Annotated in this window: 113 protein-coding genes and 4 tRNA genes (2 of these 117 running past the window's edge); 45 read left to right on the forward strand and 72 right to left on the reverse strand. The window is 63.5% G+C overall.

Annotation, left to right across the window (positions count from 1 at the left end; genetic code table 11):
- Positions 1-38, forward strand: partial view of an inner membrane-spanning protein YciB gene (locus tag MTR64_RS00300; RefSeq protein WP_243989681.1) — the 3' end only. The gene continues 610 nt to the left of window position 1, outside the view; the window shows 38 of its 648 coding nt (coding positions 611-648); its start codon lies off the left edge, out of view; the stop codon is at positions 36-38.
- 27 nt (positions 39-65) lie between these two features.
- On the opposite strand, the gene MTR64_RS00305 is transcribed toward MTR64_RS00300, so the two are convergent.
- Positions 66-887 (reverse strand): alpha/beta fold hydrolase, encoded by an 822-nt coding sequence (locus tag MTR64_RS00305; protein ID WP_243989683.1) that lies wholly within the window; start codon positions 885-887, stop codon positions 66-68.
- A 228-nt stretch (positions 888-1,115) separates the two neighbouring features.
- Here MTR64_RS00305 and MTR64_RS00310 point away from each other — a divergent pair, with 228 nt between their 5' ends.
- The gene (locus tag MTR64_RS00310; protein WP_268740663.1) at positions 1,116-1,472 is read left to right on the forward strand and encodes a nuclear transport factor 2 family protein; all 357 of its coding nucleotides are present in this window, start codon (positions 1,116-1,118) and stop codon (positions 1,470-1,472) included.
- Positions 1,473-1,491: 19 nt separating this feature from the next.
- Here the strand turns inward: MTR64_RS00310 and MTR64_RS00315 are convergent, their stop codons facing one another.
- The 9 genes from MTR64_RS00315 to MTR64_RS00355 form a co-directional block, all read right to left on the reverse strand.
- Positions 1,492-3,456 carry a potassium transporter Kup gene (locus MTR64_RS00315; protein WP_243989687.1) on the reverse strand — a complete coding sequence of 655 codons (1,965 nt, stop codon included), beginning with the start codon at positions 3,454-3,456 and terminating at the stop codon, positions 1,492-1,494.
- A 132-nt stretch (positions 3,457-3,588) separates the two neighbouring features.
- On the reverse strand, positions 3,589-4,251 hold the full coding sequence (locus tag MTR64_RS00320; protein WP_243989689.1) for a tetratricopeptide repeat protein: 663 nt from the start codon (positions 4,249-4,251) through the stop codon (positions 3,589-3,591).
- A complete protein-coding gene (locus MTR64_RS00325) occupies positions 4,248-4,682 on the reverse strand; it encodes a cytochrome c-type biogenesis protein (RefSeq protein WP_243989691.1) in 435 nt (144 codons plus the stop codon). The genes MTR64_RS00320 and MTR64_RS00325 overlap by 4 nt, the downstream gene beginning before the upstream one ends.
- Positions 4,682-5,236 (reverse strand): DsbE family thiol:disulfide interchange protein, encoded by a 555-nt coding sequence (locus MTR64_RS00330; RefSeq protein ID WP_243989692.1) that lies wholly within the window; start codon positions 5,234-5,236, stop codon positions 4,682-4,684. The genes MTR64_RS00325 and MTR64_RS00330 overlap by 1 nt, the downstream gene beginning before the upstream one ends.
- Positions 5,233-7,197, reverse strand: a complete 1,965-nt coding sequence (locus tag MTR64_RS00335) for a heme lyase CcmF/NrfE family subunit (protein ID WP_243989693.1) — start codon at positions 7,195-7,197, stop codon at positions 5,233-5,235. Before MTR64_RS00335 ends, MTR64_RS00330 begins: the two co-directional genes overlap by 4 nt.
- The gene (ccmE, locus tag MTR64_RS00340) at positions 7,194-7,646 is read right to left on the reverse strand and encodes a cytochrome c maturation protein CcmE (protein ID WP_243989694.1); all 453 of its coding nucleotides are present in this window, start codon (positions 7,644-7,646) and stop codon (positions 7,194-7,196) included. The genes MTR64_RS00335 and ccmE overlap by 4 nt, the downstream gene beginning before the upstream one ends.
- A 2-nt stretch (positions 7,647-7,648) precedes the next feature.
- Entirely contained in the window at positions 7,649-7,789 is a 141-nt protein-coding gene (locus tag MTR64_RS00345) for a hypothetical protein (protein ID WP_243989695.1), read from the reverse strand.
- A 1-nt stretch (position 7,790) separates the two neighbouring features.
- Positions 7,791-8,522, reverse strand: coding sequence for a heme ABC transporter permease CcmC (gene ccmC / locus MTR64_RS00350; protein ID WP_243989696.1), 732 nt, complete (start codon positions 8,520-8,522; stop codon positions 7,791-7,793).
- A 128-nt stretch (positions 8,523-8,650) separates the two neighbouring features.
- Positions 8,651-8,727, reverse strand: a tRNA-His gene (locus tag MTR64_RS00355).
- Between the two features lie 178 nt (positions 8,728-8,905).
- Between MTR64_RS00355 and MTR64_RS00360 the strand changes: the two genes are divergently transcribed.
- Positions 8,906-9,544, forward strand: coding sequence for a prolyl hydroxylase family protein (locus MTR64_RS00360; protein ID WP_243989697.1), 639 nt, complete (start codon positions 8,906-8,908; stop codon positions 9,542-9,544).
- Positions 9,545-9,574: 30 nt separating this feature from the next.
- Here the strand turns inward: MTR64_RS00360 and MTR64_RS00365 are convergent, their stop codons facing one another.
- Positions 9,575-10,123, reverse strand: coding sequence for a superoxide dismutase family protein (locus MTR64_RS00365; protein WP_243989698.1), 549 nt, complete (start codon positions 10,121-10,123; stop codon positions 9,575-9,577).
- Positions 10,124-10,398: 275 nt separating this feature from the next.
- Between MTR64_RS00365 and MTR64_RS00370 the strand changes: the two genes are divergently transcribed.
- Positions 10,399-10,746 carry a PilZ domain-containing protein gene (locus tag MTR64_RS00370; protein ID WP_243989699.1) on the forward strand — a complete coding sequence of 116 codons (348 nt, stop codon included), beginning with the start codon at positions 10,399-10,401 and terminating at the stop codon, positions 10,744-10,746.
- Between the two features lie 105 nt (positions 10,747-10,851).
- Here MTR64_RS00370 and rpmE read toward each other — a convergent pair whose 3' ends face one another.
- From rpmE to rpsB, 12 genes are all read right to left on the reverse strand, one after another.
- Positions 10,852-11,079: a 50S ribosomal protein L31 gene (gene rpmE / locus MTR64_RS00375; RefSeq protein WP_067732819.1), complete on the reverse strand. Its 228-nt coding sequence runs from the start codon at positions 11,077-11,079 to the stop codon at positions 10,852-10,854.
- A 136-nt stretch (positions 11,080-11,215) separates the two neighbouring features.
- Positions 11,216-11,668 carry a 3-hydroxyacyl-ACP dehydratase FabZ gene (gene fabZ / locus MTR64_RS00380; RefSeq protein WP_243989702.1) on the reverse strand — a complete coding sequence of 151 codons (453 nt, stop codon included), beginning with the start codon at positions 11,666-11,668 and terminating at the stop codon, positions 11,216-11,218.
- Between the two features lie 19 nt (positions 11,669-11,687).
- On the reverse strand, positions 11,688-12,395 hold the full coding sequence (locus MTR64_RS00385; RefSeq protein WP_243989704.1) for an OmpH family outer membrane protein: 708 nt from the start codon (positions 12,393-12,395) through the stop codon (positions 11,688-11,690).
- On the reverse strand, positions 12,395-15,016 hold the full coding sequence (bamA, locus tag MTR64_RS00390) for an outer membrane protein assembly factor BamA (RefSeq protein WP_243989706.1): 2,622 nt from the start codon (positions 15,014-15,016) through the stop codon (positions 12,395-12,397). The genes MTR64_RS00385 and bamA overlap by 1 nt, the downstream gene beginning before the upstream one ends.
- A gap of 173 nt (positions 15,017-15,189) precedes the next feature.
- On the reverse strand, positions 15,190-16,305 hold the full coding sequence (gene rseP / locus MTR64_RS00395; RefSeq protein WP_243989707.1) for an RIP metalloprotease RseP: 1,116 nt from the start codon (positions 16,303-16,305) through the stop codon (positions 15,190-15,192).
- A 1-nt stretch (position 16,306) separates the two neighbouring features.
- Positions 16,307-17,458: a 1-deoxy-D-xylulose-5-phosphate reductoisomerase gene (locus MTR64_RS00400; protein WP_243989953.1), complete on the reverse strand. Its 1,152-nt coding sequence runs from the start codon at positions 17,456-17,458 to the stop codon at positions 16,307-16,309.
- Positions 17,459-17,463: 5 nt separating this feature from the next.
- Positions 17,464-18,222 carry a phosphatidate cytidylyltransferase gene (locus MTR64_RS00405; RefSeq protein ID WP_243989708.1) on the reverse strand — a complete coding sequence of 253 codons (759 nt, stop codon included), beginning with the start codon at positions 18,220-18,222 and terminating at the stop codon, positions 17,464-17,466.
- 3 nt (positions 18,223-18,225) lie between these two features.
- On the reverse strand, positions 18,226-18,915 hold the full coding sequence (uppS, locus tag MTR64_RS00410; RefSeq protein ID WP_243989709.1) for a polyprenyl diphosphate synthase: 690 nt from the start codon (positions 18,913-18,915) through the stop codon (positions 18,226-18,228).
- Positions 18,916-18,949: 34 nt separating this feature from the next.
- Positions 18,950-19,507: a ribosome recycling factor gene (frr, locus tag MTR64_RS00415; RefSeq protein ID WP_243989710.1), complete on the reverse strand. Its 558-nt coding sequence runs from the start codon at positions 19,505-19,507 to the stop codon at positions 18,950-18,952.
- A gap of 3 nt (positions 19,508-19,510) precedes the next feature.
- Complete coding sequence (gene pyrH, locus MTR64_RS00420) at positions 19,511-20,233, reverse strand: UMP kinase (RefSeq protein WP_243989711.1); 723 nt, start codon at positions 20,231-20,233, stop codon at positions 19,511-19,513.
- 221 nt (positions 20,234-20,454) lie between these two features.
- On the reverse strand, positions 20,455-21,378 hold the full coding sequence (gene tsf / locus MTR64_RS00425) for a translation elongation factor Ts (RefSeq protein WP_243989712.1): 924 nt from the start codon (positions 21,376-21,378) through the stop codon (positions 20,455-20,457).
- A gap of 117 nt (positions 21,379-21,495) precedes the next feature.
- Positions 21,496-22,251 carry a 30S ribosomal protein S2 gene (gene rpsB, locus MTR64_RS00430; RefSeq protein WP_243989713.1) on the reverse strand — a complete coding sequence of 252 codons (756 nt, stop codon included), beginning with the start codon at positions 22,249-22,251 and terminating at the stop codon, positions 21,496-21,498.
- A gap of 400 nt (positions 22,252-22,651) precedes the next feature.
- On the opposite strand from rpsB, the gene MTR64_RS00435 reads away from it, so the two are divergent.
- The gene (locus MTR64_RS00435) at positions 22,652-22,939 is read left to right on the forward strand and encodes a hypothetical protein (RefSeq protein WP_243989715.1); all 288 of its coding nucleotides are present in this window, start codon (positions 22,652-22,654) and stop codon (positions 22,937-22,939) included.
- A 425-nt stretch (positions 22,940-23,364) separates the two neighbouring features.
- Here the strand turns inward: MTR64_RS00435 and MTR64_RS00440 are convergent, their stop codons facing one another.
- The 3 genes from MTR64_RS00440 to MTR64_RS00450 form a co-directional block, all read right to left on the reverse strand.
- Positions 23,365-24,243 (reverse strand): CDP-alcohol phosphatidyltransferase family protein, encoded by an 879-nt coding sequence (locus tag MTR64_RS00440; protein ID WP_243989716.1) that lies wholly within the window; start codon positions 24,241-24,243, stop codon positions 23,365-23,367.
- Positions 24,240-24,989 (reverse strand): phosphatidylserine decarboxylase, encoded by a 750-nt coding sequence (locus MTR64_RS00445; RefSeq protein WP_243989717.1) that lies wholly within the window; start codon positions 24,987-24,989, stop codon positions 24,240-24,242. The genes MTR64_RS00440 and MTR64_RS00445 overlap by 4 nt, the downstream gene beginning before the upstream one ends.
- A gap of 92 nt (positions 24,990-25,081) precedes the next feature.
- Positions 25,082-25,167, reverse strand: a tRNA-Tyr gene (locus MTR64_RS00450).
- 168 nt (positions 25,168-25,335) lie between these two features.
- Between MTR64_RS00450 and MTR64_RS00455 the strand changes: the two genes are divergently transcribed.
- Positions 25,336-26,166, forward strand: coding sequence for a TrmH family RNA methyltransferase (locus MTR64_RS00455; protein WP_243989718.1), 831 nt, complete (start codon positions 25,336-25,338; stop codon positions 26,164-26,166).
- A gap of 33 nt (positions 26,167-26,199) precedes the next feature.
- Positions 26,200-27,039, forward strand: a complete 840-nt coding sequence (locus MTR64_RS00460) for a hypothetical protein (protein WP_243989719.1) — start codon at positions 26,200-26,202, stop codon at positions 27,037-27,039.
- 100 nt (positions 27,040-27,139) lie between these two features.
- On the opposite strand, the gene MTR64_RS00465 is transcribed toward MTR64_RS00460, so the two are convergent.
- From MTR64_RS00465 to MTR64_RS00505, 9 genes are all read right to left on the reverse strand, one after another.
- Positions 27,140-27,412: an HU family DNA-binding protein gene (locus MTR64_RS00465; RefSeq protein ID WP_067732802.1), complete on the reverse strand. Its 273-nt coding sequence runs from the start codon at positions 27,410-27,412 to the stop codon at positions 27,140-27,142.
- A gap of 400 nt (positions 27,413-27,812) precedes the next feature.
- Positions 27,813-28,184: a 50S ribosomal protein L19 gene (gene rplS, locus MTR64_RS00470; RefSeq protein WP_243989720.1), complete on the reverse strand. Its 372-nt coding sequence runs from the start codon at positions 28,182-28,184 to the stop codon at positions 27,813-27,815.
- Positions 28,181-28,927, reverse strand: a complete 747-nt coding sequence (trmD, locus tag MTR64_RS00475) for a tRNA (guanosine(37)-N1)-methyltransferase TrmD (RefSeq protein ID WP_243989955.1) — start codon at positions 28,925-28,927, stop codon at positions 28,181-28,183. Before trmD ends, rplS begins: the two co-directional genes overlap by 4 nt.
- 4 nt (positions 28,928-28,931) lie before the next feature.
- The gene (locus MTR64_RS00480) at positions 28,932-29,327 is read right to left on the reverse strand and encodes a hypothetical protein (RefSeq protein ID WP_243989721.1); all 396 of its coding nucleotides are present in this window, start codon (positions 29,325-29,327) and stop codon (positions 28,932-28,934) included.
- Between the two features lie 30 nt (positions 29,328-29,357).
- A complete protein-coding gene (gene rimM / locus MTR64_RS00485; RefSeq protein ID WP_243989723.1) occupies positions 29,358-29,867 on the reverse strand; it encodes a ribosome maturation factor RimM in 510 nt (169 codons plus the stop codon).
- A 3-nt stretch (positions 29,868-29,870) separates the two neighbouring features.
- The gene (gene rpsP / locus MTR64_RS00490; protein ID WP_243989725.1) at positions 29,871-30,314 is read right to left on the reverse strand and encodes a 30S ribosomal protein S16; all 444 of its coding nucleotides are present in this window, start codon (positions 30,312-30,314) and stop codon (positions 29,871-29,873) included.
- A 33-nt stretch (positions 30,315-30,347) separates the two neighbouring features.
- Positions 30,348-31,802: a signal recognition particle protein gene (ffh, locus tag MTR64_RS00495; protein WP_243989727.1), complete on the reverse strand. Its 1,455-nt coding sequence runs from the start codon at positions 31,800-31,802 to the stop codon at positions 30,348-30,350.
- A 193-nt stretch (positions 31,803-31,995) separates the two neighbouring features.
- Positions 31,996-32,071: transfer RNA gene (locus MTR64_RS00500), tRNA-Ala, on the reverse strand.
- Between the two features lie 153 nt (positions 32,072-32,224).
- Complete coding sequence (locus MTR64_RS00505) at positions 32,225-32,545, reverse strand: TIGR02300 family protein (protein WP_243989728.1); 321 nt, start codon at positions 32,543-32,545, stop codon at positions 32,225-32,227.
- A gap of 346 nt (positions 32,546-32,891) precedes the next feature.
- Between MTR64_RS00505 and aroA the strand changes: the two genes are divergently transcribed.
- From aroA to gloB, 6 genes are all read left to right on the forward strand, one after another.
- Positions 32,892-34,208: a 3-phosphoshikimate 1-carboxyvinyltransferase gene (gene aroA / locus MTR64_RS00510; protein WP_243989956.1), complete on the forward strand. Its 1,317-nt coding sequence runs from the start codon at positions 32,892-32,894 to the stop codon at positions 34,206-34,208.
- A complete protein-coding gene (locus tag MTR64_RS00515) occupies positions 34,205-34,648 on the forward strand; it encodes a nucleoside deaminase (protein ID WP_243989729.1) in 444 nt (147 codons plus the stop codon). Before aroA ends, MTR64_RS00515 begins: the two co-directional genes overlap by 4 nt.
- A gap of 52 nt (positions 34,649-34,700) precedes the next feature.
- Positions 34,701-35,324, forward strand: coding sequence for a (d)CMP kinase (locus MTR64_RS00520; protein WP_243989730.1), 624 nt, complete (start codon positions 34,701-34,703; stop codon positions 35,322-35,324).
- Positions 35,321-35,683, forward strand: coding sequence for a c-type cytochrome (locus MTR64_RS00525; RefSeq protein ID WP_243989731.1), 363 nt, complete (start codon positions 35,321-35,323; stop codon positions 35,681-35,683). The genes MTR64_RS00520 and MTR64_RS00525 overlap by 4 nt, the downstream gene beginning before the upstream one ends.
- Before the next feature lie 219 nt (positions 35,684-35,902).
- Positions 35,903-37,612, forward strand: coding sequence for a 30S ribosomal protein S1 (gene rpsA, locus MTR64_RS00530; RefSeq protein ID WP_243989732.1), 1,710 nt, complete (start codon positions 35,903-35,905; stop codon positions 37,610-37,612).
- A gap of 112 nt (positions 37,613-37,724) precedes the next feature.
- Positions 37,725-38,483 carry a hydroxyacylglutathione hydrolase gene (gene gloB / locus MTR64_RS00535; RefSeq protein ID WP_243989733.1) on the forward strand — a complete coding sequence of 253 codons (759 nt, stop codon included), beginning with the start codon at positions 37,725-37,727 and terminating at the stop codon, positions 38,481-38,483.
- A 41-nt stretch (positions 38,484-38,524) separates the two neighbouring features.
- On the opposite strand, the gene MTR64_RS00540 is transcribed toward gloB, so the two are convergent.
- From MTR64_RS00540 to MTR64_RS00580, 9 genes are all read right to left on the reverse strand, one after another.
- Positions 38,525-38,713: a hypothetical protein gene (locus tag MTR64_RS00540; RefSeq protein WP_243989735.1), complete on the reverse strand. Its 189-nt coding sequence runs from the start codon at positions 38,711-38,713 to the stop codon at positions 38,525-38,527.
- A gap of 158 nt (positions 38,714-38,871) precedes the next feature.
- Positions 38,872-39,447 (reverse strand): hypothetical protein, encoded by a 576-nt coding sequence (locus MTR64_RS00545; RefSeq protein ID WP_243989737.1) that lies wholly within the window; start codon positions 39,445-39,447, stop codon positions 38,872-38,874.
- Positions 39,440-39,934, reverse strand: a complete 495-nt coding sequence (locus MTR64_RS00550) for an ATPase (RefSeq protein ID WP_243989739.1) — start codon at positions 39,932-39,934, stop codon at positions 39,440-39,442. Before MTR64_RS00550 ends, MTR64_RS00545 begins: the two co-directional genes overlap by 8 nt.
- 103 nt (positions 39,935-40,037) lie before the next feature.
- The gene (locus MTR64_RS00555) at positions 40,038-40,262 is read right to left on the reverse strand and encodes a F0F1 ATP synthase subunit C (protein WP_008833283.1); all 225 of its coding nucleotides are present in this window, start codon (positions 40,260-40,262) and stop codon (positions 40,038-40,040) included.
- A 40-nt stretch (positions 40,263-40,302) separates the two neighbouring features.
- Positions 40,303-41,088, reverse strand: coding sequence for a F0F1 ATP synthase subunit A (locus tag MTR64_RS00560; protein ID WP_243989741.1), 786 nt, complete (start codon positions 41,086-41,088; stop codon positions 40,303-40,305).
- Positions 41,089-41,158: 70 nt separating this feature from the next.
- A complete protein-coding gene (locus MTR64_RS00565) occupies positions 41,159-41,479 on the reverse strand; it encodes an AtpZ/AtpI family protein (RefSeq protein ID WP_243989743.1) in 321 nt (106 codons plus the stop codon).
- Between the two features lie 288 nt (positions 41,480-41,767).
- Entirely contained in the window at positions 41,768-42,169 is a 402-nt protein-coding gene (locus MTR64_RS00570; protein WP_243989745.1) for a YdbL family protein, read from the reverse strand.
- Positions 42,169-42,393 (reverse strand): YnbE family lipoprotein, encoded by a 225-nt coding sequence (locus MTR64_RS00575; protein WP_243989747.1) that lies wholly within the window; start codon positions 42,391-42,393, stop codon positions 42,169-42,171. The genes MTR64_RS00570 and MTR64_RS00575 overlap by 1 nt, the downstream gene beginning before the upstream one ends.
- Before the next feature lie 65 nt (positions 42,394-42,458).
- Positions 42,459-45,668 carry an intermembrane phospholipid transport protein YdbH family protein gene (locus MTR64_RS00580; RefSeq protein WP_243989749.1) on the reverse strand — a complete coding sequence of 1,070 codons (3,210 nt, stop codon included), beginning with the start codon at positions 45,666-45,668 and terminating at the stop codon, positions 42,459-42,461.
- Positions 45,669-45,721: 53 nt separating this feature from the next.
- Between MTR64_RS00580 and radC the strand changes: the two genes are divergently transcribed.
- The 7 genes from radC (at position 45,722) to MTR64_RS00615 (ending at position 52,486) form a co-directional block, all read left to right on the forward strand.
- Entirely contained in the window at positions 45,722-46,456 is a 735-nt protein-coding gene (gene radC / locus MTR64_RS00585) for a RadC family protein (RefSeq protein ID WP_243989751.1), read from the forward strand.
- Positions 46,456-47,199 (forward strand): NRDE family protein, encoded by a 744-nt coding sequence (locus MTR64_RS00590; protein ID WP_243989753.1) that lies wholly within the window; start codon positions 46,456-46,458, stop codon positions 47,197-47,199. The genes radC and MTR64_RS00590 overlap by 1 nt, the downstream gene beginning before the upstream one ends.
- 142 nt (positions 47,200-47,341) lie before the next feature.
- The gene (locus MTR64_RS00595; RefSeq protein WP_243989755.1) at positions 47,342-49,138 is read left to right on the forward strand and encodes an SLC13 family permease; all 1,797 of its coding nucleotides are present in this window, start codon (positions 47,342-47,344) and stop codon (positions 49,136-49,138) included.
- Between the two features lie 94 nt (positions 49,139-49,232).
- Positions 49,233-50,546 carry an adenylosuccinate lyase gene (purB, locus tag MTR64_RS00600; RefSeq protein ID WP_243989756.1) on the forward strand — a complete coding sequence of 438 codons (1,314 nt, stop codon included), beginning with the start codon at positions 49,233-49,235 and terminating at the stop codon, positions 50,544-50,546.
- Positions 50,547-50,625: 79 nt separating this feature from the next.
- Entirely contained in the window at positions 50,626-50,979 is a 354-nt protein-coding gene (locus MTR64_RS00605; RefSeq protein WP_243989757.1) for a LapA family protein, read from the forward strand.
- Between the two features lie 4 nt (positions 50,980-50,983).
- Positions 50,984-51,661 carry an orotidine-5'-phosphate decarboxylase gene (gene pyrF, locus MTR64_RS00610; RefSeq protein ID WP_243989758.1) on the forward strand — a complete coding sequence of 226 codons (678 nt, stop codon included), beginning with the start codon at positions 50,984-50,986 and terminating at the stop codon, positions 51,659-51,661.
- A 72-nt stretch (positions 51,662-51,733) separates the two neighbouring features.
- Positions 51,734-52,486, forward strand: coding sequence for an SIMPL domain-containing protein (locus MTR64_RS00615; protein ID WP_243989759.1), 753 nt, complete (start codon positions 51,734-51,736; stop codon positions 52,484-52,486).
- 7 nt (positions 52,487-52,493) lie between these two features.
- On the opposite strand, the gene MTR64_RS00620 is transcribed toward MTR64_RS00615, so the two are convergent.
- A complete protein-coding gene (locus MTR64_RS00620; RefSeq protein WP_243989760.1) occupies positions 52,494-52,853 on the reverse strand; it encodes a DUF4019 domain-containing protein in 360 nt (119 codons plus the stop codon).
- Between the two features lie 114 nt (positions 52,854-52,967).
- Between MTR64_RS00620 and MTR64_RS00625 the strand changes: the two genes are divergently transcribed.
- Entirely contained in the window at positions 52,968-53,609 is a 642-nt protein-coding gene (locus tag MTR64_RS00625; RefSeq protein WP_243989761.1) for a phosphoribosylanthranilate isomerase, read from the forward strand.
- Between the two features lie 56 nt (positions 53,610-53,665).
- On the opposite strand, the gene MTR64_RS00630 is transcribed toward MTR64_RS00625, so the two are convergent.
- Positions 53,666-54,133 (reverse strand): hypothetical protein, encoded by a 468-nt coding sequence (locus MTR64_RS00630; RefSeq protein ID WP_243989763.1) that lies wholly within the window; start codon positions 54,131-54,133, stop codon positions 53,666-53,668.
- 368 nt (positions 54,134-54,501) lie between these two features.
- Between MTR64_RS00630 and trpB the strand changes: the two genes are divergently transcribed.
- From trpB to MTR64_RS00650, 4 genes are read left to right on the forward strand one after another with little or no spacing between them, the layout of a single operon-like run.
- Positions 54,502-55,743, forward strand: a complete 1,242-nt coding sequence (gene trpB, locus MTR64_RS00635; protein ID WP_243989765.1) for a tryptophan synthase subunit beta — start codon at positions 54,502-54,504, stop codon at positions 55,741-55,743.
- Positions 55,740-56,051, forward strand: coding sequence for a cupin domain-containing protein (locus tag MTR64_RS00640; RefSeq protein WP_243989767.1), 312 nt, complete (start codon positions 55,740-55,742; stop codon positions 56,049-56,051). The genes trpB and MTR64_RS00640 overlap by 4 nt, the downstream gene beginning before the upstream one ends.
- Entirely contained in the window at positions 56,048-56,824 is a 777-nt protein-coding gene (gene trpA, locus MTR64_RS00645) for a tryptophan synthase subunit alpha (RefSeq protein WP_243989769.1), read from the forward strand. Before MTR64_RS00640 ends, trpA begins: the two co-directional genes overlap by 4 nt.
- Positions 56,825-56,831: 7 nt before the next feature.
- Positions 56,832-58,178 (forward strand): bifunctional folylpolyglutamate synthase/dihydrofolate synthase, encoded by a 1,347-nt coding sequence (locus MTR64_RS00650; protein WP_243989771.1) that lies wholly within the window; start codon positions 56,832-56,834, stop codon positions 58,176-58,178.
- Here MTR64_RS00650 and MTR64_RS00655 read toward each other — a convergent pair.
- Positions 58,175-59,503 carry an AmpG family muropeptide MFS transporter gene (locus MTR64_RS00655; protein WP_243989773.1) on the reverse strand — a complete coding sequence of 443 codons (1,329 nt, stop codon included), beginning with the start codon at positions 59,501-59,503 and terminating at the stop codon, positions 58,175-58,177. The two genes, MTR64_RS00650 and MTR64_RS00655, sit on opposite strands and share 4 nt — an antisense overlap.
- Before the next feature lie 94 nt (positions 59,504-59,597).
- Here MTR64_RS00655 and MTR64_RS00660 point away from each other — a divergent pair, with 94 nt between their 5' ends.
- The 3 genes from MTR64_RS00660 (at position 59,598) to MTR64_RS00670 (ending at position 63,440) form a co-directional block, all read left to right on the forward strand.
- Positions 59,598-60,503 carry a pseudouridine synthase gene (locus tag MTR64_RS00660; RefSeq protein ID WP_243989775.1) on the forward strand — a complete coding sequence of 302 codons (906 nt, stop codon included), beginning with the start codon at positions 59,598-59,600 and terminating at the stop codon, positions 60,501-60,503.
- The gene (rsmD, locus tag MTR64_RS00665; RefSeq protein WP_243989776.1) at positions 60,500-61,057 is read left to right on the forward strand and encodes a 16S rRNA (guanine(966)-N(2))-methyltransferase RsmD; all 558 of its coding nucleotides are present in this window, start codon (positions 60,500-60,502) and stop codon (positions 61,055-61,057) included. The genes MTR64_RS00660 and rsmD overlap by 4 nt, the downstream gene beginning before the upstream one ends.
- 94 nt (positions 61,058-61,151) lie before the next feature.
- On the forward strand, positions 61,152-63,440 hold the full coding sequence (locus MTR64_RS00670) for an ATP-dependent helicase (RefSeq protein ID WP_243989777.1): 2,289 nt from the start codon (positions 61,152-61,154) through the stop codon (positions 63,438-63,440).
- A 1-nt stretch (position 63,441) separates the two neighbouring features.
- Here the strand turns inward: MTR64_RS00670 and MTR64_RS00675 are convergent, their stop codons facing one another.
- The 3 genes from MTR64_RS00675 to MTR64_RS00685 form a co-directional block, all read right to left on the reverse strand.
- Entirely contained in the window at positions 63,442-64,203 is a 762-nt protein-coding gene (locus MTR64_RS00675; RefSeq protein WP_243989778.1) for a sugar phosphate isomerase/epimerase family protein, read from the reverse strand.
- Positions 64,204-64,299: 96 nt separating this feature from the next.
- Positions 64,300-65,640, reverse strand: coding sequence for a DEAD/DEAH box helicase (locus MTR64_RS00680; RefSeq protein WP_243989779.1), 1,341 nt, complete (start codon positions 65,638-65,640; stop codon positions 64,300-64,302).
- A 171-nt stretch (positions 65,641-65,811) separates the two neighbouring features.
- Complete coding sequence (locus tag MTR64_RS00685; protein WP_243989780.1) at positions 65,812-66,408, reverse strand: hypothetical protein; 597 nt, start codon at positions 66,406-66,408, stop codon at positions 65,812-65,814.
- A gap of 135 nt (positions 66,409-66,543) precedes the next feature.
- On the opposite strand from MTR64_RS00685, the gene MTR64_RS00690 reads away from it, so the two are divergent.
- Both MTR64_RS00690 and MTR64_RS00695 read left to right on the forward strand, forming a co-directional pair.
- Positions 66,544-67,965: an FAD-binding oxidoreductase gene (locus MTR64_RS00690; protein WP_243989781.1), complete on the forward strand. Its 1,422-nt coding sequence runs from the start codon at positions 66,544-66,546 to the stop codon at positions 67,963-67,965.
- Positions 67,966-68,091: 126 nt separating this feature from the next.
- Positions 68,092-68,862: a SapC family protein gene (locus tag MTR64_RS00695; RefSeq protein WP_243989783.1), complete on the forward strand. Its 771-nt coding sequence runs from the start codon at positions 68,092-68,094 to the stop codon at positions 68,860-68,862.
- 301 nt (positions 68,863-69,163) lie between these two features.
- Here MTR64_RS00695 and MTR64_RS00700 read toward each other — a convergent pair whose 3' ends face one another.
- Positions 69,164-70,114, reverse strand: coding sequence for an N-formylglutamate amidohydrolase (locus MTR64_RS00700; RefSeq protein ID WP_243989785.1), 951 nt, complete (start codon positions 70,112-70,114; stop codon positions 69,164-69,166).
- A gap of 147 nt (positions 70,115-70,261) precedes the next feature.
- On the opposite strand from MTR64_RS00700, the gene cpdR reads away from it, so the two are divergent.
- Entirely contained in the window at positions 70,262-70,636 is a 375-nt protein-coding gene (cpdR, locus tag MTR64_RS00705; protein WP_243989787.1) for a cell cycle two-component system response regulator CpdR, read from the forward strand.
- A 100-nt stretch (positions 70,637-70,736) separates the two neighbouring features.
- Positions 70,737-70,811: transfer RNA gene (locus tag MTR64_RS00710), tRNA-Val, on the forward strand.
- Between the two features lie 40 nt (positions 70,812-70,851).
- Here MTR64_RS00710 and MTR64_RS00715 read toward each other — a convergent pair.
- A complete protein-coding gene (locus MTR64_RS00715) occupies positions 70,852-71,613 on the reverse strand; it encodes a crotonase/enoyl-CoA hydratase family protein (RefSeq protein WP_243989789.1) in 762 nt (253 codons plus the stop codon).
- Positions 71,614-71,748: 135 nt separating this feature from the next.
- Here MTR64_RS00715 and MTR64_RS00720 point away from each other — a divergent pair, with 135 nt between their 5' ends.
- Both MTR64_RS00720 and MTR64_RS00725 read left to right on the forward strand, forming a co-directional pair.
- Positions 71,749-72,978: an NADP-dependent isocitrate dehydrogenase gene (locus MTR64_RS00720; protein ID WP_243989791.1), complete on the forward strand. Its 1,230-nt coding sequence runs from the start codon at positions 71,749-71,751 to the stop codon at positions 72,976-72,978.
- A gap of 483 nt (positions 72,979-73,461) precedes the next feature.
- The gene (locus tag MTR64_RS00725) at positions 73,462-74,874 is read left to right on the forward strand and encodes a mechanosensitive ion channel domain-containing protein (RefSeq protein WP_243989793.1); all 1,413 of its coding nucleotides are present in this window, start codon (positions 73,462-73,464) and stop codon (positions 74,872-74,874) included.
- A 225-nt stretch (positions 74,875-75,099) separates the two neighbouring features.
- Here MTR64_RS00725 and MTR64_RS00730 read toward each other — a convergent pair whose 3' ends face one another.
- Together MTR64_RS00730 and MTR64_RS00735 are read right to left on the reverse strand one after the other, a co-directional pair.
- The gene (locus MTR64_RS00730; RefSeq protein ID WP_243989795.1) at positions 75,100-76,191 is read right to left on the reverse strand and encodes a transporter substrate-binding domain-containing protein; all 1,092 of its coding nucleotides are present in this window, start codon (positions 76,189-76,191) and stop codon (positions 75,100-75,102) included.
- A gap of 158 nt (positions 76,192-76,349) precedes the next feature.
- Positions 76,350-78,773 carry a TonB-dependent receptor gene (locus tag MTR64_RS00735; RefSeq protein WP_243989797.1) on the reverse strand — a complete coding sequence of 808 codons (2,424 nt, stop codon included), beginning with the start codon at positions 78,771-78,773 and terminating at the stop codon, positions 76,350-76,352.
- A 229-nt stretch (positions 78,774-79,002) separates the two neighbouring features.
- Between MTR64_RS00735 and MTR64_RS00740 the strand changes: the two genes are divergently transcribed.
- Complete coding sequence (locus MTR64_RS00740) at positions 79,003-79,680, forward strand: response regulator transcription factor (protein ID WP_243989799.1); 678 nt, start codon at positions 79,003-79,005, stop codon at positions 79,678-79,680.
- Positions 79,681-79,746: 66 nt separating this feature from the next.
- Here MTR64_RS00740 and MTR64_RS00745 read toward each other — a convergent pair whose 3' ends face one another.
- The 3 genes from MTR64_RS00745 to MTR64_RS00755 form a co-directional block, all read right to left on the reverse strand.
- A complete protein-coding gene (locus MTR64_RS00745) occupies positions 79,747-80,589 on the reverse strand; it encodes a TauD/TfdA dioxygenase family protein (protein ID WP_243989801.1) in 843 nt (280 codons plus the stop codon).
- Between the two features lie 160 nt (positions 80,590-80,749).
- On the reverse strand, positions 80,750-81,601 hold the full coding sequence (locus MTR64_RS00750; protein ID WP_243989802.1) for a TauD/TfdA dioxygenase family protein: 852 nt from the start codon (positions 81,599-81,601) through the stop codon (positions 80,750-80,752).
- An 87-nt stretch (positions 81,602-81,688) separates the two neighbouring features.
- A complete protein-coding gene (locus tag MTR64_RS00755; protein WP_243989804.1) occupies positions 81,689-82,279 on the reverse strand; it encodes a TetR/AcrR family transcriptional regulator in 591 nt (196 codons plus the stop codon).
- Positions 82,280-82,436: 157 nt separating this feature from the next.
- Between MTR64_RS00755 and MTR64_RS00760 the strand changes: the two genes are divergently transcribed.
- Positions 82,437-83,507 carry a PA0069 family radical SAM protein gene (locus MTR64_RS00760; RefSeq protein ID WP_243989806.1) on the forward strand — a complete coding sequence of 357 codons (1,071 nt, stop codon included), beginning with the start codon at positions 82,437-82,439 and terminating at the stop codon, positions 83,505-83,507.
- A gap of 60 nt (positions 83,508-83,567) precedes the next feature.
- Here the strand turns inward: MTR64_RS00760 and MTR64_RS00765 are convergent, their stop codons facing one another.
- Positions 83,568-84,434 (reverse strand): OmpA family protein, encoded by an 867-nt coding sequence (locus MTR64_RS00765; protein WP_243989807.1) that lies wholly within the window; start codon positions 84,432-84,434, stop codon positions 83,568-83,570.
- A 378-nt stretch (positions 84,435-84,812) separates the two neighbouring features.
- Between MTR64_RS00765 and MTR64_RS00770 the strand changes: the two genes are divergently transcribed.
- Positions 84,813-85,610 (forward strand): enoyl-CoA hydratase/isomerase family protein, encoded by a 798-nt coding sequence (locus MTR64_RS00770; RefSeq protein WP_327194231.1) that lies wholly within the window; start codon positions 84,813-84,815, stop codon positions 85,608-85,610.
- A gap of 114 nt (positions 85,611-85,724) precedes the next feature.
- A complete protein-coding gene (locus MTR64_RS00775; RefSeq protein ID WP_243989810.1) occupies positions 85,725-86,003 on the forward strand; it encodes a hypothetical protein in 279 nt (92 codons plus the stop codon).
- 42 nt (positions 86,004-86,045) lie between these two features.
- Here the strand turns inward: MTR64_RS00775 and MTR64_RS00780 are convergent, their stop codons facing one another.
- Positions 86,046-87,644 (reverse strand): long-chain fatty acid--CoA ligase, encoded by a 1,599-nt coding sequence (locus MTR64_RS00780; protein WP_243989811.1) that lies wholly within the window; start codon positions 87,642-87,644, stop codon positions 86,046-86,048.
- A 149-nt stretch (positions 87,645-87,793) separates the two neighbouring features.
- A complete protein-coding gene (dnaE, locus tag MTR64_RS00785; RefSeq protein ID WP_243989812.1) occupies positions 87,794-91,396 on the reverse strand; it encodes a DNA polymerase III subunit alpha in 3,603 nt (1,200 codons plus the stop codon).
- Between the two features lie 297 nt (positions 91,397-91,693).
- Between dnaE and MTR64_RS00790 the strand changes: the two genes are divergently transcribed.
- Together MTR64_RS00790 and MTR64_RS00795 are read left to right on the forward strand one after the other, a co-directional pair.
- Positions 91,694-92,896, forward strand: a complete 1,203-nt coding sequence (locus tag MTR64_RS00790) for a GGDEF domain-containing protein (protein WP_243989813.1) — start codon at positions 91,694-91,696, stop codon at positions 92,894-92,896.
- Between the two features lie 117 nt (positions 92,897-93,013).
- Positions 93,014-94,180 (forward strand): Yip1 family protein, encoded by a 1,167-nt coding sequence (locus MTR64_RS00795; protein ID WP_243989814.1) that lies wholly within the window; start codon positions 93,014-93,016, stop codon positions 94,178-94,180.
- A gap of 33 nt (positions 94,181-94,213) precedes the next feature.
- Here MTR64_RS00795 and MTR64_RS00800 read toward each other — a convergent pair whose 3' ends face one another.
- From MTR64_RS00800 to MTR64_RS00815, 4 genes are all read right to left on the reverse strand, one after another.
- Positions 94,214-94,702: a glutathione peroxidase gene (locus MTR64_RS00800; RefSeq protein ID WP_243989815.1), complete on the reverse strand. Its 489-nt coding sequence runs from the start codon at positions 94,700-94,702 to the stop codon at positions 94,214-94,216.
- Entirely contained in the window at positions 94,695-94,979 is a 285-nt protein-coding gene (locus MTR64_RS00805) for a hypothetical protein (RefSeq protein WP_243989817.1), read from the reverse strand. The genes MTR64_RS00800 and MTR64_RS00805 overlap by 8 nt, the downstream gene beginning before the upstream one ends.
- A gap of 82 nt (positions 94,980-95,061) precedes the next feature.
- Positions 95,062-95,748, reverse strand: coding sequence for an ABC transporter ATP-binding protein (locus MTR64_RS00810; RefSeq protein WP_243989819.1), 687 nt, complete (start codon positions 95,746-95,748; stop codon positions 95,062-95,064).
- The gene (locus tag MTR64_RS00815; protein WP_243989821.1) at positions 95,741-96,982 is read right to left on the reverse strand and encodes a lipoprotein-releasing ABC transporter permease subunit; all 1,242 of its coding nucleotides are present in this window, start codon (positions 96,980-96,982) and stop codon (positions 95,741-95,743) included. Before MTR64_RS00815 ends, MTR64_RS00810 begins: the two co-directional genes overlap by 8 nt.
- Before the next feature lie 277 nt (positions 96,983-97,259).
- On the opposite strand from MTR64_RS00815, the gene purF reads away from it, so the two are divergent.
- From purF to MTR64_RS00830, 3 genes are all read left to right on the forward strand, one after another.
- Entirely contained in the window at positions 97,260-98,708 is a 1,449-nt protein-coding gene (purF, locus tag MTR64_RS00820) for an amidophosphoribosyltransferase (RefSeq protein ID WP_243989823.1), read from the forward strand.
- A gap of 8 nt (positions 98,709-98,716) precedes the next feature.
- Positions 98,717-99,433, forward strand: coding sequence for an SDR family NAD(P)-dependent oxidoreductase (locus MTR64_RS00825; RefSeq protein WP_243989825.1), 717 nt, complete (start codon positions 98,717-98,719; stop codon positions 99,431-99,433).
- Positions 99,434-99,517: 84 nt separating this feature from the next.
- Positions 99,518-99,856, forward strand: coding sequence for a PilZ domain-containing protein (locus MTR64_RS00830; RefSeq protein ID WP_243989958.1), 339 nt, complete (start codon positions 99,518-99,520; stop codon positions 99,854-99,856).
- A gap of 3 nt (positions 99,857-99,859) precedes the next feature.
- Here MTR64_RS00830 and MTR64_RS00835 read toward each other — a convergent pair whose 3' ends face one another.
- Both MTR64_RS00835 and MTR64_RS00840 read right to left on the reverse strand, forming a co-directional pair.
- Positions 99,860-101,155, reverse strand: a complete 1,296-nt coding sequence (locus MTR64_RS00835; RefSeq protein WP_243989827.1) for an SAM-dependent methyltransferase — start codon at positions 101,153-101,155, stop codon at positions 99,860-99,862.
- A gap of 64 nt (positions 101,156-101,219) precedes the next feature.
- Positions 101,220-102,593 (reverse strand): cryptochrome/photolyase family protein, encoded by a 1,374-nt coding sequence (locus MTR64_RS00840; protein WP_243989829.1) that lies wholly within the window; start codon positions 102,591-102,593, stop codon positions 101,220-101,222.
- 40 nt (positions 102,594-102,633) lie between these two features.
- On the opposite strand from MTR64_RS00840, the gene MTR64_RS00845 reads away from it, so the two are divergent.
- Positions 102,634-103,314, forward strand: coding sequence for a phosphatase PAP2 family protein (locus tag MTR64_RS00845; RefSeq protein ID WP_243989831.1), 681 nt, complete (start codon positions 102,634-102,636; stop codon positions 103,312-103,314).
- Positions 103,315-103,333: 19 nt separating this feature from the next.
- Here the strand turns inward: MTR64_RS00845 and MTR64_RS00850 are convergent, their stop codons facing one another.
- Together MTR64_RS00850 and MTR64_RS00855 are read right to left on the reverse strand one after the other, a co-directional pair.
- On the reverse strand, positions 103,334-104,374 hold the full coding sequence (locus MTR64_RS00850; protein ID WP_243989833.1) for a 2-oxoacid:ferredoxin oxidoreductase subunit beta: 1,041 nt from the start codon (positions 104,372-104,374) through the stop codon (positions 103,334-103,336).
- A 13-nt stretch (positions 104,375-104,387) separates the two neighbouring features.
- The gene (locus MTR64_RS00855; RefSeq protein ID WP_243989835.1) at positions 104,388-106,268 is read right to left on the reverse strand and encodes a 2-oxoacid:acceptor oxidoreductase subunit alpha; all 1,881 of its coding nucleotides are present in this window, start codon (positions 106,266-106,268) and stop codon (positions 104,388-104,390) included.
- A 246-nt stretch (positions 106,269-106,514) separates the two neighbouring features.
- On the opposite strand from MTR64_RS00855, the gene MTR64_RS00860 reads away from it, so the two are divergent.
- Entirely contained in the window at positions 106,515-106,997 is a 483-nt protein-coding gene (locus tag MTR64_RS00860; protein WP_243989837.1) for an RNA pyrophosphohydrolase, read from the forward strand.
- A gap of 41 nt (positions 106,998-107,038) precedes the next feature.
- On the opposite strand, the gene MTR64_RS00865 is transcribed toward MTR64_RS00860, so the two are convergent.
- The 4 genes from MTR64_RS00865 to guaB all read right to left on the reverse strand — a co-directional run.
- A complete protein-coding gene (locus MTR64_RS00865) occupies positions 107,039-107,641 on the reverse strand; it encodes a pyridoxamine 5'-phosphate oxidase family protein (RefSeq protein ID WP_243989838.1) in 603 nt (200 codons plus the stop codon).
- Positions 107,642-107,858: 217 nt separating this feature from the next.
- Entirely contained in the window at positions 107,859-108,401 is a 543-nt protein-coding gene (locus MTR64_RS00870; RefSeq protein ID WP_243989839.1) for a tetratricopeptide repeat protein, read from the reverse strand.
- A 14-nt stretch (positions 108,402-108,415) separates the two neighbouring features.
- Positions 108,416-109,588: an RsmB/NOP family class I SAM-dependent RNA methyltransferase gene (locus tag MTR64_RS00875; RefSeq protein WP_243989840.1), complete on the reverse strand. Its 1,173-nt coding sequence runs from the start codon at positions 109,586-109,588 to the stop codon at positions 108,416-108,418.
- A 21-nt stretch (positions 109,589-109,609) separates the two neighbouring features.
- A protein-coding gene (gene guaB / locus MTR64_RS00880; protein WP_243989841.1) for an IMP dehydrogenase crosses the window boundary here: on the reverse strand, positions 109,610-110,797 show its 3' portion. Its footprint extends 270 nt past the window's final position; 1,188 of the gene's 1,458 nt are visible here — the last part of the coding sequence; the start codon falls outside the window, past its right edge — the gene reads right to left on this strand; the stop codon is at positions 109,610-109,612.

Genomic DNA, 110,797 nt, shown 5'->3' on the forward strand with positions numbered 1-110,797 from the left:
CGAAGGAAGAAGTGATCGAGAACCCGCCGCACGACTGACGGCGCGCTTCACCGCCACGGCGCTAGTCAGGCCTCCAACCGTCCCCGGAAATCGAGCATAGCCCGCACCATCACGTCCGCTGCGACGTCCATGCCGACAGGCGTTTCAACGTCAAGATCCACCAGAATGGCATCAGGACGCAGCCTTGCCGCTTCGCGCGTATTCCTGTCGAGCATTTCACCGGCGTTGGTCATCAAGAGCATTGGTTGCGTGACAGCCTGCAGGGCAGGCACCAGATCGTGGCGCAGGGCGGCATTGTGGCCATGCCACCAGAGCGGCCCGGCCATGAGCGCCGCGAGCACCATGCGCTGGGCAGTTACTGGCGAGAAATAGCCCTCAAGACGGCGGAAGTGATCTGACAGGTTCGTGCCGCCCGGGACCGGACGGTGCACGGCACCCGCCATCTCGTTCGGGACGATCGCATTCCAGAGCTGGTCCCGTTCCTCCTCGGTCAGCACTGGCACGCCGTAAAGCATCAGGCTGCGTATCCGGGCTGCATGACGCACGGCGGCCTCCACCCCGATCTGAACACCGGTGTGATAGCCTCCGATGTCCGCCTGAGAGACGCCGGCATGATCCAATACGGCCGGAACCGCGTCGATGTAGTCAGCTAGCGCCGGTTCCGCAGGAAACGGATCAGACATTCCCATGCCGGGGTTGTCCATCGCCAGGACCCTTACCCCCGCCGCCTGCAACAGTGGGACATGCGCGAACCAGTCGTTCGAACTGCCGGGCGACTGGTGCAGGAGCAGCAACGGAATGCCGTCTCCACCACCGTCGTAATAGTGGATCTGGCCGTGCGCCCAAGTCGCATAGGCCCGGCGGAGAGAGGGTGAAGTAGGATGCATGCCCTTGCCTGGATGAACTCTCGCCCTCACAATGCAAAGCTAATGCGCCCACTGTCCGACAAGCGGAAATCGCAATGGTCGATCGCTGCCTGCCTGCCTTTCCAGATGTTCAAATTGGCGGCTTGTTCCAACCTCTGGCGTTGTCGCCGGCACAAATCGAGTGTCACGATCATCTCGAAACAGGTCAGAGGTGACTGTCATTCACGATATCATTGAACTGGCGGAGGACTGGCTGAACCACATGCCCCAAGGCGACTTCGCGGTGAAGTCGCTCCTGACTTTGTGCTGCGCCTGCCGTTCATGCCACCGGGATTACCCAATGAGTTCGCCGGCAAGGAAGCGGCGCAATCTGCCCTGAACGCCTCGGCTGCCGGGCGAGCCCCGCTGGTGTTTCACGACAAGGTGATCCTGCGCACGGAAGACCCGGAACTGATCGTGGTGACAGCGCGGGCGGAAACCACAATGGCGGACGGCACGCCCTACCGGAACAGCTACGTGATCTTTGTGCGTATCCGCGACGGCGTGGTGATCGAACACACGGAGTATCTCAACCCACTGGCCGTGATGGCCGCAACCGGGCTCTGACAGCCACCGAAGGCCTCCGTCAGATCTCCAGCTGGCTGCCCAGCTCCACCACGCGATTTGTCGGCAGACGGAAGAATTCCATCGCACTTGCCGCATTGCGCATCATCCACGCGAACAACTTTTCGCGCCAGATCGCCATGCCGGGCTTCTCTGACGGTAGCAGGGTCTGGCGCGAGAGGAAGAAGCTGGTCTTCATCATCTCGAACGGTCCGCCGCACATCGGGGCGTGCGCCAGGGCATGGGGCACATCGGTTTCTTCCATGAAGCCATAGCGCAGCGTCATGCGGTAGAAGCCCTGCCCCAGTTCGATCACTTCATAGCGGTCGGTCGGCTCGACATAGGGCACATCCTGCACTTCGATCGTCAGCACCACCACACGCTCATGCAGCACCTTGTTGTGCTTGATGTTGTGCAACAGCGCAGAAGGCACCCCGATGTTGCTTGAGGCCATGAAGATCGCCGTCCCCGGCACCCGCGCGGCGCTGCCATGCGCGCTCTTGGCGAACACGTTGAGCGGCAGAGCGGCCTCGGTCATGCGGTCCCGCATGAGCTTGCGCCCCTTGTTCCATGTCGTCAGCAGCGTGAAGGCTACGCCGCCGATCAGTAGCGGGAACCAGCCGCCGTCGGGAATCTTGGTGGCGTTGGCAGCGAAATACGTACCGTCGACGACAAAGGCCGCGACGATGACCGGGATCGCCAGCCACAGCTTCCAGCGCCACAGCACGATCAGCAACACCGCCATCAAACACGTGTCAATGAGCATCGCGCCGGTGACCGCAATACCATAGGCCGAGGCGAGGTTCGACGAGTTCTGGAACACGAAGACCAGCGTGATCACGCCCGTCATCAACGCCCAGTTGACGAAGGGAATGTAGATCTGCCCGACCTCATGCTCGCTGGTGTGGCGGGTCGACAGACGCGGGATGAAGCCCAGTTGCATCGCCTGATGCGTGATCGAGAAGGCGCCGGAAATCACCGCCTGGCTGGCAATGAACGTCGCGCAGGTCGCCAGGATCACCAGCGGAAGGCGCCAGTGGTCGGGTGCGAGGTTGAAGAACGGATTCTCCATCGCCTCGGCCGCAGACGCATCGTCCAGGCCGAGGATCATCGCGGCCTGGCCGAAATAGTTGATCAGCAGGCACGGCATCACGAAACCGAACCACGAAAGCCGCATCGGACCGCGTCCGAAGTGCCCCATGTCCGAATAGAGCGCCTCCGCGCCGGTGACGGCCAGCACGACCGACCCGAGCGCGAGGAAGCCCAGCACCTTGTCTGTCATGAAGAACTGGATCGCATACCAGGGGTTCAACGCCACCAGCACATGCGGCAACTGCACCAGGTGGTAGACGCCAAGCAGGGCCAGCGTCGAGAAATAGAGCACCATGACCGGCGCGAAGAGCGCGCCGACCTTGGCGGTACCGCTCTTCTGCAGCAGAAACAGGCCAATCAGCAGGATCAGCGCGATCGGCAGCACGAAGGGCTGCAGGTTCGACTGGACGACGGTGAGACCTTCCACCGCCGAAAGCACCGAAACCGCGGGGGTAATCATCGAGTCGCCATAGAACAGGGCAGTCGCGAAGACACCCAGCATGACGATCAGGCCACCGTAACTGGATTTCTTGATCGATCCCGAGATCAGGGCAACCAAGGCGAGGCTGCCGCCCTGCCCCTTGTTGTCCGCACGCATCAGCACGCTGACGTACTGGATCGAAACGACCATCGTCATCGACCAGAAGATCAGGCTGACAACGCCGAGGATGTGCAGTTCGTCGATGGCCAGCGGATGCGGGCCGACGAATGTTTCGCGGAACGCATAGATCGGGCTGGTACCGATGTCGCCAAAGACGACGCCAACTGCACCCAATGCCAGTTTGGCGACATTGCCCGAGCCATGCCCATGGCCACCGTGTGCCGGAGTAGCCGCAGCTGTCGCAGGATCGATCAGCGACGGCCCCGCAGGCCTATCCGATGTTGCATCACTCATTCGTGCGCCCCGTCATGGACTCGCAATGCACCCCCTGAGGGTGCGGCAAGGGAGTGGCCGTTAGCAGTATGCGAAGAACCAAGCAACGATAGTAAGCGCGGGTCCTGACACCCGGTTCATGATTGGGACAACTCAGGGCTGTTGCGGCACGGACCGGGGTCCGCCCCCCGCCTGACCGTTCATCATGGTGTCGAGTTTCTGCAACTGCAGCGCCAGCGGCGCCCGCCAGGGCGCATCCTGCGGCGCACGGGCCAGCAGGTCCGTCCAGAGCGCCTGCGCATCGGCAACCCGGCCGTTCTGCAGCAGGGCGAGCCCCAGAAAGAACGGCGGCCCCGGTTCGTCAGGAGCGGTCCTGGCGGCCTTGCGGTAGGCATAGAGCGAGGCAGGCGTCAGCACGCCGTCCGAATGGGCCATCAGGGCATTGGCCATGGCCAGCCAGGCTTCGGAATTGTTCGGGTGGGCTTCCACCTCACCGCGCAGGATCTGGGCAGCATCGGCATAATGGCCGTTACGGGCAAGCCCGTCGGCGAACACGACCCACTTGTTGTTGGGCGGGATCCCCTTGTTCGTGACTTTCAGCCGCGCCTCGACAAGTGCGGCGGCATCACCCGAAACCGGCTCGGAGGCCTCTTTCGGTGCGCTGGCCTGTCCCGGGGTTCCCTGCAGAACATAACCGGCAACACCAAGCAGCAGGGCGGCAGCGACGGCTTCCCAGGTGCCCCGCGGCGCCTTGAGCACGAACACAATCAGCCCGAAGGCCAGCAATGCCAGGCTGGCCACGAAAACCCAGATCATGCGCCCCCTCCCTGTTCCGGATTTCCACCGAATCGCCGGCGCAACAACAGAAAGGCCAGCAACAGCAGAGCAACAGGAACGGCGAACAGCGGCCAGGTCAGGCCGGTAATGCGCGGTGCGTAGCTGACATAGTCGCCATAGCGCTCGATCAGCCAGCTGCGGATCGCTTCGGGATCCTCGCCAGCTTCGATTCGTTCGCGCACGAGACTGCGCATCGAACCGGCGATCGGCGCGTCCGAATCAGCGATCGACTGGCCCTGGCACTGCAGGCAGCGCAGCGATTCCATCAGCGCCTGTGCCTTTTCCTCCTTCGCCGGATCGTCGAGCTGGCGGTAGGCGTAAGGCGCGGTGGATTGCTCCTCCTGCGCCAGCAGCGGCGCAGCGGCAGCCACACCAAGAACCATCAGGAAAGCAGCCAGCAGCCGGGCCATCACTCGGACGCCTCCTGCAACTTGTTCATGATCAGCCCCAGCTGTTCAGGGCGGATCTCGCCAATATGCTGATAGACGATCTTGCCCTTGCCATCGATCACGTAGGTTTCGGGCACGCCGGACGAGCCCAGCGCGAGCTGCACCTGCCCGTCGTCGTCGGCACCGATTCGCTGATAAGGATCGCCATTTTCCTCAAGGAATCCCTGCAAGGCTTCGGTCGTATCGCGCACCGAGATCCCCTCGATGGGAACGCCAGCCTTCGCCAGCGCCTCAAGCTGCGGCGCCTCGACCCGGCAAGGCACGCACCAGCTGGCGAAGATGTTCACGAGATGCGGCTTGCCGTTCGTGAGCAACTTGCTGTCCAGCCCCGGACGGCCCGGCAAGGCGGGTGGCAGGCTGAACTGCGGCATCGGCTTGCCAACCAGCTGGCTGGCGACATTCCGGTCAGCCGGACGGAACAGCCCGAACATCACCAGCACCACGAAGCCCAGGAACAGCACCAGCGGCAGCCAGATCACCCAGCGCCGTGGCTTTGCGGCGTTTGTCTCCGTCATGGCCGCTTCCTCAATTGCGCCTTGCGCTCGTGACGATAGGCGATCTTGTCCTTCGCGATGAGGCGGCGCACGTCGGTCTTCACACGCCCCAGCAACGCCAGCACACCGCCAAGGGCGATCAGCAAGCCGCCGATCCAGATCAGCGGCACGAACGGCTTCCACCACAGCCGAAGCTGCCAGCGCCCATCTTCGCCTTCGCCGCCCAGCACGGTGTAGAGCTGGCCGTTCCATCGCGTGAGCAGCGCCGATTCGCTGGTCTGCTGCGGCGGAGCCCAGAAGTTGCGCGACTGCGGCGCCATCCGGGTTACCGCCCCATCAGCGCCGTAGCGCACGAGCAGGCGGGCTTCGAGTGCCGTCCAGTTGGGACCAGCAACCGGTTCGATGGAATCGAGCTTGACCCCCCAGGGACCGACCGTCGTGACATCCCCCACCTTCACTGCCACCAGCTTCTCGACATTGAAGGCACTCTCGCAGCTCATGCCGAACAGCGAGACGGCAATACCGAAATGGGCAATCACCATGCCCCATACAGGCAACGGCGTCCGGCGCAGGTTGCGCTCGCGCAGGGGCAGAACGCTGGCCCATGCCAGCCCTGCTGCCAGTGCCATGCCGAGAAACGGCAGCAGCGCGACGCCGCCAATCGCCACCAGGGCGATTCCCGCTGCAACTGCAAGAATCGCCGGAATCACAAGAGCCCTACCGATGCGCTGGAAGCGGTCACGCCGCCAGCGCAGCAGTGGGCCGATGGCAAGCACCACCAGCATCGGCACTGCAAACAGCGCGCTCATCGGGTTGAAGTAGGGCGGGCCTACCGAGACCTTGGCGCCCATCGTCTCGGCCAGAAGCGGATAGAGCGTGCCGAACAGCACGATGCCCAGGATCGCCGAGAGCATGACGTTGTTGAACACCAGCGCTCCCTCGCGGCTGACAAGGGCGAAGCGCTCCCCTTCGGTCACCGTAGAGGCGCGCAAAGCGAAAAGCGTCAGCGCGCCGCCAATGTTGATCGCCAGCAGCCCGAGGATGAACGTGCCGCGCTCGGGATCGACAGCAAAGGCATGAACACTCGTCAGAATGCCCGAACGCACAAGGAAAGTGCCGATCATCGACATCGAAAACGCGACCACGCCCAGCATGACCGTCCAGGCCCTGAGCGCATTGCGCGATGCGAGAACACTGGCCGAATGGAGCAAGGCCGTTGCCGCCAGCCAGGGCATCAGCGAAGCATTCTCGACCGGGTCCCAGAACCACCAGCCGCCCCAGCCCAGTTCATAATAGGCCCAATAGGAACCGGCGGTGATGCCGATGGTCAGGAAGATCCAGGCCCCCAGCACCCAGGGGCGCATGGCGCGGGCGAAGGCGGGACCGACTTCGCGCGTCACCAGCGCGCCAATGGCAAAGCTGAACGCGATCGAGAGGCCGACATAGCCAAGGTAAAGCGTGGGCGGATGGAACGCGAGGCCAAGATCCTGCAGCAGCGGGTTGAGCCCGTTGCCCTCGACAGGCACAGGTGAGAGCCGATCGAACGGGTTCGAGGCGATCAGGAGGAAGGCGTAGAAGCCGAGGCTGACAAAGGCCTGCCCGGCCAGCGTTGCCAGCATGGTCGGTTCCGGCAGCCGCTTTTCGACAAGCGCGACGAAGCCGCCAGCCATGCCCATGACCGTGACCCACAGCAGCATCGAGCCTTCATGGTTGCCCCAGGCGCCTGCGATCTTGAAGATCAGCGGCTTCATCGAATGCGAATTGAGCGCGACCAGCTTCACCGACAGATCGGTGACGGCAAAGACATAGATCAGGCAGAGGAATGCTGTCAGCGCCAGCAGCCCCTGTACAACCGCAACCGGCCGAACCACAGCGCCCAGCGACGAGCCGCGCGCTGTCAGGCCCATCGCACCTGCAACAAGCTGCAAAGCCGCCAGCGCAGCGGCCATCCAGAGAGCGGCGAGACCGAGTTCGGCAATCATTTCGTCTCGGCCACCACATTCTTGGCCTGCTCGGCCGTCATGCTCTGCATTTCGCGCGGCACATAGTTCTCGTCATGCTTGGCGAGCAGGTTGTCTGCCACGAATGTGCCGTCGGCCCCCATCTTGCCCTCGGCCACTACGCCCGACCCTTCGACGAAGAGCGAGGGGACGATGCCCTTGAAGACGACAGGCACGCGCGCTTTGCCGTCCTGCACCACGAAGGCGATGGTCACGCCATCAGACTCGGTCTTGATCGAGCCTTTCTCGACCATGCCGCCGAGGCGCACGGCGCGATCCGGTTCGGGCGGATTGGCCACGATCTCGCTGGGGACGTAGAAATAGCTCGCCTGATTGCGCAAGGCCCATGCCGCCAGCAGCGCGGCCCCAATGAGTACCACCAGCGCAATCACGAGCAGCACGAGTCGCTGATGCTTTGCCTTGATTGCCATCGTCAGCGCTTTCTCGCCTCGTCACGGCGCTTCTCGGCGCGCTTCATGGACAACAGCGACCACGCGATCATCATCGCAGTCGCCCCCACGCCGATGGCATAGGACGCCACCACGAAAGTCCAGGGATCGATCGCCTCGCGCATATCAGAATTCCGCTTCGCTCAGAGCCTTGCGGCGCAGCCGTGCCTCGGCCTGCTGATCCGCCAGAATGGCACGCATCCGCGCCAGCACTACACCTGCAAAGATCAGCGTGAAGCCCAACATGGCCAGCAGCAGCGGCACAAGGAAATCACCCGACATCGCCGAATTGCCCATCGTAATGCTGGGCGGCTGGTGAAGGCTGTTCCACCAGGTCACCGAATAGTGGATGATAGGGATGTTCACCGCGCCGACCAGCCCGAAGATCGCCGGAGCCTTGTTGTGCCCAACGTCCGATGCCTCGCTCGCCTGCGACAGCGCCATCCAGCCGAAATAGAGGAACAGCAGCACCAGCATGCTGGTCAGCCGCCCGTCCCACACCCACCAGGTGCCCCATGCCGGACGGCCCCAGAGTGATCCGGTCATCAGGCAGACGGCGGTGAACAGCGCACCGGGCACCGCGCAGGCGCGCGCGGCGATCCCGGCAAGCGGGTGGCGCCAGACCAGTTCGGCGAAACTGGCCGCCGCAATCCCCATCCACCCGGCCATGCCCAGCCAGGCGGACGGCACATGCAGATAGACGATGCGGACCGTTTCGCCCTGCAGGCGTTCCGCAGGCGCTTCGAACAGCCCCCAGCCAAGCGCCCCCGTGGCCACGGCGATGCCTGTGACCATGCAGAGCGGCATCAGCCAACGGGCGATGCGGAGAAAACGGGCCGGGTTCGCAAATCCGTGCATGACAGGCGCGCTTCTAAAGTCCCTTGCTAGCGGAGCAAGTGCTTCGACAGCAAAGGAAGCGGCTTGTCACCTGCAAATTGCGCCCTTCGCGCCTTGCGCCACCAGGCAGGGCACGGATTGGAAAAGAATGGGGCGATCGATGGGGTTCGAACCCACGACCTCCGGTACCACAAACCGGCGCTCTAACCAGCTGAGCTACGATCGCCACACTGCGCATCGGCCTGTCATGCCAGATGCGAAAACACCCGCAAGGCCGCGCTGCGCAGCGACCGGTGCGGGAGCGCGCCTTTGCACAAGGCAGCGCCTCTTGCAAAGCAAAAAATCGGATCATCCGCGATCTCGCGCAATTTTCCCGCAAAGGCACCGGGTCTATGAGATCCGGTATGACTGAATCAGGCGAATCATCGAACGCCCACCTGCTGGCACGTACAGGCGTCCAGCGCTTTCCTTCATCACGGCTCGATCTGTTCGTCGTGCGGGACTTTCTTTCGCGCACGGAATGCGACACGCTTGTCAGGCTGATCGAGGCACAGCACCGCCCCTCGACAGTCGCTGACAGCAATGGCGACGATGCATTCCGCACCAGCTCAACCTGCGACCTGCCGCCGGAAACGCCCGCCGTGGCCGCGCTCGCGCTGAAACTCTCGCAATTGTCAGGCATAGACCTGCCCCATGCCGAGCCGCTGCAGGGCCAGCGCTACGAAGTGGGACAGGAGTTCAAGGCCCACACCGACTATTTCGAACCGGGCAGCGGGGACTACGATACCTATTGCTCGGAATCGGGACAGCGCACCTGGACCTTCATGATCTACCTGAACGACGTGGAAGCAGGCGGCGCCACGCGGTTCAAGGTGATCAACAAGACCATCCAGCCCGAATGCGGCAAGCTGGTTGCCTGGAACAACCGCCGTCCGGACGGCAGCCCCAATGCCGCAACGCTGCATCACGCGATGAAAGTGCGGGCGGGCCGCAAGTACGTCATCACACAATGGTATCGCGAACGGCCCTGGGACTGGGGCTGAGCCCACCGCCCGGCACCAGCGGCTCGCGAGTCACTGACCCGCGCTGATCACCGCGCAGGCGATACGGCCGCCTGCATTTCCGGAAGGCTGGCTGGTATAGTCGTCCTGTCCGGCGTGGATAACCAGTGCGGAACCGTCCGCATCAAGAAGCGATTTGGGCCCCGGCGTCAGCGTGACGCCCGTGTTGAGTACCTGCGTCTTGAGCACCCCGTCCGGTCCCACGTACTGATTCGGCATGTCGCCGCCGTGGGGCCCGCCCATGACCATCAGGCCATGCTCGGGCATACCGGCGGCAAAGTGCCCCCCCGATGTCGTGAACTTGGCAGCGGGATCGCACACGCCCTTTTCGTGGAAGTGAAAGCCATGCTCGCCCTGTGGCAGGCCCGTGAGGTCGGTGGACATCAATACGCCCGACGGGGTCTGCTCGAGCGTAATCATGCCCAGCGCGTTGCCGTCGAGGCCAATCACCGTGGCATGAACCGTCTTGTTCCCGCCGCCGGCCGGGGCATCGTCCGCCAGGACAGCGGAAGCTGACAGCGCCAGGGCACACGCAGCGGCAATTCGAGCAGTTCGGATCATTACGCTTCTCCTTTTCGGAGCCTTTTGCGGCTCATTCGATGACTCGACGCCGCCGGAACCGGAATTCCACAAGCCCGACGCGAATTCCGTCGATGGTTGCGCCCCCTTCCCGCAACACACGTAAGCCAGACTAGTTTCGTGCGACCGAAACGCAATCGCAACGCTGCCGAAAAACAAGGTTACCGCGCCAGCAAGGCTGTCCCGTGAAAGCGGATTAACGATTGCAGAGAGACAATGGCCAGCATTCCCAAAGGGACGCCAAGGACACATATCACGTGAACGCACCCATCGGACGGCTATATTCCGCAAAGCAGGACACTTTCGACGACCGCCGCCGCGAGCGGCGGCATACAACGCATTTCGAAGCCATGCTGGAAACCTCGCAAGGACGCCGGCACCCCGTGCTGCTTGCCGACATTTCGCACCATGGGTGCTGCGTACAATCCAACGGGGACGGACTACGCCAGGGCGCATTCGTGTCCATCGGGCTGTGCGACAATTCGATGCTCCCCGCGATTATCCGCTGGGTGCGGGGACAGGCGGCCGGCATGGAATTTCTGCGCGCCGTACCTGCCGACCAGACCGAATGGCTTGACCTGATGGACCTCGGCCTGGACGGCTGAACCTCAACGCGCTGAACCCTCAGTCATTGCAGACATGAAAAAAGGCGGCCCCGGAAGGCCGCCTTTTTCGTTTTGACGGTAAGGCCCGCATAGCCGGGCCTTCGCTCACTTCTTGGTGAGCGAGAGACCGCCGAAACGCTTGTTGAACTGAGCCACGCGGCCACCGTCCTGGATCTGCGCCTTGCCGCCGGTCCAGGCCGGGTGCGAGGTCGGATCGATGTCGAGCACCAGCGTGTCGCCTTCGCTGCCCCAGGTCGAGCGGGTCTGGAAGGTGGTGCCGTCGGTCATCTGCACCGTGATCATGTGGTAGTCGGGATGGGTATCGGCCTTCATGTCTTATCTCTTTCGCATAGGGCCGGTTCCGACCGGCCTGCATTGGAAAGCGGCGCGCATAGCGCCGGAAGCGGCAAAATGCAAGGGAGGAGTCCCCTGCGAATGCGGTTGACCGGACGCACGCCCGGTCAACGCATCAGGCGTCCGCGATCATCGCGGTGAAGTTGACCTCGCAGGTCACCTTGTCACCGATCGAGGCCTTGCCCCAGAACTTGCACACGCGCGAACGCTTCTGGACGAAGCCTGCGCGCAGATCGAGCAAGTGGCCGGGCGTTACCGGACTGCGGAACTTGGCGTCCTCGATGGCCATGAAATAGACCAGCTTGCCGCTACCGGCGAGGCCCAGGATCTCGATCGCCAGGATGCCGGCAGCCTGCGCCAGCGCCTCGATCTGCAGCACGCCGGGCATGATCGGACGGCCGGGAAAATGGCCCTGGAAGAAATCCTCGTTGAAGCTGACCGCCTTGACCGCGTGGATTTCCTCCTCGGTGAAGGAAACCACCCGGTCAACCAGCAGCATCGGATAGCGGTGCGGAAGCGCCGCCAGGATCTTCGCGGTGTCGTAGACCAGTTCCGTCTCTTCGCTCATGCCCGGTACTCGCGCTCTATCAGCGGCCGGCCGGCTGCGTGCCGGTGCTCGGGGCGGACTGGCCCTGAGCGGCAGCCTGCTGCGCGCGCGCCTCACGAATCTGGCGCGGTTCCCAGCCAGCCGGCGGCACGATCTGCGCCGACGGGATGGCCGTGTTCAGCTCGTTCAGGATGTCCTGATTGAGATTGTAGGCCCCGCCATTGAAGGCGATCACGGAATCGGGCGACAGCACGATCGAGACATTGCGCTTCTTCATCGCGGCCTTGAGCGCGTCGTTGAGCTTGTCCTCGATCTGCTCCTGCACATAGGCCTGGGACAGGCCGACGGGCTGCAGAATCTGCTGCAGTTCGGCCTTGCCCTTCTCCTGAAGCTGCTGAATCGCACCCGCCTGCTGCTGCAGCGAGGCCTGGTTCGGATTAGCGGCCTGACGATCGGCATTGAACTTGTCGACCATCGGCTTGAGCTGCGCGGTCAGCTGATCGTTGCGGGCCTTGGCCTGGTCGTACTGCGGCTTGTATGTCGTTTCGCGCTGCTGTTCGGCAACCTTGTAGGCGTTCGAGTTGGCGATCACCGCATCGAGATTGGCAATGCCGAGACCAGCGACAATCGTACCGTTTTCAGTTGCAGCAGCCGTCGGCGCGGCCTTGGCCGCCAGGGCCGGCTGTGCGGCGAGAGTGACGAGCGCGAGGGCCGAACCCAGCGCGAGGGTCTTGATCATGGTTTTCATCAGAATTGCGTTCCCACGTTGAATGTGAAGGTTTTGGTATCGTCGCCGTCCTGCTTCAGCAGGACCTTGGAAATGTCGATGCGGAACGGGCCGAAAGGCGAATTCCAGTTCACACCGAAGCCCACGGCGACGCGTGGTTTCCAAGTATCGCCGACGAAACGCTCGGTGAAGTACTGCGTCGAACCGATCGCCTGATTGTCGAGGCCATTGGTCTGATCGGAAGTCGTTGTCGTCGAGGTGTCGTACGTCCCGTCACCATTGTTCGGGTAGTAAAGCTGGTTGCCATCGCTGTCTCGGGTGCCGATGAAACAGCCCGTCGAGCAATCGATCGTGTCCGGCTTCTTGATGCTCCAGACAGCGCCCGTATCAATGAAGATCGACGGCCGCAAACCCATTTCGCGCGCACCGGAACCAAGCGGAATTTCCATCTCGGCACGGCCCATGTAGTAATACTTGCCGCCCAGCGCGTCATCTGACTTCGAGGATTCCACAGTGTAGTTGCCGTCGCTATCCGCCGACAGGTACTGACGAATGACACGCGGCCCCACCCCGCGAATGCCGAAACCGCGGATCTGCGGCTCGCCCAGATAGAAACGGTCGGTCAGGCGAACATCCTGGCCCAGACCCTTGATCGCGCCACCTTCGCCCGACAGCGAGAAGATGAAGCCGCCGCCCAGCGGCCAGTACTTCGCGGCATTGGCACGCAGGCGCGCATAGCGCACGTCGCCGCCGAGCCCGGCGATGTCTACATTGAGCGAAGCCGTCTCACCGCGCGAGGGGCGAACGCGGTTATCAAGCGTATCGTAGATCAGCGAGAAGCCCGCGATCGAACTGAGACGCTTGCCGATCGCATCACACAGATAGCGGCCGGCACGCAGCGGGTCACACGCGTAATCGCCGTTTTCATCCACCGAATAGAACTGGCTCTTGCTCAACGACACGTCATCGTAGTTGAGCGTGTAACGCGCGACCGCCGTCAGGTACTCGGTCAACGGAACGCCGGCGCGGACCTGAAAGCCGGTCGTCGCCTGCTGGTAGGTCGTGTTGCGATCGGAGTTGTAGTAATTGAAGCTGTTGTAGTCGCGCCGGTAGATATCGACACCGAGCGAGACGTTCTTGTCGAACAGGTAGGGTTCGACGAAACTTGCCTGCACGCTCTTGGAATAGCGTGAATAGCTGCCCGAAATGCCGACGGTCTGACCACGGCCGCGGAAATTGCGCTGGCGGATGGAGGCCTGGAAGATGAAGCTCTCGAGACTCGAGAAACCGGCGGAAAGCTGCAGTTCGCCGGTCGGCTTTTCCTCGACGTTCGCTTCGAGAATGATGCGGTCGTCGGTGCTGCCCGGCTTTTGCTCGACTTCGAACTTTTCCTGAAAGTAGCCAAGCGACTTGATGCGGTTGGTCGAACGCTTGACCTGCAGCGAGTTGAAGGCGTCGCCTTCGGCAAGGCGGAACTCGCGGCGCACCACCTTGTCCTGCGTCAGCGTGTTGCCGTTGATGTCGATCCGTTCGACGTAGACGCGCGGGGCCTCCTGGATCACGAAGGTGATCCCCATGGTGAGGTTGTCCTTGTCGCGGTCGTACTGCGGGCGGACGTCGGCGAAGGCATAGCCGAAGGCGCCGGCGGTCTCGTTCAGGCTGTCGATCGTGTCTTCGACCTGCTTGGCGTTGTACCAGTCGCCCGCCTTCATCGGCAGGTTCTTCGCCAGCTTCTCGCCGTCGAAGTCGCGAAGCTGGCTCTCGACCTTCACGTCGGCGAACTTGTAGCGCTTTCCTTCCTCCACCACGTAGGTGATGATGAAGTCCTTCTTGTCCGGGGTCAGCTCGGCCACGGCCGAAACGACGCGGAAATCGGCATAGCCCTGCGTCAGGTAGAACTGGCGCAGCTTCTGCTGGTCGAAGGCCATGCGGTCGGGATCGTAGCTCGTGCCCGAACTGAAGATGCGGGTGAAGCGCGCCTGCTTGGTGACCATCTGGCCGCGCAGTTCGCCGTCGGAGAAGTGCTCGTTGCCGATGATGTTGATCTGGCGGACCTTCGACTTCGAGCCCTCGGTGATCTCGAAGACGATATCGACGCGGTTCTGGTCAAGCATGACCATCTTCGGCTCGACCGTCGCCGCATAGCGGCCCTGGCGCTTGTAGAGCTCGATGATGCGGGCAACGTCGGCACGGACCTTGGAGCGCGTGAAGATCTGGCGCGGCGCGACCTTGATCTCCGGCATGATCTTGTCGTCCTTGATGCGCTTGTTGCCTTCAAGGATGATGCGATTGACGACGGGGTTTTCCTGAACGGCGATCGTGACATTGCCGCCGTCGTTGGTGACTTCGACGTTCTTGAACAGTTCGGTCTCGTAGAGATCCTTCAGCGCCTGGTCGGCAGCGGCCTTGGTGTAAGGCTGGCCGATGCGCAGCTTGATGTAAGACATCACCGTCTGCGCCTCGAGGCGCTCGGCCCCGGTCACCTGGATCGACTGGATCGTCTGCTCCGCCGCCGGAACGGCCTGCGGTGCCGGCGCCGCGTCCTGGGCGAAAGCCGCCTCGGGGACTCCCGCAAGCACTGTGGTTCCCAGAAGCACTGCCGCAAGCTGCGACGCACGGCGGGCTTCATTGCTGCGAACCATTACCCATCCCATCATTCTACGCAAAATCCCGTTTTCGCTCACGCGATAGTCCTGTCCGCCCCGGCAAGCCCGCGAAGGCGCCAGAAAGCAACCGCAGCCATCTGCCCGATGGAAGGCCTCCAATCAAGCAGCCAAACCCGGCGAGACTGTGATCGCTGAATAAAACCTCCAGGCTATCCCCCGAAAACCGGGAGAGACACCAGATCGTTGACCGTGACGAAAAGCATGAGCGCGAGCACCAATGCCACGCCTGTGCGGATCGCCCACTCCTGACTGCGCACATCCAGAGGTCTGCGACGGACCAACTCGGCCGCGTAGAACGCCAGGTGCCCGCCATCGAGGCCCGGAATTGGCAGGAGGTTGATGAATGCCAAGTTAATCGAAATCAGGGCCGCGAAACCGACGAAGGCATCCCAGCCAAGGCTGAACTGCTCGCCCGAATATTTCGCAATTTTAATCGGGCCGCCGAGTTCCTTCACCGAGCGGTCGCCCGTGAAAATCTGGCGAATTCCCGTCACCATGGTGCCCATGGCATAAAAGCTGCGATCGAAACCGAATGCCATGGCGTCGCCCGGACTGACCGCGACGATGTCAACGTGCGTGGCTTCAATGCCAAGCAAGCCAAAACGCGCCTCATTTCCGAAACGGTCCCGTTCGATATGCTCGGCGATCGTCACGGGAATTACCAATGCCTGCCCGCCTCTCTCAAGGGCAAACCGCAAAGTACTTCCCGGGAATGGGGCAACCCGGTCCCGAATTTCGGCGAAATCCGTGATTTTCTCGCCATCGATCGCAACGATGCGGTCACCCAGCTTCATCCCGGCTTCGCGCGCAGCCGATGCCTTGGGGAAAGCGTCGATTACCGGCTGGGTCACGGGAATACCGTAGGTCAGCGCAAACGCCGCAAAAATGGCCACGGCGAGGAACAGATTGGTCGCAGGCCCGGCAAACACGATCAGCGCGCGCTGCCACAGCGGTTTGACATGGAAGGTGTGCGAGCGCTCTTCCGGCGTCAGCCCGTCGCTGGCCGCCGAAGGCGCGCTGGCAGGGTTCATGTCGCCGGCGAACTGGACATAACCTCCCAGCGGCAGTGCCGAGAGCTTCCAGCGGGTGCCGCGCTTGTCGGTCCAGCCCGCAATTTCCTTGCCGAAACCGATCGAGAAGGCATTGGCCTTCACCCCGAAGAGACGACCGACGAGATAGTGTCCGAGCTCATGAATCAGGACCAAAGGCCCCAGCACCAGCAGGAAAGCGAAGATCGTCGTCAGCAGATTGGGCGATCCGGTCAAGTCAGGCAATCTCCATCAATTCCCGCGCCTTTGCCCGTGCCTCGCCATCGACGGCGAGCACGTCGGACAAGCAGGCTGGCGGCGCCGGCACAAAGGCATTGAGCACATGTTCCACCTGTGCCGCAATCCGGGTGAACGAAATCTGACCGGCCAGAAAGGCCGCGACTGCAACCTCGTTTGCGGCATTGAGCACAGCGGGAATACCGCCCCCCTCCTGTGCTGCTGCCCGCGCCAGCCGCGTCGCGGGAAAGCGCTCCTCGTCCGGCAGGCGGAAGGTCAGTTCGCCGATCGCAGCAAGATCGAGCGGTTCGCACGGCGTGTCCATACGCTCCGGCCAGGCCAGTGCAGAGGCAATCGGCACGCGCATGTCGGAGGGGCCCAGCTGCGCCAGCGTCGAGCCGTCGCGGTATTCGACCATCGAATGAACGATCGACTGTGGGTGAACGATGATCCGCAACTTGTCGAGCCCGACCAGGAACAGGTGATGCGCCTCGATCAGTTCGAGGCCCTTGTTGAACATCGTCGCGGAATCGACGCTGATCTTGGCGCCCATGTCCCAGTTGGGATGCTTGATCGCCTGTGCAGGAGTGGCCGCGCAAAGCTGCTCCCACGACCAGTCGCGGAACGGGCCGCCGCTGGCGGTCAGCGTGATCCAGCGCACATGGGCCGGATCATTGCCCTGCAGGCACTGGAAGATGGCATTGTGCTCGGAATCGACCGGCAGTAGCGTCGCGCCGTGCCGGGCCACGGCAGCCGTCATGACGTCACCGGCAGAAACCAGCGCTTCCTTGTTGGCAAGCGCGACAATACCCCCCTGCTCGATCGCCGCCATAGTAGGCGCCAGCCCCGCGCAACCGACGATCGCGGCAACAGTGACGTCCGCGCCGCGTGCAGCAGCTTCGATCAGTGCGGCAGGGCCACCCGCAGCCTCGATCCCGGTTCCTGCCAGCGCCTCGCGCAGTTCGGGCAACCCGGCCTCGTCGGCGATGACCGCCACTTCGGCCGAGAATTCGTGCGCGAGGCGCGCAAGGTCGATCGCATTGGAATGCGCCGTCAACGCCACCACGCGCCAGCTCTCGGGCTGGCGGCGCACCAGATCGAGCGTCGAAGCGCCGACCGAACCCGTAGCTCCCAGAACCGATAGCGTGCGCATGTCTGTCATCGTGGCTGGAACAACAGCATGAGCGCAAGCACGAATAGCACCGCCAGAAGGCCATCGACACGATCGAAAAACCCACCGTGCCCCGGGATCAGATGGCCAGAGTCCTTCACGCCCGCACGGCGTTTCATCCAGCTTTCAAAGAAATCGCCAGCCTGAGCGCAGATCGCCAGAAGAATACCGGTCAGCAAGCAAGTGGCGAACAGCGGCAGCGCCCGCGCCTCAAGGTACCAGCATGGCTGCATGCCGAAGCACGCGCCCTTGTCAGCGGCCACACCGGCAGGCGTAAGAGCGATCACGCCTTCCTGCCAGAGCCGGGCCGCACCGAACAGCGCCAGCGTTGCTCCAAGGATGCCACCCGCCAGGCCGGACCAGGTCTTGGATGGGCTGATGGCAGGCGCAATCTTCGCCCCGCCCAGCGTCCTTCCGGTGAAATAGGCGCCGACATCCACCGCAATCACACTCACCAGCACGGTCAGCAAGGGAGCCAGCGTAAAGGCAGGATTGCGCAGGAACAGCAGCATCGCCGCCCCCATTCCGACGTAAAGCATCCCGCCGAAGTTCCACAGTCCGCGTTCGGCCGGGCTCGCCGTGCCGCCGCGGGCAAGACGCACCCATTCCCAAAGCACGACCACCGCGACTGCGCAGACGAAGGCAATCCACACCGGCCCGCCCAGCCAAAGGGCCGCCGCAGCGACCGCGACCATGACGACAGCGGAAACGGCGCGGACGCCGAGATCGGATTTCTTGCCGCTCATCGCTCAGCGCCCGCCATAGCGACGCTCGCGGGAGGCGAAGGTTTCCAGCGCATCCCTGAGATGATCGGCAGTGAAATCCGGCCAGAGCACATCGGTGAACAACATCTCGGCATAGGCCGCCTGCCAGAGCAGAAAGTTGGACAGCCGCACTTCACCGGAGGTGCGGATCAGCAGATCCAGCGGGGGCAAGTCCGCTGTATCGAGTTCGGCGGAAATGGTTTCGGGCGTGATCGGCCCCTTGGCCGCAGCCTTGGTCGCGGCGCGGGCAATCTCGTCCTGAGAACCATAGTTCAGCGCCACGGCCAGAGTAGTGCCGGTATTGTTCGCCGTACGCGCCATGGCCTTTTCAACCAGTTCGACAACATCGGCCTTGAAAGCCTTGTAATCGCCGATGATTTTTAACCGAACACCCGCTTCGGCAAACTCGTCCAGATCCGAGACGATGAAGCGCTTCATCAGGCTCATCAGGTCGGAGACTTCCTCCTCCGGCCGGCGCCAGTTCTCGGTCGAGAAGGCGTAGAGCGTCAGCGCCTCCAGCCCCATCTCCCGTGCACCGCGCACGACACGCCTCACCGCCTCCACGCCGCGCTGGTGCCCCAGCGCGCGCGGCAGGTGGCGCTTCTTGGCCCAGCGCCCGTTGCCATCCATGATGATCGCAACATGGCGCGCACGCGCAGGCTCGTCCTTGCCCATTACATATCCCTCATTGCAAGGCTGTGTTCGAGCCTCACTTGTTGAGGATTTCCTTCTCCTTGTGCGCCAGCGCGTCGTCGACAGCCTTGATCTGCTCGTCGGTCAGCTTCTGAACGTCGCCCTCGGCCCGCTTGCGTTCGTCCTCGGAGATTTCCTTCTTGTTCTCGTCGGTCTTGAGCGCTTCCATACCATCACGGCGTACGTTGCGGATCGCCACCTTGGCCTTTTCAGCGTACTGGCCCGCAATCTTCACAAGGTCCTTGCGGCGCTCCTCGGTCAGGTCGGGAATCGGCAGGCGCAGCGTATTGCCATCGTTGATCGGGTTGAGGCCCAAACCGGCCGAACGGATCGCCTTCTCGACGGGGCCGATGTTCGACTTGTCCCACACCTGCACCGAAATAAGGCGCGGTTCGGGCACCGAGACGGTTGCGACCTGGTTGAGCGGCATATGCGCGCCGTAAACCTCTACCGTCACGGGATCGAGCAACTGCGCGCTGGCACGCCCGGTGCGCAGGCCGGCCAGATCACCCTTGAGCGATTCCACTGCGCCCTTCATGCGGCGTTCGAGATCGTCCTTGTCGTATTTGGCCATGGTTCAGGCTCCTGTCTGGACGATCGTCTGTGTCCCCTCACCCACGAGCACCTTGGCAAGATTGCCCTTCTCGCGGATCGAAAACACGACGATCGGAATGGAATTGTCGCGACACAAGGCCACGGCGGAAGCGTCCATCACCTTCAGGTTGTCGGCGAGGACTGTGTCGTAATCGACGGATTCGTAACGCTTGGCATCCGGATTGGTCTTTGGATCGCTGTCGTAGACACCGTCCACGCTGGTACCCTTGAGCAACGCATCGCAGCGCATTTCGGCTGCCCGCAGTGCCGCGCCGGAATCGGTAGTAAAATAAGGCGCACCGACACCCGCCGCGAAAATCACCACCCGTCCCTTTTCGAGGTGACGCTCGGCGCGGCGGCGGATCACCGGCTCGCAGACCTGATCCATCTGCACCGCAGACTGCACCCGCGTTTCCACGCCAAGCTGCTCCAGCGCGTTCTGCATGGCCAGCGCGTTCATGACCGTGGCGAGCATCCCCATGTAGTCGGCCTGGGCCCGGTCCATGCCCTTGGCCGCCCCGGCCATGCCGCGAAAGATATTGCCACCGCCAATGACAAGGCAGATTTCCAGCCCCGTTTCCTTGGCAGACTTCACTTCCTGGGCCAGTTCGGCGACGAATTCCGGATCGATGCCGAATTGCTGACTCCCCATAAGCACTTCGCCCGACAGTTTGAGAAGGACGCGTTTATAGGGGGAAGATGACATCCACTCGAACTCCTGGGGAATGGTGGTGCGGCTTTAGGAGGACACACGCGGATTGCCAAGGGGTTGGGTTGTGGATGGCCGAGCGACGTCGCGCCTGCCACCCGAACCACGCTGGCTTGCCACAACGAACGCTCCACTCCGGCCGGGAAACAAAAACGGGCCGGGAAGCCCATCGCTTCCCGGCCCGCCTTGTTCGGTTCCCGAAGGAAGCGGCTGAACGATCAGCCAGCCACCGCCGCAGCCACTTCCGCCGCGAAGTCGGACACTTCCTTTTCGATGCCTTCGCCGAGCTGGAAGCGGACATAGTCCTTGAGGACGATCTTGGCGCCAGCTTCCTTGCCGGCCGCATCGACGACCTGCTGGATCGGGGTCTTGTTGTCCATCACGAAGACCTGCGAGAGCAGTGCGTTTTCCTTGGCATACTTGGCAATCGCGCCATCGACCATCTTGGCCTGCACCGCTTCGGGCTTGCCCGATTCGGCAGCCTTTTCCTCGGCGATCTTGCGTTCACGCGCGATCAGCTCGGGGTCGAGGTCATCGGCGGTCAGCGCCAGCGGGAAAGCCGCGGCGATGTGCATCGCGATCTGCTTGCCCAGCGCTTCGAGCGCGTCAGCAGGCGCTTCCGATTCGAGCGCGACGAGCACGCCGATCTTGCCGAGGTTCGGCGCAGCAGCGTTGTGCATGTAGGGAACAACGATGCCGTTCGAGACTTCGACGGTCTTCATGCGGCGAACCTGCTGGTTCTCACCGATGGTCGCGACATTGTTGGTCAGAGCGTCGGCAACGGTGCCGCCAGTCGGGTAGGCAGCGGCCTTGAGGGCCTCGACGTCATCACCGGCAACGCCCAGAGCGGCTTCGGTGGTGTTGCGCACGAAGTCCTGAAACTGGTCGTTCTTGGCGACGAAGTCGGTTTCCGAGTTAACTTCGACGGCCACGCCCTTGGTGCCCGAAACGGTGACGCCGACCAGACCTTCAGCGGCAGTGCGGCTCGACTTCTTGGCGGCAGCGGCCAGCCCCTTGGCGCGAAGCGCGTCGACGGCAGCCTCAAGGTCGCCACCGGTCTCGTCGAGAGCCTTCTTGCAGTCCATCATGCCGGCGCCAGTGCGCTCGCGCAGGTTCTTCACGTCAGCGGCGGTGTAAGCCATCGCTCAAAATCCTCTTGTTTGGCAGGGCAGATCCGACTGCCCGAATGTGGATGCGCGCCAGGCCCATTGGACCCGGCGCGCGACAATTCCATGACGAAAAGTCGTCGCCGGGGCCGATCAGGCCTCGACAGCTTCCTCGGCAACCGGCTCGTCCATGGCGCCGATGTCGGCACCGCTGTCGATCACGGCTTCACGGCCACCCTTGGTCGCGGCCTGCGCGATGGCGTCGCAGTAGAGACGCACGGCGCGGCTGGCGTCGTCGTTGCCCGGGATCGGGAACGCAATGCCCTCGGGCGAAACGTTCGAGTCGAGGACCGCCACGACCGGAATGCCGAGCACGTTGGCTTCCTTGATCGCCAGGTCTTCCTTGTTGGCGTCGATCACGAACATCACGTCCGGAATGCCGCCCATGTCGCGGATGCCGCCGAGCGAGAGCTCAAGCTTGTCGCGCTCACGCGTCAGCTGAAGGATTTCCTTCTTGGTGAGGCCGTGGGTATCGCCGGCAAGCTGCTCTTCCAGAGCCTTGAAGCGCTTGATCGACTGCGAGATCGTCTTCCAGTTGGTGAGCATGCCGCCCAGCCAGCGGTGGTTGACGAAGTGCTGGCCGCAAGCGCGGGCAGCCTGCGCGATCGGCTCCTGAGCTTGACGCTTGGTGCCGACGAACAGCACCTTGCCGCCAGCCTGGACAGTGGCCGAAACGAATTCGAGCGCACGCGCCATCAGGGGCACGGTCTGCGAGAGGTCGATGATGTGGATGCCGTTGCGGGCGCCGAAGATGTACGGCTTCATCCGCGGGTTCCAGCGGTGGGTCTGGTGGCCGAAGTGAGCGCCGGCCTCGATGAGCTGCTGCATGGTGACGACAGGAGCCGCCATAAGTAATTCCTTTCCGGTTCAACCTCTGGAAAGCTGGAACCGTGCGGATACTCCCGTGGGAGCTTGGCCCGCTGCGGCACCGGTATGTGCGCTTTCCATGTGGATTTGCCAAAGCCGAAGGGGTCGCGAATTCGACCCGACCTGCGCTAGCGGGGCCGCCCTTAGACAGATTTCCGGCTAAAATCCAGCCCCAATTGCCGCACCGTCTTCCCCGGCACGCAAACTCACACCGGAATGGACTATTTTTTGGCCCAATCTGGGCATCCATCCGCCTTCTGACGCTTTTCCATTCCTGCAATCGTTATTACATTAACCAGCACCTCAAATTTGGCAGATTCAGGAAATCTGAAGGGGCCGGATTCAAATTGCCAAATGGGCGTGTTGGAAAAGGAGACTCGTCATGAGTGTCATTCCGCCTGTCCTGTTCGGCCTGGCTGCCATTTTCGCGGTTTCATTGATCGTTGGCAGCCTGAAACGGAGCCTGACTGGCATTCGCCTCATACGGCCGCAGTTGCGCGATCAGCCCATGGAAGTCGTTGTGACGTCCTCCACCTTGAACCTGCGGCTGCCTGCTGCCTTCGTGACTGGCACCCGCCGGTCTCCCAAGCATCATCGGCGCGGCTTGGGCCCGAAACCGATCACCCACCGCCCCCATCACTATCCGCGTCCCGCCGCACCGGCAATCTGACACCGGTCTGACCGCAACGGCGGCTGCGAGCCGCCAAGCTGCCTGTCCAGCTCCAAAAGCCAATTGTTGAAACCTGGCACCTGCAAATCATCCTGCAGGCCGGACGATTTCGGCTTGACAGCAAGAGAACAAAATGAGAACACGACCTTATTGGAACATTGATAGAACAGTTTCTCGTTTTCCACAAGCTGCCCACAGGCTTTACGACAGGCCTCCGGACAGCGGTTCGAAAGGAACGGTCATGACTGCGCTTTCCGCCTGCCTCTTTACGCTGGCCATGCTGGCGTCGATCTGGATCATCGCCGCAACCTGGCGGTGCTATGGCGCAGGCGCGTTGACCCTTCGAACTCAGCTCAGGGCTTGCCCCGAAAGTATCGTGATTTTCTGGAAATCGACCGAACGCCGGCAATCCTTGCCGGCGCCGTTCAGGAAGGGCCGAGCGGAGCGCCTTGCTCGTCGAAACCTTCGGGCACCAGGTCTGGAGTGGCCGGGAACGGCGCTTGCCGCCTGATCTTCGCATAAGCGGCCCAGCCGACGGGTATGAGCAGCAAATAGCTGATGGTGATTGCAGCAAGGGTGAACCACGGTTCGGTCAGAAGGGCCGCCACAACAAGACCAACTAATGCAATCATGCCAAGACGCAGGCTGTTGGGCGGGCGCAGACGTGACCAGCCGAGTGTCGGCAGACTGGAAATCATCAGGAACGCGATCAACGCCATCCAGACACTTACAAGAATCGGATTCGCGAATTCGGAGCGGCCGCTGGCGATCCAGAGGTACATCGGCAGGAACGCCAGCGCGGCGCCGAGCGGCGCCGGAACCCCGGTCAGGAACCCTGCCTGCTTATGCGGCTGCTCCAGCATGTCGAGCCGGGCATTGAAGCGCGCCAGCCGCAGGACGCAGCAGATCGCAAACGCAAGCGCGGCAATCCAGCCCACGCTGGGCACCTGGTGCAGCGTCCACAGATAGACGATCAGCGCCGGACCGACACCAAAGGAAATCGCATCAGCCAGACTGTCGAGTTCTGCGCCGAACCGGGTCTGGGCCCTGAGCAGCCGCGCCGCGCGCCCGTCGATGCCATCAAGCAGACCTGCCAGAATCACCGCCTGAACCGCGCGGTCGAAGTCGCCGCCGATGGCAAAACGGATGCCGGTCAGGCCCGAACAGAGCGCGGCGGCGGTAATCGCATTGGGAACGATTGCGCGCATCGAAAGACCGCGTGAGAAGCGGCGGCGTGACGCGGCCTGCGCTTCCGCAAAGCCATCTGGCTCCTCCGCGGGACTTTCACGCGGCGCCTCGTTCATTGAGCGACGCCCTCAATCACCGATGCGGCCCCCATTTCAGCCAGCACGGTTTCGCCGGCAACGATCCGCTGCCCCATCAAGACGCGCGGCTCGGTGCCTTCGGGCAGATAAACGTCGACGCGGCTGCCGAAACGAATCAGCCCGATGCGCTGCCCGGCCGCAATGATGTCACCCGGTTTGATGAAAGGCACGATGCGCCGCGCAACCAGCCCGGCAATCTGCGTGAAGCAGATGCGCGTACCGTCGCCACGCTCGATCAGGATGTGCTGCCGTTCGTTTTCCTCGCTCGCCTTGTCGAGATCGGCATTCACGAACTTGCCCGGGATATAGATCACCCGCTGCACCGTGCCGCCAATCGGCGCACGATTGATATGCACATCGAAGACCGACATGAAGATCGAAATCCGCGTAACCGGACCGACCGGCAGCGGCGCCAGACCACTTCCGTCATCGACCGTCAGCTCGCGCGGCGGCGGCACTTTCTGGATCAGCGTGACAAGCCCGTCGGCCGGCGCGATGATGCACCGCTCATCCTGTGGCGTAACCCGCACCGGGTCACGGAAGAACGCCAGCACGCACAGCGTCAGCACGGCCAGCGGCCAGCCCACCCAGGGACCGAGGATCAGCCAGCCGATCAGCGCAATGCCGCCGGCGATCGCGCCGAACTTGCGCCCTTCGGCATGAACGGAGGGCCATTGCCACGATGCTTCGCCGCGGCCCTGATTATCGAGAATGTCTGAAGGCATCGGCCCCATCTAGTCGGTGAGCCCATGGACCGCAATGCCGCCCATACCGGGTTGGCACGCTCCATCGGATGTTTGCTGGGGAAGAGCACCGGTGGTGGACAGGGCTGGATTCGAACCAACGTACGCTTGCGCGGGCAGATTTACAGTCTGCTGCCTTTAACCACTCGGCCACCTGTCCACACCAGTAGCTGGCTTGCCGGCCTTCCCGAACGGGAGATACCGGCGTTTTTGGAGCTTCGAAAGAAGCCCCCGTTGCCGAGGAGCCGCGCCTTTGCCGAACCGAGCCTTGCCTGTCAATGGGGTCACTGCCAAAGCGGGAACAGATTTTTCACAGAAAGGACATTGAATGAACAAGCGCGGCGAAGACCGGGAGGGCGGACGCGAAGGCAAGCGCCCTGGCCGGGCCCTGCGCGGCCGGGCGGGCCGGATGAAAAACGGCCGGGGAAGCGGACGTGCCTCGTCGGGCATGGTGCGCCTGTGGGGCCGCCACGCGGTGGAAGCGGCTCTCAAGAATCCCAACCGGAGTCATCGCAAGCTGTGGGCAACGCGCGAAGGGGTCGAATCGCTCGACGGCGAATTGCCGAGCGATTTCCCGGTCGAATGGGCCCAGCCCGCGGATCTCGCCCGACTCGTGGCCCGCGATGCGCCGCATCAGGGGCTGGTCCTCGAATGCGAACCACTCGACGACCTGTTCCTCGCCGACGTGCTCGACGGCGATCCGGATCGTCCGGTGGTCGTGCTCGATCAGGTGACCGATCCGCACAATGTCGGCGCGATCATGCGGTCTGCCGCCGCCTTCGATGCCTGCGCCATTGTCACGCAGGATCGCCATGCACCGCCCGAATCGGGCACTCTCGCAAAATCCGCATCGGGAGCGCTGGAAGTCATCCCCTGGATACGCGTGGTCAATCTGGCGCGCGCACTCGAGGAGATCGCCGAGGCCGGTTATTGGCGCATTGGCCTTGATGGCGAAGCGCAGAGCACGCTGGCAGAAGCCCTGCCCGCTGGCCCCGTTGCCCTCGTGTTGGGCGCAGAGGGTGAAGGCATGCGCCACAATATCGTGCAGCATTGCGACGCGATTGCCCGCCTGCCCATCAGCGCGGCCATGGAAAGCCTGAATGTCAGCAATGCCGCCGCCATCGCGCTTTATGCCGCAGCGACCCGCCAACCGGTGTAGGACACCACAGGAGACCAATTCGAAGGAGGGCAAATGCAGGGGAAATCACACCGCACAGGAGCCCGGCGCCTTGCCGCCGGGCTTACCGCCGCCGCACTGTCGATACTGTTGGCAGCATGCATCTTTGCACCCGGAAAATTCACGTCACAGCTCGACCTGCGCAAGGACCACAGTTTCACGTTCCGTTACACGGGCGAGATCCTGATGGTGCCGATGATGAAATCCGGCAAGGAAGAGGCCTTCAAACCCGAAGCCTGCAACGACGAGGAAACCTACGAGGAGCGCGACTGCACGAGCGAGGAAATCGCCCAGCAGAAGGCCGAGTGGGAACAGCAGCGCGAGGAAAAGAAGAAGAGCGACGCGCAGGCCGCGCAAATGTTCCTGGGGGGCATGGATCCCAGCAACCCCGAAACCGGCAGGGAACTGGCGACGAAGCTGCGCCGGCAGGCTGGCTGGAAAAAGGTCGAGTATATCGGCGACGGCAAGTTCGACGTCGATTTTGCGCTTTCCGGCAAGCTCGATCACGACTTCCTCTTCCCGACCATGGAAGGCTTCGCGATGAGCAATGCCTTTGTGCAGGTCTTCCTGCGGGAAGACGGCAACGTCCGCGTCGAGGCGCCTGGGTTCGGCCCGCCCAGCGGCGGCTCGGCGATGGCGGGCATGATGTCCGGGATGGGCAAGAGCGAAGGGCCGGATGAGGACGGTCCCACGGCAATGGCCGACGGCACCTTCACCATCACGACCGATGCCCCGATCCTGGCCAACAATACCGACGAAGGCCCCAAGCCCGGTCCTGCCGGCGAAACGCTGGTGTGGCCGATCAACCCGCGCACCAAGGCGGCGCCGATCGCCTTGCTGAAAATGGCGCCCTGAACCCTGCACGCTTTCCGGCATGAAAAACGCCGCGCCAACCTGAGTTGGCGCGGCGTAATTCGTTGAGCCTGTGAGGCGTTACAGGCTGCCGGAGAGCGTCTTAGTTGACGGCATCCTTCAGGCCCTTGCCGGCCTTGAACTTCGGCTGTGCCGAAGCCTTGATTTCCATCGGCTCGCCAGTGCGCGGGTTGCGGCCGGTCGAAGCCTTGCGCTTGGCGACCGAGAAGGTGCCGAAACCGACGAGGCGCACTTCGTCGCCCTTCTTGAGCGCGCCAGTGATGGCGTCAAACACGCTTTCGACCGCCTTGGTCGCGTCGCTGCGGGTCAGGCCGCTCGAATCGGCAACAGCGCTGATGAGATCGTTTTTGTTCATTATGGGAACCCCCTACCTTTCAGTGGAACCGGTTATGATGGGATATTGAGTCGCCTCGAGATGACGACGGAATTGAGCGGGTTTTCATGGCGGTGGCAAGGCCTAAACCACCGAGAAACCCGCAGTTTATCGTGTTTTTTCGCCATTCGGTTACTAATTCCCCCTTGTGCAGCGCAGCATGTTGCGCAGCGCGCAACATGTACTTGCACGACTGCCGGAGTCGCCCCGGCGCAGCATCGGAGAACATCGTCCTCAACGCTGTCTGGTATCCGGCGATTCGGTGAAAAAAGATTAATCGAAGAGCGGACCGTGCTCCGGAAAGGAGCCCGGCATAAAAAAGGCGGCCCGAGACCGAACCGCCTTTCTTTCTGTCCGGCCGCAAGCGGCCGGCGAGCCAGACTTACGCCTTGGCTTCGTTGACCTCGCGGCGTTCGGCGATGCGAGCGCGCTTACCGGTGCGGCCACGCAGGTAGTACAGCTTGGCGCGGCGCACGACGCCCTTGCGGACGACGGTGATCGAATCGAGGTTCGGCGAGTACAGCGGGAACACGCGCTCCACGCCTTCACCGAAGCTGATCTTGCGAACCGTGAAGTTCGAGTTGAAGCCACGGTTCGAACGCGCGATGCACACGCCTTCGAAGTTCTGCACACGGCTGCGCGTGCCTTCAACCACCTTCACGCCGACGCGGACGGTGTCGCCCGGACGGAATTCGGGAATGTCCTTCGCGGCCTTGGCGATTTCCTCGGCCTCGATCTGCTGAATCAGGTTCATGAACCCAAGTCCTTCGTTTCCTGCCGCGCGCCAGAGGCAGACTGGTCCCGAGCGCCGACATGACGCTCCCAAAGGTCCGGTCTGCGTAACCGTGTATCATCTTCCGCCCTTTGTTTCCGCCAGGCGGCGATTTTCGCATGATCCCCCGATCGCAGCACTTCAGGGATCGTGCGCCCTTCCCACTCGGTGGGCCGGGTATAGTGCGGATACTCGAGAAGACCGTCCTCGAACGATTCCTCTGTCCCGCTGGAAGGCGCGCCCATTACGCCGGGAAGCAGGCGAATGCAAGCGTCTAACAGCATCAAGGCAGCCGGTTCCCCGCCGGAAAGCACGATATCGCCGACCGAGACCTCTTCCACGTCCCGCCCCTCGAAGATTCGTTCATCGAAACCCTCAAAACGGCCGCACAGGACCGTGACGCCTGGTCCCGCCGCGAGTTCGCGCACACGGGCCTGGGTGATAGGCTTGCCACGCGGCGTCATGGCGATGACCGGCGCATCCGGACTGAGGCTGCGCGCATGGTCGATGGCAGCGGCGAGAATGTCCGCCTTGAGCACCATTCCGGCACCACCGCCGGCAGGCGTATCGTCCACGGTGCGGTGCTTGTCCGTTGCGAAGTCGCGGATCTGAACCGGCGTCATCGACCACTTGCCCTCGGCCAACGCCCTGCCCGCCAGCGATACGCCGAGAGGGCCGGGGAACATGTCCGGGTAGAGAGTGAGGACGGTGGCGGCGAAGGTCATGAGCTTACTCAAAGATTCTACGGTCGATCTTCTCTGCAAGTCTGCGACTTGCGAACCACGCGACAGGCGCGGAAACGAAAAGGGCGATGACAACCAAAATACCAGCAGCCGGAAGCAGCCCTGCCACTACATATGATGCATCTTCGCCACTGTAGCTGCCCGCTATCAGGACAATAGGTAACATAGGCAGGCAGACTGATATTGCGGCAGACAAGGCGACGATACGTGTACGGCGCAAACGGCCGAAGCGGCAAAGCACGATCGCTGAGATCCATGCGGCCATAGCGCAGAACAGAGCCACGGCCAGCAACCCGAGATAGGGAGCCATCGTAGTCATCAGCCCCCTGTCGCCAGCGGCAAGCGGGTCGATAGACACCGTAATCCGGACTGGCTCCGCCATGGCCCCCTCCTGCTCCCGTCCTACGCGAAACTAGTCGGCAAAGGCAGCACTCACTACCAGCTTGTCAGCATTCCACTCGGGTACGGCCGCTTCGGTCATCGGCACCATGAAGCGCTGAAGGCGCCCCTTCTCGTCCGGCTCGGAACGTTCGATCTCGAGCACGTCTCCCGCACCGAAGTTCTCGACGGCAATCACAGTGCCCAGCACTGCCCCGTCGTCCGAAACCGCAGGCAGCCCGATGAGATCGGCGTGATAGTACTCGCCCTCGCCCAGCACGGGCATGGCCGAGCGCGGTACGGTCAGCGCCGTGCCGCGCAGCTTTTCCGCCGCGTTGCGATCGGCAACTTCCTCAAACCGGGCAATGGCGCCGCCCTTGCCGTCGTCGCGCAGCTTTTTCAGCGTCAGCGCGGAATCGTTGAAGGCGCGGTAGCGCTTGAGCGCAGCCACGCCTTCTCCGAACAGCTTGAGGCGGACTTCGCCCGTCACGCCGTGGGCGCCGGTAATGGCTGCCAGCGTGACGGGACGATCGATACCAGCCAAGGCTTAGGCCTCGGTCGATTCCTCGGCAGCAGCTTCGGGAGCTGCTTCTTCGGCAGCCGGAGCTTCCTCGGCCGGAGCAGCGGCAGCAGCGGCAGCAGCCTCTTCGGCCTCACGCAGCTTCTCGGCCTTTTCCTCGGCGCGTTCCTTGGCCTTTTCGCCCGGCTCGCCCTTCTTCGGGTTGTTGGTCGCGGCGCGCTCCTTGATACCGGCCTTATCCAGCATGCGGGCAACGCGGTCGGTCGGCTGCGCGCCAACGCTCAGCCAGTAGTTCACGCGGTCCTCGTTCAGCTTGACGCGGTTCTCGTCGTCCTTGGCGAGCAGCGGGTTGTAGGTGCCAACCTGCTCCAGGTACTTGCCGTCGCGCGGCGAGCGCGAGTTGGAAACGACGACCTTGTAGTAAGGACGCTTCTTCGCGCCACCGCGCGACAGACGGATCGAAACGGACATTGTTCTACCTTTCCTTCAAATTCGTTCGAATGCTTATTTCTTCAAAAACTTGCTGAGATCGGGGCCACCGCCGCCAAGCCCGGGCAATCCGCCCGCACCGGGGCCAAGGCCCTGACCGCCAAGGCCCGGCATTGCGGCATCGAGGCCGCCCTTCCCGAACATCGCGGCAAGGCCCTTGAGGCCGCCCATCTTCTTGATCTGCTTCATTGCCTTGGACATCTCCATGTGCATTTTCAGCAGCTTGTTGATGTCCTGGACCTGCGTGCCCGAACCCTTGGCCACGCGAATCTTGCGCTTGGCGTTGAGCAGGGCGGGGTTGGCGCGCTCCTTGGGCGTCATCGAACCGATGATCGCATCCATGCGCAGCAGCACCCGGTCATCCATACCCGAGGCCTGCATCGCCGCCTTGGCCTTCTTCATGCCCGGCATCATGCCCGCGAGCATGCCGAGGCCACCCATGTTCTGCATCTGCTTGAGCTGCATGCGCAGGTCGTTCATGTCGAACTTGCCCTGCTCCATGCGCTTGGCGAGCGCCTCGGCGTCCTCGACCTTGACGGCTTCAGCCGCCTTCTCGACGAGACTGACGACGTCGCCCATGCCGAGGATACGGTTGGCGACGCGGCTGGGGTGGAAGACCTCGAGGGCCTCCATCTTCTCGCCGGTGCCCGCGAACTTGATCGGCTTGCCGGTGACCGCTCGCATCGAGAGCGCCGCACCGCCGCGCGCATCACCGTCCATACGGGTGAGGACGACACCGGTCAGGTCCACCTGGCCGGAGAAACTTTGCGCGACGTTGACCGCATCCTGACCGGTCAGAGAGTCGACGACGAGCAGCGTTTCACGCGGATTGGAGATTTCGGCGACCGCCTTCATCTCGTCCATGAGCTGCTGGTCGACGTGCAAACGGCCGGCGGTATCGAGCAGCAGCACGTCGACCGCCTGCAGCTTCGCGGCCTGCATGGCGCGGGTGGCGATCTCGGTGGGCTGCTGGCCGGGGATGATCGGCAGCGTGGCAACGCCAACCTGCTCGCCCAGCACCTTGAGCTGTTCCTGTGCGGCCGGACGATTGACGTCGAGCGAGGCCATCATCGCCTTCTTGCCCTGCTTCTCCTTGAGCAGCTTGGCAATCTTGGCGGTGCTGGTGGTCTTGCCCGAGCCCTGAAGACCGACCATCATGATCACGACCGGCGGCGCGGCATTGAGATCGAGTTCCGGCGTCACATCGCCGCCCAGCATCTCGATGATCGCGTCATTGACGATCTTGACGACTTGCTGGCCCGGCGTGACCGAGCGCAGGACCGACTGGCCAATGGCCTTCTCGGTCACCTGATCGATGAAGCGGCGCACCACCGGGAGCGCGACATCGGCCTCGAGCAGCGCGATGCGCACTTCGCGCATGGCATCGCGGACGTCCTGCTCCTTGAGCGCGCCGCGGCCCCGCAGCTTGTCGAACACGCCGCCGAGACGATCGGACAGACTGTCGAACATTGTGCCGTACTCCATCACGCGGGCCGACCAGGCCCGCAGAACGCCGAAAACGCCGGTGGGCGAAACCTCGCGGACCGGCGTGAGCGCAACATCATGCGAAAAACGCCGGCGGACGAAACCTCGTCAGCCAGCGTATCGCTATTACGCGAAACTCATATGTCGAAAGCCACGAAAATCCGGGACTTTCCTGAAATGGTGGAGCCGAGGGGGATCGAACCCCTGACCTCTACAATGCCATTGTAGCGCTCTCCCAGCTGAGCTACGGCCCCGTGCCATTTCATCCGGATCGGTCCTGGGAGGCCCGTTCCGCCCCTTGCCGAAGCATCGCTTCCGCTTGGGAGGCCGCCCTCTAGTGGGGGCTCTCCCGGTTGGCAAGAGGGAATTTGAAGGCGCCCGATTTTTTCGCCGAACGCCTTCAAACCTTATTCGTCGCGGTCGTCGTCGTCGCCGCCGCCGCCGATGCCGAGATCGTCGTCACCGCCGAGATCAACATCGTTGTCAGGCGAATCGCCGTCATCATCGATGTCCAGATCGTCCTCGGCCAGATCAGTATCTTCCTGCTCTTCCGTTTCCTTCTTCTGGATTTCCTCGAAGGGAATCGGCTGCTTGGACTTGAGCACCGGCTCGGGATGCCACTCGTAGCCGCACTCGATGCACTTGACCGGGTCATCCTTGCCCAGATCGTAGAAGCGGGTGCCGCATTTCGGGCAGCCGTGCTTGGCGCCCCACTCAGGCTTTGCCATGAAATGTCCTCATCTTGCCCGTCCACGATAGGCCGGGTGTAAAATTCCGTGTCTTGATGGTAGGCCCGGCGCGCAAAATCAAGCGTGCCCGGCGCATCAGGGCGCGCGCCTTGCCATAGGCGGCCCGCGCTGTCAAAAGCCGCGGCCCGGGATGGCCTCCATTCCGCCCAATCGGGCCTGCGAAGCGCGATATTCTGCGCGTCGGTGCTCACGTACTTGAAGTACGCTGCGCTCCGATGCTCGAAAATCACGATTCTCGGCTCCGTCTGGACGAAATGGAGGCCATCCCTCATCGTCCTGCCTCTTGCGAAAGCCCATTCCCGTGAGCCACGCCGCCGACACCGCCATGCGTCCCCGCCGCTTCCTGCCTGCAGGGCCGTTGAAAGGCACGATCCGCGTGCCCGGCGACAAGTCGATCAGCCACCGCTCGATCATGCTGGGCGCACTGGCCGTAGGCGAGACCCGTGTGACCGGCCTGCTGGAAGGCGAGGACGTGCTCGCCACCGCCGCCGCCATGCGCGCGATGGGTGCTACGGTCGAGCGGACGGGAGAAGGTGCGTGGTCAGTGCATGGCGTCGGCGTCGGCGCCCTGCTCCAGCCTCAGGCGCCACTCGACATGGGCAACTCGGGCACGTCGACGCGGCTGCTGATGGGCCTCGTCGCCAGCCACCCGATCACCGCGACCTTCGTGGGCGACGCCTCGCTGTCGAAGCGGCCGATGGGCCGGGTGATTGAGCCCCTCTCGCAGATGGGTGCCAGCTTTGAGGCCAGCGAAGGCGGCCGCCTTCCGCTGATTCTCAAGGGTATCTGCCCTGCCGTGCCGATCAGTTACCGCCTGCTGGTAGCCTCGGCCCAGGTAAAGAGCGCGGTCTTGCTGGCCGGCCTCAACACCCCGGGCATAACCACGGTCATCGAGCCCGTACCTACGCGCGACCATTCAGAACGCATGCTGCGCGGCTTCGGCGCGGAATTGAACGTTGAAGTGGAAGTCGACGGCACCCGGATCATCAGCATTCGCGGTGAAGCGGAACTCAAGCCGCAGACCATCGATGTGCCGGGCGACCCATCCTCGGCGGCCTTCTTCATGGTCGCCGCGCTGATCACGCCGGGCAGCGAAGTGCTGATCGAAAACGTCGGCCTCAATCCCACCCGCGCCGGGCTCGTCGAAGTCCTGCGCCAGATGGGCGGGCAGATCGACGAAGTGAACGCCCGCGAAGTCGGCGGCGAGCCGGTCGCGGATCTTCTGGTCAAGCATTCGCCACTCAAGGGCATCGAGGTCGACCCGGCAATCGCGCCCAGCATGATCGACGAGTTCCCCGCCCTCTTCGTGGCCGCCGCATTGGCGGACGGCGTGACCACCACCAGCGGGCTCGACGAATTGCGCGTAAAGGAGTCCGACCGCCTCGCAGTAATGGCCGCTGCGCTGACAGCTGCCGGTGCCCGCATCGAGGAACGCGAGGATGGCCTCATCATCACCGGCACTGGTGGCGAACCGCTGCCCGGCTCGGCAGGCGCCATCGCCACCCACCTCGATCACCGCATTGCCATGTCGATGGCCGTCACAGGCCTTGCCAGCAAGAACGGCGTGGAAGTGGACGACACCCGTCCGATTGCCACCAGTTTCCCGGTCTTCGAAACGATGCTGGACGGTCTCGCCGCATGACCGGCATCCACCAGGCCGCCATCGATGCCTGTTACGACCAGGCGCTGAAAAGCTACAACGAAGGCGGCTTGCCGATCGGCTCGGCCTTGACCCGCGGAGACGAAATCATCGCGGTCGGCCACAACCGGCGCATGCAGCAGGGCAACCCGATCCTCCATGGCGAAATGGATTGCCTGCAGAATGCGGGACGACAGGCCAGCTACCGCGACTGCACGCTCTACACCTCGCTCTCGCCCTGCATGATGTGCTCGGGCACGATCGTGCAGTTCAAGATCCCGCGCGTGGTGATCTGCGAGAACCGCAATTTCGGTGGAAACGAACAGTTCCTGCGCAATCGGGGCGTCGAGGTCGAGATCATCGACGATGCCCACTGCATCGACCTTATGGCCCGATTCATCTCCGAAAGCGGCCAGCTTTGGGCGGAAGACATCGCCGACTGACGGCAGGCGCCAAACCTTGCCATCGCCGTTATGGCAGGCCATGGGGCGCACCATGATCATCGCCGTCGACGGACCCACTGCTTCGGGCAAAGGCACTATCGCCAAGGCCCTGGCCGCCCATTTCGGACTACCTCACCTCGATACCGGCTTGCTTTACCGTGCCGTGGGCAGACAGGTGGAACTTTCTGGCGGTGACCCGAACAGCGAAGACGACGCGCTGGCCGCCTGCGCCTTCCCCGAAGCCCTGCTTTCCGATCCCGAACTTCGCTCGGAAGCCACGGGTGGCCTCGCAAGCCGGGTTTCCGTACATCCCTCTGTCCGCAAGGCGCTCTATGAACGCCAACGCTCCTTTGCCACCCAGCCCGGCGGCGCGATTCTCGACGGACGCGACATCGGCACGATGATCGCCCCCGATGCGGACGTGAAGCTTTTCGTCCTGGCCTCCGTTGAAGCGCGAGCGCAGCGCCGATTCAACGAAATGCAACAGCAGGGCCGCAAGGTCACGCTTGACGAGATCGCCACCGATCTCGCTCAGCGCGACGCACGGGACCGCACGCGCAAGGAAGCCCCCTTGCGGGCAGCCGACGATGCCGTGCTTCTGGACACCTCCCACCTCGGGCGCGATGATGCCATCGCCGCCGCCGTGGCAGCGGTCGAAGCGAAAGCACTGTCATGAAAACACGACTTACCTTCGTTCTGGCAGGACTTGCTGCGGGCTGCGCCGCAGCAACCTCCCCGCCGGTCGAAACCACAGCGCCCATGAAGGGCGCGCAGCGCGGTCTTGCCTTCGCGCAACAGCACTGCGCCGAATGCCATGGCGTTACGGCGAACACCCTGTCCCCCAATCCTGAATCCCCGCCTTTCGAGGATATAGCCAACCGCAACGGGCTGACTGCGGAAACACTGAGCCAGTTCCTGATCGACTCGCACAACTTCCCGGCCGCGATGGATTTCACGGTGACCGGCACTCAAGCCAGCGATCTCGCAGCCTGGATGCTGACCATGCGCAAACCGGATTATCAGCCGCAGCGCTAATTCGGCCAAACGCCGCCATTTTCCTTGCATTTCACCCATCACGCGCGTAGGGCGCGCCGGTTCGGACGGCCCTCGTGGTCCGATGGACGCTGCGGTGCGTATCCGGCGCCCGTGGCAGTTCGGCCCTTTTGGCCCGCCGATGCAATGGTGCAGATGGCGGAGGAAAGACCGGCGGAACCAACCGCCTGGCCGGAAAAATTGTTTTGAAGGAACCTGTTAATGGCATCTTCTGCCAATCCGACTCGCGACGATTTCGCGAAAATGCTCGACGAGCAGCTCGGTGGCGTCGCTGACGACGGCTTCGAAGGCCGCGTCGTCAAGGGCACCATCACCGCCATCGAAAACGACAAGGCCGTCATCGACGTGGGCCTCAAGAGCGAAGGCCGCGTGCCGCTGCGCGAATTCGCGCGCGGTGAAGACTCGCACGGCCTGAAGGTCGGCGACGAAGTCGAAGTCTATGTCGACCGCGTCGAGAACGCAGACGGCGAAGCGATGCTGTCGCGTGACCGCGCCCGCCGCGAAGCCGCGTGGGACAAGCTGGAAAGCGAATTCGGCGAAGGCAAGCGCGTCGAAGGCGTGATCTTCGGCCGCGTCAAGGGCGGCTTCACCGTCGACCTCGACGGCGCCGTGGCCTTCCTGCCCGGCTCGCAGGTCGACATCCGTCCGGTTCGCGACGTGCAGCCGCTGATGGACGTGCCGCAGCCCTTCCAGATCCTCAAGATGGACCGCCGCCGCGGCAACATCGTCGTCTCGCGCCGCGCCGTCCTCGAAGAGACCCGCGCCGAACAGCGCAGCGAGCTGATCGACAAGCTGTCCGAGGGCCAGATCCTCGACGGCGTCGTCAAGAACATCACTGACTACGGTGCGTTCGTTGACCTCGGCGGTATCGACGGCCTGCTCCATGTCACCGACATGAGCTACAAGCGCGTCAACCACCCGAGCGAAGTGATCGCCATCGGCGACACCGTCACCGTTCAGATCATCCGCATCAACCAGGACACGCAGCGCATCTCGCTGGGCATGAAGCAGCTCGAGAGCGATCCCTGGGAAGGCGCGGCGGTCAAGTACCCGGTCGGCGCCAAGCTATCGGGCACTGTCACCAACATCACCGAATACGGCGCCTTCGTGGAACTGGAAGCGGGCATCGAGGGCCTTGTCCACGTGTCCGAAATGTCCTGGACCAAGAAGAACGTCCACCCCGGCAAGATCGTTTCGACCTCGCAGGAAGTCGAAGTCATGGTTCTGGAAGTCGACAGCGACAAGCGCCGCATCTCGCTCGGCCTCAAGCAGGCCCAGCAGAACCCGTGGGAAGCTTTCGCCGAGAAGCACCCGGTCGGCTCGACCGTGGAAGGCGAAGTCAAGAACGCGACCGAATTCGGCCTGTTCATCGGCCTCGACGGCGACGTCGACGGCATGGTCCACATGTCGGACATCGCCTGGGGCATCTCGGGCGAAGACGCCCTTGCTCTGCACCGCAAGGGCGAGATGGTCTCGGCCGTGGTTCTCGACGTCGACGTCGAGAAGGAACGCATCAGCCTCGGCATGAAGCAGCTCGAGCGTGGCGCTCCGGCGGCCGGCGGCGTTTCGACGGCCAGCGGCAGCTCGCTGCGCCGCGGTGAAGTCGTCACCGTCACCGTTCTCGAAGTCCGCGATGGCGGCCTCGAAGTTCAGGCTGGCGACGATGGCGCGACCGGCTTCATCAAGCGCTCGGACCTCGGCCGCGACCGCGACGAGCAGCGTCCGGACCGCTTCCAGGTCGGCCAGAAGCTCGACGCCATGGTCACTGGCTTCGACCGTTCGAAGAAGCCGAACTTCTCGGTCAAGGCCCGCCAGCTGGCCGAAGAGAAGGAAGCCGTGGAGCAGTACGGTTCGTCCGACTCGGGTGCGTCGCTCGGCGACATCCTCGGCGAGGCGCTCAAGAACCGTTGATCTTGCGCGTCCCTTCCGGGACACCGAAATCACCAAGGGCCCGCCCGGAGCAATCCGGGCGGGCTTTTGCTTTGCCGCAACATGACTACAGTGGCGGGCAAGGAGAGATCCCATGCTCGAAGTCCACCAGTTCCCCTGCCTGTCCGACAACTACGGCTACCTGCTCCACGACCCGGTGAGCGAAGAGACCGTCTGCATCGACACGCCCGATGCCGACGAATACCTGAGGCAGGCCGGTCACAAGGGCTGGCAGATCACGCAGATCTGGAACACCCACTGGCACCCCGACCACGCAGGCGGTAACGAGGCGATCAAGGCAGTCACTGGCTGCCGCATCACGGCCCCAGCAGCCGAGGCAGCCAAGATTGCTGCGGCAGACCGGCTGGTGAAGCAGGGTGACACCGTCTCGATCGGTGACAGGAAAGGCATGGTGCTCGACGTGGGTGGACACACCCTGGGCCATGTCGCCTACCACCTGCCCGGTGCGGGCATGGCCTTCGTCGGAGATTCGCTCTTCGCGCTGGGTTGCGGCCGCATGTTCGAAGGCACGCCGGAACAGTTCTGGACCAGCCTCAAGCGGCTGAAGGCACTGCCGGCGGAAACGATGCTCTACTGCGCGCACGAATACACGCAGGCCAACCTTCGCTTCGCCCTTCACGCCGATCCGGAAAATGCCGATCTGGCCGCCTATGCCGTGGACATCAAAAAGTGCCGCGAAGCGGGTCTGCCGACCGTGCCAGCAAAGCTGGAACGCGAACTCAAGACCAACCCTTTCCTGCGTGCCGACGATCCGGCGATGCAGGCCCGTTGGGGCGGTGGCGATGCCATCGCGACATTCGCGGCGCTCAGGAGTGCCAAGGACAACTTCTGAGGCAGCCGGCCATTGAAACCACCCTTGCCCGGGCCGGGCTCTCAGGTCTCTCGAAACGATTGGGTGCGGTCGAGCCTGCTCATCACTTCCTCGAGCGGTTCGACGACAGTGACGCTGCGTCCTTCGCCGAAACGGATGCGCGTGCCTTCCGATATCTGTGAAATGAATGTGACCTGCGACGCGTTAATCACGGTCGGGGTGCGATCGACACTGGTCAGCTTCACGAACATGCATCACCTCTCCAAAAGGGCAATGCAGCAAGCCTAGGCCTTCGTCCGGACAAAACCAGAGATCTGGATCAAAAACGGAAGAAAGAGGCGCAAAAGAAAAAGCCCCCGTCATGCGACGGAGGCTCTTCTGTCTCTTCGACCAGCCGACGCGGCGGGATTCAGATCCCGGCGATGGCCTGGTCCACCAGCGCCTTGTCGGCATCGGCGGAGTGATTGGCGGCGATCAGGCCCTTGGCGGCGGCGGCAGCAGCCACGGCAGCCTTGTTGCGCAGTTCGGTGACCGCAGCGAGTTCAGCCGCAGCGATCTTGTCCTGCGCCATCTTTTCGCGGCGGGTGATCACGTCGGCCGTGTCCTTCTCGGCCTTGGCGACAATCGCCTCGGCTTCGTGACGGGCATGCTCGATCATCGCGGCCGCGTCCTTTTCGGCGTTCGCGATCTTGTCCGCATATTCCTTGCGCAGGGCTTCCGCCTCGGCACGAAGGGCCTTCGCTTCTTCGAGCTGCGCCTTGATCTCGCCGATCTGGGAATCGAGACCGCGGCTCAACATCCCCGGCAGTCCTTTCCAGACAGCGATGGCCAGCAGCACGATCATCGACGCGCTGACGATGGCAACCGGCGGAGCGACACCGAGCAACGCCGGTTCAGCGTGGTGCTCTACATGCGCGGTAGTTGCACCAACCGCTTCGGCACCTTCGTGGGCAATGCTCTGCTCAACGGCAACGTCATCAGCCATGGACCAGGTTCTCCTTCACTGCCGAACGAACGGCGGAGTCATCGAGCGAAAGACCGGCAACGCGGCTGACGATGTCACGCGTTGCGTCCGCTGCGACGTCCTCGATCTCGGCGGCAGCCGAGCGGCACGCTTCAGCGATGCGGCTTTCGGCGGCGGCAAGTGTACCGTCGATGACGGACTGGGCCGCGGCAAGGCGGTCCGCGGTGGCGGCGGCAGCCTTGCCGCGCGCATCCGCGATCAGGGCCTGCGCCTCGGCGCGGTTGGCGTTTTCACGCGCGCGCCAGGAAGCCTCTTCCTCGTCCGCCTGCTTGCGGGCACGTTCCGCGGCGAAGAGGTCGTCGGCAATCTGCTTGTCACGCTGCGCAACCGTTTCCATCACCTTCGGCACCATGCCTCGCCCAACGACGAAGAAGGTAAAGCCGAAGAAGACCAGCATCCAGAAGATCTGGCTGGAATACGTCGCGGCAAGCTGTGCGATCTGAGGCATGGGTCAGCCCTGTCTCGAAGTGGCCGTAAAAATTCTTACGACCCGCGTCCGGCCGCCCCACCAAAGGGTTCGGACGGCCGGAGCGGTCGTTAACGCGTAGCGATCAGGCGAAGATCAGCAGCGCGGCGATAACGAACGAAAGCAGGCCCAGAAGCTCGGCACCGGCGAAGCCGATGAACAGGCGGCCCTGCTGGGCGTCAGCGGCGCCCGGATTGCGCAGCGCGCCTTCGAGGAACTTGGCGAAAACGTTGCCCACGCCGATCGAAGCGAGGCCAGCGCCGATAGCGGCGAAACCAGCACCAAGCAGCTTTGCAGCTTCTGCGTCCATTTCAAAAACTCCCTTTGGTAAACCCGATTGAACGGTAAGATCAGTGAAGGTTCTCGGCGTCGTTGAGATAGACGCAAGTGAGAAGAGCGAAAACGTAAGCCTGAATGCCGGCGACCAGCAGCTCGAGAGCGCAGATACCGATCATTAGGATGAAGCTGGGCAGGCCGGCGATTGCGAAGAGGCCAAGGCTGGCGTTACCCGAGCTGATCACGAAGCTGGAAAGCACTTCAAGCAGCACGTGGCCGGCCATCATCGCGACGAACAGTCGCAGGCCGAGGCTGAACGGACGCACCAGGAACGAGATCAGCTCGACCACGAAGATGGCTGGGATCATCGGAACAGGCGTACCGTGCGGCACGAAGAGCGAGAAGAAATGCAGCTTGTGCTTGGCCAGACCGACGATGATCACGATTGAGAACGACAGGATCGAAAGAACGCCAGTGGCCGAAAAGTGGCTGGTGAAGGTGAAGGCATGGAGACCGAACACACCCAGCGGCAGAAGACCGAGGAAGTTGGCGAACAGGATAAACATGAACAGCGAGAAAATGTAGGGCACATACTTCTTGCCGTTGGGCCCCACGTTCGCGGCCAGCATTCCATCAATGAAGCCGGTGAACGTCTCCACCGCCATCTGCCAGCGTCCCGGCACGAGCTGGCGCTTGGCGCCGCCGGCCACGAACACGATCAGCAGGACGGTTGCGATCGCCATCCACAGCGAGCTGTTGGTGAACGCGATATTATAACCACCGATATTCCAGCTATCCGATCCGAACAACGGATGGATGCTGAACTGGTGCATCGGGTCGACCTTGCCTTCGGCTGCCACGCGAATATCCCTGTCGCCTAATTGAACGGCAGCGCCCCTTCTCACCCCCGCCCCGTAAAATATCGGGGGGTCAGTCCGGGCGCCGGTTCGAAATCCGGATTATGTTCCTGAAGGCAATGAAGATCCCAACGAACAACATCACCAACAGACCCCAAGGCGACGTTCCGGCAAAGTGATCAATCAACCACCCCAGGAACAGGCCGCCCGCGATACCCCCCAGCAATTCCGACAGCACGCGGTTCCCGGCACGATAATTCTCGTCCGTTTCCCCGCCTGCCACCGGCCGGTTGCGCTTCTCTTCGCGCTCGCGAAGGGCCTTCAGCCTTTCATCGAGCGCATCGATCCGCGCATCCTCGCCAACAGGGTCTCGGGCAGGCGGCTCGTCGTTCAAGTCAGGCTCCTCTTGTCACACAGGAACGATTGACGCGTTCAACGGCTACCCGCCGAGGGCGCCGCCCCCTTAGGTTGCACCTTTTCGCGAGTCAACCTTGCCTCGTGCCGCACTGCAACTCTTGGCACTGCACTGCGGCCCGCAAGCCACTGCGCGGGCTTTGGCGCAGGATTGGTCGTTCCCGATACCGCATTGGCGATACGGTACAAAAAAGGGCCGGACATTCACGTGCTGCCGGCCCCTTTTCCGAATCAAACGATGCCTTTCGCCGTTTTTTTTTCGTTCCGCCTACTTACAGCCGGATGGGCGCAGCGGCAGCGATGCACCGCGGGTCTGCCAGGAGCCGTCGGGCGCCTGATACTTTTCCCCCGGCTTGGTATCCGCCAGCAGGCGGCAGGCGGTAGCCGTTGCGTATTCCTGCACGGTGCTCTTCGAGGCAGCAGCGCCATCGGTGTAGACTGCGCGGCGCTTGTTGTTGAGATCGCGCACCATCGCGACAACGGCCTGAGACTGGCTGCCAACCACGCCGAGATAGCCGTCCTGCTGTTCGCCCACCTGTCCGGCGGCACGGGCAGCGGCATATTCGGGGCTACGCCCTTCCGCGTGGACCGCAATGCCACCGGTTGCAAGCAGTGCGGCGGCAACGGCCATTCCGGCCGCCTTGAAACTCTTGATAGACAACCTGGTCATCAGAAAATGTCCTTGTTCTCCTCAATCGTCTTGGCCGCCTGCGCGTCAAGACGATAAACCACTTCCTGGCGGATGTTGATGTTGAGCTCGATCACGATCGGCTTGTCGGGCGCCGAGACGTTGACGCAGCCCCCGAGAATTCCGACCGCCAGCGCAGCCATCAGCACCCTGCCGACGCGAACGGCGCGCCTGCCGGACCTTTGCCCTTCCTGCTGCAGCGTCATGTCACCCCGCCCTTTCATGGCCAGGGTTGTTGCAGCCGGAATGCCTCCGGTCAATTCAGGTGGGATCATGGGGTCTTCTCACTGACTGAAGGCTGAATGGCGATAGCGGGCACGCCGGGCTGCGCCGCGGCCTTGATCCGGCCGTCTGTCCCGATCAGGCCGAGCGTGCGCGGATCCACCACGTAATTCGGATCGTAAAGCGAGCGCAGCGGCGCAAACAGGCTAAAGAACGGCGCCTTGATATTGAGCACAAAGCGGATCGGCAGTTTGGCGACCTGCTTCGTCAGGAAGTTCTGCTTGGCGCCGATCCCCTGACTGATACCGTTGAAACTCACGCGGGTGATGATCTCACCCGCAAGCGTACCACCCAGCGAAATTTCCATGCGCTTGAAATCGACCGACTTGAGCATGTCAAAGGCAAAATTCCCCATGGCAGACAAGTCCTTGTAGGTCAGTTCGCCCACATAAGCGACGTTGCCGCCCGGCGGACGCGACACGAGATGCCCTTCTTCGATCCGCCCGCCGTTCTCGTCGAAAATCAGCGGCAGTTCGCCATCAAAGACGCCCGTCGCGTTGAGGTTCGACATGTCGAGGTGGCGCACGAAAGTGGATGCATCCAGCCCCACGACCTTGAGGGTGTAATAGCGCGTTTCAGCCACACCGATCTTCATGTGCGCCGGCTCCAGCGTCAGCGTGCCGTTCATGAAGGGCCACCTCGCACCGTTGATCTGCAGGAAATAGTCGGGCTTCATCTCGAACGACATGATGCCGTCCGTCACTTCGATGCCGGGATTGATCGAGGCGAGGTGCAGCTTCTGGTCCGGCGCGGTAACGAAACCGAGCAGATCGGTGAAGACCACTTGCCCGGATAGCCCCTTCACCGGACCGAACGGCGCTGCGAAGTCCATTCCGGCTGTGACGATGCGGCCGTGACTGGTCACGCCCTTTTCATTCCAGTCGATGCGCCCGGTACCATCGACCGAACCTTCCAGGTTGGACACCACGCCAAGCGCCAGCGTGGAAAGCGTATCGGCCTGGAGCTTGTCGTCGAATCGCAGGCCATCGACCGTCAGATCGGCATGCCCCCCGGCGGTGGCCAGATCATGGACGATATCTGCCCTCACCACCTCGCGATCGCTCTCGGGCTCGCGCACGAGAGCCTGGGCGGTAATCACATTGTCCTTCAGGCGCAGCGTCGCATCGCGCGCGATCATCGGATTGAAGCGGGCGACCTGCTGACGGTCCACCAGTGTGAAATGGGCTCCATCAAGCGTCAGGACGCCTTTGGAGTAATGCCAGGCGCCACCGGTCTTGAGCAAATCCAGCGGCACGGCATAGAGGCGCACATCGGCGTCGGTGAATGTGCCGCCCACATCCTGGCCGACGCGGGCCTCCAGATCGCTGACCGCAAAATGCGACGCACCCGCTGCAGGCCCAAGATCGACCTTCAGCGCACTGGCCTTTACCGTGCCCGGCCCAGCCCCGGACATCGCAAACCCCAGCGGTCCGCTTGCAATTCTGACCGGCGTTTCACCGAGGCGGCCGGACAAGTCCAGCGCGGCCACACCAGCAGCAATCCGGAACACGCCGCTGCGCCCGCGGACAATCGCGCCATCATCCGCCGGACAAACAGACAGGCTGCGGCGGTCGAGCGTCAGATTGGCGAACTGAAGCTCATGGAAGGCGACCTGCGTGCAGCGCGGCCAGAGCGAAAGATCACCGTTCGCGGCCCACAAGCCTTCCACAGGGACAATCAGATTGCCGGCCCGTCCGCCCGGCAAATCGCCGGTGAGTTCAGCCTGCCCGGTAAACCGCAATGCACCGCCCGCGTCCTGCACCATCGCCAGCTGCGGCAACGACAGGCTATTCGCGCCATCACTGTATGCGGGCATGCTGACATGCATCGCCAGCCGTCCATCGGCGCCGCTTTCCATGCGTCCCGAAACCCGCGGCAACCCGCGACCGCCAGTCGCGAAACTTCCAGTCACGAGCGGAAGCCCCTGCGCCCCGAACATCGCCTGGACCCGAGACAATGTCACCAGTGAGGCTCCGCTGCCGCCCCGCAGCGCACCGCGCGGCACTACCAGGCTGTAGCCCTCCTCGGTCCGGCGCAAGATCAGGTTGGCGGTCAGTGAACTGCCGCGCGTTTCCCGCTGCAGTGCAGCCCGCGCCTGCGCCGCCAGTGGAGCGAGGAGCGTCCCTTCTCCTGCTTGCTGGATACCTGCCAGAGAGCTGTCGAGTTCCGGACCAAGAGCAATGCCCTTGCCGCCAAGGTCTCCGTCGATGTCGAAGCGCGCCAGCCCCCCGGCCAAGCGCGCACGGCCGTCGAACGATAGGCTGGCGAAACGCGCCTGCGGCATATCAAGGCCGCTCGCGGCAAGATCATAGCGAACGTTGAATCCGCCGTCGCGGTAGGTGACATGCGCCGTCCCCGATGCCTCCCCCAGACGGTTTTCCCCGTAGCGCCCTTCGCGGGCACGCAAGCCCAGCTTGCCCTCCCCGCCATCAAGCGCCTTGTCTAAAGTGACATCAAGTTGCAACCCGGCCTGCACCAGCCGCACAGCTGCATCCGGACAGGTGAGTTCCTTGAGCCGCACCGGACCTTCGAAGCGCGGCTTGAGCGACGCAACCGTAACCTTGCCGTAGAGGCTGACCTGCCCGGCCGCGCAACCTTCGACCGCGAACTTGGGCGCTATCGCGGCCAGTTCCCCGGCAAAGCCGCCGCGCAGGGCGCCCGCCCCATCGAGTTTGGCGCCGATGCGGCCATAATCGCTTTCGATCAGAGCGCGGCCATCCTCAATCGCGACATCGAGATCGGGCATTTCGAATGGCCCACCCTCTCCCGAAAACAGCGCCTTGTCGAGCGTGCCGAAACTCATCTTGCCGCCGCGTAACGCACCGTAGAGGCGCGGATGCACTACCGTGATCCGCCCAATGCCGGGCAGGCCCCAGTCAAGCCGTGTGGCGACGCGGATTTCCTCCACGGTCAGATCGGGCGCATCGGGATCGCCGATCACCAGATTGCGGACCACCTGCTCGGAAGGACCGATCGACACGATCTCGTAGTGCGCAGGCAGGCCCAGCGAATCGAGCTGCCCGGCAATCACATTGTCGGCAATCTCCTTGCGCATGGCCCAGGCGAGGCCCAGCGCGATCAGCAGCACGACGGCAGCGGTCATCATCCAGACGCGCCAGCGCACGCGGCGCGCAGGTGGCACGCTCGCTTCACCGGCCACGAAATCGGCCCCGGTCGACTGGTCCTGCTCTTGCGCCATCCGCTCCATCACTTGCGCTGGCCGCGCGGGAAAGGCAATTGTTTGTGCACGCTATGACAGACGACGCCCCACTCTTTGATGAACGCGCCGCACCTGCGCAGCGCCCCGTCGATTCCGCAAACGATCCCAGTGGCCACCGCAAACGGCTCCGCAAGCGCCTTCTCGAAGGCGGGCTCGATGCACTGGCAGATCACGAAGTGATAGAACTGCTGCTCGCACAGGCGGTCGCTCGGCGGGACATGAAACCGCTGGCGCGCAGTCTCCTGCAGCGGTTCGGTTCGCTTGCAGGCGTTCTCCAGGCCGATCCACGTACGCTGGCGGGACATCCCGACATGGGTGAAGCAACGACAGCGGCGCTCCAGATCGTCCGTGTCGCAGCCACGCGCATGGCCCGCGAGACAGTACGCGAAGCTCCCGTGATCGGTTCATGGCAAGCGCTGATCGACTACCTGACGATCGACATGGCGCACCTGACCGTCGAGCGCGTACGGGTACTCTATCTCAACGCCAAGAACATGCTCATTCTGGATGACCTCGTAGGGGAAGGCTCAATCGACGAGGCAGCCATCCATCCACGCGAAGTGATCCGGCGCGCTCTGGATATCGGAGCAACTGCGCTAATTCTGGTTCACAATCATCCGTCGGGCTCGCCCCAACCCAGCCGCGCAGACATCGAGATCACCAACCGCATTGCCGAAGCGGGTCGCCTGCTGGGAATCACCGTCCATGATCACGTCATCATCGGGCGCGAAGGCCATGTCAGCCTGCGGACGAAGGGCCTGATCTGATGTGTGTCGCTGCCGTCGCATGGGATACGGATTCTGACTGGCTGCTCGTCTGTGCAGGCAATCGCGACGAATTCCACGCCCGCCCTTCCGCTCCCTTGTCGCGCTGGACAGACGGATCCGGCATCCTTGCGGGGACCGATCTGACCGGAGGCGGCACCTGGCTGGGCGTGACCGGACAAGGCCGCTTCGCGCTTGTCACAAACTATCGCGTCCCCGAAGGCCCGCAACCCGGCCGTCCGTCTCGCGGACGGCTGGTTACCGACCTGCTCACCGGGCACGAGCCGACCGGCATGGCGGCCATGAATCCGTTCAATCTGGTGCATGTGGAGGCGGGAAGCGCATGGTTCCTCACCAACCACCCCGAACTGGAACGCAGGCGCCTGATACCGGGCATTCACGGTCTTTCGAACGGCGGCTTCGATGTGCCCTGGCCCAAGACCCTGCAGGTCGAACAGGCGATCGAACAATGGCTCGCAAATGGGACCGAAGACTGTTCAGCGCTGCTGGACAGCTTGCGCGACGAGACGCCTGCCATCGACCCCGACCGTCCGGATCATGGCCCCGAAACGCGTTTCGCACCTGTCTTTATCCGCGACGACAGCTATGGCACCCGCTGCAGCACGGTAGTAGCGATCTCTCGCGAAGGCCGTGGTACGATCGTCGAGCGCAGCTTTTCGCCGGAAGGAAAAATGACCGACGAACGCACCAAAATCTTCACATGGCCCGTCATGAAGAACATTTAATATATTGATAATAATGATATTTTAGATCAACTTTCATATTGTCAATCTTTTCTATAGACAAATCAGACTTGCACAGCTTGCAATTCCCGCTAACTCCACACGCCTGCACATGCGCCAAACCGGGGAAAGGGCAGCAAGAACAATGATCGAAGGACTCGCCGCCAGTTCACCTGCCGTGATGGGCGTACTGCTGCTCCTTCTGTTTTTGGCTTTTGCATTCGAGCTGGCTGCTCCCGAAGTCGTCGCACTGGTGCTGGTCGCCGTCCTGCTCGTGCTGGGTATCATTGCGACAGACGACGTTCTTGCCGCCATGGGGAACCCGGCCCCGCTGACGATCGTGTGCATGTTCATCATCTCTTCCGCGATGGTTCGCACCGGTGCACTCGATTTTCTGGCGATGCGCATCACCGGCATCGGCAAGACCCGCCCGGTGTTCTCGATTGCCGTCTTTCTGGCAGTGATCGCGGCAATGTCCGCCTTTACGAACAACACGCCGCTCGTGATGATGATGATCCCGGTCGGCATGACGCTGGCCAAGGAACTGGGCATCTCTCCGTCCAAGATCCTGATGCCGGTATCCTTTGCCGCAGTGCTGGGCGGCACGGTAACGCTGCTGGGTACCTCGACCAACATTCTCGTCGATGGTGTAGCCCGCAAGGCCGGTCTCGCCCCCTTCTCGATCTTCGAAATCGCCCCGGTCGGCCTGATCGTCGCGGTGACGGGCGTCATCTGGCTCACCCTGTCGCACCGGCTGCTTCCCGTGCGCGACACCGTGGCCGGCCTTTCGTCTGCAAGCGACAACAAACGCTTCGTCGTTTCGGTCTTTATCGAGGCCGGATCGCCCTACATCGGCCAGGACCCGCGTGAAATCGACCTGTTCGCCCGGCCCGAGCGCCGCCTTGTTGACGTGCTGCGCGGCGACAAGTCCCTGCGGCGCGATTTCAGCCGGTACCCGCTGGAAGAAGGCGACATTCTGGTCATGCGCACGTCGGCCAGTGACGTCATCACGATCAAGGAGCATGGCCAGCACGCCCTGACCGCCGCTTCCACCACCGATCCGCACCTCGTCCAGCTTTCGACCCGCAATTCGGTCATGGTCGAGACCCTGCTCGCGCCCGGCGCGGAAATGATCGGCCACACTCTGGCGGACCTGCGCCTGCGCCGCCGCTACGGCGTCTATCCCATCGCCTTGCACCGCAAGGGCACCAATCTCGAGGAACGCTACGAGACCGTGCCCCTGCAGGTGGGCGATACCGTTCTGATGGAAGGTGCGCCCGAAGACCTGCGCCGCCTTGTCGAAGACCAGCAACTGGTCAATATCGCCGAGCCCACCGCGCGCGGCTTCCGCCGGAACAAGGCGTGGATCGCGGTCGGCACGATGCTGGGCATCGTGATTGCCGCAGCATTCGACGTGATGCCACTGACAGGCCTTGCAGTGCTGGGCGTGGCAGTCGTGCTGGGAATGCGCTGCGTGGAACCGGAGGAAGCGTTCAAGTCCGTCGACTGGCGGATCATAGCGCTGATCGTCGCCATGCTCTCGATCGGCACGGCCCTGGAAAAGACCGGCATGGTCGAAGCCGTCGTCGGACTGGCCACGCCCTGGCTGGGCACCATGGGACCTTTCGCGGCATTGGTTGCCATCTATGTGCTCAGTCTGGTGCTGACCGAGCTGGTGACCAACAACGCGGTCGCGGTAGTTGTAACGCCGATCGGCATCAGCCTGGCCCATGCCCTCCACGCCGATCCGCGCCCGTTCGCCGTGGCGGTGATGTTCGCGGCGTCCGCCAGCTTCCTCACCCCGATCGGCTACCAGACCAACACGCTGGTCTATGGTGCGGGCGGATACAAGTTTACCGACTTCTACCGCTACGGCTTCCCGCTGACCTTGATTGTGTCAATCACCACGTTGATCATGATCCCCATCATCTGGCCGCTCTGATCCGCGCACGCGGGCATCGCTAAAGGACCGCTCCCTCTTGCCTTCCGCGTCCGTGCCCCCTAGCGGCTCGCGCGGAACGCAAAAGGAGTCGAACATGGTCCCCCGCTACGCCCGCCCCGCGATGACCGCGATCTGGGAACCGGAAGCCCGCTACCGCATCTGGTTCGAGATCGAAGCGCATGCCGCCGTCAAGATGGGCGAGATGGGCACCGTGCCCGCGAGCGCCGGCAAGGCCCTGTGGGACTGGTGGGCAACCAGCCCGAAAGTTGACGTCGCCGCGATCGATGCCAAGGAAGCCGTGCTCAAGCACGACGTGATCGCCTTCCTCGACTGGGTTGCCGAACAGGTCGGCCCGGAAGCGCGCTTCATGCACCAGGGCATGACCAGCTCCGACGTTCTCGACACCACGCTCAATGTTCAGCTCGTACGCGCGGCGGACATCCTGCTTGCGGACCTCGATGACCTGCTCGCCGCGATCAAGCGCCGGGCCGAGGAGCACAAGTACACTCCCTGCATCGGCCGCAGCCACGGCATCCACGCCGAGCCGGTGACCTTCGGCCTCAAGCTGGCCGAGGCCTATGCCGAATTCGCCCGCGCGAAGAAGCGCCTGATCGCCGCGCGCGAAGAAGTCGCCACTTGCGCGATTTCCGGCGCGGTCGGCACATTCGCCAATGTCGATCCAGCTGTCGAAGTCTATGTCGCGGACAAGATGGGACTGGTGATCGAGCCGGTCTCGACGCAGGTCATCCCGCGCGACCGCCACGCGATGTTCTTCGCGACGCTCGCCGTCATTGCCAGCTCGATCGAGCGCCTTGCCGTCGAAGTCCGCCACCTGCAACGCACCGAAGTGCTGGAGGCCGAGGAATACTTCTCACCCGGCCAGAAGGGCTCGTCGGCCATGCCGCACAAGCGCAATCCGGTGCTGACCGAGAACCTCACCGGGCAGGCGCGCATGATCCGCTCCTACGCCATGCCGGCGATGGAGAACGTAGCGCTGTGGCACGAGCGCGATATCTCGCACTCCTCGGTCGAGCGCTTCATCGGTCCGGACGCCACCATCACGCTCGATTTCTCGCTGGCGCGCCTCACCGGCGTGATCGACAAGCTGCTCGTCTATCCCGAGCGCATGCAGAAGAACCTCGACCGCATGGGCGGCCTCGTTCACTCACAGCGCGTGCTGCTGGCCCTGACGCAGGCCGGTCTGTCGCGCGACGAAAGCTACCGTCTCGTCCAGCGCAACGCGATGAAGGTGTGGGAATCGGACGGTCAGCTGAGCCTCATGGAACTGCTCAAGGCCGACCCCGATGTCGCCGCCGCGCTGAGCGCGGAAACGATCGAGGAGAAGTTCAACCTCGATTACCACTTCAAGCACGTCGACACGATCTTCGACCGGGTGTTCGGGGCGTGAACTACGCCCCCTCTCTTCCCTTGCCTCCGATTCGCGCCTAGCATCCGGCCATTCCCCCGGAGAAAGAGCAGGAGGAAGAATGCAGATCATCCGCACAGTCGCCTGGATCGCGCTGACCGCGATCCTGGTGGCGTTCATCGCCATGAACTGGACGAAGGTGCCGGTGAACCTGTGGCCGCTCGAAGACGGCAACTACGTTCATTTCGAATGGCCGGTGGGCATTGTCGCCCTGCTGTTCTTCCTGCTCGGCATGGCCCCGCCCTGGCTCTACCTGCGCGCCGTGCGCTGGCGGATGAGCCGGCGGATCGCCAGCCTCGAAAATTCGCTCAGGGCCAGTTCCATGCCCTCGATCAATGCGCGCCCCGACAGCCCCTCCACAACGGGAGCAACGCCGCTTGAAGCGTCTTCAACCCCAAGCTCTCCGGAAGCCTGAACCAATGAACCACAATCCCGTCTTTCTTGCTCTCGACCTGCCCCGCCTCGACTCCGCCGAGGCGCTTGCTCGAAAGGTCGCGGGCCATATCGGCGGGATCAAGCTGGGGCTCGAATTCTTCTGCGCCCATGGCCACCACGGCGTGCACGAACTCCACAAGCTTGGCCTGCCGATATTCCTCGATCTCAAGCTCCACGACATTCCGAACACCGTGGCTGCCGCGATGCAGGCGATCCATGTGCTCGAACCGGCGATCGTCACGGTCCATGCCGCAGGCGGACGCGCGATGATGGAGGATGCCAAGGCAGCCGCAGGCGAGAACACCAAGGTTGTCGCCGTCACCGTTCTGACCAGCCTCGATGACGACGATCTCACCGCCATCGGCGTGAAGGCCGATCCGGCAGAGCAGGCTCTCCGCCTCGCCGACCTGGCCCATTCGGCCGGGCTCGACGGCATCGTGTGCTCGGGCCACGAAGTCGGCGCGATCCACAAGCAGTGGAAGGACGGATACTTCGTCGTTCCCGGGCTGCGTCCCGCAGAAGGTGGCAACGGCGATCAGAAACGCATCGTCACTCCGCGCCAGGCTCGCGACGCAGGCGCCAGCGTGCTGGTGATCGGCCGCCCGATCAGCCGCGCGGAAGATCCGCTGGCCGCAGCAAAGGCCATCGAAGCGACGCTCTGATCCCGGGTTCAGCCTGCGGCAACCTCATGCATTCCAGACCGTTGGTCAGAGTGTGACAAAGGAGGATGCCCGATGACATCGAAGAGACTTGCCTGCGCCCTGGCGCTTGCCCTGCCGCTGGCCGCGCCCGGCGCCGCCTCCGCGCAGACTGCCGCTTCGGTGCTGATGGAACAGGGCCACACTCTGCTGGCCATCGATGCGCAAGGCACTTCGACCCGTGAACCCGACATGGCAACCTTCTCAGCCGGCGTCACGACGCGCGGCCAGACTGCAAGCGCCGCGCTGGCGGAAAACGCCGCGCGGATGAACAAGGTCTTTGCAGCGCTCAAGCGGGCCGGAATTGCCGACAAGGACATCCAGACCCGCAACCTTTCGATCAACCCCGTCTATTCGCAACCAGTGCGTCAACCCGACGGCAGCTATAGCGACGAACAGCGCCGGATCGTGTCTTACGAAGCCAGCAATCAGGTCAGCGTGCGCCAGCGCAAGCTGGACGACTACGGCAAGGTGATTGACGCTCTTGTTTCGACTGGAGCCAATCAGGTCAACGGCCCGGAATTCACACTGTCACAGCCCGAAGCAGCACAGGACGAAGCGCGCACGGCCGCCGTGAAGGAGGCCCGCCGCCGCGCCGACCTCTATGCACAGGCAGCCGGGTTGCACGTCGTCCGCATCCTCTCGATCACCGAATCGGGGGGCTACAGCCCGCGGATCACGGTCACCGCTGCCAAGAGAATGATGGCCGAGGCAGCCCCTTCTCCGGTTGCGGCAGGTGAAGTGGACGTTCAGGTCAACCTCAACGTAAGGTTCGAACTGGCGCCCTGAGAGCTTCTCAGTTCAGCATCATTTCCTGCGACTGGATGTCGTACCCCATCAGCGTGAGCTTGCCCCCGTCACCCTTGCGGTAGACGAACTGCTCGGTGCCGGTCCCCTTCTCGAACGTCGTCTGCATGGTCAGGGTCAGGAATGTGCCGCCGGTGGTGGCCTCGGCGTTCCAGCCTACCTGCTTGCTGCCCCTGACCGTGCCCAGCTTGCGGTGGACGGCATCGAGCAGCTTGCCAAAGCGGTCGCGCGTGGTCGCCTTGTGCAGTTCGGGATCGCCGTTGGTCCACAGGCCTTGCCATTGCCCGGCATCCAGAGCCGCATGGAATTGACCGACTTCGGCGGACGCATCCTGAAAGGACTGCTTCACGCCGCACCCGCCAAGCATTGCAGCGGCCGCGAATAACATTAGATAGCGCGCCAGACGGTTCATCCCGGTCCCTCTCTCGAACGTGCGGACCGCAATCTAGGCGAGAACGCACCGATGCCAACACCGGCGATCAAGATTTGCGGCATCAGCACACCCGAAGCACTGGAAGCGACGATCCGGGCACGAGCCGACTATGCCGGCTTCGTGTTCTTCGCCAGAAGTCCGCGCAATGTCTCGCCCACGCAGGCCGCCGACCTCGGCGCCCGTGCGCAGGGCCGCATCAGGCGCGTGGGGCTCTTCGTCGATGCCGATGATTCCACAATCGCCGAAGCCGTGGATGCCGCCGGGCTCGACGTGTTGCAGTTGCACGGCAGGGAAACGCCCGAACGCGCCGCGCAGCTTCGCTCGCGCTTCGGGATTCCCGTCTGGAAGGCCATGGCCATCGCCAGCATCGGTGATGTGGCGCGCGCTCATGCCTATGCCGGTGCCGCCGACCTCATGCTGTTCGATGCCAAGACGCCGACCGGAGCCCTCCCCGGCGGCATGGGGCTCAGCTTCGACTGGAGCCTCGTCGCGCACTGGAACGGCCCGCTCAAATGGGGCCTTGCCGGGGGCCTGACAGCCGGGAATGTCGGCCATGCCATCGCTCTTACCGGGGCACCGCTGGTCGATACATCCTCAGGCGTGGAAAGCGCGCCGGGCATGAAAGACCTCGACAGGATCGCCGCCTTCTGCACGGCCGTGCGCGCCGCATAAAAAAGGCGGCCCGCATGAAGCGGACCGCCCTCCTTTTCCGGACTCGGTGTACCGGATCAGAACTTCACGCCCAGACCGACAAGACCGAGGTCGGCGTCCGGGGTGTTATCACCGACCAGCAGATGCTGGTATTCGGCCTTCACAAAGTAGCGCGAACCGAGATCCTGCTGCAGACCGCCACCAACGCCGACGGCGCTGTTGCAGTATCGGCAGGACTTGGACTGCCAGCTGGCCAGGGCATAGGCCTTCGTCGTGGGCAGAACCTTGGCACCGACGCGGCCACCCACACCCCAGGTAACGCGGGTGTTGCTGGTCAGAACCTTGTCTGCCGAACCCTGAACACCCGCGAAGAACTTGTCGCCGAGATCGTAGTCGTAACCGGCGGCAATGCCCGCGATCGCTTCTGTATCTCCGTTATTCCAGATGACGCCGCCGCGAGTCTCCACGCGGGTCTCATTGGCAAGTGCCGGAGTGGCCAGCACGGCCGCGGCAGCCGCGGCAAGCGAGACGATGGCAATACGCATATTCGATACTCCAGATTGTTATCCCGGATCACCAGGACACCATCCGGCTAGGCCCGCCACGCTTGCCGCCAAGTGAACCAATCGAGGCCATTTCGAGGCAAATCTCTGCGCCATTATGACAATTGATGACAATGATGAAATATTTGCATTTAAACGATAATTTCCGTCATTTCGACGCATTTCATTGTTACTGTTCAGTATCTGGAAAGGGAGCTCGCAGCGCTCCTCAGTCAAGCCCCAGATGAGACGGTTGCAGGCAAAGGAAAGACATCCGGAGCATGGCCTGCGGCCACCGCACGGCGGCTGGCTTGCCGGACTGTACAAAGCCGCTCTGGACAAGCGTCGGACCCTCTGCCAAGCGCGCGGACATGACTGCCCAACCGCCTGTGAACAGCCTGCGCTCGCTGCCCGACGACTCCGGCCACTTCGGCCAGTTCGGCGGACGATATGTCGCGGAAACGCTGATGCCGCTCATTCTCGATCTCGAGAAGGAATACCGCAAGGCTCAGGACGATCCGGCATTCTGGGCCGAGTTCGACGCGCTGATGAAGGATTTCGTCGGCCGCCCGAGCCCGCTCTATTATGCCCCGCGCATGACGGAGCACTTCCGCGAGGCCGCTCCCGCCGGGAAGGGCCCGAAGATCTACTTCAAGCGCGAAGAGCTCAATCACACCGGCGCGCACAAGATCAACAACTGCATCGGCCAGATCCTGCTCGCCCTGCGCATGGGCAAGACCAAGATCATCGCCGAAACCGGCGCGGGCCAGCACGGCGTGGCCACGGCCACGGTCGCCGCGCGCTTTGGCCTCGAATGCAAGATCTTCATGGGCGCAACCGACGTCGAGCGGCAGAAGCCCAACGTCTTCCGCATGAAGCTGCTCGGCGCCGAAGTCATCCCGGTAAAGAGCGGTGCGATGACGCTCAAGGACGCGATGAACGACGCGCTGCGCCACTGGGTCGCGAACGTCCACGACACCTTCTACATCATCGGCACCGCAGCGGGCCCGCACCCCTACCCCGAGCTGGTCCGCGACTTCCAGAGCGTGATCGGCAAGGAAACGCGCGAACAAATCATGGAAAAGGAAGGCCGCCTGCCCGACATGCTGGTGGCGGCCGTGGGCGGCGGCTCCAATGCGATCGGCCTGTTCCACCCGTTCCTCGACGATCCCGATGTCGCCATGACCGGGATCGAGGCGGCCGGGCACGGCATCGAGAGCGGCCAGCACGCGGCCAGCCTCACCGGCGGCGGCCCCGGCATCCTTCATGGCAACAAGACCTATCTGCTGCAGGACGAGGACGGCCAGATCACCGAGGCCCACTCGATCAGCGCGGGTCTCGATTATCCGGGCATCGGCCCCGAACACTCGTGGCTCTACGAAAGCGGCCGCGTCCGCTACGTGCCGATCACCGACGATCAGGCGCTGGAAGCCTTCACGCTGTGCTGCTCGCTGGAGGGTATCATCCCAGCGCTCGAAAGCGCACACGCCCTGGCCGCCCTGCCCCAGGTCACTGCCGAAATGGATGAGGACAAGATCCTCGTCGTCAATGTGTCGGGACGCGGAGACAAGGACATCTTCACCGTCGCCGACGCACTTGGGGTGGAATTGTGAAGAAATTTCGCGCCTCGGAATTTGTCGCCGAACAAGCCTGGGGCAGCGTCCTGCTCGCCGATTTTGAAGACGTCACCGTCAAGCTCCATTGGACGGATCAGCCTTATCGCTGGCACGCCAACACCGGACGGGAAGTGTTTACTGTCCTGGATGGATGCGTGGACATGCACGTGCGCGAGAATGGCCAGGAAAACATCCTGAGGCTGGAAGCCGGTGACGGTGTCAGCGTCGAACCCGGCGATGAACACGTCGCGCATCCGCGTGGCCCAGCCCGCATCCTTGTCGTGGAACGAAAAGACAGCGAATGACCCGCTTCGAAACCACCTTTGCCAAAGGCCCCGCTCTTGTCTGCTTCATCACCGGGGGGGACGGCGACACCGCCGCCAATCTCGACGCGCTCGTCGAAGGTGGCGCCGATGTGATCGAGTTGGGGATGCCCTTTACCGATCCCATGGCCGACGGCCCGGCGATCCAGGAAGCCAATATCCGCAGCCTCGGCAAGGGCACGCGCACGGCCGACATCTTCCGCATGGCCACCGAGTTCCGCGCGCGCCACTCGCACGTGCCGCTGGTGCTGATGGGCTATGCCAACCCGATGACGATCCGCGGCCCAGAATGGTTCGCCGCCGAATGCCAGAAGGCAGGCGTGGACGGCGTGATCTGCGTCGACATTCCGCCCGAGGAAGACGCCGCACTTGGCCCGGCCCTGCGCGACGCGGGCGTATCGCTGATCCGCCTTGCGACCCCGACCACCGATGCCGCACGGCTGCCCGCCGTGCTCGAAGGCTCGTCGGGCTTCCTCTACTACGTCTCGGTCGCGGGGATCACCGGCATGCAGCAAGCCGCGCAGGCCTCGATCGAGGATGCGGTTGCCAGACTCAAGGCCGCTTCGGACATCCCCGTCGCGGTCGGCTTTGGTGTGCGCACGCCTGAACAGGCGAGCAAGATCGCCAGGGTGGCGGACGGCGTCGTGGTCGGCTCGGCTTTCGTCGATCTGATCAAGCAGCATGGCGACAAGGCCGCCGGTCCGCTCAAGGAACTGACCTCGGCCCTCGCCGAAGCGGTGCATTCCGCACGCTGAGCGCCCCATGACGCGGCCGTCCGACTTTGCGGTGTCCGACGATCCGCGCGTGCAGGCCCAGCTAGATCGTCTGGGCGCGCTGTCCGTGCCGCAGGGTCGCATCGGTCTCGACACGGTCCGCGCCCTGCTGGACCGCCTCGGCAACCCGCAGCGGGACCTGCCGCCCGTTTTCCATGTGGCGGGCACCAACGGCAAGGGCTCGACCTGCGCCTTCCTGCGCGCCGCGCTGGAGGCGGCGGGCAAGACCGTGCATGTCTTCACCAGCCCGCATCTGGTACGCTTCAACGAGCGCATCCGCGTGGCCGGAGAACTGGTCAGTGATGCCATGCTGGCTGACCTATTGGCCGAAGTCCTCGATGCTGCCGAAACGGCCGGAATCGGCGCCAGCTTCTTCGAAGTCTCCACCGCCGCGGCTTTCCTCGCCTTCACACGCGCGCCAGCCGATGCCTGCGTGATCGAAGTAGGGCTTGGCGGCCGTTTCGATGCAACCAATGTGATCGAAACACCTACGGCCTGTGGCATCGCCTCGCTAGGAATTGACCACGAGGCGTTCCTGCTGGCACCGGACGAGGGTGTTCCCGCCGATCCGCTGGCCCGCATTGCCTTCGAAAAGGCCGGGATCGCCAAGCCCGGCGTCCCTCTGGTGACGCTCGACTACACGCCCGCCATGAATGCGACGATTGCCGGGCGAGCAAAGCTGGCAGGCGCGCCGCACATCATGCGAACGCGCGACTGGTCGGTCAACCACGCACCCGAAGGTTTCGTCTATCGAGACGCTAAGGGGGCACTCACTCTGCCTGCCCCCGCCATGCCCGGCGTGCACCAGATCACCAACGCGGGCCTCGCCATCGCCATGCTACGCCACCAGAACGCCGTTCCCGTGCCGACTACGGCCCTGGCGGAAGCGATGCACCGCGCCCATTGGCCCGCGCGCCTGCAGCGCCTGCAGCCAGGCCCACTCACCGAACTGCTCCCGCCCGACACACCCTGCTGGCTCGACGGCGGACACAACCTGGACGCAGGGCAGGCGCTCGCCCGCCATTTCGACAGGATCGATGCGCGAATCCACCTCGTCATCGGCATGCTGTCAAACAAGAATCCTGCAGCCCTGCTCGAACCGCTGCGGGAGCGGCTGGCGAGCGTGACCGTGGTGCCCGTTCCGGGCCATGCCTGCCACGAGCCCTCTGCTTTCAGCGCGATCCCGGTGATCCCGCAGCCGACCTTCGCCCGCGACGTGGTTGAAGCGCTGCGAGCACTAAACGTCGCGACCGCACGCAGGGAGATCGTGCTGATCGCAGGCTCGCTCTATCTCGCAGGTGTGGTCCTGCGCGAAAACGGCGAGATTCCGGATTAATCGCGCGCATCGCCTTCGCCGACTTCACCCGCCGTGCCCATCGCATCATCGACCAGCCCGCTGCGCATCATCCACCAGAACAGGACAATGCCCGGCAACGCCACGAGCGTCGTGAGCAGGTAGAAATTCGCGTAGCCCATGGCTTCGATCAGAGCGCCCGCCGTCGTGCCAGTCAGGAAGCGGCCGACAATGCTCGCCCCGGCCGAAATCAGAGCATATTGCGCGGCCGTGAAGCGCAAATCGCACAGCGCCGAGAAGTAGGCGACCACCACAACCCCGCCATAACCGCTGGCGAAGTTCTCGAACCCGATGGCAGAGGCCATGCCTATGTTGCTGTGGCCGGCGGCCGCGAGCAGCGCAAAGCTGAGATTGGACACAGCCATCAGGACAAGTGCAATCAGTACCGAGCGTTTGAGGCCCAGCCGCGAATAAATCACGCCGCCCACAAAAACCCCCACGATCAACGCCCAGAAGCCCACACCGATGTCGTAGAGAGCAATTTCATCGTTGGAAAACCCGAGATCGTCGAACAGCAGGCGGAACGTAAGGTTTGCCAACGTATCGCCGATCTTGTGGACAAGGATGAACAGCAAGACCAGCAAGGCACCCTTGCGCTTGAAGAACTCGGCGAAGGGCCCGGTGATCGAAGCCCACACTTCTCCCAAAGCCCGCCGCTCGTTGAAGACCTGATGCCGCTGCGGCTCGCCCAGCAGCAGCGCCGTGATCATGGCCGGCAGAGCGAAGACCGAGCAGGCCGCGTAAGCGAAGTGCCAGTCGAACCGCGCCGCCAGCACCAACGCCAGCGAACCGGCAAGTGCCGCGCCTATGCGCCAGCCGTACTGGCTCATGCCGGAGCCCACCCCGAGCTGATAGGGCTTAAGCGTCTCGATCCGGTAGGCGTCTATAACGATGTCGAAGCTGGCACCGGCAACGCCCAGCAGAACGGCGGCGAGAGCCGTCCCGGCAATATCGGTAGCCGGATTGGCCAGTGCGAGGTTCACCGTGGCCGCCATAACCAAGAGACCGATAACCACCATCCAGGACACTCGCTGGCCCAGTCTGCCGATCAGTGGCAGATTGACGCCGTCCACGATCCACGCCCAGAGAAACTTCAGATTGTAGACAAAGAAAGCGAGTGTAAACGTTGTAATCGTTGATTTCTCTATCCCGTCCTGTGCAAGCCGGGTCGTCAGCGTCGCGGCCAGCATGGCGAAGGGAAAGCCGGAGGAAATTCCCAGGAAAAACGCCGCCAGCGATTCCTTTTCCAGATAGGGATGGACCGAGGCCCAGACGCCGCGACGCTCGATTTGGGGTTGGGCGTCCACGCCTTGCTCTCCAGAAAGTTGCGGCGCCAACTTAGCGGGCACTGTGGCGATGGGAAGACTGGATGAAGCCGCGATCAACAGCTAAGGCCGCGTGATGGCACAACCTCCCAGAAAATCCGGCGGCCCGCGGCGCGGCGGCCCCGGCGCAAAACCTCCTTTTCCGCGCGGTCCGCGCAAGTCTGGCGGCCTCGCGCCCCGTGGCGCCAAACCGCCGCGTGCTGCGCCCCCCACCCCAAAGGACCCCACGCTCCCCGCCCGTGAAGGCGAGCGCATTGCCAAGCTGCTGGCACGCGCCGGCGTCGCCAGCCGCCGCGAGGCGGAGCGGATGATTGCCGAGGGGCGCGTCAAGCTGGGTGAGGATGTGATCGAGACCCCTTCCACGGTGCTGACCAGCCTCAAGGGCGTCACAGTCGACGGCAACCCGGTGAAAGCCGCCGAGGCGACCCGCTTGTTCGTCTTCCACAAGCCCGCCGGGCTGATCACGGCCGAACGCGATCCCGCGGGACGGCCGACGATCTACAACGCACTGCGTAACGCCCTCCCGCCCGGAACCGGGCGCGTCATGCCGGTGGGCCGCCTCGACTTCAACACCGAGGGCCTGCTGCTGCTGACCAACGACGGCGAGTTCAAGCGCCAGCTCGAACTGCCCGCGACGGGTGTGCCGCGCACCTACCGCGCCCGCGCTTTCGGTGCCGTCACGCAGGCACAGCTCGAAGGCCTGATCGAGGGGATCGAGATCGAGGGTATCCGATACGGCAAGATCGACGCCAACATGGAGCGCAGCAGCGGCCGCAACCGCTGGATCGAAATGACCCTGACCGAAGGCAAGAACCGTGAGGTCCGGCGTGTGCTCGAACATCTGGGGCTGGAAGTCAGCCGCCTGATCCGCACTGCCTATGGGCCGTTCCAGTTGCTCGACCTGCCCAAGGGCGCGGCGATCGAAATCGATTCGAAGACCCTCGATAAATTCCGCAAGACCTTGCCTGGTGCCAAGGCATGAAAGGCGCCCTCAGGATCGTCGCGGGCGAATGGCGCGGCCGCAAGCTGGCCGCGCCCGAAGGTGACGCCACGCGCCCTACGGCGGACCGCACCCGCGAGACGTTATTTTCAATGCTGGTCAGCCGCCTGGGTTCGTTCGAGGGGCTGAAAGTGGCCGATCTCTTCGCCGGTTCCGGCGCGCTCGGGCTCGAAGCCTTGTCACGCGGCGCCGCGCATTGCCTGTTCGTCGATCAGGACGCTACGGCGATCCGGGCAATCCGCCACAACATCGCCGCGCTTCAGGCACAATCGCGCAGCGATGTACGGGCAAGTTCGGTGCTGTCGCTTGGGCCAGCGAAGGAGCCGATGGACCTTGTCCTGCTCGATCCTCCCTATGAGACTGGCGCTGGCGCGGTCGCCATCGACAAGCTGGCCCGTCTTGGCTGGATCGGCGATGGAACGTGGATCAGTCTCGAGACAGCCAGGACCGAAAGCGTAGCGATCCGAGGCTTCGAAACCGAAACCATGCGGGATGTCGGCAAGGCGCGGCTTCATATCCTGCGCCGTTCGGACTGACGCGCACATATAACCAGGACTCCGAACGAAAAGGCGAGGAAACCAAGCACTGTCTGCCTTGCGCGAACCGCCTTCGTTCCCTAGTTGTTCACCCGTGAACGACCTGCAAGCCCCCTCTCAAGACCCGCTGATCGACGGCCTCAACGAGCCCCAGCGCGAAGCCGTGCTGACTACCGCAGGCCCGGTGTTAATGCTGGCAGGAGCAGGTACGGGCAAGACCGCGGCGCTCACCCGCAGGCTGGCGAATCTCATCCGCAGCCGCCTTGCCTGGCCGAGCGAAATCCTCTGCGTCACCTTCACCAACAAGGCCGCGCGTGAGATGCGCGAACGTGTCGGCCAGCTGATTGGTCCGGAAGTGGAAGGCATGCCCTGGCTCGGCACCTTCCATGCGATCGCCGCCAAGATGCTGCGCCGCCATGCCGAGCTTGTGGGCCTGCAGTCCAACTACACGATCATTGATACCGATGATCAGCTGCGCCTGCTCAAGCAGCTGATCGTGGCTGAGGGGGTGGACGAAAAGCGCTTCCCCCCGCGCCAGCTCGCTGGTTGCATCGACCGCTGGAAAAACCGCGGCCTCAATCCGCAGGATCTCGATGCGGGCGAGAACGAGGCCTACGCCAATGGCAAGGGCCGTCATTTCTACCAGCTCTATCAGGACCGGCTGAAGACACTGAACGCCTGCGACTTCGGCGACCTGCTGCTGCACATGCTGAACATCCTGCGGACCCACCGCGATGTCCTCGAGCAGTACCAGCAACGCTTCAAGTACGTAATGGTGGACGAGTATCAGGACACCAATCAGGTCCAGTACCTGTGGCTCCGGCTGATCGCACAAGGCCGCCAGAACATCTGCGTGGTGGGCGACGACGACCAGTCGATCTATTCATGGCGCGGTGCAGAAGTTGCCAATATCCTACGGTTTGAAAAGGATTTTCCCGGCGCGAAAGTGATCCGGCTGGAGCAGAACTACCGCTCCACCCCGCAGATCCTTGCCGCCGCCTCCGGCCTCATCAACGAGAACAGCCAGCGGCTCGGCAAGACGCTTTGGACCGAACGCCATCCCGGCGACAAAGTTCGTGTGATCGGCGTCTGGGATGCACCTGAGGAAGCCCGCCGGGTGGGCGACGAGATCGAGCGGCTGGAACGAGAAGGCGCGCCGCTCGATCAGATAGCGATCCTCGTGCGCGCGCAATACCAGACCCGGGAATTCGAAGACCGGTTCATAAGTATCGGCCTCAAGTACCGGATTATCGGTGGTTTTCGTTTCTACGAACGTGCGGAAATCCGCGACGCCCTCGCCTATCTGCGCGTTATCGCCCAGCCCGCAGACGATCTGGCCTTCGAACGCATCTACAACGCCCCCAAGCGCGGCCTCGGCGCCAAGGCGCTGGAAAAATTGCATCAGGTCGCGCGTGGCCGGGGCATTCCGCTGGCTGCCGCCGCGATCGAGATCGCCGACACGGACGAACTGCCCGCTCGCGCGCGCAACACCTTCCTTGCGCTGATGCGCGATTTCGCCCGCTGGCGCGATCTGGAGAAGACCGAGAACCCGGCCGACCTGCTGCGCACGGTCATGGACGAATGCGGCTATACCGATGCACTGCAGGCGGAGAAGACGCCCGAAGCGGCCGGCCGCCTCGAGAACCTAGTCGAACTCGCTCGTGCCATGGAAGAGTACGACAGCCTCGGCGACTTCCTCGAACACGTCAGTCTTGTCATGGACAACGATGCTTCCGCCGACGAGGAAAAGGTCACGATCATGACCATGCACGGCGCCAAGGGGCTGGAATTTGACAACGTGTTCCTGCCCGGGTGGGAGGAAGGCGTGTTCCCCTCGCAGCGCTCGCTCGACGAAGGCGGCCTTGCCAGTCTCGAGGAAGAACGCCGCCTGGCCTACGTTGCGATCACGCGTGCGCGGCGCAAGTGCACGATCCTTCATGCCGCGAACCGGCGCATCTACGGCCAGTGGACCAGTTCCATCCCTTCGCGCTTCATCGCCGAACTGCCTTCGGACCATGTCGAAAGTGAAACCACGCTATCGGGTGGTGCCTCGCTGTGGCGCGCGCAATGGTCCGAGCATTCCGATCCCTTTGCCGATGTCGCACGTGCCCAGCCCGCCCGTACCGTCACGCGCGGGCCCGGATGGCAGCGCGCGGCACAGCAGGAATACGACCCCAAGCCACGCAAGATCGCGGAAAGCACCCGCAGCGCCGCCAGCTTTGCCGCCAGACCGCGCAGCGACATCGCGATCGGCGCGCGCGTGTTTCACGAGAAGTTCGGCTACGGCACCGTCGCCACGCAGGAAGGCAACAAGCTGGAAATCGACTTCGAGCAGTCCGGCCGCAAGCGGGTGATCGACAGTTTCGTCAAGCTGGCGGAATAGGTCAGACGCCCCAGCGGGTGAGCCGCTCCGAAATCCATTCCACGCCGCGTGAAATTGCCGACTCGTAGCCCTCCGCCTCGATTGCCGGGCCAAGAAATTCGAGGTCGAAGTATCCGGTATAGCCGGCATCGAGCAGTTCGCCGATCAGCCATTCGAGAGGAATCGAGCCATCGCCCGGCACCCGGCGATTGAATTTCAGCTCTTCGCCGGTCCGAAAATCGCTGACATTGACGATCAGGAAACGATCGTGGTTTTCGCGAAACAGGCGTGGCAGATCGCGTTCGTACCAACAGTTCTGCAATTCCACGACCACGCCAAGATCAGCGCGTCTGCCCAGTTCGCAGGCGGCATGCAGCGAGCCGACGAATCCCAATTCGCGATTGGTGATCGAACTGTGTTCGATCACCAGACGCACCCCCGACTGGATCGCATAGCTGCTTGCCAGACCCAGCATCGCGACGAGACGATCGAATGCCTCGTCGGTCGGCATCCGCTCGGGCGCCGGACCGGAAACGCTGAATGCAGAGCGGCAGCCCAGCGACGCAGCGACATCGATCAACGGCCGCAGGTGCGCCAGAGTGGACTGGGCATCGTCGATCAGGCACGCACCGCCAGTTCCGATCGAGGCCACCTGCATTCCCGATCCGCGCACAAGGGCAATCGCCTCATCCGGCGGATCACCCAGCCTGGCCATGGTCAAGGACACCGCCCCCACACCCAGCCGGGCCAGAAACTCAAGCGATTGCCCAATCGGCCATCGCATGGCCGAGACCAGACTAACCGAAGCGCGGGGATGTACAAAGGCCGTGCACATGGGCGAAGTCTAGACGAAAGACCCGGACCACGTCGCCCGTTTCGTTCAGGCCAGCGCGGATACGCTCAGGAATTCCGGAACCGGACCGTTCCAGCCATCGTCCTCGGGCTCTGGCTCCGCACGGCGCGGGCGGCGTTCCTTGCGCGGCTCCTCAGACCGGGCGTCGCGGCGCGGGGCACGCTCTTCGCGCGTCCTCTCGCCTGATTCACGCCGGGTCTTCTCGCGCGGTTCACGCCGGGGCTTTTCCTCGCGCGGGGCCTCGGCTTCCTCGAACTGAAGTTCGTAGACGGGGATCTTGCCGCCGGTCAGCTTCTCGACGTTCTCGATCGCCTCCGCATCCTCAGGTGCGACGAACGTGAAAGCCCGCCCTGTCGCGCCGCCACGGCCAGTACGGCCGATGCGATGGACATAATCGTCCGGATGCCAGGGCGTATCGAAATTGAAGACATGGCTTACGCCCTTGACGTCAAGTCCGCGCGCGGCGACGTCGGAAGCACACAGGATATTGATATCCCCCGCCTTGAAGCGCTCCAGCTCGGCAAGACGCGCGGGCTGGTCCATGTCGCCATGAATTTCACCGGCAGCGAAACCGTGACGCTTCAGGCTCGTGGCAAGTTCGCGCACGGTCGTCTTGCGGTTGCAAAAGACGATCGCGGTGGAAACGTCATCGGTCCGCAGCAGCTGGCGCAGCACTTCGCGCTTCTTGCGCGCATTCACCGCGACCTTGTGCTGGGCGATGTTGGTGTTGGTCGTGGCCGGACGGGCGACCTCGATATACTTCGGATTCGAAAGGAAACGGTCGGCCAGCTTCTTGATCACCGGCGGCATCGTTGCCGAGAACAGCATCGTCTGGCGGTTGACCGGCAGCTTTGAGCAGATCGTCTCGATGTCGGGGATGAAGCCCATGTCGAGCATGCGGTCAGCTTCGTCGATCACCAGCAGCTCGCAGCCGGTCAACATGATCTTGCCGCGTTCGAACAGGTCCATCAGGCGGCCGGGCGTTGCGATCAGCACGTCCACGCCACCAGCGAGAGCCTTGAGCTGATCACCCATCTGCACGCCGCCGATCAGCAGCGCCATCTTGAGATCATGGTTCTTGCCGTACTTCTCGAAATTCTCGGCGACCTGTGCTGCCAGTTCGCGCGTCGGCTCGAGAATCAGCGAGCGCGGCATCAGCGCGCGGCGGCGGCCATGCGCGAGAATATCGATCATCGGCAGCACGAAGCTGGCGGTCTTGCCTGTGCCGGTCTGCGCGATGCCGATCAGATCCTTCATCATCAGAACCGGCGGGATGGCCTGCGCCTGAATTGGAGTCGGTTCTGTGTAGCCCGCGGCTTCCACCGCTTGCAGCAATTCATCAGACAGGCCGAGATCGGCAAAGCTCATAGGCTGTGTGTTTTCCGGAAAGATCGAGAGTGAACGCACCTTACAGGTTAGCAACAGGAATTGACATCCTGTCCGCGACCCCACGGGCACGACTGCGGGGGCCCTAGGCACCAAGGGCCGTCAAAGTCAAGAATTTCCGGCCTGAACACCGCATTTACGGCGTCGGCGTGCTCAGTGCCCGTCCGGAACCAACTGCCTGATACGAGTCAGTTTGCAATTCATGCCACTGCGCGAAAGCAGCGTGTCACGGTCCACGCAGAGCTGCCCGTCGGACGTACGTGCGAGATAGAACCCGGAATAGAAATCCCGTGCCCGGCACGACCGTTCCAGGTCAGCCGCGACCAGCCGACGGTCCCGCATGTAAAGCAGCAGCCGGCTTCCCTTGTTGGGCTTGACGCCGGCGATACCGCTGATTGGAAGGCATTTGCCGATCTTGCGCTCGCTGAAATGGAGATCGAAATCGTCGTCGGGCATGCCTGTCAGCATGTCCGGCGGCATCGGTGGCGCGGCGCGGGGCGTAATGCGGATCTCCATGCGCTGCTCGATGCGCACCTGCCTCGCAGGCTGCGGCTGCACGTCTTGCAGCATCCGGATCGAAACGGGCCTTTGCCGGGCGAAGATCTGCCTGCTTCCCGGCGCGACATAACCCGGTGCAGGCGGTTCGGTCTGCCGCACCGGCTGCGCCGCATCGTCCACGCCACTATCGACTGCACCAGTTGCCGGAAGCAACAAGGCAATCGGATAGAGCAGAACGGTAACGAGATTCATGCGTTGGCGGGTCCCCGGAACACGGCCATGCCGTTCCTCCCGCCATAGTGCAAGACCTTGAACCGCCGCTTAACTCGACGCGAATTTGCGTTGTGGCCAGATGAAATCCACGCCCGTCTGTGCCATAGCAGAGGCATGAGCACCTCTGCAGATTTCCTCGAAGAAGCCAGCACGAGCCTTGGGCCGCGCGGCTTCACTCGCGATTCAGACCTCGTCGAGCCCTGGCTTACCGATTGGCGCGGTCGCTTCACCGGCCGCGCCTGCGGCCTGGCTTCGCCCGCCAGTACCGAGGAACTTGCGCGTATCGTCCGGCTGTGCGCAGCACATAACGTGCCGATCGTCCCTCAGGGCGGCAACAGCGGCATGTCCGGCGGCGCCACCCCCGACGAATCCGGCCATACCCTGCTGCTCTCCCTGCGGCGGATGAATGCAATCCGCGAGATCGACACCGAGGCGCGCCGCGTGACCTGCGAGGCGGGCGTGGTGCTGCAAACCTTGCACGAAGCCACCGAGGACAAGGGACTGCGCTTTCCGCTGACACTGGGCGGGAAAGGCTCGGCCACTGTCGGCGGCCTGATCTCGACCAACGCCGGCGGATCGCAGGTCTTGCGCCACGGCTCGATGCGCGCGCTCGTGCTGGGCCTCGAGGCCGTTCTGGCCGACGGTCAGGTCCTTTCGATGCTGACACCGCTGAAGAAGGACAACCGGGGCTTCGACCTCAAACAGTTGCTGATCGGGTCCGAAGGTACGATGGGCATCGTCACCGCAGCCACGCTCAAGTTGCTTCCAGCCGTTGCGGAGCGCGTGGTGATCTGGGCGGGCCTGCCTTCGCTTGGCGCCGCCCGCACCCTGCTGCTGCACTGCGAGGACAGCGTGGGCAACGCCCTAGAAGGCTTCGAAGTCATGCCGCAGGCCTGCCTCGATGCAGTGTTGAAACACCTGCCCTCTGCCCGCGCCCCGCTGGAAGGACGCCATGCCTGGCACGCCCTGATCGAGGTCGTAGCGGACCGCACTTCGGCAGCCACCTTGCGCGAGCGTTGCGAGACGATGATGGCAGCGGCGTTCGACAAGGATCTTCTCGAAGACGCGACGATGTCCGCCAGCGAGGCTCAGGCTGAAGCTTTTTGGCTGCTGCGCGAGTCGGTGGCCCCTGCGGAGCGCGAGCGCGGCCCCGCCGTCCAGCACGACATTTCCGTCCCCGTAGAAAAGATGCCCGAATTCGTAGACACCACCGCGCCGATGATCGAGGCAAAATGGCCGGGCACGGAAGCGGTCGCATTCGGCCATCTGGGCGACGGCAATGTGCACTACCATGTCATCGCGCCTGCTGTGACGGACGGCCTCGTCTGGCAGAAGGGTGAAGGCAAAGCCATCAGCCGGTACGTGCACGATCTTGTCACTGAATGGGGCGGCTCGATTTCGGCCGAACACGGCATTGGCCAGCTCAAGCGTGACGAGCTTGCCCGGCTTGGCGATCCGGTAGCGCTATCGATGCTGCGCGCGGTCAAGCAGGCCCTCGACCCGCAGGGCCTGCTCAACCCCGGAAAGCTGGTCTGACCGCGCACCCCCGCCCCTCGCTCCCGCAATCCCCGGCGGGCTCAGACCTGTGCTTGCACCTGCCAGACCCAGCCTCTAAAGCGGCGCCACGATAATATATGTCTCATCACCTCCGGAGATAACGCGATGGCCACCGCGCCGCAAAATCCTGCCCTGCCCCTGTTCTACAAGGACCTCATCCCGCTCAATTCACAGCAGCACGCAAACTGGAAGACCCGGGGTACAGACAAAGCCACCTGGCTTGTCGGTGTGAACTCGATTCCATTGACGGTCGAAGAGTTTCCGCAGGCGCAGCGCAATTTCCCGATTATCTTCACTTCGGGCGAAAATCCGATTCCGCTGGCACTGATGGGCATGAACGAAGGCATCAATGTCTTCGTCGACGAGGACGGCACGCTGAACACCCCTGTCTATGTTCCCGCTTACGCCCGTCGCTATCCCTACATGCTTGCCAAGCTGCGCCCCGATAGCGAAGAACTTTCACTCTGCGTCGACCCGACCAGCGACCTGATCGGCGAGTTCGAGGACGGCCAGCCCCTGTTCGAGAGCGCCGAGCCGACCGAAGCCACGAAGAACATGCTCAAGTTCTGCGAGAACTTCGAGATTGCCGGCACCAAGACCGGCAATTTCATGAACGAGCTCAAGAAGCACGACCTGCTGATGGACGGTGAGCTCAACATCGATACCGGCGACGGCAAGCCGTTCAATTATCGAGGCTTCCAGATGATCGACGAGACCAAGCTGCGCGACGTTCGCGGCGACGTGCTGCGCCAGTGGAACCAGAACGGCCTGCTGCCGCTGATCTACGCACACCTGTTCTCGCTTGAGCTGGTCCGTGACATTTTCGGCCGCCAGATGGCGCAGGGCAAGATGCCACAGCCGATCATGACCACCTGATTTATAAGAATATTTCAGGATTTTGGGCGGAAGTTATTGCAGATTTGTCACACTTCCGCCCAATCTAACAAACACTGTAAACCAGTGCTGGACAAAACCAGCCGGTTTTGCATCAACGAATCACTTGAATGTCGCCTCAGGTATGCGTATGCTGGTATCACCTGATCGGCGCTACCCTCATGGCCCGGTTGGGTTTGGTGCACATCGTGCACCTCCTCCCTGAACCTTGGCCACCTCGTGCGATGCACGGGGTGGTTTTTTATGAGGCACTCGCGGCAAGGCGTTCGGTCCACGCAGCGTTTTATTCCGCCGCCAGTGGCCAGCCTTTTCCGCTCTGCTCCTGCCCCAACTCAGACACTACGTCCGCAAGCCGCCGCACCAGAGCGCTGAGATCATCGATCACCGCAGCCATGCCCGGCCCCGGTTCAACAAGCCCCGGATCAAGATAGCAACTGCGATCGACCTCGACCTGAAGTGCGTGAATGCCACCACGCGGATCGGCATGGCGCTCCAGTACATAGCCACCAGCATAGGGCCGGTTGTGCGCGGCTTCGCGACGCACGGCAGCCATCTGGGAAAAAGCCGCCGCGATCAGCCGGCCATGGCAGGCCGCTCCGAAACGGTCTCCGATCACCACTTCGGTCGGCGCCATGCCCGTCCGCACCGGAAGCGGCGGCATCGAATGCAGGTCAATCAGCAGTGCCGCCCCCCACCTGTCGCGCAGATTGGCCAGCGCGCCATCCAGTGTTGCGTGGTACGGCGCATGAATCCCTTCGATCCTGCGGGTCAGTTCCACGCCCTCCATCCGGCGACGCCACAACTCCCCCACTCCGGTCAGGCGGCGTGGAATAAGGCCAAGACCACTGCGCACACGGCGGCTCGGTGAAGCCGTGCCACCTTTGGGCCGGTCGGCCTGAGCGAACATGTCCCAGTCAACATCGTCCGGAGCCCGGTTGAGATCGATCATCGCACGCGGGGCGTTCGCCATCAGAAGAGTGGCACCGGTCTCCTTGGCAATGCCCTGGGCAAGTCTGTCGACGTACCGGTCCTCAAGACGCAGCGCGACCGATTCGGAGTGGCGCATGTCGCGCAGAAGCGCACTCGAATACGCCCGCCCGGCATGCGGCACGGCAATCAGCACCGGAATCGCAGACGGTTCGCTCGCGCGCAAAACAAAGGCAGGAATCCCGGGCGCTCCGGGAATCCACCCCCGCCCGCCTTGCGAATCGTTATCGACCGGACTGATTGCCATTGCCAAACGCTGGCGCTTTCATCTTGCCGAGTCAAAGCGTCCCGTTCCCGGTCAGTCTCGAATTCGGGCAAGAATGTTAACCGGCAAAGCGCTATGAACGGTCATCAGCACAGCCCTTGTCGCAATGAACAATCTGGAATTCAGGCCATGATCCGCATCCTCCTTGCCGAAGACGACCAAGCCATGCGCACCTACCTCGCGCGGGCGCTGGAGAATGCCGGCTACGATGTGGTCGCGGTTGATCGCGGCTCCGAAGCCGTCCCCCATCTCGAAACCGAGACTTTCGACCTGCTGCTCTCGGACATCGTCATGCCGGAGATGGACGGCATCGAACTGGCCCAGCGCTGCGCCGAAGTCTCACCGATGACCAAGGTCATGTTCATCACCGGCTTTGCCGCCGTTACACTGCGCGCCAGCCGTGAAGCGCCCCAGGCCAAGGTGCTGTCCAAGCCCTTCCACCTGCGCGACATCGTGATGGAAGTGCAGCGCGTTTTCGGCCTCAGCGCGCACGCCCAGCTTTGACGGAAAATTTCCTGCCCAAAGCGCTTGCATCAACAAAACGGCGACGCTAAAGGGCCAGTCCTCCGAGCGGGACACCCCCACTCAGAGGCTCGATTGGAATGGGCGTATAGCTCAGTGGTAGAGCACTATGTTGACATCGTAGGGGTCGCAAGTTCAATCCTTGCTACGCCCACCATTCCTTGAAAACCCGCCGGAAACGGCGGGTTTTCTGCTTTCTAGCACCCTTTCCATTCCGGCTTGCGCTTCTCGGAGAAAGCCCGCGCGCCCTCCTTGGCGTCTTCCGAGGTAAAGATGTGCGCGATGTAGGGATTCTGGTGCGTATTGATGTCCTCGACCGGCCAGAGCCACGAATCGCGCACAATGCCCTTGGTCGCGGCGACGGCCAGCGGACCATTGGCGGCAATGATTTCGGCCAGTTCCCGTGCCGCCTCGATGGCCGGGCCTTCGGTCACACGGTTGACCAGCCCCAGTTCGAATGCCCGCACCGCCCCGATCGCATCCCCCGTCAGCGCGAGTTCCATCGCGAGCGGGCGGGGCAGCAGCCGCGGCAGTTGCACGGCACCTCCGCCAGCCGCGACCAGACCGCGCTTCACTTCGGGAATGCCGAACTTCGCATCCACATTGGCAACGATCAGGTCACATGCCAGCGCCAGTTCCATGCCACCTGCCAGCGCGTGGCCGTCCACCGCGGCGATGATCGGCTTGTTTGGCGTCCAGGTGCAGATCCCGCCAAATCCGCCGCGTTCGTCGACCGGGAACTCGCCGCGCAGGAAGCCCTTGAGGTCCATGCCAGCGCAGAACATGCCTCCTGCCCCGGTCAGGATCGCACAGCGCAGTTCGGCATCCGCATCGAGCCGGTCCATCGCCGCGCCTATGGCTTCGGCGGCCGACTTGGTCATGGCGTTGCGCGCCTCGGGCCGGTTGATGGTCACTTCCAGCACGCCGCCACGTGCGGCAACCAGCACCTCGTCCGTCATCCAACGCTTCCTCCCTGCGATTTGTGTCAGGCTGGCGCCCGAAACACCGCCTGTAAAGCCGATACTTGCCTTGCTAAGCGCAACCAGCGTGCCTAAGAGACGCCCAAATTCTCATCCCCAGGGGAGCTTTCGCGAATGGCAAAGATCAAGGTAGTAAACCCTGTCGTCGAAATGGACGGCGACGAAATGACCCGGATCATCTGGCAGTGGATCCGTGAACGTCTGATTCTCCCCTACCTCGACATCGACCTCAAGTACTACGACCTCTCGGTCGAAAAGCGCGACGAGACCGACGACCAGATCACCGTCGATGCCGCCAACGCCACCAAGCAGTATGGCGTTGCCGTGAAGTGCGCGACGATCACCCCCGACGAAGCCCGCGTCGAGGAATTCAGCCTCAAGAAGATGTGGAAGTCGCCCAACGGCACGATCCGCAACATCCTCGGCGGCGTCGTCTTCCGCGAGCCGATCGTGATCTCGAACGTTCCCCGCCTGGTTCCGGGCTGGACCGACCCGATCGTCGTCGGCCGTCACGCCTTCGGTGACCAGTACCGCGCCACCGACACGCTGATCCCGGGCCCGGGCAAGCTGCGCCTCGTATTCGACGGCGAGAATGGCGAGAAGATCGACCTCGACGTGTTCGACTTCCCGAGCGCCGGCGTCGCCATGGCAATGTACAACCTCGACGAGTCGATCCGCGACTTCGCGCGCGCCTCGTTCAACTACGGCCTCAACCTCGGCTGGCCGGTGTATCTGTCGACCAAGAACACGATCATGAAGGCCTACGACGGCCGCTTCAAGGACCTGTTCCAGGAAGTGTTCGACTCCGAAGGCTTCGCCGAGAAGTTCAAGGCCGCGGGCATCACCTACGAGCACCGCCTGATCGACGACATGGTCGCCTCGGCGCTCAAGTGGTCGGGCAAGTTCGTCTGGGCCTGCAAGAACTACGACGGTGACGTCCAGTCGGACACCGTGGCGCAGGGCTTCGGCTCGCTGGGCCTGATGACCTCGGTCCTGATGGCGCCCGACGGCAAGACCGTGGAAGCCGAAGCGGCCCACGGCACCGTCACCCGCCACTACCGCCAGCACCAGCAGGGCAAGTCGACCTCGACCAACCCGATCGCCTCGATCTTCGCCTGGACCCGTGGCCTTGCCTATCGCGGCAAGTTCGACGGCACCCCAGAGGTCACTGCCTTCGCCGAAACGCTCGAGCGCGTCTGCATCGAGACCGTCGAGGAAGGCAAGATGACCAAGGACCTCGCGCTGCTGATCGGCCCGGACCAGAGCTGGATGACCACCGAGCAGTTCTTCGAGGCCATCGTCGAGAACCTCGAAAAGGAAATGAAGGCCCAAGGTCTCGGCTAAGGTTGGGTCTGGGCTGATCTAGCCACCCTGCCCTCAAGGCTTTCGAAAAACCCCCTTCCGGCAACGGGAGGGGGCTTTTTCGTGGCCGGGCGGCCAGCGCTTCCCTGCAAAGTGACACGCCAGGTTGACACGATTGACACGGTCCAGAGGAAAAACCTGTCACCTTGGACCGAATGTGTCACCTTGGCCGCCGGAAGTGTCACCTTGCGGCGCGAATGTGTCGCCTTGCACCCACCGTGGTGTCACCTTGCAAGGCAGGCCGAGAGCTCAAGCCGCAGCAGGCGATGCTCATCCGGCAGCCGTATCGACAGTTCAAAGAGCGAGGGCCGATAAACCGCGCGCAGTGTGGCAGGCACAGCCCATGTAGGAAAATGTTTCCGGTGCAACGCAAGCAGGCGGCCGCGACCATGCCGGTTTGACATCGCACCCCACAAGCCACCATGCTCCACGCTGCAGACAAACGACCCGGAGGCATTGGTGGGAGTGGACAAGCAAGCCGGACTTATTGTCCGCACCGGTGCACTGCTACTGTTCGTATGGCTCGCCTGCAGCCCTGCACTCCCCGCGGCCACCGCAGCCCTTCCGGAGGTTTCGCCGCAGCCACAGGCCGAAACCAGCCCTGCGCCGGGCCAGACCATCGGCGACACCAGCGAAGCGGGTTCGGATGAACGCATAGCCCGGCGCATCGAAGGCATTTTCGCCGCCGTGCCCGCGCTGCGCAATGTGACCGTCTCGGTGCGGCAGGGGGTCGTCGCGCTGGATGGCACTGTCGCCACGCCCGACGATATCGGCCGGGCCGAGCAGATCGCCTCGCGCATTGTCGGTGTGGTGACGGTCGAGAACGGCATCGAGCGCAAGGTCTCGGTGGAGGACAGCGTCCAGTCGCTTGGCGGCTTCTCGGACAAACTGGCGAATTTCGTGAAGATGCTGCCGCTGATCGGCGCCGCGCTGGCCGTGGCCCTGCTGATCGCACTGGTGGGATACGCCCTCGCCGCATCGACATGGCTCTGGCGGCGGCTGGCGCCGAACTCGTTCCTCACCGAACTGATCGCGAGCGCCATTCGTTTCGTCTTCGTGATGGGCGGCCTTGTCATCGCGCTGCAGATGGTCGGCGCGGGCGGCCTGCTGGGCGCGGTCCTGGGCGGCGCCGGGATCGTCGGCATCGCGCTGGGCTTTGCCATGCGCGACACGATCGAGAACTACGTCGCATCCATCATGCTCTCGGTGCGCCAGCCCTTCCGCGCCAACGACTGGATCGTGATCGATCAATACGAAGGCCGCGTGATCCGCCTGACCAGCCGCGCAACGATCCTGATGACGCTGGACGGCAACCACTTGCGCATCCCGAACAGCACGGTCTTCAAGGCTGTGATCCTCAACTACACGCGCAACCCCCAGCGACGGTTCGATTTCGAACTCGGCATCAATGCCGACGCCGATCCGACCGTGGCGCGGCATCTCGGCGTCGACGCGCTGGAACAGCTGGGCTTCGTCCTGAAAGATCCGCCACCTTCCGCCCGCATCGAACAGGTCGGCGATTCCAACATCGTCATCAAGTTCCTTGGCTGGATCGATCAGACTGACACGGACTGGTACAAGGCTCGCAGTCGCGCCATTCCGGCCGTGAAAAGTGCCCTCGAATCCGCCGGCTTCGCCTTGCCCGAACCGATCTACCGCCTGCGTTTCGACCAGAACGCACCGCTGCCGCTGCGCAACGTCACGGGCGAAACGCCTCTGGCGGAGCCGAAAGCAACGTTTGCGGCAGAGGAGGAGGACGAAGGTACGCAGGAACACGTTGCGCCCGACGAAGTGATCGCCGAAATGGTCGAGAAGGAACGCCGGCAGGCGCCGGAAGCGGACAAGGACCTGCTCGATCCCCGCCGTCCGGTGGAATAGCGGGGCCGTGCCGCCGCACCGACGAACCTGAGCGGCGTGGCGACATTCGTGCCCGTCTTTGCCAGATAGCCCCGCTGCGGCTAACTTCGCCTGCGGCTCAGCAAATCTCGCGGCCCTCCCGCAGGCGGGAGGGCAAAACCGGGTTATCAAGTGACGCTGCTACGGGGCGCGGAGTCCCCCCTACCGCTTGCGGGAAGGGTTGGAGATGGGCCTTCTCCACGCCCTCTAGTCCCGTTTCCCCAATGTCTGCGCCACTGCCTCGCGCCATTCGTGGCTGCGGATGTAGCGCAGGAGAGAGACATCGAACGGCTCGCGCAAGGGACTGCCCTGATGAAAGGCGATGCCATAGTCCTGACGCCCGAACGTGCCCGGCACCAGTTGCAGATCCTTTGTGTGCGACTGGCGCACCACATAGCGCAGCAGCGGTTCGTCATAGACGAAGGCGTCGATCTTGCCGTCCTTTAGCGCCGCGAGACCGGCCTCGACGCTGGGATAGCCGGCAAAAGCAATCCGTTCGCGCCGCAGCCAGTCATCGCTGGCCGTGCCGCTGATCGAACCCACGGCCACTTGCGCCAGATCGTCCGGCCTCGTGATCGCGCCTGTCAGCCGGCCTGCCGTCAGCGACGAGGCTATCATGCCGGTGAACGTCGAAATGATGATGATCGCCGTGAACATCCATACCAGCGCAATCGCCTTGCCCGCGGGCGTGCGCGGGGCCTTGTCGCCATAACCCACGGTGGTCATCGTAACGGCGGAAAACCAGAAGCCGGAACCGATGCCGCTGGCGTTGTCTGCGAATTCCTCCGGGTTACGCTTGCGCTCGGCCAGCCAGAACAGGAACCCCACCAGCAGCAGCAGCGCCGAAAGCGCCAGCACCGCCTTGAAGAAACCCCAGGTGAAGAAATTCTGCATCAGCGCCAGCCACGCGGTGGGCGACTTGCGCACGGCTATGCCGAAACCGGTGGTGGTGAACGGCTGGGTGAAATCCACCTTCTCCTCACGATCCGCCGTTATCGTGAGCGCGCCGACGCTGGCGGCATAGCGGCCATCGGCGACGCCATCGACCATGTCGTCGAGCCCGGTTTCCACGAAGCGGTAGTCATAGCCCTGCTCGGCGGCGATGCTGCGCCACAGATCGATCGCGAGGCCGTGCCACTGTCCGTCCGCGCCTTTCATCGCGAACGGCGGCGCCTCGCGCGTGGCGATGTGCATTTTGGCCGGGACCGCTTCGGCCGCCACCGCGCGCGGCGGCATGACCATCGACAGAGCTGCAAGAACAAGAGAAACAACAACAGCGAGCAATTTCAGCAGCTTCAACAGGGTTCATTCTCCCGGCAATCTGGCTTCACGGCAGCGCATGGCGGCTCCGGCATGGCTTCAGCATACAAAAAAGCCCGCCGCTTCCAAGGAAGGGCGGGCTTTTCTTTTGGCGCCGTCGTCACAAGCGGCGCCACGGGGGGCTGGTTATGCGGCGATCAGAAAGCGACTTGCGCTTCCAGACCGAAAGTCCGCGGCGGGTTGAAGTTGCCGTAGTCGCCCAGCACCTTGTCGTTCGCGGCAGAGCGGCGATAGATGTAGGTGGTGTTGAACAGGTTGCGCGACCAGGCCGAGACGGTCAGCTTCTGGCCGCCATCACCCATCGGGATGTCCGCCAGCGCAATGCTGCCGTTGACCACGAAGCTCTTGTCGGTGCGCGTCGGCTCGTTCTGGAAGCTGTACACCGGATCGGAGTAGTTGCCGTCGATGTGCATGCGCAGGCTCATGCCGTTGCCCGAGACCGGCACGTCGAAGTCGATGTAGCCCGAAGCCGCGTTTTCCGGCGTGTACACGGTGTAGACCTGATAGAGCGCCCCGCCCAGGTTGGGGTTCGGCGTCGGCGGCACCGTGATGTGGGTATAGGCATAGGACGCGCCCAGCGTCAGGTTGTCGACCGGACGGACCGTCAGCTGCGCCTCGACGCCCCGGATCTTCGAGGTGCCCGGCGCATTGGCCGTGTTTTCGGTGTGCAGGTTGAAGGTCGGGTTCGGCGTCACCCCGTCGGGCAGGTAGGGGTTGGTATCGACGTTGTCGAAGTCGGTCTGCGTGCCGGTGCGGTCCATGATGTAACCGGCAAGGTTCAGGCGGACGTGATGGTCGAGGAAGTCCATCTTGGCGCCGACTTCATACGACTTCACCTTTTCCGGGCCGAAGGCGAGGAAGGTCGCCGAACGGTCGTTGGCACCGCCGGCGCGGTAACCGGTCGCGTACTTGGCGTAGAGGTTCACGTCCTGCGTGGCATCCCAGGCCAGCGTCACCATCGGGTCGAAGCGGCCCTTGTCATACGTGAAGGTCCACGGGGTATCGACACCCGAGACCATGGTCAGCGCACCGTGGCGCTTGTCCTTGGTGTAGCGGCCGCCCACGGTCAGGTGGACCACGTCGACCGGCGACCAGGTGGCCTGCGCGAAAGCGGCGTAGCTGTGCGCGGTGGCGTTGCTGTCACGCTGGACGAACCAGGAATCGCGGTCCCAGCCGTTGTTGCTGCCGGTGATGGTGCCGTTCACGATCGCGCTGTTGATCGTGTAGGCGGTGCCGTCCGCGTTCCAGGTGTTCGAGGCGGGCGTGGCCGCCAGTTCATGCGCGTATTCGGTGAAGTAGTAGAGGCCGGCCACGTAATCGAGGTGCGGCAGGCTGCCGACAATCTGGAATTCCTGGCTGAACTGGTGCTGCGACAGGTGCGAGAGGCTGTAACGGCTGAACGGCGTGTTGGGCGCGTAGATCGTGCGCGCCGGACCGCCCGAGTTGTCCCACTGGTCGGTGGTGACGCCGCGCCATGCGGTGATCGAGCGCAGTTCGATCGACGGGGCGACTTCCCACTTGAGGTTGGCCGAAAAGCCGCTGGTTGCATCGACGCTGGGCTGCTGCGGCACGCCGACCTGCGCGCTCTTCAGGCGCTTGCCGCCAGTAGGCGTGATGATCGGCGCCAGCGGTGCGATGCAGACGTTGGTGGTCTTGTTGCAGGCAGTGCCGTTGTAGGTGAGGATGCCGCCGACATAGGAGCCGACATTCTCGTTCAGCGGGTTATAGCTGATCAGCTGGCTGAAGTTCGGCGTATTCTCGTCCCTGGCCTTGTCATAAGCGAAGGTCGCGCTGAAGCCCTTGATCGGTTCCCACTTGGCGGTGATGCGGCCGCCCACGTCGTTGTGGTAGTTCCAGCCGGTCTGGCCCGCGAGCGGATCCTTCACGGTAGCGTCCTGATGCTGGATCAGGCCGTCGACCTTGACCGAAACGTCGTGGACTTCCGGCAGGTTCATATGGAGCTGGCCGGTGTAGCTGCCGTAGTTGCCCACGCCCGCGCTCATGCGGCCGCCGAATTCGCCGGTCGGCTGCTTGGTGACGATGCTGACCGCGCCGCCTTCGGTGTTGCGGCCGAACAGCGTGCCCTGCGGTCCTTCCAGAACCTCGATCTGGCTCACGTCGAACAGCGCCGCGTTGAGGCCCTGCGAGCGGCCGAGATAGACGCCGTCGATGTAGACGCCCACGCCGGTATCGCGCGCGGTCTGGTTCTGGTCGAAGGGCACGATGCCGCGGATGCCGACAGTGAGCGCGGACTGGCGCGCCTCGAACGTGGCGACGCGCAGGGTTGGCACCGAACCGTCGGCCAGATCGATCAGGCTCTGGATGTGGCGGTCCTTGAGCATCGTGGGATCGACCACCGCAATGGCGATCGGAGTTTTCTGCAGGTTGGTCTCGCGCTTGGTGGCAGTGACGACGATCTGGTTCAGCCCCTCACCGGCTGCGGCATCATCGGCGACGGCGGCGGAAGAGGCGCCGGATTCATCGTCCGCGAACGCGGGCGCCGCAGCGGCCAGCGCGAGAATGCAGGTGGAAAGACAGAGTGAAACAGCTTTGATACGCACGTTGGTGCTCCCTGATGGCAATCGCCGCGGGAGCTTTCGTGACAACGCGTGTTGCGCCCCCTGCGGTCAGGGGGCCTCTATTCCTGCCAAATGTACGAATTGCGGCCGAAATTTTCTGGATATGTTGCGGTTTTCTTACGCCACCGGGCTGCGGATTTTTTCGGGCACGGCGTCTTGGTCAGGTGGCTATACAGCCAAGCGACTCCTGTACGGGTTCCCGGATCACCGCATGCTCAAACTGAACCGACTTCTGCTCACCTCGGGTGGGCTGGACCTGATCAATTCGATTTCCGACCTGTTCTACAGCATCCAGGTGCAGATCGTGGACCCGGATAGCCTGTTGAGCCAGGCCTTCGACGACAGCACATGGATCTTCATCGACTGGCTGCTGCCCGCGATGGCCGGGATCCAGCTGGTGCGGCTGCTGCGCGCCTCGGGGCTGGGCGAAAAGGTGCGCATATCGATGGTGCTTCCGGACCAGGATCAGGAGATGCAAATGCGCGCGCTGGCCGCCGGGGCGGACGACTACATCATCGGGCCGCTCAATCCGGACCAGTTGATCGACCGCATGAAGGCCTACCGCGTGGCGCTCACCCCGCCCGACGATCCGGTGATGACGCTTGGCGAAATGACCGTCGATACCAATGCCTACCTCGTGCGATTCCGGGGCAAGCCACTGCCGCTCAAGGTCAACGAGTTCCGCCTGCTGGCGCATTTCGTGCGCCATCCGGACAAGGTCTATACGCGCGGCAACCTGATCGGCGTGCTCGGCAAGAGCAAGGACGTGAACGACGAGCGGACCGTAGATGTGTGGATGAGCCGGCTGCGCGCGACCTTGCGCCACCACGAGGTCCCCTATGTCCCCCGCACGGTCCGCGCCTGCGGCTACATCCTCGACACCGCCTGAGAATCGAAAACCCGCCGCTCCTGACCGGAGGGCGGGCCTTTCGGTTTCAGCAGGCGCCGGAGCTGATTATTCCGCCCAGGGCTCCTCGCCTTCCAGCTTGGTGCGCAGCATCATGCGGCCGCATTCGGGATCGTACCACTCGGCGCGGTGCATGGTGCCGGTGTTGTCCCACATCACGAGGTCGCCCGCTTCCCATTCGTGGCTGTAGGTGAATTCCGGCCCGGTTGCCCATTCGCGCAGGCCGTGGATGATCTCGGCGCTTTTCGCCAGCGAGACACCCTCGACGTTGAGCGAGGTGCAGCCGAGCACCAGCGACTTGCGGCCCGACTTGTGTTCCCACACCAGCGGCAGCACCTTTTCGCCGATCGCCTGCATTCCCTTCACCTTGGCCAGCGGCGGCTCCGGCTCATAATAGAACAGCGAAGCCCAGGGCGCGTGCACAACCTTGAGGGTCTCGTATTCGGCCTTCTGCTCATCGCTCAGGCTGTCATAGGCGGCATAAGTGTTAGAGAAGCCGGTGTTCCCCGTGCCCCTGGGGCTCAGCACCTTGCAGGTCAGCAGCGAGGCGAAGATGGGCACGTCGTTGCGGGTGCCGTCGATGTGCCAGTAGAGCGAGCCCTTGAGGTATTCGGCCGCCGAGGGGTTTTCCTTCACGTCGAGCGTGATCTTGCTGACCGAACCATCCGGGTTTTCCGGCGCGTAGTTGCCCAGCGTCTTGGTGAAGGCGATCTGCTCGTCCTCGGTGAAATCGATCTTCGGGAACACCAACACGCCGCGCTGCTCGATCAGGTCGCGCAGCTGCGCGGCAAGCTCGCCGGACAGCAGCTCTTCCTTGGAGTTGAGGACGCGGCTGCCGATCTTCGGCTTGATGTCTTCGGTGCGAAGCTTGGTCTCGGTTACAGCCGGCATGGCGGTGACTCCGGAAATACAGGGGGTACGAATGAACGAATCGTGCCTATATACGAACAATGAACGAAAATAAGTATGGCCGCCGCAACTCATCGCTGCGGCGGCCATACGATTCCGCCCGGGGGTTCCCGGCCCGGGCTGGCAGGGGGTTACGCCAGCGTCAGCCCCAGCTCTCGCCCTTGATGATGGTGCGGTGGAGCATACGTCCGCAGTCCGGATCGTAGGGCATGGCGCGGTGAAGCGAGCCGGTGTTGTCCCACATCACCGCATCGCCCAGCGTCCATTCGTGCACATAGTGATAGGGCTCACTGATGGCGTGCTCGCGCAGCCCGTGCAGCAGCTTGGCGCTTTCCCGGCTGGAAAGGCCGACGACACGCTCGGCGGTATTACCGAGGATCAGCGACTTCCTGCCCGAGGGATGCTTGTAGACCAGCGGCAGTTCGCGCTCGCCGGTGCCGTCCTCGCCCTTGCCCATCCAGTCCTCCAGCTGGGCCAGGGTCGGTTCGGGGCAATGGTAGAGCTGCGAGTTCCACAGCGAGTGGATCACGCGCATGTTTTCGATCCTGTCCTTGGTTTCCTGCGGCAGGTCATCATAGGCGGTATAGCAGTTCGCGAATTCGGTGTTGCCGCCCCAGGTCGGCAGGACCTTGCTGGACAGCACCGAACCGCGGATCGGCATCGGGTTCATGGTGCCGTCGACATGCCAGAACAGCGATCCCTTGAGGTATTCGACCGCCTCCTGGTTCACGTCCTTGTCGAGCGAGATCTTGAACACCTGCTCGCCGCGCAGCTCCGTGGCATTGCCGCCCACCGAATTGGTGAAGGCGATCTGCTCCTCATCGGTGAAATTGATCGCCGGGAACACGAGCACACCGGCATCCTCCAGCAGTTCGCGAATGGCTTGCGAAAGCTCGCCGGAGAGCAGCTCTTCCTTGGAATTGAGAATGCGGGCGCCCACTTTCGGCTTGATACGCTCGAACTTGAGGGCTGTTTTTTCAATGACTTCAGTCATGGCATGGACTCCCAAACGGCCTCCGGGACTATATGCTGAACACCTGTTCAGCTCCGTCGGTCGAGCCATGCCTTCTGTGGCCGGGTGTTAGCTTTGATCTGGCGCAAGTTTCTCCAGCCAGGTCTCGACGATTTTCACCGCCTCGGCATGGCCGGTCTTCACCCCCAGCGCCTCTTCCATCACGATCGCGCGCCCAATGCCGGCCAGAACCAGACTGAGACCGGCCGGATCGAAGCCTTCCAGCTTGCTGATCCGGTCCCCCAGAATATGCCCGAGGATCTCGGCCTGCCGCGCGCGCATGGCCTCGCTATGTTCGGCCATGTGCTTGCGCACCGCCTCGCGATGGTTGGCCATCGCCATGAACTCCAGCGCCATCGCGGTGCGGCTGGTATCGGCGAAGAACTGCCACAGCGCGCGCAACGGATCATCGGAGGCCAGCGCCTCCTCGATCATGCGGTCGCTTTCCTCCGCCCCCTGCCGCGAGACTTCGACCAGCAGGTCGTCGGTTGTCGGGAAATAGTAATGCACCAGCGATGGCTTGAGACCGGCACGCGCCGCCACGCGCCGCGTGCTGGTGGCGCCGTAACCTTCTTCCCGGATAAGCTGCTTGGCCGCTTCGACGATGAGAGCCCGGGTCGCGGAAGTCTCGGCTCCTACCCGGCGCGGTGCACTTGCCATTATTGTCCCCTTCCGTCTCAGGAGTAGGGACGGGGTCCGCGAAGATCAACCTGAGCAAACAGCTCAGGCAGGCATAAGCACATGGCCGGCGCCGTCTTGTTCATGGCCAGAGCGTACCGACATTGACAATATGTTCTTATTATGTTCTATCTTTTCCATGACGGCGATCAAGGGCAGAGGAGCGATCAGCGGCAACGCCAGCACCCGCTTCAACCTGCCCGCGCGCGAGGAGGATGGCGACTGGCTGGACAGTGCCGAAGCGATCGACGGACCTGTCAGGCATCCGGCGACCACCGTCACAGAGGAGCATCCGCGCTCGATCCTCTCGTTCAACGCCTCGCCGGACATCCCCTTCGACCGTTCGGTCAATGCCTATCGCGGCTGCGAGCACGGCTGCATCTACTGCTATGCGCGGCCCAGCCATGCATGGCACGATCTCTCTCCGGGGCTGGATTTCGAGACAAAGCTTTTTGCCAAACCCGGGGCTGCAAAAATCCTGCGGCAGACTCTGGGCAAGCCTGCCTACCGCCCTGCCCCGATCGCGATGGGCACGAACACCGATCCTTATCAGCCGATCGAGGGACGCTACCGGATCACCCGGCAAGTGCTCGAACTGTGCCTCGAAACGCGCCATCCGGTGACGATCACCACGAAGTCCGACCGCGTGCTGCGCGATATCGGGCTGCTGGCGGAACTTGCACGGTACAATCTTGTGTGCGTGGACATTTCAGTGACGAGTCTCGACGCGCATCTCTCGCGCCTGCTGGAACCGCGCGCGGCGGCCCCTGCCAAGCGGATCGCGGCGCTAGGCCGACTGGTGCAGGCCGGGGTGCCCGCGCATGTCTCGGTCGCGCCCATCATTCCGGCGATCACCGACAGTTTCCTCGAAGGCATTCTTGCCGAGGCGGCCAGAAAAGGCGTGCGCGGCGCCACCTGGATCATGATCCGCCTGCCGCACGAAGTTGCGCCGCTGTTCCGCGAGTGGCTGGAAACCCACTTCCCGGACCGTGCGGGCAAAGTCATGGCCACGATCCAGTCGATCCGCGGCGGGCGGGACAATGACCCGCAATTCTTCACCCGGATGAAGCCGGATGGCGTCTGGGCAGATCTGATCCGCCGCCGTTTCCGCGTCGCGACCCGGCGCCTCGGCATGGGCGCGCCGGACGCCGCGCTCGACTGCACGCAGTTCCGCAAGCCCTCGCTCGACGGGCAACTGTCGCTACTCTAGCCGAACAGCCCCCGTCGAGCGGACAGGCAGACGGGGCGGGCAATGCCCGCCCCGCTCATATCAAAAACCGTCGACGGCCTTGCTGACCAGAATATTCACCGCGACGCGGCGGTTCTGGGCCTTGCCTTCGACCGTGTCATTGCTCGCCAGCGGGTCGGCCTCGGCCATCCCGGTGGGCGTCAGCATGCGATAGGGCTTCCAGTGGCAGGCCTGCTGCAGATAGTTGACGACGCGGCTGGCCCGCTTTTCGCTCAGCTGCTGGTTGAATTCGTAGCTGCCGGTCGAATCGGTGTAGCCCACGACCAGCAGGAGGGCATTGTCCATCCCTTCGGCTTGCGTCGCCGCCTGGCACAGATCACCCTTGGCCTCTTCGGACAGCAGGGCTTTGCCGGTGTCGAAGTTCACGTTCGTCGTGCTCTTGATGTTGTACTTGTCGATATCGCCCATGCGGCTGCGAAGCGCATCGGTCGCGGCAGTCTGCTCGGCAAAGCGCTGGTCAGTGCCGTTGTGGATCATCGCCGCGGTCTTGAAATCGTTGTTCTTGAACGTGATCTGCCGCGCCACGAGGCCATTGCCCCACCGTGCTGTCTTCACGGAAACCGGCAGGCCGTTGAGCAACGAAGACGCGGCCTGCGACTTGCTGGCAAGGCCCAGGAAACCACCGCGCCCCTTGATCATGGTGTTGTCGTTGATGGCGATGATCGTGCTGGTGCCATCGGCAGCCGTGACCTTCATCTTGTCGCCGCTGCGCGCGGAGATGATACCGTCCACGTCAGGCCCTTCGATCATCTCGGCCGACTGGGGCGGGCTGGTGTCACTGACGGTCGTCTCAAGACCGTTCTGGTCCTGCGCGGCCAGCCCCGATACCGGCACGGTGAGCATCGCCAGCAGGGCAAGAGCCTGCGGCCTTTTTGAAATCGCACTCATTCCTTTACTCCTTAAAACCACATCAGCCGGCCTTGCGTTATCGCGCATTTTCATCAGGCGCCGCAGCGCATCAAGGTATCCGGCCGTAAGACCACAGCATCATCCATTTTCACAGGATGCGCGGCAAAAACTCCGTTCGGGCGCCTGAGTTCCCGCCGTGTTAAGGTTAATGTGTCTGCCACATGAATGCACCAGCGGATATCCGTCATTGTGCAGGCGGTTCGAGGGCAGCGTGCGGCGAACGGTTGCAGTCTTGCACCCCGCCCGCGCGCATCCCGCGCGGCACCAGCGTCAAACGCAATTGCCGCGCGGTGATTGGCCGGCTTGCTGCGGGGCCTGTATGGAGGCCACGAAACAGGCATTATGAAGGAGCGAGCGGTGGCGGACAGTCCCATTCAGATTGAACGGCAGGGCCCGGTCGAAATCCTCACACTCAACCGCCCGCAGGCGCTCAACACCTTCGACGAACCGATGACATTCGCCCTGCGTGAATATTTCGCCGGGCTGGCCGAAAGGCTGGACGTGCGCGCGGTGATCCTGCGCGCGCAGGGGCGCGCGTTCTGCGCCGGGCTCGACCTGGCCGGATGGGAAAACGATGGTTCGCGCGGGCTACTGCAGCATTACTGGCGGTTGCAGCGATCCATCGCCGGGCTGCTGGAACTGATGCGCGCCTGCCCCCAGCCCATCATCGGTCTCGGGCACGGCGCCGCCTGCGGTGCGGGCTTCTCGATGCTGCTCGCCAGCGACGTGCGCTACGGCGCACCGGACCTCAGGATGAACGCCGCCTACATCAAGGTTGGCCTGGGCGGCTGCGACCTTGGCTGCAGCTATTTCCTCCCGCGCCTCGTGGGTGCCTCGATCGCCTCCGAATATATCCTCACCGGCCGGTTCATGAAGGCGGACAAGGCCCTCGCCTGCGGCCTGCTCAGCGAAGTGGTGCCCGAGCCGGACCTGCTCGCCAAAGGGCTGGAACTGGCCGGAGAGATGGCCGCCAATGCCCCGATGGGCCTGCGGCTCACCAAGGAAGCGCTCAACCGCAATCTCGATGCCCGCTCGCTGTCGGACGCCATGGCGGTGGAAGACCGCCAGCAGGTGATGATGCTGATGAGCGAGGATTTTGCCGAAGGCGTCGCCGCGTTCCGCGAAAAACGCCCGCCAGAATACCACGACCGTTGACGGCAGGCCCTAAGCGGTACAGCCCCGGACGCGCCTCTCGGGAGCAATCGTGGCAACCACCGCGCTCACTGCGCGTTTGCATCGCCACATCCGCAATAAAGACAGGAGCCGAACATGGCTGAGCAAACCGTTACCACTGACAGCCCGGCTGCGCCCGCCCCGGCCGTGCACACCACCGTGATCCGCGAGAGGCAAGGCGGCACCATGGGCATCCTCATGGCGCTCATCCTGCTCGTCGCGGTGATCGGGGCGATGTACCTGTTCGGCATGAATTCCTCGAACGAGAATGCCAAGAACAACGCCATCGCCGAAGCCGCCAGCGATGTCGGCAATGCGGCCACCAAGGTTGGCAACGCCGCGGAAGACGCGGCCCGCAACGTCAAGCCAAACTGATTTCCGAACCCGCCCGTAAGCAGCAACCATGCGGGCTGTCGCTCAGGCCGGCAACCGGTAGTCGCAGAATATCTCGCGCAGATCCTTCTTGCTGATCTTGCCGGTGCCGGTGTGGGGAATGGAGCGGACGAATTCGACCGCATCGGGCAGCCACCATCTCGCCACCCGCCCGGACAGGAACCCGAGCAGTTCCTCAGGCGAAAGCGCCGACCCGGGGCGGCGGACCACGACGAGGACCGGTCTTTCGGTCCAGCGCGGGTGCGGCACGCCGATAGCGGCCGCTTCCAGCACATCCGGGTGACTGACCGCCGCGTTCTCAAGCTCCACCGAGCTGATCCATTCCCCGCCCGACTTGATCACGTCCTTGGTCCGGTCGGTGAGCCGCAGCACGCCGGCAGGCGAGATCGTGGCGACGTCTCCGGTATCGAACCACTGGCCGCTGCCCGTCGCATCGTCCTTCTCGCCGAAATAGCGCCGGATCGTCCACGGCCCGCGCACCTGCAAGGCGCCCGCCGAAGTTCCGTCATGCGGCATCTCCACGCCGCTGTCGTCCAGCGACACGATACGAACCTGGCTGCCGCAGACCTGGCGGCCCTGCGAACTCTTGTAGGCAACCTGTTCCTCGAACGTCATCGTGTCCCACTCGGGCGGTTCCCAGGTCACCGTGGCGATCGGGGATGTCTCGGTCATGCCCCAGGCCTGCATCACCCGCACACCGCCGCGCATCAGCCGTTCGACCACACTGGCAGGCACCGCCGATCCTCCCGACAGCGCCACTCTGATCGGCGGCAGCTCGACGCCAGTCTCGTCGAGATGCTGGAACAGCGAAAACCACACCGTCGGGACGCCGCCGACATGGCTGACCTGTTCCTCGCGCATCAAGCGGCACAGCACGTCCGGATCGTTCACCTGACTATAGACCATTTTCGCGCCTGTAGCGGCGCAGGCCCACGGCAGCCCCCAGTTGTTGGCATGAAACATCGGCACGACCGGCAGCACGCAGGACCGTGGTTCTATCGCGAGGCAGGCGGGGGCAATCATCGTCAGCGTGTGCAGCACGTTGGACCGGTTTGAATAGAGCACACCCTTGGGATTTCCCGTAGTGCCACTGGTATAGCACAGCATGCACGGCTGGTGCTCGTCTCCCGTGCTCCAGAACGCTTTCCCGTCTTCGGCCCCGATCCAGTCTTCGAACGCCGGGCAATGCTCATCGGAATCGAAACAGATAAAGTGCTCGATCGTGGGCCAGCGCGATTTCATGCGATCCACGATGGGCTGGAACGCCGCATCGTAGAGCAGCACGCGATCCCTGGCATGATTGACGATGAAATCGAGCTGGTCGTCGAACAGCCGCGGATTGATCGTGTGCAGCACGCACCCGGCACCGGTCACTCCGAACCATGCCGTGAGATGGTGCGCATGGTTCATCGCCAGCGTGGCCACGCGGCTTTCCGGATAGATGCCCAGCCGCCGCAGCGCCTGCACCATCCTGAGCGCATCGTGGCGGATACCCCGCCAGTTGGTCCGCGTCAGGCTGCCATCGGCCCAATGGGTGACGATCTCGCGCTCCGGCTGCTCGCTGGCCGCGAAGTCCAGCAGCGCAGAGACGCGCATTTCCCAGTCCTGCATCATCCCCAGCATCCGCGCGCCTCTCCCTCAATCGCGTGTGATGTGTTCACTCGTGGACTTATTTAGGCGCTAGCCCTTAACGCGATCCTAGACCGGACGGGGAGAATTGATTGTTGTAATGCGACGGGAAACGCGGTTGCCACGCATGGCATCCGGATTATTTACGCGGCACGTTGCATTCGCTCGGGCCCGCGCTTCGCCTTGAATTCGCCGACCGTCAGGCCATCAACATGGGCCAGTTGCTCCACGAACTCGCCATCGAGCGCAAAATCGCGGCCCAGCCGGACCAGCTGCTTGCGCCCGCCGTCGAGTTTCAGCGTCGCGATCACCTCGCCCGCGCCGGGGGCACCGGGGCGCAGCAGCAGCGCGAGTTCCTGCACCGCCTCGACCCGGTCGATCTCCAGCTTCAGCAGCATGCGTGCATCGGCGGTTACTTCGGAAAGCGGCCTTGCCCCGCGCACGGTCACGCGTGGGGGTTCGTCAGGATTGGGGCTGTCGAGTTCGACGGTGAGCAGGACGCATTCGCTGTCCTTGGCCCATTTCACGAAGCTCTCGACCATGCTTTCCTCGAAGCAGCAGGACGAGAAGTTGCCCGACGAATCCGAGAAATCGGCCATGACAAAGTCCTTGCCCTTGCGCGTCTTGCGCTTCTGGCATCCCTCCACCATCGCCGCCATGACCGCGCCGGTCCGGCCACCGCCGCCACCGCCGGCCATCAGGCTGGCATAGGTGCGCGCGCCGTTCGACGAGGCAACGTGACGGTACTGCTCGACCGGGTGCGCGGCGAAATAGAAGCCGAAGACCTCGCGCTCCCTGGCCATCTGATCCATGCGGCTCCACGGCTCGCACTCGACAAGGCGCAGGCCCTGCTCGGCATGGTCATCGCCGCCGAACAGGCTGTCCTGGTCCGAATTGCGCTCGCGCGAGGAGCGGTCGGCCTCGGCCAGCAGAGTATCGGCATTGGCCAGCACCTTGGCACGATTCGGCTCAAGGCTGTCGAAAGCCCCCGCCGCCGCGAGGCTTTCCAGCTGACGGCGGTTCATCGACCCGGCGGGCGCACGCCGGAACACGTCGTCAAGATCGGTGAAGCGGCCATTCGCCTGACGCTCCTCGACGATCATCTCCATCGCCTTCTCGCCGACATTCCGCAGCCCCGCCAGCGCATAGCGCACCGCGTGGCTCTCCGTGGTTTCCTCGACGATGAACTCGGCTTCGGAGCGGTTCATGTCGGGCGCGGCCAGTTCGATGCCGTTGCGGCGCGCGTCGTCCACAAAAACCGCCAGCTTTTCAGACTGATGCATGTCGAAGCACATGGCCGCGGCGTAGAATTCGTGCGGGTAATGTGCCTTGAGCCAGGCGGTGTGATAGGCGAGCAGTGCGTAGGCGGCGGCGTGTGACTTGTTGAAGCCATAGCCTGCGAACTTGTCGATCAAGTCGAACAGTTCGTTGGCCTTGGCGGCATCGATTCCCGAGACGTCCTTGCAGCCGGTCACGAAGATCTCGCGCTGCTTGTCCATCTCCTCCTTCTTCTTCTTGCCCATCGCGCGGCGTAGCATGTCTGCGCCGCCGAGCGAGTAGCCGGCGAGGACCTGCGCGGCCTGCATGACCTGTTCCTGGTAGACGAAGATGCCGTAAGTCTCGGCGAGGATCGGCTCGAGCTTGTCGTGCGGATAGACGATCTCCTCCAGCCCGTTCTTGCGGCGGCCGAACAGCGGGATGTTGTCCATCGGACCCGGACGGTAGAGCGAGACGAGCGCGATGATGTCGCCGAAGTTGGTCGGCTTCACCGCCGCCAGCGTGCGGCGCATGCCTTCCGATTCCAGCTGGAACACGCCGACGGTGTCGCCTCGCTTCAGGAGTTCGTAGACGCCCGTATCGTCCCAGCCGAGCGTCGACAGATCGATCCTGATGCCCCGGCGTTCGAGCAGGTCGGTAGCCTTGCGCAGCACCGAGAGCGTCTTCAGGCCGAGGAAGTCGAACTTGACGAGGCCGGTGTCCTCGACATGCTTCATGTCGAACTGCGTCACCGGCATGTCGGAACGCGGATCACGGTAGAGCGGCACCAGTTGCGAAAGCGGACGGTCGCCGATGACGACGCCGGCGGCGTGCGTCGAGGAGTTGCGCGGCAGGCCTTCGAGCTGGACGGCAAGGTCCACCATCCGGCGCACCTCGGGATCGGTATCGTATTCGTGGCGGAATTCGGCGACCGGCGGATCCTTGGTTACGCCGTGCGCCTTGCGGCCGTGCAGCGCCTCGGTGAGGTTCCAGGGATCGGTGGGATGGTTGGGCACCATTTTGCACAGCCCGTCGACGCGGCCATAGCCCATCTGCAGGATGCGGCCGCAGTCGCGCAGAACGGCGCGCGCCTTCATCTTGCCGAAGGTAATGATCTGGGCGACGTGATCGTCCCCGTACTTGCGCTGCACGTAGCGGATCACCTCGCCGCGCCGGGTTTCGCAGAAGTCGATGTCGAAGTCGGGCATCGAGACGCGTTCCGGGTTGAGGAAGCGTTCGAACAGCAGCCCCAGCTTGAGCGGATCGAGATCGGTGATGGTCAGCGCCCAGGCGACCAGCGAGCCCGCGCCCGAACCACGCCCCGGCCCCACCGGGATACCGTTGTCCTTGGCCCACTTGATGAAGTCGGCAACGATCAGGAAGTAGCCGGGGAAGCCCATCCCGATGATGATCTCGGTCTCGAAATCGAGCCGTTTGGCATAGTCGAGGAAGTCCTCCGTGACGCCCTTCTCGCGCAGCACCTCGTAGGCCGCGACGCGCTCGTCACCCTTGAGCGCCATGGCGGCATCGATTTCGTCCTCGGTGACGCCGGGCCAGTAGGGCATGAGGCGGCGGGCAAGGCCACGCCGGGAATCGGCCTCCAGCATCCGCGCCTCGCCCTCGCGGTCACCGGCAAGGCTGGGCAACAATGGCTTGCGGCGTGGCGGTGCATAAGCGCAGCGCTGGGCCACCACGAGCGTGTTCGCCATCGCCTCGGGCAGATCGGAGAACAAGTCTTCCATGACCGCGATCGGCTTGACCCAGCGTTCGGAAGACGAACGCGGGCGATCCGGCGCGTCGACCTGCGTCGAATTGGCGATGCAGAGCATGGCATCGTGCGCGGCGTGGAAATTCTGCTCGGCATATTGTGCCGGATTGCTGGCAACGAGCGGGATGTCGCGTGCATAGGCGAGCGCGATCAGGTCTTCCTCGCTGGCCTCCTCCTCAGGCTCTGCAGTGCGGGTGATCTCGATATAGAGCCGGTCACCAAACAGCGCCTGCAGTGCATCACAATAGCTTTCGGCGGCCTCGTGCCGGCCATCGGCATAGAGCCGCGCGAGCGCGCCCTCGTTGCCGCCTGTGAGGCAGATCAGGCCGTCGGTGTACCCGCGCAGCGAATCCAGCTCGACATGCGGATCGAGCTCGAGCGGCCGGTCGAGGTGCGCGCGGCTGACGTGGTGACACAGGTTGAGCCAGCCCGCGTCGTTCTGCGCGAACAGGGCCAGCCAGTCGATCGGCAGGTCCTGCCCCTGCTGCGCCCCGCCGGGACGCGCGACGGCAAGGAAGGTGCCGACGATCGGCTGCACGCCCTCACCCTGACAGGCCTGCGCAAATGTCGGCGCGCCGTAGAGGCCGTTGCGGTCACAGATGGCAGCGGCCGGGAACTTGCGTTCCTTGGCCAGCTTGGCAGCCGCTTTCGGGTCGATCGCGCCATCCAGCATGGTGAAGCTGGAAAAGATGCGAAGCGGAACGAAAGGGGCGAAGGACATCCTGCAAATCTAGGCGGCCGCGGTTGCGGCGATCAAGACCATCAGGCGAAAACCGGGGGAAATCACCCGCCTTTCCCGGCGCCAGCGCGCGATGTCACAGCCTGCGCAAGCGGCCACCGTGTAATTATTTGCATCGGCCCCTTAAAAAGCACGGAGTGTTAAGCACCCTTCCCTAGACTCGTTCGCCAGGGTGCAGGTCCCTGCTCCACTAGGTTTGCCGAAACGGACATCAGATCGACCGCAATGACTGTATCCACGTCCGTTTCTGCCACCGCCCCGGGGACCTGACCGCACACGATGCCCGATATCATGACCATCGCGGCCTGCAGTACCGTCCTTGCAGGCATCATGTGCGTCGGGATGCTGCTGTCGTGGTTCAAGGACGGCCACCCGGCACGCCTCAGCTGGCTGTTCGCCCCTTTCGGCATCGCCGTGCCTGCCGGCATCCTGCTGACCTGGCCCGAAGTCCTGCCCGGCCCCTGGGGCCTTCGTCTCGGCTGGTATTTCCTGACCATTGTCTATGGCGCGGCCTGGACGGCGGCACGCACCCTGGGCGGACAGCGTCCGATGCCGCTGGCCATACTTCTGCCCTGCACCGCCGTGCTCATCTTCTCGTCCACGATCGGCGCCGACGCCTACATGCCGCAGCTGCGCATGTTGCCGCGTGTCCTGCTGTTTGCCTTGTTCAACGGACTGGCAGCGCGCGAGTTCGGCCGGATGCGCCGCCCGCAACTCCCCTCAGCCACGACGCTCTACTGGATCTTCGCCGCCTTCTTCCTGTTCGATCTCTGCCGCACCCCCTTCGCGCTGTCGCTGGTCTCCCCCTTCGGGCCGAAACCGGGCGAGGTCTGGTCCATCGCCCTGTTCAACTTCCTGATCGTTCTGCAGGGTGCCCTGATGGCAATGTTCATCACCGCGCTGGGCCGCGAACAGCTCGCTGAACAGCATTACCGGCTTGCCTCGATCGACCCGCTGACAGGTATCGGCAACCGCCGCGCGCTGGAAGACCGGATGCGGATGCTGCAGGAAGGGCACGGCCGGAACGGCACCACCGCAGTTGCCGTGCTCGACATCGACAACTTCAAGGCCATCAACGACCAGATGGGTCACGCCTTCGGGGATCTGGTGATTGCTGATACCGGACGCATGGCCGCCAAAGTGTTCGGCGCAGACAATGTGTTCCGTATTGGCGGAGAAGAGTTCGCCGCCATCATCGTCGCTGCGACCGAGGGCGAATGCATCGCGCGGGCAGAAGCGATGCGCACGCGCTTCGCCGCGTTCCGGCACGGTTCAGCCAGCGAAACGCGCACCTGCACGCTGAGCATCGGCCTCGCCAGCATGGACCGGGCGGACGATCACGACAGTGCGTTCAAGGCTGCGGACCGGGCGCTCTACATGGCCAAGCGGCTCGGCCGCAATCAGACCATCATGATCGATTCCCAGCACCCGCTGGAACAACCGGCTGGCACGGCGAACCACAGGGACACGCTCTCCTTGTAGCCCCGGCTGCTTCTTGTCCCCTTCAGGACCGAAACAAGACAAATCCTGTTAGGCACTTTGCAGGATCTGCAAGATGTGTTTCCCTCTGGCCCTCTACGGCATTGAGGAGAGCGCGTAGTGGAAACCGGTTCAAGCGCAGGCAGCAAGCCTATTGTAGATCGCGCGAAGGCGATCCTGCTCCAGCCCAAGGCCGAATGGCCTGTCATCGCGTCGGAACCGGATACACCATCCAGCATCCTGAAAAGCTACGTCCTGCCCCTTGCCGCGATCGGTCCTGTGGCCGGTCTCGTCGGCGGACAGCTATTCGGATACGGCGCGCTGTTCGTGCACTTCCGCCCCAGCCTCATGAGCGGGATCATGTCCGCAGTCACCGGCTATGTCATGGCCATTGTCAGCGTGTTCATTCTCGCCTGGATTGCCAATATGCTTGCGCCGAAATTCATGGGCAGCGCGGACAAGAGCGGTGCCTTCAAGCTCGTCGCCTTCAGCATGACCGCGGGCTGGCTGGCCGGAGTATTCAGCTTGATCCCGGCTTTGTCGGTTCTCGGCCTTGCCGGACTCTACAGCCTCTACCTGTTCTACACGGGCGCGCCGGTGCTGATGAAAGTGCCGCAGGAGAAGGCAATGGGCTATACCGCGGTCACGGTGGTGTGCGCCCTCGTCCTCGGGTTCATCGCCTCTGTCGTCACGGCTTCGGTCGTGGGGCTGGTTGCGGGCCCTTCGCTGTTCTCGGTCTCCGATCGCTCGGGCAGCTCCGGCAGCGCCACGATCACCGTGCCCGGCGTCGGCAAGATCGACACCGGCAAGCTCGACGAGATGAACAAGCGGATGGAGGATGCCGCCAGCGGCAAGACCAAGGCCGTCCCGGTCGAGAGCCTCAAGACGCTGCTGCCCGAATCGATCGGCGCCTATTCACGCACTTCGCTCCAGACCATCGGCGCAGGAATGATGGGGGCGTCCGCCGAGGCAGCATACGAGGCCGGCGACAAGCGCTTCACCCTGCGCATCGCCGACTTCCACGGCATTGGCGCCATCGCCGCCATGGGCGCAGCCATGGGCATCGAACAATCGAAGGAAGACGCGGACGGCTACGAGAAGACCGGTACCGTCGATGGCGAGATGCAGACCGAAGCCTGGAACACCAAGCGTGAGCGCGGTAAATTCGGCCGCATGGTAGACAACCGCTTCCTCGTGGAAGCCGACGGGTCCGCGCAGAGCATCGACGAACTCAAGGCGGCTGTCGCGGCAATCCGGCCGGGCGATCTCACCAGCCTGGCCGACTGATTCACGCTCCTCGAACTAATGGCGCTCTCAATCTCAGAGCGCTATTTCGATGTCCTTTTCGAGGTTCTCCGGCTTGTCGGTCGGCGCATAGCGGCGCACCACCCTGCCATCGCGGCCGATCAGGAACTTGGTGAAGTTCCACTTGATCGACTTGCTGCCCAGAATGCCGGGCGCCTCCCCCTTGAGCCAGTCGTAGAGCGGAACGGTGCCTGCCCCGTTGACTTCGATCTTGCCCATCAGCGGGAAAGACAGGCCGAAATTTACTTCGCAGAAATCGGCGATCTCGTCCGAATTGCCCGGTTCCTGGCCGCCGAATTGGTTACACGGGAACGCGATCACTTCGAATCCGCGGTCCCCGTACTTGCGCCAGAGCGTCTCCAGCCCCTTGTACTGCGGGGTGAAGCCGCATTTGCTGGCCGTATTGACGACCAGCAGGACCTTGCCGAGACGGTCCGCGAGACTGACTGTCTCGCCATTCGGCAAGGCCGCGCTGAAATCCGCGATCGTGCGCGGATCAGGCATCGCTGCCGGGGTAATCCGAACGCCGGTAGAGGCTGCGAATCTCGCCGATCTTGAAGGTCCGGTCGCCGTCCTTCTGGATCGCGTAGTCCGGCTGCTTTTCCTCGGGCAGATCCATCACGAAATGGACCAGTTCGGCCACGGTGCCGCGGCGAATGGTCTTGAAGCGGTGGAACAGGCCGCCGCCGTCCTCACACTTGTGCAGTTCGGCGGAATCATTCCAGCCGAAGCCCTTGGGGGCGCCCTCGTCGTTCTGGATGGTGGACGGGGTGTCGCTCATCGCGGGGTCCTTTCGTTCATTCCTCAAGAGTCGATGTGGACACTGGAAACCGGAAAATCAACGCCGGTCCAGTGCAGTTTATCTATGCCAGAACACCGTCATGCAAGCGCACGACGCGATCCATCTGTGCGGCAAGCCGCTCGTTGTGGGTGGCGACCAGCGCCGCGCTGCCCTGATCGCGCACCAGCGCGAGGAACTGGGCGAGCACGATGTCGGCCGTAGCTTCGTCAAGATTGCCCGTGGGCTCATCGGCCAGCACCAGATGCGGCTTGTTGGCGAGTGCACGGGCCACCGCCACGCGCTGCTGTTCGCCGCCGGAAAGCTGACTGGGCCGGTGATCGAGCCGCTGCCCGAGACCGAGCGCGTCCAGCAATTCGACGGCCCGCGTTTCGCAATCGGTGCGCGGCTTGCCGGTTATGAGCTGCGGCAGCACCACGTTTTCGATGGCGCTGAAGTCCGGCAGCAGGTGGTGGAACTGGTAAACGAAGCCGATGTGATCGCGCCGCACCGCCGCGCGCTGATCCTTGCCCAGCTTGCTGGCATCGATGCCCGCGATCTCGATTCGTCCGCCGAAACCGCCTTCAAGCAGGCCGATCGCCTGCAACATCGTAGACTTGCCCGAGCCCGAGGCGCCCAGCAGCGCGACGATCTCGCCGGGGTTAACCGCGAGGTTCACGCCGCGCAGCACGTCGATGGTGACGCCGCCCTGCGCGAAGCTGCGGGTTACGCCGGTCAGGCGGACGACGGGGTCCATGGCGGTATCACTCATAGCGCAGCACCTGCACCGGATCGGTGCTCGCCGCCTTGAAGGCAGGGTAAAGCGTAGCGAGGAAGCTGAACACCAGCGCCATCACGCAGATCACGGTAATTTCCACCGGATCGGGGCGCGCAGGCAGTTCGGTGAGGAACCGGATCGACGGGTCCCACAGGTTCTGTCCGGTCAACCGCTCCACCGCGTGGACAATCGGCTGGCGGAAATAGAGCGAGATCAGTCCCGTCACGAGCCCCAGCAGCGTTCCGAGCGCGCCGATGCAGAAACCGGTCGTCACGAAAACCTTGAGCAGCGATCTTCGCGTTGCGCCCATCGTCCGCAGGATCGCAATGTCCCGCGTCTTGGCGCGCACCAGCATGATCAGCGACGAGAGAATGTTGAACACCGCGACCAGCACGATGATGGACAGCACCACGAACATCACCACGCGCTCGACCGCCAGCGCCTCGAACAGCGAGGCGTTGATAGTCTTCCAGTCGGAGATGACCGCCCGTCCCGCCAGTTTGCGCGACAGCGGGGCAAGGATCTCTCCGACCTTGTCCGGATTGGTGGTGGTCAGCTCGATCATGCCGATCGTATCGCCCGTGAGCAGCAGCGTCTGCGCATTGGGAATGGGCATGACGACGAAGGCGTTGTCATAGTCATATACCCCGATCTCGAAGATCGCGCCGATCCGGTAGGCGATCTGGCGCGGCACCGTGCCGAACGGCGTCGAGCGCCCCTGCGGGTTAATGATGGTGATCACATCACCCACCTGCGCGCCAAGGTTCTGGGCCAGTTGGGAGCCGATAGCGACAGTATCGCTGCCCACCTGCAACTGATCCATGTTGCCATCGACAACCTTGCTCTTGAGCCGGTCGATGTCCTCACGCGTGTTGCCACGAACCAGGATCGCCTCGACCCGGCCGTTGAAGCTGGCAAGCAAGGGCTGTTCGATCAGCGGCGAGGCACGGGTAACGCCCGGCGTCGCCTTCACGTCCTTCAGCACATCCTGCCAGTCGTCGAGCCGGCCGCCATAGGCCTGGATGATCGCGTGGCCGTTGAGCCCCACGATCTTGTCGAACAGCTCGGCGCGAAAGCCGTTCATCACGCTCATGACAATGACCAGCGCCCAGACACCGAGCATCACGGCCACGAGACTGATGCCCGCAACAAGCGCAATGAAGCGCTCGCCCTTGCCGGGGAGCATGTAACGCTTGGCGATGGTCCATTCGAAAGGAGAAAGGATCAAGCGACGGGTCCGTCTGTGATCGGTTTGACGAAGCGGCCTTAGGGACATGGGCGGGGGCTGGCAAGCGGCGCCCGGCACTCTATCGCGGCGGCAATCGGGAACGGATGAAATTGCGCCAGGTTCCCGCCTGTCCGGCTCCCGCTGCCGGATCGTGCGGGGCAGGCGGACACGCTTCATGACACAACCGTCAAAAACCGGCTCAGCCCCCTTGCATTTGGAGGCGATCCCTTCCAAATGCGCGGGCGTTTTTTGACGCGCCAGCGGGCCGGACAGATCCATGAACATGACACACCCCTTTCGTGACGCCGACGGGGACAAACTGCGCGAAGAGTGCGGTATTTTCGGCGTGATCGGTGCCAAGGATGCGGCGAACATCGCTGCTGCCGGGCTCCATTCCCTGCAGCATCGCGGACAGGAAGCGGTGGGCATCACCAGCTTCTCGGGCAGCGAGTTCCACTCGCACCGCGGCCTCGGCCATGTCGCGCAGGTGTTCCGCCAGAAGGAACTGGAAACGCTGCCGGGCACCATGGCCTCAGGCCATGTCCGTTATTCCACGACCGGCGGCTCGGGTCTGCGCAACGTGCAGCCGCTCTTCGCCGATCTCGCCTCGGGCGGTTTTTCGATCGCTCATAACGGCAACATTTCCAATGCGATGACGCTGAAGCGCGATCTCGTAATGAAGGGATCGATCTTCCAGTCGACTTCGGACACCGAAGTGATCATCCACCTCGTCGCGACCAGCCGCTATCCCACGATCCTCGACAAGTTCGTCGATGCGCTGCGCATGGTCGAAGGTGCCTATTCGCTGATCTGCATGACCGCCGAGGGCATGATTGCCTGCCGCGACCCGCTGGGCATTCGCCCGCTCGTGATGGGCCGAATCGGTGACGCTACCGTGTTCGCTTCGGAAACCGTCGCCCTCGACGTGATCGGCGCCGAATTCACCCGCTCGATCGAACCGGGCGAACTGGTTCAGGTCGATCACAAGGGCACGATTTCCAGCCACCGTCCCTTCGGCAGCCCCAGCCCGCGTCCCTGCATCTTCGAGCACGTCTATTTCAGCCGTCCCGACTCGGTCATGGACGGTCGCTCGGTCTATCAGGTGCGCAAGCAGATCGGCGTGGAGCTGGCCAAGGAAGCCTTCGCCGATGCCGACATTGTCATCCCGGTGCCCGATAGCGGCCTTCCGGCAGCCATCGGCTATGCGCAGGAATCGGGCATTCCCTTCGAACTGGGCATCATCCGCTCGCACTACGTTGGCCGCACCTTCATCCAGCCGGGTGACGCGGCGCGCCATGCCGACGTCAAACGCAAGCACAATGCCAATCGCGCCATCGTCGAAGGCAAGCGCATCATCCTGATCGACGATTCGATCGTGCGCGGCACGACCTCGAAGAAGATCGTCGAAATGATGCGCGACGCCGGTGCCGCCGAAGTGCACATGCGTATCGCCAGCCCCCCCACCGAGCATTCCTGCTTCTATGGCGTCGACACGCCGGAGCGGTCCAAGCTGCTCGCCGCGAACATGGACACCGAGGCCATGGCCGCTTTCATCAAGGCCGACAGCCTCGCTTTCGTCTCGATCGACGGCCTCTACCGCGCGGTCGGCGAAGCGCAGCGCAATGCCAAGTGCCCGCAGTTCTGCGACGCCTGCTTCTCGGGCGAATACCCGACCAAGCTGACCGACTTTTCCGAACGTGAAAGCGCGGAACGCGACGCAGCGTGAGCACGGCGATGAGCGGTAAGCCTTTCGACGGACAAGTCGCGCTTGTCACTGGCTCCAGCCGCGGCATCGGCGCTGCAACGGCGATCGCCCTTGCTGAAGCCGGGGTGCACGTCGTCCTGACCGGACGCGACACCAAGGCACTCGAAACCATCGAGGAACAGATATTCCAGGCGGGCGGCTCTGCCACGATCGCTCCCGTCGATCTGGTCGAGCCTGACGGCATCGCGCGCCTTGCCACGGCTGTCTCGCAGCGCTGGGGCAAGCTCGATATCCTCGTGATCAACGCCGCGATCCTGCCCGAACTGACCAGCGTCGCCGACATCGACCAGAAGGCGTTCAACAAGGGCCTGACCACCAACGTGCTCGCCACACAGGCGCTGATTGCCAATTTCGACCCGCTGCTGCGCAAAAGCGGCGACGCGCGCGTGATCGGCATGACGTCCACCGTCGCCGCCAAGCCGCGCGCCTACTGGGGTGCCTACGCTGCCACCAAGGCCGCTATGGAAGTACTGCTGGACTGCTACGCGCAGGAAACCGCAAATATTGCGAAAGTGCGCGTGGCCATCGTCAATCCCGGGGCCACCCGCACGGCGATGCGTGCCCGAGCCTATCCGGGTGAAGCGCCCAACTCGGTCAAGCCGCCCGAAATCGTGGCACAACGGTTGGTGGCCCTGCTCGGCGAGCCCTTCGTCACCGGCCATCGCGAATCCATTAACCAACCTTAACAAGATGATAGTAACTGCTGCCTGACATCGTTCGCACAATCAGGCGTCATGCAGACGCCGCGAATGCTTGGGACGCAGGTGATCATGGTTCACACCCAGCAACAGAATTATGAAAACGCCGCGCAGGAAGACCGCAGCGCTCATCGAATAAAGATTTCGATACCTGCCGCGCTGCGCGCCTCGGGCGCCAAGGGCTTTCAGACGGCCGTCCGAGACCTTTCGCTGTCCGGCTTTTCCGCCACGTCGATGACCCGGTTGCATCCGGGCACCTATTGCTGGCTGACCCTGCCGGGCATGGAATCGCTCGCCGCCAAGGTGGTGTGGTGGGACAATGGCCTTGTCGGAGCGGCTTTCGAATCGCTCCTGAGCCCGATCGTGCTCGAGAACATCCTTACCCGCTGGCGCGGAAACGGTCCGGTCTGAGCGTCAGCCCTCCTTCACCAGCGTGACCTGCGCCACGTCGATACCGCCGCCCAGGAACCCGCCTTCGCAATACATCAGGTAGAAGCGCCAGAGTTGCACGAAGCGCTCGTCGAAGCCCGGTGGCAGGCGCCCTTCCTCCACCGCCATGTCGAAATTCTGCCGCCACTGGCGCAGCGTGCGCGCGTAATCGCCTCCGAAGCCGTGGCGGTCCTCCCATATCAGCCCGCGCTCTTCGGCGAGGCGGCGGAACTCGCTCTCCTTGATCAGCATTCCGCCGGGGAAGACAAAAGTCTGGATGAAGTCTGCACTGCGGGCGTACCCGTCGAAGATCTCGTCCCTCATGGCAATGAACTGGATGGCGGCCCTGCCCCAGGGCTTGAGGTTGCGGGCCACACAGTCGAGAAAATCCGGCCAGAACTGGCGCCCCACCGCCTCGACCATCTCGACCGAGGCTACCGCATCATAGGTGCCTGAAACGTCGCGGTAGTCCTGCTTGCGGAAATCGACGCTGCCCTGCGCGATCTGCCAGCGACCGCGCGCGAAATCGAGCTGTTCGTCCGACAGGCTGATGGCATCGACATGAACCTGCGCGTGCTCGGCCATGAAAGCCGCGAGCGTTCCCCAGCCGCAGCCGATTTCCAGAACGCGGTCACCGGGCTCCAGATCCAGCCGTTCGACAATTGCGCCCACCTTTGCCGATTGCGCCGCGTCGAGTTCGGTCACGAACTGGCTCAGCGCATTCGGCCCATCCTGTCCGGCGGCGGAATAGAGCGCGCTGGAATAGATCATCGCCTCGCCCAGCCACTGCTCGTAGAAATCGTTGCCGAGATCGTAGTGGGCGTGAATGTTGCGCAGCGAGCCGGAGCGCGTGTTGCGGTGAAGCCAGTGGACGAAGCGCGTCAGCAACCGCCAGGGCCCGTGCGCACGCCCTGTGTCGCCCAGCGGAACGGCGTTGTCCATGAACAGCGCGAACAGGGGCACCGGATCGGGGCTGCTCCACTCCCCGGCTTCCCAGGCCTGATACCAGCCCACCGACCCCGCCGTCGCCAGCCGCAGCAGGGCCCGCCAGCTGCGGATTTCGACCACCGCGCCAAAGCCCTCCGCACGGCCACCGAGCAGGCGGGTTGTCCCGTCCGGAAACGTCGCCTGAATGGATCCCCTCACCAGCCCCCGGTCGATCCGGTCGAGAATTCGATCGATCCCGCCAGACCACAGGCGCGCCAGCCATTGCGGGCCGATACCGATGGCCTGCCCGCCGGTAACCAGATCCTCACCCCTGCCTGGCGCATGTGCGTTCATGGCCTAGGTATGGCGCCTAATGGCGGCACGGGCAATGCCGGGACCGGTTAAAATCCGGCCCAGGTCAGCGCCTTGCCTGCTCCCAGGCGGCAAGCGCCCGCTCGCGCGCTGCGCGGTGGTCGATCAGGCGGGGTGGATAGCTGCGCGGCCGCGTCATCGGCGCCGGATCGTGGATTTCGGCATCGGGCAGGTCCGCCAGTTCGGGCACCCAATCGCGGATGTAGGCCGCCGCATCGAACTTTTCCGACTGCGAGAGCGGCGCCATGATCCTCACGAACATGTTTGAATCGACACCCGAGCCCGCCGTCCACTGCCAGTTCACGGCATTGGAGGCATAGTCGGCATCGACCAGCGTATCCCAGAACCACTGCTCGCCCCGCCTCCAGTCGATCAGGAGATGCTTCACGAGAAAACTGGCGGCAATCATCCGCACCCGGTTGTGCATCCAGCCAGTGTGCCAGAGCTGGCGCATTCCGGCATCGACAATGGGATACCCGGTGCGGCCCTGCTGCCACGCTCGTAAGTCGGCCTCCGCTTCCGGCCCGGAGCGCCACGGCAACGAGTCGAACGGATCGCGCGCGGAACGGCTGCCGTAGTCAGGGAATTGCAGGATCACGTTCTGCGCGTAGTCGCGCCAGCCCACCTCGCCGAGAAACGTGCCGACCGACCCGCCCGCATCGCTCACCGCATGCCAGATCCGGGCGGGCGAAATCTCTCCGAAATGCAGGTGCGGCGAGAGAAACGAGGTTGCGTCCAGCGATGGCAGATCGCGATCTTCCTTGTAGCGATGTGCCTTTGCGACTAAGGCGTCCAGCCGCGTCTGCGCCGCTGTCTCGCCCGGCACCCAGAAATCGCGCAGGCCGCCGGCCCAGTCAGGCCTGGTCGGCAAGAGGTTCCAGCTGGCGAGATCGTCCGACTGCGGCCATGTTTCCGGCGCCGTGATCGCATCCGGGCACGGCAGCGACTCGGGCGGAGGCATCCGCTCATTGAGTGCGCGCCAGAACGGCGTGTAGATCTTGTAAGGCGCGCCGGAACCGGTGGTTACGCTGCCCGGCGGGGCAAGGTAATTGCCATGATGCAGGCACAAGCCGATGCGCTTGCCGACCGCCTTTTCGGCATTGCGCCACCAGGGTTCGTAGTGATGCAGTGCATGGATTTCGCTGGCGCCGATCTCTTCCACAAGTGCGGGCAAGATTTCCTCGCACCTGCCCCGCCGCAGGATCAGCCGCGAGCCTTTCCCGCGCAGCGCCGCGTCGAGGCTGGTCAGCGAATGGTGCAGCCACCAGCGCGAAGCACCGCCCATGGCGCGGTGCCTCGCCGTCTCGTCGTCGAGCACATAGACGGGGATCACAGGCCCCTTGCCTGCGGCTTCGGCTATGGCAGGCTGATCGGACAGGCGCAGATCGCGCCGCAGCCAGACGATGACAGGAGAATGCATGGATTCGAAACGCCTTGTACGGACGCGTGTTTCCTAGCCGATGCCTGCACCCGCCGAAACCGTCACGCGTTCCTCGCGAAGCCGCCGCCTTGCGCTGGCAGCGGCCGTTCTCTGCTGGCTCGGCTTTGCCCTAATCGCATGGGCCGTCACCACCGGACACACCACCGCATTCGACAAGGCCGGATTGCTGTTTTGGCATGACGGCGGCCAGAACGCTTCGGCCGCCCCGCGCGGGCTCGAAAGGATGCGTGACATAACCGCGCTGGGCGGCACCCTGCTGCGCAATGTCTTCGCATTGGGGGCCGTGGCGGCCTTGCTGTTCCTGCGCCGGAAGCGGGAGGCGGCGCTGTTCGCACTCACCGTGATCAGCGGCTGGATCGCCGATGGCTGGCTGAAAGCGTTCTTCGCGCGGCCCCGGCCGGACCTTGTGCAGCACCTCACACAAGCAGGCGGGTACAGCTTTCCCAGCGGCCACAGCTTCAACGCCGCGCTGATCTATCTGGCCATGGCCCTGACCTTCGCGGCCCTCAGCCAGCGCCGTTCCGTACGCTTCATGCTGATTGCCAGCGCCGTCGTGATGAGCATGGCGATTGCCTGGAGCCGCGTCTGGCTCGGCGTGCACTGGCCCAGCGATGTGATGGCCGGATGGCTCGGCGGCGCGGGATGGGCCCTGATGGCCCACGCCCTGTTCCACCGGCCGCCGCGCCTGCCGGACCAGTAGCGGTCCGGCAGCACGCGGATCAGTCCATCAGCCCGTGCGAGGCCTCGGGCTCGACCGTCCAGGTCTGGCCCTTGGACAGCAGCTTGGCGAGATTGGCCGTCTTGCCCTCGATCAGCTTGGCGCGTTCGGCCACGACTTCGCTCTCGAAGGTCGGGCGCGGATCGTCGTAGATCACGCCGAGCGCCATCGGGAAGGCGCCGAAGGGCATTTCGACCAGCATGTGCGCAAGGCCACGGTTCTTGACGTTGTGAACCGCGACGCCAGCCGCCTGCCAGTCGCCATCGACGACATCGACGACCTTGAGCGAAAGCGTATCGCAATCGAGCGCGAGGCCCTTGGTGCCCTTGGCGAACAGCAGCGGTTCGCCGTCGCGGCACCACACCTGCGTCTCGTCGGCGACCTTCTTCTGGGTGAAGTCGTCGAAGCGGTCCTTGTTGTAGACGATGCAGTTCTGGAAGATCTCCACGAACGCGGCACCCTTGTGATTGTAGGCCGCTACCAGCACCTCGGGCAGGTCCTTGGAGATGTCGTAGCCGCGCGCCACAAAGCGCGCGCCCGCACCCAGCGCAAAGGCGCAGGGCAGCGCCGGGCGGTCGACCGAACCGATCGGGCTGGTCGGCGAATTGGTGCCCACGCGGCTGGTCGGCGAGTACTGGCCCTTGGTGAGGCCGTAGATCTCGTTGTTGAACAGCATGATCTGGCAATCGAGGTTACGGCGCAGCACGTGCATCGTGTGGTTGCCACCGATCGACATGCCGTCGCCGTCACCCGTCACCAGCCAGACGTCGAGGTCCGGGTTGGCCAGCTTGACGCCGGTCGCGAACGCGGGGGCGCGGCCGTGGATGGTGTGGAAGCCGTAGCTTTCGACATAGTAGGGGAAACGGCTGGAGCAGCCGATGCCCGAGACGAACACGGTGTTCTTCGGATCGGCACCGACCATCGGCAGCGTGCGCTGCACGGCCTTGAGGATCGCGTAGTCACCGCAGCCCGGGCACCAGCGGACTTCCTGGTCCGATTCCCAGTCCTTGAGCGTCGTCGTGATGGGGGTCATGTCGTTCATCGGTATCGTCCCCTCAGGCCAGAGCTTCTTCGATCGCCGCTTCAAGCTCGGCGATGGTGAAAGGCTGGCCGCTGGTCTTGGTAAGCGGCTTGGCGTCGATCAGGAACTGGTCGCGCAGCACGGTCTTGAACTGGCCGGTGTTCATCTCGGGCACGAGCACCTTGTCGAACTGCTTCAGCAGGTCGCCGAGGTTCTCCGGCAACGGCCAGACGTGGCGGACGTGGACGTGGCTGACCGAAAGGCCCTTCTTGCGGGCGCGGCGCACGGCCTGATGGATCGGGCCGTACGTCGAGCCCCAGCCCACCACGGCCAGCTTGCCGGTTTCCTCGCCCAGACACACCTCCTGCGCGGGGAGCGCCTTGGCCACGCCGTCGATCTTCGCCTTGCGGGCGTCGGTCTGGGCCTGGTGGACGGCCGGCGAATAGTCGAGATCGCCGGTATCGATGCCCTTCTCGATGCCGCCGATGCGGTGCATCAGGCCCGGCGTGCCGGGCTTGATCCACGGGCGCACGCCGCGTTCGTCGCGCTTGTAGGGCAGCACCTTGCCGTCCGGATTGTTGGTCTCTTCCAAGAATGTGACCGGGAACGGCTTGTAGCTGGCCGGATCAGGCACCTTCCAGGGTTCAGAGGCGTTGCCGATATAGCCGTCGGTCAGCAGCACGACCGGGGTCATGAACTGCACCGCGATGCGGCAGGCCTCGATCGCACATTCGAACGCGTCGGCGGGCGAGCAGGCGGCGATCACCGGCATCGGCGCGTCGCCATTGCGGCCATAGACCGCCTGATAGAGGTCCGACTGCTCGGTCTTGGTCGGCAGGCCCGTCGACGGACCGCCGCGCTGCGAATTGACGATGACGAGCGGCAGCTCGGTCATCACCGCAAGTCCCATCGCCTCGCCCTTGAGCGCAATGCCCGGGCCCGAGGACGAGGTGACGCCCAGCTGGCCGGCGTAGCTCGCGCCGATGGCCGCGCAGATCGCCGCGATCTCGTCTTCCGCCTGGAAGGTGGTGACGCCAAATTCCTTCATCTTCACGAGGTTGTGAAGGATCGCCGAAGCCGGGGTGATCGGATAACCGCCGAAGAACATCGGCAGTTCGGCCAGCTGCGCACCGGCCACGAGGCCGAGCGACACCGCTTCGGCCCCGGTGATCGTGCGATAGAGGCCCGGTTCGCTGGGCACCGGATCGACGTGCAGCTTCTTGAGCGGCCCGGCCAGTTCCGCTGTCTCGCCATAGGCGTGCCCTGCGTTGAGCGCGGCGATGTTGGCATCGGCGAGGATCGGGTTCTTGGCGAACTTGCCCTTGAGCCAGTCGATCAGCGGCTGGCGGTCACGGTCGAACATCCACAGCGCAAGGCCGAGGGTCCACATGTTCTTGCAGCGCAGCGCTTCCTTGTTGCCAAGGCCGAAGGGCTTCACCGCTTCCAGCGTCAGTGCCGAAATGTCGAAAGCCAGCAGGTCCCACTTGGCAAGGCTGCCGTCTTCGAGCGGGTTGACCTCGTACTTCGCCTTTTCGAGGTTGCGCTTGTTGAACTCGCCGGTGTCCGCGATCACGAGGCCGCCGGGCTTGAGCGCCGGGACATTGGTCTTGAGCGCAGCCGGGTTCATCGCCACCAGCACGTCGGGCGCGTCACCTGCCGTGGTGATCTCGCTCGAACCGAAATTGATCTGGAACGCGGAGACACCGAACAGCGTGCCCTGCGGCGCACGGATCTCTGCTGGAAAGTCCGGGAAGGTGGCCAGATCGTTGCCGGCCAGCGCGGTCGACAGGGTAAACTGGCCGCCGGTGAGCTGCATGCCGTCACCGGAGTCGCCCGCGAAACGCACGACGACGGCTTCGGGCGAGGCGTCCTGCACGGATGCCTCGTGTTCGTGCTCGGCTGTGATAGTGGCCATTCTTTTCCTCTTCGGCAAAATGCCGGAACTGCTGTGTTATCCCGCCCCTGAGCCTCCCCGCTCCGGGACGCAACTTAGAAAATCTCTCAGGCGAACAATCCTGACATTCCGCCTTGAGAACCATAAAACAAGCTAGTCAAGAGCGCCGCCTTGGGCCATTCTCCCATACATGCGTTGTGCCCCAGCGATCCTAACTCTCCTTTCCTGCCAGCGCATCTCCCATAAATCACGGAATTACCTTTCCCGATGAATGACTTTTCGACTCTGCCCTACCGTCCCTGCGTCGGCGTCATGCTGGTGAATCACGACGGGAAAGTTTTCGTCGGCAAGCGAATCGACACGCGCGAGGGCGACTGGTGGCAGATGCCGCAAGGCGGCGTGGACAAGGGCGAGGACCTCAAGGCCGCCGCACACCGCGAACTTTGGGAAGAAACCGGCGTGCGCGAAGAGCACGTCAAGATTCTTGCACAGACAAAGGAAGAGCTGCTCTACGACCTGCCCGACGAACTTATGGGCAAGTTGTGGAAGGGCAAGTACCGCGGCCAGCGCCAGCACTGGTTCCTCGGCCGCTTCGAGGGTAGCGATGCCGACGTCGACCTCAACGCCCACCAGCCGCCCGAATTCCTCGACTGGAAATGGGTCGAGGCGGAACTGCTGCCCGACCTGATCGTGCCGTTCAAGAAGCGCGTCTACCGCGCGGTGCTGGAAGAGTTCCGGGCGCTGATCTGAGCGCGGATCGGTTAGGCACCCAACAATCTGCTACCTGCCGATCACCACATGCGAGTTCTGGCATATTCGCGATACCCTTCGTCATAGGCTTCGGCGTCAAACCCGGATTGCAACTCCTTGATGAACTGGCCTGCCGTTGGCACGCTGGAACTGTGATCTTCGCCTGACCAAAGGCCCGATCGCATCAACGCTTTGGCGCACTGGAAGTAAACTTCCCTGACGGTGATGACGATCACGGTTCGGGGCGCCTTGCCGTCTCGCTCGAATGATCGAACCAGTTCATCGTCCGTCGTGACTATGGCATCCCCATTGACGCGCACGACATTGTTGCAGCCGGGAACCATGAACATCAAACTTGCCCGGCCGTCGGCGACGATGTTCCGAAGTGAATCGAGCCGGTTGTTGCCGCGCCAGTCGGGAATCAGAATCGTCTGGTCGTCGGCAATCTGTGCGACTGGCCCGATATCGCCTCGAGGGCTGGCGTCGGTGCCGTCCGGCCCGACTGTCGAAAGCACAACGAACCGGGACGCGCCGATCCACTCCCGATAACGCGGCGTCAGCCGAGGCGAGACCTTAGTCAGTGCGGCAGGCACCACGGAATCGTATAAGGCCTCAAGTTCGGAAACGGCCTTGATGGCCTGCATCTTGTTCTCCACACCGGTTACTGCGGGTCTGCCGGGTATAGCGCGCTGACCACAAATGGCATTTCTTTCCACGTCGCGGCTTACAAATGCAGTTGTCAGAGATCGCTAAGACCGCGCCGCAGCGCAATCCTGCCATTGCCGCTGTGTCGGCATGTCCGAAACGTTTGCTGTCGGCAGCCAGGCCACGAAAGCCGGCATCAGATCCCGCCAAGCGGCTCTAGTTCTCGCTAATCACCGGCTTGGGCGTCACCGCCTCGGCCGTGACCACGCGCTGCGAAGGTCCCTTGGCGATCGCTGCGGCAAGCGTTTTCGCTTCCGAGCAGTCCTTGCCGCACAGCGTCTGCAAACGGGCAAGGTTGCGGTTGGCCTTTTCCGTCGCGCCCTTCTCTGCCAGCGCCACGCCTTCTCCGGCCAGCGCCTCGACATTGCGCGGGTCCGCCGTCAGCGCAACGCGGTAGTAGTGCAGCGCCTTGCCCTGCAGCCCTTCCTTGCGCGTGGCATCGGCCAGCGCGAGCAGCACGGTAACACTGCCCGGAGCCACCGTAAGCGCGGACTCGTAAGCATCGACGGCCGCGCCGGTATTGCCGCTCGCCAGCGCCGCGCGTCCTTCGCCCAGCAGCTTCACCGCACGCGAATCGAGCGCCTCGGGCGCTTGCGAATAGGATACGCTGGAAGAGATGGCGGCAAGCAGGGAAAGGGCAACAGCAACGGGCGTGTAACGCATCAGCAAGTCCTTGGCCGAGGGTTTCGTCCTCATCATGGTAACGGACGCTATCACACGCAACCGAAGCGTGCGACGAAAAAGCCGTCCGTGCCGTCATGAAACGGTGACAATCGGATGCCCTGCCTGCGGGCCGTGCCCGCCGGAAGCGCGGGCAGCAGGGCCTGCCAGCCAGGATGGCGCTGCAGGAAGCCCTGCGCCTGCGTGGCACCTTCGTCGTCCAGCAGCGAGCAGGTGACGAAGACCAGCCGCCCACCGGGCCGGACCAGCCCCGCCGCCATGTCCAGCAGGCGAGCCTGCGTCTCCACATAGCGGGCCAGCTGCTTTTCGGTGAGCCGCCAGCGCGCTTCGGGATTGCGCCGCCAGGTGCCCGTGCCCGAGCACGGCGCATCAACCAGCACGGCATCCGCCTTCCCGGCAAAGCGCTCCAGCGCCTGTATCTCGCGATTGGGATCGAGCAGCACCGTCTCGACCATGGTAGCCCCGGCGCGTTCGGCCCGCGGGGCAAGGCGCGAAAGGCGCGTGCGATCGACATCGCAGGCGACCAGCGTGCCCCGGTTCTCCATCGCGGCGGCCAGCGCGAGGGTCTTGCCCCCTGCCCCGGCGCACAAGTCGATCACCAGTTCAGCGGGTCGGGCACTCAAGGCTTCGCAGGTGAGCTGCGAGCCGGTGTCCTGAACCTCGATGGCGCCGGACGCATAGGCGGGCGTCTGTTCGATCCGTGCTTCGGGCGGATAGCGCCAGCCGTTGGCCGCTACGGTGCGCTCAGCCCCTTCCGGCAGCGTCAGGCGCCCGGCCCTGAGCGTATTGACTCGAATGTCGAGCGGGGCGCGATCAAGCAGCGCGGCGGCTTCGGTTTCGGACACGCCACTCGCGGCCAGCCGGTCCATCAGCCATTGGGGCGCGACGCCGCTAGCCGCCATGGCTTCATCTGCCGCGATCGGCGCAGGCGCATGGCGCGAACCATCGAACAGTGCAGCGAGCTGATCATCCTCCGCCGCGACCCGCAGCATGGCCGCACGGCCGCTCTGGGGCACTTCGCCACAGGCCCGGATCGCGCGGTAGGCCAGTTCGCGCACTGCGCGCCGGTCTCCGCTGCCCGCGAAACGGCGCGGACGGAACCAGTCGGCGATCAGGCGATCCGCCGGAGCGCCATTGCTGCGCGCGGCCTCGATCACGAGGTCGAGCACTTCGATGGCAGCCTGAACGCGCGCGGCGGGGGTCATCGGACAAGCCCCCTCGGTATCTTACCGCGTCGGATAGTTCGGCGCCTCGCGGGTGATCGTCACGTCGTGGACGTGGCTCTCGCGCAGGCCCGCATTGGTGATGCGGATGAATGTCGAGTTCTTGCGGAGGTCCTCGATCGTCTGCGAGCCGGTGTAGCCCATGGCCGCCTTGATGCCGCCGACGAGCTGGTGGATCACATCCTTGGCGGGCCCCTTGTAGGCCACCTGGCCCTCGATGCCCTCGGGGACCAGCTTCATCTGGTCCTTGATGTCGCCCTGGAAATAGCGGTCTGCCGAACCGCGGCCCATCGCGCCGACCGACCCCATGCCGCGGTATGACTTGTAGGCGCGGCCCTGATAGAGGAACGTCTCGCCCGGAGCTTCCTCGGTGCCCGCCAGCATCGAGCCGATCATCACGGTGGAGGCACCGGCGGCCAGCGCCTTGGCGGCATCGCCCGAAGTGCGCAGACCGCCATCGGCGATCACCGGCACGCCCGACTTGTCGGCTTCCTCGGCGGCTTCCATCACGGCGGTGAGCTGTGGCACGCCGACACCGGCGACAATGCGGGTGGTACAGATCGAGCCCGGCCCGATGCCTACCTTGACGCAGTCCGCACCGGCATCGATCAGCGCCCGCGCCGCTTCGGCAGTGGCGATGTTGCCGGCGATGACCTGCGCCGAGTTGGAGAGCTTCTTCACACGCTCGACCGCCAGCGCCACGTCCTTGTTGTGGCCATGCGCGGTGTCGATCACGACCACGTCGCACTCGGCAGCGAGCAGCGCCTCGGTGCGCTCGAAGCCCTTGTCGCCCACTGTGGTCGCAGCGGCAACGCGCAGGCGGCCGGCCGCATCCTTGGTGGCGTCAGGGTAAGTGACAGCCTTCTCGATGTCCTTGACGGTGATAAGGCCAACGCAGCGGAACGAATTGTCCACCACCAGCAGCTTTTCGATGCGGCGCTGGTGCAGCAGCTTGCGGGCTTCCTCCTGCGCCACACCGAGGCCGACCGTCGCAAGGTTCTCATGCGTCATCAGTTCGCGAACTGGCTGAGCCGGATTGTCGGCAAAGCGCACGTCGCGGTTGGTGAGGATGCCTACCAGCTTGCCCGAAGCCTCGACCACCGGGATGCCGCTGATCTTGTTGGCCGTCATAAGCGCCTGCGCCTCGCCCAGCGTGGCATCGGGCGCGATCGTGATGGGATTGACCACCAT

Source organism: Novosphingobium album (ex Hu et al. 2023) (assembly GCF_022832385.1).
Classification (GTDB): domain Bacteria; phylum Pseudomonadota; class Alphaproteobacteria; order Sphingomonadales; family Sphingomonadaceae; genus Novosphingobium; species Novosphingobium album.

Coding starts and splice junctions, on each gene's coding strand:
- MTR64_RS00305 (WP_243989683.1), bottom strand. CDS start 887: ATGCATCCTACTTCACCCTCTCTCCGCCGGGCCTATGCGACTTGGGCG.
- MTR64_RS00315 (WP_243989687.1), bottom strand. CDS start 3,456: ATGAGTGATGCAACATCGGATAGGCCTGCGGGGCCGTCGCTGATCGAT.
- MTR64_RS00320 (WP_243989689.1), bottom strand. CDS start 4,251: ATGATCTGGGTTTTCGTGGCCAGCCTGGCATTGCTGGCCTTCGGGCTG.
- MTR64_RS00325 (WP_243989691.1), bottom strand. CDS start 4,682: ATGGCCCGGCTGCTGGCTGCTTTCCTGATGGTTCTTGGTGTGGCTGCC.
- MTR64_RS00330 (WP_243989692.1), bottom strand. CDS start 5,236: ATGACGGAGACAAACGCCGCAAAGCCACGGCGCTGGGTGATCTGGCTG.
- MTR64_RS00335 (WP_243989693.1), bottom strand. CDS start 7,197: ATGATTGCCGAACTCGGTCTCGCCGCTCTCTGGATGGCCGCTGCGCTG.
- ccmE (WP_243989694.1), bottom strand. CDS start 7,646: ATGGCAATCAAGGCAAAGCATCAGCGACTCGTGCTGCTCGTGATTGCG.
- MTR64_RS00345 (WP_243989695.1), bottom strand. CDS start 7,789: ATGCGCGAGGCGATCGATCCCTGGACTTTCGTGGTGGCGTCCTATGCC.
- ccmC (WP_243989696.1), bottom strand. CDS start 8,522: ATGCACGGATTTGCGAACCCGGCCCGTTTTCTCCGCATCGCCCGTTGG.
- MTR64_RS00360 (WP_243989697.1), top strand. CDS start 8,906: ATGACTGAATCAGGCGAATCATCGAACGCCCACCTGCTGGCACGTACA.
- MTR64_RS00365 (WP_243989698.1), bottom strand. CDS start 10,123: ATGATCCGAACTGCTCGAATTGCCGCTGCGTGTGCCCTGGCGCTGTCA.
- rpmE (WP_067732819.1), bottom strand. CDS start 11,079: ATGAAGGCCGATACCCATCCCGACTACCACATGATCACGGTGCAGATG.
- fabZ (WP_243989702.1), bottom strand. CDS start 11,668: ATGAGCGAAGAGACGGAACTGGTCTACGACACCGCGAAGATCCTGGCG.
- MTR64_RS00385 (WP_243989704.1), bottom strand. CDS start 12,395: ATGAAAACCATGATCAAGACCCTCGCGCTGGGTTCGGCCCTCGCGCTC.
- bamA (WP_243989706.1), bottom strand. CDS start 15,016: ATGGTTCGCAGCAATGAAGCCCGCCGTGCGTCGCAGCTTGCGGCAGTG.
- MTR64_RS00400 (WP_243989953.1), bottom strand. CDS start 17,458: ATGCGCACGCTATCGGTTCTGGGAGCTACGGGTTCGGTCGGCGCTTCG.
- MTR64_RS00405 (WP_243989708.1), bottom strand. CDS start 18,222: ATGAGCGGCAAGAAATCCGATCTCGGCGTCCGCGCCGTTTCCGCTGTC.
- uppS (WP_243989709.1), bottom strand. CDS start 18,915: ATGGGCAAGGACGAGCCTGCGCGTGCGCGCCATGTTGCGATCATCATG.
- frr (WP_243989710.1), bottom strand. CDS start 19,507: ATGGCCAAATACGACAAGGACGATCTCGAACGCCGCATGAAGGGCGCA.
- pyrH (WP_243989711.1), bottom strand. CDS start 20,233: ATGTCATCTTCCCCCTATAAACGCGTCCTTCTCAAACTGTCGGGCGAA.
- tsf (WP_243989712.1), bottom strand. CDS start 21,378: ATGGCTTACACCGCCGCTGACGTGAAGAACCTGCGCGAGCGCACTGGC.
- rpsB (WP_243989713.1), bottom strand. CDS start 22,251: ATGGCGGCTCCTGTCGTCACCATGCAGCAGCTCATCGAGGCCGGCGCT.
- MTR64_RS00435 (WP_243989715.1), top strand. CDS start 22,652: ATGAGTGTCATTCCGCCTGTCCTGTTCGGCCTGGCTGCCATTTTCGCG.
- MTR64_RS00440 (WP_243989716.1), bottom strand. CDS start 24,243: ATGAACGAGGCGCCGCGTGAAAGTCCCGCGGAGGAGCCAGATGGCTTT.
- MTR64_RS00445 (WP_243989717.1), bottom strand. CDS start 24,989: ATGCCTTCAGACATTCTCGATAATCAGGGCCGCGGCGAAGCATCGTGG.
- MTR64_RS00455 (WP_243989718.1), top strand. CDS start 25,336: ATGAACAAGCGCGGCGAAGACCGGGAGGGCGGACGCGAAGGCAAGCGC.
- MTR64_RS00460 (WP_243989719.1), top strand. CDS start 26,200: ATGCAGGGGAAATCACACCGCACAGGAGCCCGGCGCCTTGCCGCCGGG.
- MTR64_RS00465 (WP_067732802.1), bottom strand. CDS start 27,412: ATGAACAAAAACGATCTCATCAGCGCTGTTGCCGATTCGAGCGGCCTG.
- rplS (WP_243989720.1), bottom strand. CDS start 28,184: ATGAACCTGATTCAGCAGATCGAGGCCGAGGAAATCGCCAAGGCCGCG.
- trmD (WP_243989955.1), bottom strand. CDS start 28,927: ATGACCTTCGCCGCCACCGTCCTCACTCTCTACCCGGACATGTTCCCC.
- MTR64_RS00480 (WP_243989721.1), bottom strand. CDS start 29,327: ATGGCGGAGCCAGTCCGGATTACGGTGTCTATCGACCCGCTTGCCGCT.
- rpsP (WP_243989725.1), bottom strand. CDS start 30,314: ATGTCCGTTTCGATCCGTCTGTCGCGCGGTGGCGCGAAGAAGCGTCCT.
- ffh (WP_243989727.1), bottom strand. CDS start 31,802: ATGTTCGACAGTCTGTCCGATCGTCTCGGCGGCGTGTTCGACAAGCTG.
- MTR64_RS00505 (WP_243989728.1), bottom strand. CDS start 32,545: ATGGCAAAGCCTGAGTGGGGCGCCAAGCACGGCTGCCCGAAATGCGGC.
- aroA (WP_243989956.1), top strand. CDS start 32,892: ATGCGTCCCCGCCGCTTCCTGCCTGCAGGGCCGTTGAAAGGCACGATC.
- MTR64_RS00515 (WP_243989729.1), top strand. CDS start 34,205: ATGACCGGCATCCACCAGGCCGCCATCGATGCCTGTTACGACCAGGCG.
- MTR64_RS00520 (WP_243989730.1), top strand. CDS start 34,701: ATGATCATCGCCGTCGACGGACCCACTGCTTCGGGCAAAGGCACTATC.
- MTR64_RS00525 (WP_243989731.1), top strand. CDS start 35,321: ATGAAAACACGACTTACCTTCGTTCTGGCAGGACTTGCTGCGGGCTGC.
- rpsA (WP_243989732.1), top strand. CDS start 35,903: ATGGCATCTTCTGCCAATCCGACTCGCGACGATTTCGCGAAAATGCTC.
- gloB (WP_243989733.1), top strand. CDS start 37,725: ATGCTCGAAGTCCACCAGTTCCCCTGCCTGTCCGACAACTACGGCTAC.
- MTR64_RS00540 (WP_243989735.1), bottom strand. CDS start 38,713: ATGTTCGTGAAGCTGACCAGTGTCGATCGCACCCCGACCGTGATTAAC.
- MTR64_RS00545 (WP_243989737.1), bottom strand. CDS start 39,447: ATGGCTGATGACGTTGCCGTTGAGCAGAGCATTGCCCACGAAGGTGCC.
- MTR64_RS00550 (WP_243989739.1), bottom strand. CDS start 39,934: ATGCCTCAGATCGCACAGCTTGCCGCGACGTATTCCAGCCAGATCTTC.
- MTR64_RS00555 (WP_008833283.1), bottom strand. CDS start 40,262: ATGGACGCAGAAGCTGCAAAGCTGCTTGGTGCTGGTTTCGCCGCTATC.
- MTR64_RS00570 (WP_243989745.1), bottom strand. CDS start 42,169: ATGACCAGGTTGTCTATCAAGAGTTTCAAGGCGGCCGGAATGGCCGTT.
- MTR64_RS00575 (WP_243989747.1), bottom strand. CDS start 42,393: ATGACGCTGCAGCAGGAAGGGCAAAGGTCCGGCAGGCGCGCCGTTCGC.
- MTR64_RS00580 (WP_243989749.1), bottom strand. CDS start 45,668: ATGGCGCAAGAGCAGGACCAGTCGACCGGGGCCGATTTCGTGGCCGGT.
- radC (WP_243989751.1), top strand. CDS start 45,722: ATGACAGACGACGCCCCACTCTTTGATGAACGCGCCGCACCTGCGCAG.
- MTR64_RS00590 (WP_243989753.1), top strand. CDS start 46,456: ATGTGTGTCGCTGCCGTCGCATGGGATACGGATTCTGACTGGCTGCTC.
- MTR64_RS00595 (WP_243989755.1), top strand. CDS start 47,342: ATGATCGAAGGACTCGCCGCCAGTTCACCTGCCGTGATGGGCGTACTG.
- purB (WP_243989756.1), top strand. CDS start 49,233: ATGGTCCCCCGCTACGCCCGCCCCGCGATGACCGCGATCTGGGAACCG.
- MTR64_RS00605 (WP_243989757.1), top strand. CDS start 50,626: ATGCAGATCATCCGCACAGTCGCCTGGATCGCGCTGACCGCGATCCTG.
- pyrF (WP_243989758.1), top strand. CDS start 50,984: ATGAACCACAATCCCGTCTTTCTTGCTCTCGACCTGCCCCGCCTCGAC.
- MTR64_RS00615 (WP_243989759.1), top strand. CDS start 51,734: ATGACATCGAAGAGACTTGCCTGCGCCCTGGCGCTTGCCCTGCCGCTG.
- MTR64_RS00625 (WP_243989761.1), top strand. CDS start 52,968: ATGCCAACACCGGCGATCAAGATTTGCGGCATCAGCACACCCGAAGCA.
- MTR64_RS00630 (WP_243989763.1), bottom strand. CDS start 54,133: ATGCGTATTGCCATCGTCTCGCTTGCCGCGGCTGCCGCGGCCGTGCTG.
- trpB (WP_243989765.1), top strand. CDS start 54,502: ATGACTGCCCAACCGCCTGTGAACAGCCTGCGCTCGCTGCCCGACGAC.
- trpA (WP_243989769.1), top strand. CDS start 56,048: ATGACCCGCTTCGAAACCACCTTTGCCAAAGGCCCCGCTCTTGTCTGC.
- MTR64_RS00650 (WP_243989771.1), top strand. CDS start 56,832: ATGACGCGGCCGTCCGACTTTGCGGTGTCCGACGATCCGCGCGTGCAG.
- MTR64_RS00660 (WP_243989775.1), top strand. CDS start 59,598: ATGGCACAACCTCCCAGAAAATCCGGCGGCCCGCGGCGCGGCGGCCCC.
- rsmD (WP_243989776.1), top strand. CDS start 60,500: ATGAAAGGCGCCCTCAGGATCGTCGCGGGCGAATGGCGCGGCCGCAAG.
- MTR64_RS00675 (WP_243989778.1), bottom strand. CDS start 64,203: ATGCGATGGCCGATTGGGCAATCGCTTGAGTTTCTGGCCCGGCTGGGT.
- MTR64_RS00680 (WP_243989779.1), bottom strand. CDS start 65,640: ATGAGCTTTGCCGATCTCGGCCTGTCTGATGAATTGCTGCAAGCGGTG.
- MTR64_RS00685 (WP_243989780.1), bottom strand. CDS start 66,408: ATGAATCTCGTTACCGTTCTGCTCTATCCGATTGCCTTGTTGCTTCCG.
- MTR64_RS00690 (WP_243989781.1), top strand. CDS start 66,544: ATGAGCACCTCTGCAGATTTCCTCGAAGAAGCCAGCACGAGCCTTGGG.
- MTR64_RS00695 (WP_243989783.1), top strand. CDS start 68,092: ATGGCCACCGCGCCGCAAAATCCTGCCCTGCCCCTGTTCTACAAGGAC.
- MTR64_RS00700 (WP_243989785.1), bottom strand. CDS start 70,114: ATGGCAATCAGTCCGGTCGATAACGATTCGCAAGGCGGGCGGGGGTGG.
- cpdR (WP_243989787.1), top strand. CDS start 70,262: ATGATCCGCATCCTCCTTGCCGAAGACGACCAAGCCATGCGCACCTAC.
- MTR64_RS00715 (WP_243989789.1), bottom strand. CDS start 71,613: ATGACGGACGAGGTGCTGGTTGCCGCACGTGGCGGCGTGCTGGAAGTG.
- MTR64_RS00720 (WP_243989791.1), top strand. CDS start 71,749: ATGGCAAAGATCAAGGTAGTAAACCCTGTCGTCGAAATGGACGGCGAC.
- MTR64_RS00740 (WP_243989799.1), top strand. CDS start 79,003: ATGCTCAAACTGAACCGACTTCTGCTCACCTCGGGTGGGCTGGACCTG.
- MTR64_RS00745 (WP_243989801.1), bottom strand. CDS start 80,589: ATGCCGGCTGTAACCGAGACCAAGCTTCGCACCGAAGACATCAAGCCG.
- MTR64_RS00750 (WP_243989802.1), bottom strand. CDS start 81,601: ATGACTGAAGTCATTGAAAAAACAGCCCTCAAGTTCGAGCGTATCAAG.
- MTR64_RS00755 (WP_243989804.1), bottom strand. CDS start 82,279: ATGGCAAGTGCACCGCGCCGGGTAGGAGCCGAGACTTCCGCGACCCGG.
- MTR64_RS00760 (WP_243989806.1), top strand. CDS start 82,437: ATGACGGCGATCAAGGGCAGAGGAGCGATCAGCGGCAACGCCAGCACC.
- MTR64_RS00765 (WP_243989807.1), bottom strand. CDS start 84,434: ATGAGTGCGATTTCAAAAAGGCCGCAGGCTCTTGCCCTGCTGGCGATG.
- MTR64_RS00775 (WP_243989810.1), top strand. CDS start 85,725: ATGGCTGAGCAAACCGTTACCACTGACAGCCCGGCTGCGCCCGCCCCG.
- MTR64_RS00780 (WP_243989811.1), bottom strand. CDS start 87,644: ATGCTGGGGATGATGCAGGACTGGGAAATGCGCGTCTCTGCGCTGCTG.
- dnaE (WP_243989812.1), bottom strand. CDS start 91,396: ATGTCCTTCGCCCCTTTCGTTCCGCTTCGCATCTTTTCCAGCTTCACC.
- MTR64_RS00790 (WP_243989813.1), top strand. CDS start 91,694: ATGCCCGATATCATGACCATCGCGGCCTGCAGTACCGTCCTTGCAGGC.
- MTR64_RS00800 (WP_243989815.1), bottom strand. CDS start 94,702: ATGCCTGATCCGCGCACGATCGCGGATTTCAGCGCGGCCTTGCCGAAT.
- MTR64_RS00805 (WP_243989817.1), bottom strand. CDS start 94,979: ATGAGCGACACCCCGTCCACCATCCAGAACGACGAGGGCGCCCCCAAG.
- MTR64_RS00810 (WP_243989819.1), bottom strand. CDS start 95,748: ATGAGTGATACCGCCATGGACCCCGTCGTCCGCCTGACCGGCGTAACC.
- purF (WP_243989823.1), top strand. CDS start 97,260: ATGAACATGACACACCCCTTTCGTGACGCCGACGGGGACAAACTGCGC.
- MTR64_RS00825 (WP_243989825.1), top strand. CDS start 98,717: ATGAGCGGTAAGCCTTTCGACGGACAAGTCGCGCTTGTCACTGGCTCC.
- MTR64_RS00830 (WP_243989958.1), top strand. CDS start 99,518: ATGGTTCACACCCAGCAACAGAATTATGAAAACGCCGCGCAGGAAGAC.
- MTR64_RS00835 (WP_243989827.1), bottom strand. CDS start 101,155: ATGAACGCACATGCGCCAGGCAGGGGTGAGGATCTGGTTACCGGCGGG.
- MTR64_RS00840 (WP_243989829.1), bottom strand. CDS start 102,593: ATGCATTCTCCTGTCATCGTCTGGCTGCGGCGCGATCTGCGCCTGTCC.
- MTR64_RS00845 (WP_243989831.1), top strand. CDS start 102,634: ATGCCTGCACCCGCCGAAACCGTCACGCGTTCCTCGCGAAGCCGCCGC.
- MTR64_RS00850 (WP_243989833.1), bottom strand. CDS start 104,374: ATGAACGACATGACCCCCATCACGACGACGCTCAAGGACTGGGAATCG.
- MTR64_RS00855 (WP_243989835.1), bottom strand. CDS start 106,268: ATGGCCACTATCACAGCCGAGCACGAACACGAGGCATCCGTGCAGGAC.
- MTR64_RS00860 (WP_243989837.1), top strand. CDS start 106,515: ATGAATGACTTTTCGACTCTGCCCTACCGTCCCTGCGTCGGCGTCATG.
- MTR64_RS00865 (WP_243989838.1), bottom strand. CDS start 107,641: ATGCAGGCCATCAAGGCCGTTTCCGAACTTGAGGCCTTATACGATTCC.
- MTR64_RS00870 (WP_243989839.1), bottom strand. CDS start 108,401: ATGATGAGGACGAAACCCTCGGCCAAGGACTTGCTGATGCGTTACACG.
- MTR64_RS00875 (WP_243989840.1), bottom strand. CDS start 109,588: ATGACCCCCGCCGCGCGCGTTCAGGCTGCCATCGAAGTGCTCGACCTC.